The sequence below is a fragment of the Rahnella variigena genome (genome assembly GCF_003610915.1).
In the GTDB taxonomy this organism is placed as follows: Bacteria; Pseudomonadota; Gammaproteobacteria; order Enterobacterales; family Enterobacteriaceae; genus Rahnella; species Rahnella variigena.
The window spans coordinates 4607574-4722916 of sequence record NZ_NSDJ01000001.1 but is presented as its reverse complement, the minus strand read 5'-3'; the positions used below and the strand labels follow the sequence as shown (position 1 = coordinate 4722916).

Genomic DNA, 115343 nt, shown 5'->3' with positions numbered 1-115343 from the left:
TGGTGCCGGTGATCAATGAAGACGCCATAGCCGCTTTTCGTATGCTCAGGGCGAAAAAGGTCGACATCGTGGTGGTTTCACTGGCGGAGTCGGTGTTCATGATTGATAACTTCTACAAAAACCGGTTCAAAATCGACTCCGTGTTTACCAATCAGTCACTGCGTCTGAGCATTGCCATGGCTGATAACAGGCCAGAATTGCTGGCAATTATCACTAAGGCACTGTCCTCTATCCCGCCGGCAAGAATGAGCGAACTGGGCAATCACTGGCGCGGTCAGACGGTCATCGAGCGAAACTTCTGGAATAAAGAACGCCAGCAACTTCTGTACGGACTCCTGTTGCTGGTTGTTTTCCTCATCATCCTGCTGGGTTGGGTTTACTGGCTGCGTAACCTGATAAAGCAGCGGGATAAGGCCGAATCAAAGCTTAACGATCAGCTGACTTTCATGCGGGACCTGATTGATGGAACGCCGCTGCCTATCTATGTGCGTGACTGCAACGGTAAATTGCTCTTGTGCAATACCAGCTACTATCAGCAACTGAATATTCCAGAGAATACCGTGCTGGGTAAAACGGTCTTTGATATGCAGAATGTGCAGGATATGAACGGAGGATGGGCCGAGGAACTCGAAGAAACCTATCTGCAGGTGATCGAAACGGGAGAAAGCATTATCAGTGACCGGATCCTGCGGCTCGCCCAAAATGATTACCGCATTATTCACCACTGGATCATGCCTTACCGGACCGGAAAGGGTGAGATTATCGGCGTCATCGGCGGCTGGTATGACATCAGCGAACGTCACAAAAGTATGGAGCGTTTGCAGACCGATAAAGATCAGGCCGTGCAGGCCAGCGAAGCAAAATCAACCTTCCTGACCACCATGAGCCACGAAATCCGCACGCCGATGAACGTCATTATCGGGATGCTGGAACTGGCGGTGAAAAAAGCCGATGCAGGCATTGTTGATAAATACTCCCTGAATATTGCGTCGGGTGAAGCCCAGGGTTTACTGGCGCTGATTGGGGATATTCTCGATATTGAACGTGCTGAAAGCGGCTACCTTTCGCTGAACCTGCAACCGGAAAATATCGGTCAGCTCATCTCCTCCCTGTGCCGGTTATTCGAAGCGCTGGCCAGACGTAAGGGTCTGGAATTCAGTTTAGACATCGCCGGAACGCTGGATTATGGCGTACTGATAGATCCTCTGAGATTTAAACAGATCATCTCCAACCTGCTCAGCAATGCGCTGAAATTCACCGAACAGGGCAAAATCACTGTCAGTGCGGCTGCCCATGTGGAAAGCGCAGAGCGCCTGCGACTGACAATAACGATTACCGATACCGGTATCGGAATTTCAAACGAAGACTGTCAGAAACTTTTCTCCCGCTTCTCACGTGCGTCCAATAATAAACTGTCCTCTCAGCAAAGCTCGGGGCTGGGTCTGCTCATCTGCAAAACGTTAAGCGAAATGATGGGCGGGACGCTGACGCTTAAAAGCCAGCCAGGACAGGGCACTTCGGCGGTCGTGATATTGCCATTGCAGCGCAGTGCGCTGCCACAATCAGAAAGCCTGCCAGCGACGGTCACAGACATTCAGGCATCGCGGCGGGTGCTGATTGTCGATGATTACGCGGCCAACCGGGAAGTGCTGACGTTCCAGCTGAACTCACTGGGTCATCATGTGACGGCAGCCGCTGACGGCAGCGAAGGGCTGGCGGCGTGGCGGCGTGGAGATGTCGACTTCGTGATCACTGACTGCAGTATGCCGGTGATGGATGGCTATGAACTGACCCGCCGGATACGTCAGGAAGAAAGCACACAGAATAGATTGCCGGTAAAAATAATCGGCTTAACGGCAAACGCCGTCAATGAAGAACGGCAGAAATGCCTCGATGCCGGTATGGATAAGTGTCTGTTTAAACCCGTGACACTGGCGATGCTGGCCGCGCTTTTTGAGACTCAAATTGAACCCGAAGACGTACCGTCTGATGATGAAAATGAGGTGGATTTAAGCGGGCTGGTCGCGCTGACCAATAACGATCCCGGTAAACTTCATCCTCTTTTACAGACGTTTATTTCCGGTATTCAGCAGGACACACAACAACTTCAGGGCGCGTCGGCCTCCGGCGATAGTCAGACGCTGGCGGCCATTGCTCACCGCATCCGCGGTGGCGCTGAGATGATCAACGCGCAGGCCGTCATTGATGCCTGCGATACGTTGGAAATTGTGAGCGAGAACGAGGAAAACTGCGACGATGCCGTCAGTGAGTTGCTCGCCGCCCTTGAAACCTTGTCTGCCAGACTGAAAAGGCACATGAGTTAAAACGGCGGCTGCGGATTTATGCCGTCAGCAACCGGCGCAGTGAACTTCTGTGTTTTTCATCCAGCCCGTCAGCCATTTCCCACTGCGTGTTTTCTGCTGCGCGGGTCAGCAGGGCGACCAGCCAGTCGAAAATGTATCGGGCATTACCCTGTATCACGTCATCGCCGAGGCTATCCGGACGCATTCCGGCACTGGCCTGCGCAGCAGGCGCAAAAATCGGTGCGCCCTTATTAATGCGGCTCTGCGGGCGCTGCCCGGCATCCGCCAGGTCGTAACCCAGCCAGCTGACAAAATCATTGACGACATTCCCCGCCTGAGTGACAGCCAGTGCGGCATCGCCATGTTGCTGTGCAAGCGTCGTTTCCAGCGTATCAGCCAGTCCGAGGCGATAAGCCGTGGTGATCAGCGTGTCGCACAGCGTCTGAAGCTGAGTGGCGTCCAGCCCGGCGGCACCGGCAGTGGCCTGATTATGGCCAAGCTGAGTCACATGATTCACCCACAGGGCGAAAACGTCTGCCGCAAAGCTGTCCTGCTGATGTGCTGTATCGGGAGCGGTGTCAGCGTCGTCAAACAAATCGACACTCATCATCAGCGCTGCAGGCTGCCCGGTATTTTTCTGCTGCTGTTGCTGCCAGCACTGATAAAGCGCGTCGCGTGGCAACATCAGCCGGTCAATCAGGTCACCTTGTTTTGCCGCCTGAGATTGCAGGGCGCGGATCATCATTTCAGTACGCTGGCCCGGTTGTTCATTTTCCGGCGAGATAAAGCGGCGGAACTGCGCGGCAATCCGCTGATGCAGACTCTCCTGCAAGGCGCGAAGCCGGTCCTCTCTCGATACGCCGTTGACTGCCGCCGACAGCCATTCGATCAGACATGCGATATCGCGCTGATCGAGGGCCTGTAATGTACCCCAGCGTTTTCCCGATTGCGTGATGTAACGCTGCACGGCGGCGTCGGTGTGATTGCCACGGGTAAAGCGCAGGTCGAAAGGCGTGATCGCCCAGACCAGACGCGGAAGCGCGCTCTGTGTCTGAGGCTGAGTTTCCTCCACCCAACTTTCCAGCATACGTGCCACCGGGCTCAGACTCTGGCTTTCGGCGACGGCGTTGCAGATAAGCACCGTATCGGGTTGCAGGCATTCCTGATAGCGGGGGAGCTGCCCGGCGGGGATGTCCAGAATATCGACGCCGGTCAGTGAAGAAGGCTGGCTCAGTGTGAAAGTGATTTCGGCACACAGGCTGACCAGATCCTGTTGCGGGAGGCTCATACGTGTCAGCGTATTTCCATCACGCAGCGGACAGACAATCACGTCGTTATTCAGCTCTGCGGTATTTTCCGCTGCGGGAACCAGGAAACCGGGGTTTGGCAGCAGCATATTGTCGACGACCAGACTGAGCGGGGCCAGAACCTGAGTCACTCCGCCTAAATTCTGCAACCTGCGTGCCTGCTGCTGCCACTGCGAACTCAGTGCCGGGTGTTCTCCCCACAGGGTGGAAAGCAATATTGCCCGGTCGGCCAGATCCAGCCAGGGAACCAGTTCAGCCATCTGCCAGACCAGCGCATCATCCAGATGATACGTGCTTCGAACCGACTGATGATAACAGCGGACGACCGATGAAAATTGTCCGCAGGTCATGCCCGGAATTTCACGCGGCTGGCGGCGCAGTTTCAGTTCAGCCAGTCTGGCAGTGATGGCGCTGCGGGACAGAATGCGCGGCTGGCGGGAAGCCTGATACTGGCGAATCAGCCGCTGTGCCAGTTCACTTTCACAAAACAGCGTCAGCAGCAGCGGAAAGTTTTCCACTCCGGGTGTCACGACCTCGGTGAAACGAACCGCCATCGAAGGCGGGAGATTATCGGGATTAATATGGCGCAGATAATCGAGCGTGTTTTCACCCAGCTGCACATAAACCTCGTCACTCCCTCCGGCGGCAATCATTTTTAGCATGTGGTGTTTACCGGCAACGGAGCTGCCGTAAAACCCCAGCGTCAGCGGTGCATCGTTCAGAGAAACGATCTGTTGCTGGCGCTGCTGCAATTGCATTAACCGCGCCAGCAGGCCGTCCGCTTCCCGATCCAGACGCGGGGAATGCGCACGGGCATCGTTTACCCATTCAGTGAGTTGATTAAGCATGGCGTCTGACTGGCTCATTTTAGGTATACGTTCCCGCTGTCGATCCAATAGTGATTTTCGCCGTTATAACTGCTGGCGAGCGTGTTCAGTTTCAGGCTTACCGCCCCTTCCGGCAGCGGACTGCCGTCCTGCATTGTGGCGTGCGCCAGAGAGAAGCCGCCGTTTTGCTGATCATATTGCAGCCGCACCTGCAAAATGCCGTCTCCCGCAATACGTTTTGCCAGTGCCGGCGTGTTGATTTTCAGCTGATACAGCGGTGTCGCCGGCCAGCGTGTATCAGCCAGCTGGCGGAACCCCAGACAAATATCGCCACGCACCGGGAAACTCAGGTTTTCATCCAGCCGCGCGGTCGGGCAGTCAAGATCCACCTGCGCATACCAGACGTTTTCTGCATTCAGGGTCTGATTACCCTCTAACACGCCCAGATAGCGGATGGTGGAATAAGCCTGTATATCGGCGGTTTTAAAGTTGAAACCCGGCAGGCGTAAATCCATCGCCAGACTGCAAAGCATCGCACCCAGCGCCGCGGTGGATTTTGGATTCACCACCCGACCCTGCTGACCGAAAGGGAAGCGTTCGTGGATCTGATAACTGTCCAGCCAGACAATACGGTTAACCGGCACCGGCTGCTGATAACGCAGTAACGCCTGAACACCCGGAAAACAGGAAGGGCGACCGGTAACCAGCAGGACATCACAGCAGTAATGGTTGATCACTTCGCACAACGCCTGAAGCGGCGCCGTCAGGCTGAAGCGCCCGGTGAGCAGGGCTTCTTTGAGCGATGCCAGTTCCACCAGCAGCGGGACGTCCAGCACATCGAAAGGCTGCGCATCTGCGGGCAGCAGCGGCTGGATGGTCTGATGGATATAATTGATCACATTCTGCGTCGGCTGGCGGGGGATCAGCTCACCGAACCGGCCTTCAAACAGCGCGCTGTTATCATGCGGATCGCTGTTTTCCCAGCTGGCGAGAATGGCGTGACCGAGAGGAATAAACAGCTGCAATGTGACCTGCTGGCGCAGCGTGGCGCGACTTCCGTCGAGGGCGGCATCGCCGAACAGCTTATTCATGACGCGCGCGGCATCAGTCACTCCGGCTTTTTGCAGGGTATTTTCCAGTGCCGGAAGAATGCAGTGGCGGATCACGTCCAGCAGAATGTCGTCCCCGGCAATTTTGAACCCTTCACGGAACAGCAGATTTGGCGTGATTTTGACATTGCTTCCCGCGCCGTCGTCGAGCTGATACTGGGTGATCGCCATATCCGTGGTGCCGCCGCCGATATCCACAGACGCCACACGCAGGGTGCGTCCCTGCGGTTCATCACTGGCAAGCTGCCGGTCAGGGCGCGCAAGGCTTTGGAAAAACACCTCCGCATGACCGGCATAATTATTGATGACTTCGTTATACAACCAGACCAGCTGGCCACAGGTGGCTTCGTCCCATTCCATTTGTACTTTTGGTAAAGGAACCACGGTGGCGCGGCTGCCGGAACCGGGCAGCATATCGTCATCTTTGGGCTGCCAGCCGAGGGATTTCCAGACCAGTTTTACCGCTTCCTGCACCCGCTGGCGGAAAATCTCCCGCTCCTGTTTGGGCATGGCAGAAGGCAGCGTCAGGACGATATCGCGCAGCTGGCGCGGTGCGTGAGTCAGCCCCATGCTCTGACGGTGGCCGACGCTGTTGATTTGCGCCAGTGCCTGAGCCAGCAGCTCACACAGCATGATCGTCATCAGCGAACTGCGGCTGTAGTTGGGCGAAAACACCGGCAGACGTTCATCCGGTGGCAGGCTGTACAAGGGCTGCCCGTCATCATTCATCAGATTCATCAGCGGTAACGCGATGGCACGAGGCTCACGCGGCGTTTTACCCGTCAGCTGACTGAAGCGCCACGCCTGATCCGAGGGGGCATCATCCCACAGATAACGGCGCGGGCTGGAAATCCCGCTGGCACCTTCGGTTCCCAGACGGCGCGTTGCCAGCAGGCGCGCTTCATCGCCCACGCGGGCAAAAGACGGCCAGACGAACGCCTCATCGCGGCCACTTTCCATTGAAAAATGGTGTTTGCCAAATTTGGCTTCGTTGAATTCCAGACGGCTGGTAAACAGCGGTTCGCTGATGAGTTGCGGCTCCGTCAGTGAGCGGATTTGCAGCTCGGCGCTTTGCTGTAATCCGGCATTTTTCGGACCATGATCTTCAAGGATCACGCCGCAGGTATGCGTGTTGCCCACATCAAGGATCAAGTCCACCGGAACCGGCGCATTGCTCAGGGTTTCCGTGACGATCTGAACTTCCGGGATCTCAAGCTGGGTACCAAGCATTTCGAGAATATTGAGGAAGTGTGCCTGATACTCGAAGGCTTTCATGGCGTTACTGATATCACCCGCGCTGCGCTTTTCCTGATTGGTGGCATAGTGAACAAACACTTCACGCAACCAGCCATCGACCCAGGTTTCATCCAGAAACTCACTGATTTCATGATTGTGCCACGCCAGTGCAAAGCGGCTGCCGTCGCGTACATCACGGGTGGTGAGAGCCAGCTGTGCGGTGGCGCTGTCATCGGCATGAACTTTGGTGTCGAAAGCAATACACAAACGCAGGGTGTTACCGGCTTCATCCGGCGCAGGCAGGCGTTTAATCTGCACGCGCGCCCAGTTCGCAGGGCTGTTGGTGAATACGCGCGGCGGACTAAAACGCATAAAAGGCAGCGGCAGCCAGACGTTGTCCATCACCTGCAAAGAATGTTCCAGAGAAACCGTCATCTCCGGGCGGACAAGTTCCGGCTCGCCGCCGTTTTCAGCGGGCAGGGTGAAGCGCTCAGACAACGTATCGTAGCTGAGACGCAGCAGCGGGCCATTGACGCTGTGACGCACAAAGCGACCCGCGTGCGGGCTTGCGCCCACCGGATTCAGGCCGAAATCCAGAAACTGCACGCTGCTGTTCTGGATGAGGGTAACGGCCGGTTTGAAGTCGATAAGAGTTGCCAGCATGAATTATTTACCCACTCTCAAAAGCGTCATCGGAACGACGGTGTTGTCTTCATAACGGCCGGTACATTGGGCCGCGCCACTGAGCGGTTGTCTGCAGGTGATTTCCGGCACCTGATAACGGGTGTCATCGCTGCATTTCGCTTTGGTGCGGCTCTTAATCAGCAAATTGCCTGACTGCATCAGTCCGAGATAAACGTCGGCTTTACAGACAATATTGTTGTTGCGGGTAATGCTGATGGTGCCTTCACTATTTTTGATCTGATAACGCAGACCCGGCGGGGTGCTGGTCAGCGGATTATTGACGTTGATGCTCGCCTTCCAGCGACCATTCATAAAGGCTGTGGATCCCGCTTTAACCTCATCAGCGGGCAGCACCAGTGCATTTTTATCAATGACCGGTTCCTCTACTTTTTCCACAACAGGCTCTTTCACTGACTCTTCTTTCACCGCTGGCGCAGGCGGCGCAACCACGACGGCAGGCTGAACCGGAAGGTGAGCAGACAGCGGGATTTTTGGCGTTTCGGCCACCGGTTCTGACGCCGTTTCGGCGATAGTTGCAGGCACGTTGTTTTCCGTGGATCCGGCGCGGTAAGGCGTCACCACCAGCGACGGCATCATGGCGGCGATGTACGGCCAGGCGACTGGCAGGCCGATAAACAGGATGCCCACAAAGGCAATCTTCAGCATCAGTCTGCGCCACAGCGGTCTGGTTTTTTGGGGCAGTGCGGCGGGCTCAGCCTGCACGGTGGCAGCAGGTTCTGACGGCGGTGCAGAAGGCGATGAGAGCGTAACGACGACTGGCTGCGGATCAGCAAATTTTTCTTCTTCAGGCTCAGGCGCGGGCAGCGGATCGGAAGCCTCAATAACCAGCGGCTTATTGATTACAGGCGTACTGATTTCAGGCTTTTCAGCGTCCTGTTTTTCAGCCACCTGCGCAATAACCGGTTCGTGTTCCGTGGCGATTTCTGCCACCACAGGTGGCGCGATCTCGCGCAGGCACTCGAGGGGATCATCCTGTTGCGGGTGGTTGAGGCGGGTAAATCCCCAGAATGTGATCACCGGTCTATCGTCGACCAGATAGACATGCTGACTGGCGGGAAACTGCACCACCCTGGCCAGCAGTGAGCCAAATAACCGGACGGCGGTTTTTTCAGCCAGCAGGCAGCTTTTACTCAGCGCACTGGCGCTGGTCAGGCAATTTTCCAGATACCGCAGGGCCTGTTCGCGTTGCTTATCGCTGGCGTAAGCCCACTGAGTGACGGTGCCTTCATACGGCGCGTACCAGTCCACTTTATCTTCGGCTTCATTGTGCTGGGGGATCGCCAGGCAATCGAGGAGGATCTGTTGTTTACGCAGACGTAATGTTTCGCGAATTTGTATCGCGCTTTCAAATATTGTCTGGCCGTTTTCACCGAGCGCATTGTAATCGTCCAGATATCCACTGCGCAGTATTAGATTTGCCACTTCACACCCTGTTTAAAATTCCGCATATTTTTACGCTGGCTATTTTAACGGCTTTCGGGATGAAATAATGATAAACAGATTGGCCGAAGAACGAACAGAAGTGACGCTTATTAAGGAGATGGAAAATACAAAAAAAAGCTTCCCGCGACAGGAAGCTAAAATAGACAACAGAGTGGTTTTTTAGATTTTTTATTTAGGGGACATAAGTTGTTAGTTTGTTAATGCTATTAATAATCCCGTTACACGCTGATATTATAAACCTTTCCTGATACAGGCGTCGCAGACTGACCTTCCTGACCATAAAGTGAGGTGGGTGTGCCAGCATCATTTACCAGTTTTTTAATGCTTTCAGTTTTCTGAATATGCATTTCAAGCAAGTCATAAATCTTTTTATTGAGCTCGTTAGAGGTAGTGACTTTCCTGGTGATATTTTTCCACAGCAATGCAAATCTTGCGTTCTGATGATAAGGCGCAGAAAGATGTAACGGCTTTTCAATTTGCTTACGCAGGTCATCATAATGACTGATCGTCGCCAGCAACTGACTTTTGCTGTCAGATACAATTTGCAGGGAAACAGGATTAATCTGCGTCCGCCTTAATTGGTTTGCTTCTTCGACAAGAATAGCCTCCAGTTCACCCAGAGAATCTTGAATTTTTAGCAGAACCGAACGTAAGTTTTCCATTTTCATTAATGTCTTATCAGAACTTATGAGAGTTGAAAGATGTCTTCGACCAGCGCATTGGCAATCTGGTCAGTATCAAGTTGTAATTCACCGGCATCCATGGCTGCGCGAATTTTTGCAAGACGGTCGTAGTCAACATCCTGTGAGCTGTCTGTCTGAATGGCCTGAGTCACTTTACTCAGCTTAATTTGCGTACCTGAGGTTTCGCTGGCTGCAACCGGTGCCGCGCTGATATCCGCGGCTTTCGGACGCATTTTTAAATCCTGCTGTTGCACATTCACAGCGGGTACTGAAAGAGGTTGAATTGTCCGGTCGATGCTCATGGTGTTCCTCTACATTCGTTGTTCTGGTGACCTCACGGTATATCTAAAATATCGGTGGCTGCCAAAATAACTAAAGCTATTCTTTTAAATTAATATGCACTTTTCCGTCCGGGGTCACCGTACCGGTCACAATTTGCCCTGAACGTGTGCTCAGTCTCACCGGCTGGCCTGCTGCGGCGCTGTCCAGCGCCTTGGCTTTTATGCGGATCTGAAACCCTTCACCGGTGGCTAACACGTCCACTTCCTGGCCGGAAACCACAGACCAGCCTTTGCGGAGCTGATTTTCCACCACCGGCTGGCCTTTATTGATAGTGCGCGTGGCGGTCTGGCCGACAATGCTCTCCCGGTCGAAAATCAGCCCAGCGGGGAGTCTGTCCAGCGATCCGCTGCGCGGCTCAATATCATTCGCATCAATCACGCTGCCGGGTTTAATCCCGTGACGAGCCGTCCACCAGGTTCCCTGCGCCTGCACTGAAATCTGAATAAATTTACGTTTGTTTCCGCACTGCGCAATGATGCTTTTATTCCCGGTCAGACGCCGGTTGTTGCCTGCTACGGATAATTCCGGCGTAGCGCAAAGGGATGACAGTTGTTCAGCGGGCGTCAGAATCTTTATGGTGCGGGTAATGGCGCTGTCCGACGGTCTTTCATTATGGCTATTCACCAGCGCAGTAATGTGTGTTTTAAGCGTCTCAACAGACGGCGTAGCGGCAATGGCATCAAAAGCGGATAAATAAAATATAAGGCTTAATAATGAAATTGCCGCAGTATAAAGAGGGCGGGGGAAAAACATGATGTGTACTGACCTTATATTATATAACGCAGGGCGGATCCCTTTTCCAACAACTTTTGACGGCTCAAAGTATAAGCCAGAAATTGCGTTTATTAACGTGTTAAATGCGCGAATTTGTGATGCCAATTTAATGGATTGCTTTGTGAAAATAAGCACGAAAAATCCATCCCGCTAAATGCGCTTATTTTTGTCATATCATCACAGTATAAAATTGAATCATTCGCCAATAGAATGTATGAGTTAATTTTCATAAGGCAGAGGGTTGTTTCTTCATGCTTGATAAACTCGATAATGCGCTACGTTTCCAGCAGGAAGCGCTGGGCTTACTGACTCAACGTCAGAATATATTGGCTTCTAACATTGCTAATGCCGATACGCCGGGATATTTAGCCCGGGATATTGATTTCTCTGAACAGTTAAAAAGTGCGGTGGAAAGAAATACGCCGGCACAGGGTCCTCTGACCTTGTCATTAACGTCAGGATCGCATATTCCCGCTGTGGCACCAGCAATAGATAACGGACAGCTGCTTTATCGTATTCCCGATCAGCCAAGTGCTGATGGAAATACTGTTGATATGGATCGTGAGCGTATCAGTTTTGCTGATAACAACATGAAATATCAGACCAGCCTGACCGTTTTGGGTGGGCAAATTAAAGGCATGATGAGTGTCATTGGCCAGGGTTAATTATTGTCATGTCTACGATGAGTATTTTTGATATTTCAGGTTCCGCTATGGCGGCCCAGTCTAAACGTCTGAACGTCAGCGCCAGCAATATGGCCAACGCCGACAGCGTCGTCGGGCCGGATGGTCAGCCTTACCGCGCCCGTCAGGTGGTATTTCAGGTGAACAGTGCGCCGGGTCAGGAAATTGGCGGCGTTCGCGTCAGCGATGTGGTGGAAAGTAATGAGCCGGATCGTCTGGTGTATGAGCCGTCAAATCCGCTGGCGGATGCTAAGGGTTATGTCCGCATGCCCAATGTGAATGTGGTTAATGAAATGGTGAACACGATTTCTGCCTCCCGCAGTTATCAGGCCAACGTTGAAGTGATGAACACGGCCAAATCGATGATGTTGAAAACATTAACGCTGGGCCAATAAGGGACAACGCCATGGCTGTTTCACCGGTAATGAATAATGGTTCATCTTCCCCGACGTCGACAGGCACGGGCAGCAGCGCGGCTGACCTGTCGCAGAGTTTCATGGAACTTCTGGTTGCGCAGATGCAGAACCAGGATCCCACTAATCCGATGGATAACAACCAGCTGACCTCTCAGCTGGCGCAATTTAACACCGCCGCGGGCGTCGAGAAGCTTAACAGCACCCTGGGTGACGTGGGTCTGATCGTCAACAGCATGCAACAGATGAACGCCGCGCAATGGGTCGGACGCACCGTGTATATCGAAGGCGATTCGACCGTTTCCAACAAAGAAGGCGGGAATAAAGATTTCGGCTTCAGCCTCGATTCGGATGCCGACAAGGTGACCGTCACCCTGACGGATGAGCAGGGCAACGCCTATACCGCGGATGTGAAAGGGGCAAAAGCCGGTCCCAATAAGTATTCACTGGACGATCTGGATAACTTTAAGCCCTCCGATCCGACCGTTGATGAGACCAGCATCTTTAAGGTGACTTTCACCGCCTCCAACGAAAACGGCAGTGTGCCAAAAGTCACGTCACTGAAAAAAGGCACCGTTGAAAGTGTGTCCTTCACCAATGGCGGCGCTCAGCTCCAGCTGGGGCTGGACGGAACCGCGCCGATTGGCAAAGTGTATTTGATTGAGTGATCAGGTCTTCATATTTCATTTATTAGTGTTCAGGAAGAATAACAATGAGTTTTTCACAAGGTCTCAGCGGATTAACCGCAGCTTCTCAGGCCCTCGATGTGGTCGGTAATAACATTGCGAACTCCCAGACAGTGGGCTTCAAATCCGGCTCCATTGCGTTTGCTGATGTCTTTGCCGGTTCTCAAATCGGTATGGGTGTACAGGTTTCCTCAGTAAACCAGAACTTCAGCGATGGCGTACTCGGGATGGGCAACAGTGATCTGGATATGGGTATCCAGGGCAACGGTTTCTTCCGTCTGGCCAGTGAATCCGGCAGCATTTTCTACAGCCGTAACGGACAGTTCAAACAGGACGAAAACGGTTATATCGTCAACAACCAGGGCATGTTCCTGACCGGTTATCAGGCCACCGGAAACCCGCCAGCCATTCAGCCGGGTGCGGCTGTCGGCCCGATTCAGATCCCAAATGGTCAGATGCCCGCGCGCGCTTCTGACGCCGGTACCCTGAAAGGCAACCTGGATTCGGGCAGCAAGGTCATCGATCAGACCGCTAACCCGTTCGACCCTGCGGATAATAAAAGCTACAACTCCGTCACTCAGCTGGATGCCTACGACAGCCTCGGTAACAAGCACACCATTAACGTGTATTACGTCAAAACCGGTGACAACGAATGGAAAGCCTATTCCAGTGATACCACCTCGCCAAATCTGAATGATCAGGGTGAGCCGGTCTATCAGGAACTCGGTTTATCTTTCGATACCGCAGGTCAGCTGACCACCAACCCGGCGAAATTAAGCATTCAGGGTGCCGGTTATAACGGCGGCGCACCGCTGAATTTCGATCTGGATATGGACGGAATGACCCAGCAGGCGTCGGATACGGACATGGGCAGCCCGACCACCACCGGTTACGCGCCGGGTATGATGAACGGCTATATGGTCGGTGATAACGGTCAGGTGATTGCAAGCTACAGCAACGGTCAGTCACAGCTGATCGGTCAGGTGGTGCTGTCAAACTTCACCAACCCGGGCGGTCTGACGTCCAAAGGTGACAACACCTGGGCAGAAACGCCGGAATCCGGTCAGCCTTCTACCGGCGTGGCCGGTACCGGGAATCTGGGTAACCTGCTGGGTAACCGCCTTGAGTCTTCCAACGTGGATCTGAGCAAAGAGATGGTCAACATGATCGTCTATCAGCGCAACTATCAGTCCAACTCGCAGACCATCAAAACCCAGTCTGAACTCCTTCAGATCCTGGCTAATCTGGGCTAAAGGCTGCTGCTATGGATCGCGCAATATATACCGCCATGGGCGCGGCAAATGCCGCCCTCAACCGTCAGGCCGTCACGTCAAATAACCTGGCGAATGCCACCACGACCGGATTTCGGGCACAGCTCGCGGCTTTCCGCGCCGTGCCGGTAAATGGTCCGTCCGTCGCCACCCGTACGCTGGTGACGGAATCCACGCCTTACCACGACGATTCGATGGGCGCCATCAACCAGACCGGACGCAATCTCGACGTTGCCCTGCCACAAAATGGCTGGCTGGCGGTCGCCTTGCCGGACGGCACTGAGGCTTACACCCGCGCGGGCAATATTGCCGTCGACAGCGAAGGTCTGCTGAGCATCAGAGGAATGCCGGTTCTCGGCGACGGTGGCCAGATTAACGTGCCACCGCAGTCTGAGCTGACCATTGCGCCGGACGGGACGATCACCGCACTCGGTGCCGGTGATGAACCGACCGCGCTGGCGCAGGTGGGCAGGCTGAAGATGGTGAATTCACCCCTTCAGGATCTGACGCACGGCGATGACGGGTTGTTCCATATCTCTCCACAATCGCCAAACGCCGGGCTGGCTCAGCTCCCTGCGGATCCTGATTTACAGCTGATCCCGGGCGCGCTGGAAAGCAGCAACGTCAATCCCGCCAAATCGATGGTGGACATGATTGCGACCGCGCGCGGCTTTGATATGAACATGAAAGTCATCAGTGCAGTGGATGACAATGAAAAGAAAGCTAACCAGCTACTGAGCATGGGCTAAGAGGAAATTCAGCATGATCCGTTCTTTATGGATTGCCAAAACAGGTCTTGAAGCACAACAGACCAACATGGATGTCATCTCCAATAACCTGGCAAACGTGAGCACCAACGGTTTCAAACGCCAGCGTGCGGTGTTTGAAGATTTGCTTTATCAGACCCTGCGCCAGCCCGGTGCTCAGTCTTCCGAGCAGACCACCATTCCTTCCGGTTTGCAGTTAGGTACCGGTGTTCGTCCCGTGGCGACCGAGCGTATTCACAGCCAGGGTAGCCTGACGCAAACCAATAACAGTAAGGATGTGGCGATCGAAGGTCACGGGTTCTTCCAGGTGCTGTTGCCCGATGGCACCACCGGTTACAGCCGCGACGGGTCATTCCAGTTTGATCAGAACGGTCAGCTGGTCACCGCCAGCGGGTATCAGGTTCAGCCTGCGATCACCATTCCGCAAGATGCTGACACCCTGACCGTCGGCAAGGACGGCATCGTGAGCGTCACCGTACCGGGACAGACTGCGCCGCAACAGGTCGGGCAGCTGACGTTAAGCACGTTCATCAATGATTCCGGTCTGGAAAGTATCGGTGAAAACCTTTACCGCGAAACCCAGGCTTCCGGCGCGCCGAATGAAACAACGCCCGGTCTGAACGGGGGCGGCACCCTGAAACAGGGCTATGTCGAAACCTCAAACGTTAACGTGGCGGAAGAGCTGGTCAACATGATCCAGACTCAGCGAGCCTACGAAATTAACAGTAAAGCCGTTTCAACGTCCGACCAGATGTTGCAACGCCTCACACAACTTTAAATCTGTTTAAACCTGAATCCTGTTTAAACCTGACTCCTGTTTAAGCCTGAATCGTTTTTAAACCTTAATCGTATTTAGAAGCCTCAAAGCACCCATACGCCCGGCCTCTGTCCTGCAGACGGGGGCCGCTTTATGGCTGCTTAAGCCTGTAGTGGATGAAATGAAAAACCAGCTTTCTTCTCTGTATCCCGTCCTGTTGCCGAACCGCACACGTGCCGCCAGCCAGCTGATCGTGGCCGGTGCGCTGACGTTGCTTCTGACGGGATGCGCTTATCTTCCTCACAAACCTTTAGTCGATGGCGTCACGACCGCCAGTCCGGCGGCGGCAGCCACCACTACCGCTAACGGGTCTGTATTTCAAACCGGGCAGGCGATGAGCTACGGCTATCAGCCGATGTTTGAAGACCGCAGACCCCGCAACGTGGGCGACACGCTGACCATTGTGCTGCAGGAAAATGTCAGCGCCAGCAAAAGTTCTTCGGCCAATGCCAACCGTGGCGGATCCACCGACCTTTCTGTTGATGCTGTGCCCAGTATGCTGGCCGGTTTACTGGGCGGTGACCGCGCAGCGACCTCGATCAGTGGCAAAAATGATTTCTCCGGCAAAGGCGGCGCTGCGGCGAAAAACACCTTCAGCGGCACGATCACCGTCACCGTTCAGCAACTGCTGGAAAACGGCAACCTGAAAGTCGTGGGCGAGAAGCAAATCGCCATCAATCAGGGAACGGAGTTCATCCGTTTCTCCGGTGTGGTTAACCCGCGAACCATCAGCAGCAGTAACACGGTTATCTCCACTCAGGTGGCGGACGCCCGCATCGAATATGTCGGTAACGGCTACATCAACGAAGCGCAACAGATGGGCTGGTTGCAGCGTCTGTTCCTGAATTTATCCCCTTATTAATGGTTAACAGACGACAGTTATGAAAACTTCATTTCTCTCGCTGTGCCTGACACTGTTCTGTGGCCTGATTTTCATCATGCCGCAGAATGTACAGGCAGAGCGTATTCGCGATTTAACGTCGATTCAGGGTATTCGCAGCAATTCCCTGATGGGTTACGGGCTGGTGGTCGGCCTTGACGGCACCGGCGACCAGACCATGCAAACGCCTTTCACCACCCAAAGCCTGAGCAATATGTTGTCCCAGCTGGGGATCACCGTGCCCGCAGGTACCAACATGCAGCTGAAAAATGTGGCGGCTGTGATGGTGACCACTGATTTGCCTCCTTTCGCACGTCCGGGCGAGAAAATCGATGTGGTGGTGTCTTCGCTGGGTAACGCGAAAAGCCTGCGTGGCGGCACATTATTAATGACGCCACTCAAGGGTGTAGATAACCAAATTTATGCGCTGGCGCAGGGGAATTTACTGGTCTCCGGTGCGGGGGCGCAAAGCGGGGGCAGCCGTGTGCAGACCAATCAGCTTAACGGCGCGCGCATCAGCGGCGGCGCCACGGTAGAACGTGAAGTGCCGGCCAGTTTTGCTCAGGAAAATACGCTGCGCCTGCAACTTAATGATGATGATTTCACCGTCGCCCAGCAGATCAGTGATGAGATTAACCGCCGTTTCGGGGGTTCAACCGCCGTCGCGGAAGACTCGCGCACCGTGAAGTTGTTTGCCCCGTCCGGCAGTGCCGCCAAAGTGCGCTTCCTGGCCGATGTGCAGAACATCCCGATCCGTATCGGCATTATGGATGCCAAAGTGATCGTCAACTCCCGCACCGGTTCGGTGGTGATGAACCGCCATGTGACGCTGGACGCTTGTGCGGTGGCGCAGGGTGATCTGACTGTCGAAGTCTCGCGCACCAATCAGGTCAGTCAGCCGGATACACCTTTCGGCGGCGGTCAGACGGTGGTGACACCGAATACGCAGATCTCCGTACGTGAGCAAAATGGTTCGCTGCAACGGGTGAACACCAGTGCTGATCTCAATAACGTGGTCCGTGCGCTGAACAGCCTGGGCGCGACGCCTAACGATCTGATGTCGATTTTGCAGTCGATGAAAAGTGCCGGTTGTCTGCGTGCCAAACTGGAGACCAACTGATGAGCAGCTCACCGCTGACTTCCGGGGCGGCGTTTGATGTCCGCGGCCTTGATGCCCTGAAGCGCGAAGTTAAAAGTAATTCGCAAGAAGGGATCAAAGCGGCGGCTAAGCAGATGGAAGGCATGTTTATCCAGATGATGCTTAAAAGTATGCGCGACGCCTCTTTTAAGGATGGCCTGCTGAACAGCCAGCAGTCGGACATGTTCACCTCCATGTATGACCAGCAGATCTCTCAGGACATTGCCTCGCAAAGCAAAATGGGGTTTGCCGACCTGATGGTCAGACAAATGGGGGGAGAAGTGACGCCGGTGACGAATACACCCGGTGTTGCTCCGGCACCTTATGTGCTCAACGGCGGCGGGTATGCGTCCCGCGTCCCGCTGAGCCGGTCTGAGCAGATGACATCTGAAAGCCTGAGCGCGGCGCAATATTCCCGGGGAACAGAGAAAAACAGCCACTTTATTTCCCGGATGCTTGAACCCGCAATAGCGGCGGCAAAGAAAAGTGGTATTCCGCATCAGCTGATTATTGCCCAGGCGGCGCTGGAGTCAGGCTGGGGAAATAAAGAAATTACCACAACAAATGGTAAACCAAGTCATAACTTATTCGGAATAAAAGCCACGCCGGACTGGAAAGGTGAATCGACAGAAATAACCACCACCGAGTTTGTCAACGGCACGGCGCAAAAGGTCAAAGCCGCATTTCGCGTATATCCGTCTTATTCTGAAGCGCTGGCCGATTACACGTCTCTTCTGACGAATAATCCACGTTATCAAAATGTTGCGCGTTCCGGCTCACCGGAAAGGGCGGCGCACGCCCTGCAGTCAGGCGGATATGCCACCGATCCGGCGTATGCGAAAAAATTGATCAACATCATTAATCAGGTGAAAGGAAATATCAGTCAGGGCGTGAATGCCTATAAAACCGATCTTTCTTCAATTTTTTAGCTTTCGGCGTTTTAGTTTATTTTCGAAGTACCGATAGATTAAACAGGTGCGAATTTTCCTAGAGAATAATTCTGGACAAAGGCGCTAACAACTTTAGCCAAGAACACAATGTTGGTGATTTATGAATCTTTTTAATCTGGCTCAGAGCGGGCTCAGCTCAGCACAGGCAGCGATGAATGTCGTGGGCAACAATATGAACAATGCCTTAACGCCAGGCTACAGCCGACAGAGTATTATTCTGGGCGAAGCGGGCGGCAGAACCACCGGTTCCGGCTACTTCGGTTACGGGGTTCAGGTGAATGGCGTTCAGCGCGCTTATAACGGATTTGTGAATAACCAGCTGCGCGGCGCGTACACAGAATCATCAAGCCAGGTCGGGCGTTATCAGCAGCTGACCCAGATTGATAATATGCTGGGTGATGACACCAGCAACATCTCCACATCGCTGAACAGCATCTTTAAATCGCTTGAGGAAATGAGCGCCGATCCGGTCAGTCAGGCTGCGCGTCAGGGAGCTTTATCCCAGTTCAAGGCGATTTCTTACCAGTTCAATACCAAGAGCAATACCCTCAACGGGCTGGAAAAAAGCACCAACACCCAAATTTCTCAGAGTGTTTCTGACATCAACGCCGATGCCAAACAGCTCGCAAAACTCAATGACGAAATCGCCAAGATCCACGGACGCACCGGCGATCTTCCGGCTGATCTGCTCGATCAGCGCGATGCATTGTTAGAACGCCTGAGCACGCAGGTGGGCATCAAGGTCAACGAAAACACCACCACGGGTCGTGTGGACGTGACGCTGTCCAACGGTATGCCGCTGGTGAACGGCAACCGCTCTTACGCGCTTGAAGCGTCGGTTTCCGCTGAAGATCCTTCCAAAACGGTTGTGGCTTACGTCGATGCTTCAGGCAACAAAATGCTGCTTGATGAAGACAAAATGAGCGGCGGCAAGCTGGGCGGATTATTTAAATTCCGCAATGAAGATCTGGTCGAAGCCCGTAACCAGCTGAACCAGCTGGCTTTGCAAATGGCTAACCGCTTCAACGAGGTCAATGCCGCAGGGTTCGATCTCGACGGCAATCCGGGCGGTAACATCTTCAATATTGCTGACCCGACCGCACTGGCAAACCGTGGAAATACCGGCGACAGCTCGCTGGACGTGTCCTTCTCCGATATCAGCAAAGTGAAGTCAGAGGATTACACCTTAACCTTCAAAGGCCCGAACGATACCGACTGGGAAGTGACCACGGCAGATGGCAGAACCATCAACCCGACTGTCGGCACTAACGGCGAACTGGAGTTTGAAGGGGTGTCCATCAAACCGCAGGGAACGCCTCAGCCGGGTGACAGTTTCGTGATGAACCCGACAGCGGGCGCGGCCGGAAAGCTCAGCGTGGCTATTACCAAAGGCGACCAGATCGCAGCATCGAGTAAAAGCGGCGAAGAGAGCAATAACGAAAACATCAAGGATATGCTGGCGATCAAGACCGAAACGCTGATTGGCAACGGCACGCTCACCGAAGCCTATTCCAGTCTGGTCAGCTCCGTCGGTTCTTCCATGACCGCGCTTAAGGCAGATAACGAAACAACGTCCAAAGCCACCGCCGCTATCGAATTCGAAAAGCAGTCGGTTTCCGGCGTGGATCTGATGGAAGAGTCGGTCAAGATCCAGATGTACACCCAGTATTATCAGGCCAATGCACAAGTGTTGCAGGCCGCGAACACACTTTTTGACACTCTGTTGAGTCTCCGCTAACCCGTGAATGTGTCACGGGCAGCGTGGCACGCTATTAAGGATGATTGTGATGCGCCTTAGCACTCAGTATATGTTTCAAAACAATATCAACAGCCTCTCCAGTTCGATGAATACCGCTAACGGTATCAGTATGCGTTTATCCGCAGGTCAGCGGTTGCTGAACCCTTCTGATGACCCGTCAGGTGCGGCGCAGGCCATCATGTACCAGAACTCTCTGGCGAATATGAAGCAGTTTGATTCGGCCCGTGGTTTTGCGAAAGACGCTCTGAACTTTGAAGATAATACCCTCAACTCGCTGGGTAATATTCTGACCAAGAACCTGAGTGAAAAAATCGTAGCGGCAGGCAAAGGTACGATGTCTGATGCTGACCGTCAGGCGGTGGCGACGGAACTGCAGGGGATCCGCGACAACATGCTGGATCTGGGCAATGCCAAAAACAGCAATGGCCGCTACGTTTTCGCCGGTTATAACACCGGAACCGCGCCGTTCGAAAAAGACGGCACCTACATTGGCGGCAATACGGCCATGACGCAGATTGTGGCTGACAGCACGGAAATGCAGGTCGGACACACCGGCAGTGACGTGTTTATGAGCGGAACGCCGGACGACCTGCTTGCCCAGCTCGACAGCGCCATTGCTGCACTCAATACCCCGATTACCGATGACGCGGGACGCGAAGCCCTGCAAAAGACGCTGGATGGCGTGAACGTGTCCATCAAAAAAGGCATCGATAATTTAGGGCGGATTCAGGCAGAAGTCGGGACCAATCTTCAGCAAATTGACGCCCTGAACGCCACGTCAATGGTTCAGCAAATCAACGTGGAAAGCAGCCTGCAAGAGACTGTCGGGTCTGATTATTCCACGTTTATCACGCTGGTGAGTCAGTCAAAAATGGCCGAATTTAGCCTGAATGCCTCAATGATGGTTTTCCAGACCATGCAGAAGATGAATATTTTTAACATGTAAATCCGTGCATGACTGAGAACGGCAGCATCCGCGCGATCACTGCGTTATTACGATGTCGTATGAGGGGCAGTATGTTTAAAGGATTAAAGATCTCGACAGGCATTACCGGCATTATCGCGACGCTGGCGTTGTTTATCGTGGTGATTGCCGGACTGAGTCTGATGAATGCGATGTCAGCGAAAAGCAACTTCGCCCGCATGGCCACCTCTGTGGACAACACCACTGAGATGCAACATGCCGTCTTTAATCTCAACGGCGGCCTGGCGCATGTGAACGCCCTGATGCTGGAAACCAGTCTGCATCGTCAGGTAAATCCTGAGGCAGTCACGACCGTTCAGGGGATTTTCGCGCAGGCGGAAACCAATATTAAAGCTTTTATGGCGACGCCGTTTAATTCGGAAGAGGAAAAACAGGCTGCCGGTGATCTGAGCAAACAATTTGAAAAAGTGCTCAGCCTGTCGCGGGACAAACTCCGTTACATCGCTGACCCGGCTCAGCTACCTGACGCGCTGGATCAGGAATGGAATGAGCGCATGTCGCTGCGGGATAAAATCGACACCTATGCCGCGATTTCAGCCCGGCAGAACCAGGGATACATCGATCAGGCGGATCGCGATTATCACAACATGATCATTATGGCTGTCATTGTCCTGCTGATATCGGTTGCCGTGACGGTGACCAACCGTATCTGGGTGCGCCACGCGCTGGTGCTGCGGATGGAACAAACTTCCCGTTCGATCAGGATGATTGCCAGCGGTGATCTGCGTCAGAAAATTGAAACCGGTAATCCGAATGAACTGGGGCTGATGCTGGCAGAACTGGAAAGTATGCGTCTTTCCCTGACGGAAACCGTGTCCGGCGTGCAGCAGGGCGTTAAACAGATTTACCTGAATGCTCAGGAAATTGCGCAGGGTAATAACAATCTCTCTGCCCGCACTGAGGAACAGGCGTCGGCGTTGCAGGAAACGGCGGCCAGCATGGAAGAGCTGAAAACCACCGTGCGTCATAATGCCGACAATGCACATACCGCGCGTCAGCTGGCCGAAGGTGCGAGCAGTAACGCGCACAAAGGTGGCAATGTGGTGTCTGACCTTGATGGGATCATGCAGGAGATCACCAAAAGCTCCCGGCAGATTGCTGACATCAACCATGTCATCGACAGCATTGCCAGCCAGACCAATATACTGGCGCTGAATGCCGCGGTTGAGGCGGCCAGAGCCGGAGAGCAGGGGCGTGGTTTTGCCGTTGTGGCCAGTGAAGTGCGCAATCTGGCAAAACGCAGTGCGGATGCGGCAAAAGAGATCAGCCAGCTGATCACCACCTGTGTCAATAATATGAGCACCGGTTCTCAGCAGGTGGAACAGGCCGGAAGGGTAATGAAGGAGATTGTTAATTCCGTCACCCAGGTCACCGATATTATGGGTGAAATAGCGTCAGCCTCTGATGAGCAAAGTGCCGGGATTAATCAGATTGCCCAGGCCGTCAATGAAATGGATCATGTCACGCAGCAGAACGCGTCGATGGTAGAAGAAGCCGCGCTGGCATCCAGTAATCTGGAAGCACAAACGGAATCTCTGGAAAAAATCGTCGGGAAATTTTCTCTCAATGAGAAGGACGTTACCGCTGACGGAGAACAAAAAATAAAGACAGCCTCTTATACGGCCAGTACCACCGGTAACAAAGTGACACCCAAAATTATCCCGGCGTTACAGGAAGAAGAATGGGAGACGTTTTAAATCAATCTCAGCGATTATAATTTTAATTAATTTACAAATATCGGTAGTGATAATTCAGAGCGTGATGATTTCGGGCGGATGATCGAAATTTAACAGCCGGATTGCGCAATATAATTCGGTCTTATCAGGCTATATGATTTCAGATTATTCCTTAATAATTGTTATCCCTTTTATACGCCGGATATCGTAATTGTGAATGGTATTTACACCCATGATGGAGTGGTGCAAAAGGACGAGTTGTGGTTGAAATACCGTTATTTAGTTCGTCACGAAGCACTACGGTTACAGGCCAGATTACCCGCATGCGTAGAGCTGGATGACCTCATTCAGGCTGGTGCAATTGGGATGCTGACGGCCATTGACCAGTTCGACCCCAAGAAAGGGATCGGCATGAGTACCTATGTCACTCAACGTGTGCGCTGGGCGATGATAGATGAATTACGCGATCGCGACTGGGTTCCCCGGCGGGTCCGCACCAATGCCAGAGAAATTTCTGCCGCCATTCGGGAGATTGAGCAGCAGACCGGCGGTGTCGCTTCAGAGGCGGAAGTGGCTGCCTTTATGGGGATTTCGCTGGAAGAATACCAGCAGATGTTAGTGGATACTAACAGCAGCCAGTTCTATTCCCTGGAAGAGTTACAGGAAGAATCCGTCAGTGATGTTGAGCAGCCTGGGACACAGCATGAGATGCTCAATCCATTACATGAATTAATGAAAGGCAAGCTGGCGAAACAAGTGAGCCAGCTGATTAAAGAACTTCCGGAACGTGAGCAGGTGTTGTTGAATTTGTATTATCAGCAGGAACTCAATATGAAGGAAGTGGGCATTATCTTGGGTATCACGGAAACAAGGGTTAGCCAGTTACACAGCCAGGCGATCAAACGAATTCGCGCCAGAATGGATGCGCTTAAATAAAACGTGTAGGAATTTTCCTACCCGATTTAAATATTATGTAGGACGTTTGTAAATTTTTATAGTATAGCGATTAAATAGGGGTTTATATCAAGGATAAAGTAATTCTTAGTGAGGTTTTCGCTCTGAAGCGTTGAGCTTTTAGGTCATTACCGTTATTATTCAAATAATGATTTCCAGCGCCATTTTTACTTTGAAATATGAGGTAAGATGGGGAGTCCCTATTTGTCAGCGACAACTCTTATGTTGCCGGTTGAATGCGGAGTCTGACCGGGGAAATGTCATTATTTGTCATCATGACAAAGCCGTCGTAATGACAAAAATAATCAATAGTTTACTACTTCTTGTGTGGTAGTTATTGCTGAACCTATAGCTTCAATTATTTATTTTCAACGAATTAATTAACGTCCTTTCACCGACAATCCGTAAAGGATCGAGTAACGAAAAAATGAATATAGACAACGTTGACGAACAGCTTCAAAGAATTCATGACATTAACCTTTCTTACCTGCTGCTGGCTCAGCAATTGATCAGAGAAGATAAGTTTGCTGCAGGATTTCGCCTCGGGCTGACTGAAGCAACGATAGATGCACTGAAAGAACTTTCTCTGCCGCAACTGATAAAACTGGCCTCTACCAACCAGTTAATTTGTCGCCTGCGCGTAGATAACGAAATTGTGATCGATAACCTGACGAAAGATTCACGTATCGAAGCCTTACAGCAAATTCATACAGGGATCATTTTATCCACCAATCTGCTTAACTCACTCTCGGAGAACAGCCCTACACCAGGTTAACGGATTAATGGATTAATGGAGAATGTGGTTATGAGCGAAAAAAGTATTTTACAAGAAATCAAAGAAGTCCAGATTGCCATGCAGCTGATTTCCTTTGGTGCCCGTATGCAGATGCTGGAGAGTGAAACCAGTTTAAGTCGCAGAAGATTATTACGTCTTTACAAAGAGTTAAGAGGATGTCCGCCCCCGAAAGGAATGTTACCGTTTTCCGAAGACTGGTTTATGGCGTGGGAGCAAAATATTCATTCATCTATGTTCTATAACATCCATCTTTATATACAGAAAACCGAACCTTGTCGCCCGATTGAAGCCACGGTGAAAGCCTATCGCTTATATCTGGAACAATGTCCGACGCCTCCGGGTGAAAAACCTGTACTGGGTTTAACACGCGCATGGACGTTATTACGGTTTATCGATTGTGGAATTATAGAGCATACAGAATGTTGTATTTGCGGTGGCGGTTTCGTTGTCACGAGTGAACACTCGAAGAATCCTTTTACCTGTAGCTTATGCAGTCCGCCTTCGCGCGCCATTAAAAAGTGCAAAGTGGCCGATTCCTCAACGGATCACGCGGCCAGTTCTGCGGCAAATTAAAATAAGCCGTTAAAAATGTTGTTGAAACCTGGTGTCGCCACGATGTGATACGGCCTCCCCGTATGTCAATTTTATGGCTACTGAACACATGGGTAAGATCTGGATATTGAATTATTTAAGGAGCACATGTGCTAGTCATTATTGGATACGTGGTTGTTATTCTCACTGTTTTTGGCGGGTTCGTGATAACCGGCGGACAGCTCGGTGCACTCTATCAGCCGGCTGAACTGTTAATTATCGGGGGGGCAGGTGTGGGGGCATTTATTGTCGGGAATAACGGCAAATCCATTAAAGCCACGTTGAAAGCCTTTCCTCATTTATTACAAAGTTCACGTTATACCAAAGCGCTTTATATGGATCTGATGGCCATGATGTTTCTGCTGCTGACCAAAGCCAGACAGAACGGCATGATGAACCTGGAAAGCGATATTGAAGATCCGCAGAACAGTCCCATATTTTCCGCTTATCCCCGTTTGCTGGCTGATGCCTCACTGATGAACTTCGTTGTCGATTATCTGCGCCTGATGATAAGCGGCAGCATGAATTCGTATGAAATCGAAGCGCTGATGGATGAGGAAATCGAAACCTGTGAACACGAACATGAAGTCCCGGCTAACAGCCTGAACGTGATTGGTGACGCCTTCCCGGCTTTTGGGATCGTTGCCGCGGTGATGGGCGTGGTGAATGCGCTGGCGGCCGCTGACCGTCCGGCGGCCGAGCTGGGTGAGCTTATCGCTCACGCCATGGTGGGAACGTTCCTCGGTATTTTACTGGCGTATGGATTTGTCTTGCCGCTGGCCTCTGTGCTGCGTCAAAAGAGCGCCGAGCAAATCAAAATGCTGCAATGCATCAAGGTGACATTACTCTCCAGCATGAATGGCTATGCGCCGCAGATTGCGGTGGAATTTGGGCGTAAAACGCTGTTCTCCAGTGAGCGTCCAACCTTTATTGAGCTTGAAGAACATGTGCGCGAAGCGAAGTCCTCGGCCAGCTCGGAAAGCACGCCATCATGAACAAAAGTCCCGGTCCGGTAATCATTGTCCGTAAGCGCAAAAAGCATAAACATGGCCATCATGGTGGCTCGTGGAAAATTGCGTACGCAGACTTTATGACGGCCATGATGGCCTTCTTTTTGGTCATGTGGCTGCTCTCATCCTCAACCCCTTTGCAACGTGAACAAATCGCGGATTACTTCAAGATGCCGCTGAAAATGGCGATGGGCAAAGGGGATAAAGCCAGCCTGAGCAGCAGCGTGATACCCGGCGGCGGGGATGATTTCATGAAGCAGGACGGCGAGGTATTCAAACAAACGCTCACCAGGCTCGACAGGCAAAAGAATGCGCAAAATTTACGACGCGCCCATGAAAAACTGGAAAGCCTGATCCACAACGATCCTCGTCTGAGCGATTTCCAGTCTAACCTGCGGCTCTCCCTGACCGATGACGGATTGCTTATCCAGATCATCGATACGCAGGAACGGCCGATGTTCAAAGTCGGCAGTAAAACGCCGGAGCCTTATATGCGCGGCATTCTTCAGGCGCTGGTGCCGGTGCTCAATGAACTGCCCAACCGTATCAGCCTGACCGGGCATACAGATTCTCTGCCTTATGCCAACGGCGAAGCCGGTTATGGCAACTGGGAGCTTTCCTCGGATCGTGCCAATGCCTCGCGTCGTGCCTTAGTCTCCGGTGGCCTGGCCGATAATAAATTCCTGCGCGTCATTGGTACTGCTGACAGGATGAGCCTGGAAAATCTGCGTCCCGATGACCCGGTAAACCGCCGTATCAGTATTCTGGTTCTCAGCATGAATAAAGAAAAATCGATTCTGGAAGAGGATACGGTTTTGCAGCAGGTCACCGACAACCAGGGCAGTGAGAAAATTAAAGCTGAACTGAAAAAAATGTCAGGCGGCGTTGAGACTGAGCCTGCCGGTTCGGTTGTCGTCAATCCTTTACAGCAATCTTCTCAGGGACAAGGTCATTAAAAATGGATATCAGCGATTTTTACCAAACCTTCTTTGATGAGGCAGATGAGCTCCTGGCCGATATGGAAAGGCACCTTCTGGAGCTGGATTTCATGTCGCCCGACAAGGAAATGCTGAATGCCATCTTTCGTGCCGCTCACTCGATTAAAGGAGGAGCAGGAACCTTTGGATTTACGGTTCTGCAGGAAACGACGCACATCATGGAAAACTTACTGGATGACGCCAGACGGGGAGAGCTGACGCTCACTGACGCCATCATAAATCTGTTTCTGGAGAGCAAAGATATTATGCAAGATCAGCTTGATGCGTATAAATCCTCGCAAGAGCCTGACCAGGAAAGTTTCCGCTATATCTGTGAAGCGCTCCGCCAAATTGCACTGGAAGATAAACAGTCCGCCACGTCAGCAGCGTCTGCCGCAGAAGCACCTGCTGAACAAACAGCTGAACAACCGGTAGCCGAGCCGGTTCCGGTCAGTACTGAAACCTGCGGTGAGATGCTGAACGTCAGACTGAGCGGGATTTCAGCGTCAGATAAAACCGTGCTTCTGGAAGAACTGGCTAATCTGGGCGACGTACTGAGTCATCAGCAGGGTGAAGATTCGCTCGAGGTTGCGTTGCAGACCGGCGTCTGTGCCGACGATATTCTCGCGGTACTCTGTTTTGTGCTGGAACCCGGACAAATTACGATTACCGCAGGCAACGCAAAACCGGCAACCTCCGTGGCGCCTGTGCAAGATGTTCCCGCGCAGGAAATGCCTCAGAAAGACACGCAGCCGGAAGAAAAACCGCTGGCAGAAAAAGCCGTCGCCGCGCCGCCTGCTCCCGCCACAAAGCCTAAAGCCACACCACGCGCACAACCTGCCGAGTCCAACAGTCTGCGTGTGGCGGTAGAAAAGGTAGATCAAATCATTAATCAGGTCGGCGAGCTGATCATCACGCAGGCCATGTTATCGCAGCTTTCCGGCGTACTGGATCCGACCCTTCACGACACCCTCATCAGCAGCATCGGGCAAATGGAACGCAATGCGCGTGATTTGCAGGAATCGGTGATGTCGATCCGCATGATGCCGATGGAATATGTGTTCAGCCGCTTCCCGCGTCTGGTTCATGATCTGGGCAGCAAACTGAATAAAGACATCGAACTGACGCTGCGCGGCGGATCGGCAGAGCTGGATAAAAGCCTGATCGAACGCATTATTGATCCGCTGACGCATCTGGTGCGTAACAGTCTGGATCACGGCATTGAACCTGCGCAGGTGCGACTGGAGAAAGGCAAACCGGCAAAAGGTAATCTGATCCTGTCCGCTGAACACCACGGCGGCAGCATTGTGATTGAAGTCATTGATGATGGCGCCGGACTTAACCGCGAGAAGATCCTCGCACGCGCGCACTCGCAGGGGCTGGCGGTCAGTGAAAACTGGAGCGACAAAGAAATCTGGATGCTTATCTTTGCGGCCGGGTTCTCTACCGCAGAAAAAGTCACCGATGTTTCAGGTCGTGGCGTCGGGATGGACGTGGTGCGCCGGAATATTCTGGCAATGGGCGGTCATGTCGAAATCCATTCTGAGCAGGATAAAGGCACCACTATCCGCATCATTCTGCCGCTGACGCTGGCGATCCTCGACGGGATGTCTGTCCGGGTGGGCGAGGAAATCTATGTCCTGCCGCTCGGCACGGTGATGGAATCCCTGAAACCGTCGGAAAGCGCGCTTTACAATATGGCCGGTGATGAACAGATGCTGTTAGTGCGCGGCGAATATCTGCCGCTGATTGAGCTGCATCAGATCTTTAATATTGAAAGTGAAATCCGCCAGGCCAGTGACGGTATTGCGGTCATTCTGGAAAGTGCGGGTTGCCGCTATGCCTTGCTGGTTGATCAGCTTATTGGTCAGCATCAGGTAGTGGTGAAAAACCTTGAGCTTAATTACCGTAAAGTGCCGGGTATTTCCGCCGCCACTATATTAGGCGATGGCAGCGTCGCATTGATCCTCGACGTGGTTGCTCTTTTAACGCTGAGCAAAAATAAAAAGATCGCCGCCAAAAAAAATCAACTTGTCCCTACTGCGTAAGGTAATTTCATGCATTTTTCCGGAACAGAAAAACAATTTAGCGAAAAGAATGTAGATCAGGAATACCTGGTTTTCACATTAGGTAATGAAGAATACGGGATCGAGATCCTCAAAGTTCAGGAGATCCGCGGTTGCGATCGTGCGACGCGCATTGCCAACTCACCTGATTTTATTGTCGGGATCACTAATCTTCGCGGCGTTATTGTGCCCATTATAGATCTGCGGGTGAAATTCCAGCTTGAGTCTGCGGAAATTAATGATAATACCGTCACGATTGTGTTGAATCTGTGTAACCGCGTGGTGGGTATTGTCGTTGATGGCGTGTCTGACGTGCTTTCCCTGAAAGCGGATCAGATCAAACCCGCACCGGACTTCACCGTCACGCTGTCCACAGAATACCTGCTGGGCCTCGGGTCGCTCGATGACCGTATGCTGATCCTGGTCGATATCGAAAAACTGCTGAACAGTGACGAAATGGAAATTGTCGAAAAAATGGCGGACGCCACCTACGAATAATGCCGGTTGTGAATGACAGGTTCTTAATCACAAACTAATAACCGTCTGCCAGTAGCTGCTGCAAACCCAAAAATCATTATTTATATCAAGAGAGCCTTTCTTAAAAAGTCAGGCTTTCTGTGTTTATTATGCCAGCAAGCATAACCGCTTATTACATTCATGTTATGAAACTTAACAGGAAACTTTATTTTGTTATCATTAATCAGTATTAGAAAAATGGTCCAGGGCCATCTTTATGTTATTGCCTTTTCATTTATCCTTCTTGCGGGATTAAGTTTAAAAATATCGGATATCTCTCGCAGTAATTTTCAGGATATTACCAACTTAAACAGCCGGGTGAAATTATTAGATCAGGCCATGTATAAGTTAATGCTGATGCGCGGTAATGTTCTTTTTCTTAAGGCCGCGTCTTTATCGAATGAACAGGTATCAGATGAGTGGGCTACCGCCATTAATGCCCATAACAGTAATATCCGTCGCAGCATTGATCAGTGGGTAAAAGAGAAAAAGGCTGACGCCTACACGCAGGAGTTATCAGACAAGGCTGGTGCGCTGTTTATGCAGATCACCGATACCTACATGACGTTCTTCAAAGATATTCATGGCAGTGCCGCGGTGATTGATAAGACCGATGATTTGATCACCGAGCTTGAAACCGTCACCGGCAGTTATTACACCGTAGCCGATAAGCTCACTACTCAGTACAAAGAGAGAGCCGATTTTTTACATGACCTGTTATGGATAACAATCGCCATTGTCGTGGTGTTGTTTGTGATTTTGTATGTCTCACTTTCGCGCTATATCACCCGCATGGTGATCAGCCGTTTGTCCGAAGCTTCCGCGATCTTCTCGGCAATCAGTCAGGGAGAGCTGGCGAGTCAGGTGCCAGATTATGGCCGTAATGAAATGGGTAAACTGTTCAGCAGTATTGAAGAAATGCGCGCTTCGCTGGTGAATATCATTTCCGGCGTGAAGGGGGTGGCGGTCAACCTGCGCCATAATGCCGTTGAAATTGCCCATGGTAACCAGGATTTGTCTTCGCGAACTGAAGAACAGGCCAGCGCCCTGCAACAGACTGCGGCCAGTATGGAAGAGATCAAAACCACGGTCGAAAACAATACGGCACATGCCCGTGAGGCCAATCATCTTGCTAACGAAGCAAAACAGATGGCCGACAGCGGTTCACAAATCATGGTCGATGTGGTCCGCTCAATGGGCACGATTGCCAGCCATGCCACGCAGATTTCCAACATTATTAAAGTGATCGACGGCATTGCCAGCCAGACCAACATTCTTGCCCTGAACGCCGCGGTGGAAGCCGCACGTGCCGGTGAGCAGGGGCGTGGATTTGCCGTCGTGGCGACCGAAGTGCGTAATCTGGCGCAACGCAGCGCCGATGCCGCCAAAGAAATCCGCGGGCTGATTGAACATTCGGTACAGGATACCGAAGCGGGCAGTAAACGCGTCGATACGGCCAAAGAGACGATTGGCGATATTGTTGAAATTGTCAGTAAAGTCAGCAACATCATGCAGGATATCACTCAGGCTTCTGAAGAACAGAACATGGGGATTCAGCAGGTGGCAGTGGCGATTAACCAGATGGATGTGGTGACCCAGCAAAATGCGGCGTTAGTTGAAGAATCAGCGGCGATAACGGTGATGATGGATGAACGCACCGGTGAGCTGGAAAGTATGGTGTCGGTTTTCCATACTGAAACAGAACGCCAGGAAGCCTGAACCCGGAACGTTAATTAAAGAACCTCCGTAAACAGTGAGAAATATGATTAAAGGGCGGCAGAGTATTCTGTCGCCCTTTTTTATTGCTGATGTTTTTTATTAAGCTTATTTACTGTTGTGATCATACCGGCAATAAAAAATCCCCCCGGTCCGTGAAGACCGGGGAGATTTGATACTGACTACACTATGACTGACTAACGTATTACAAACTGACTTAGCGCAGCAGAGACAGTACGTTCTGCGGAACCTGGTTAGCCTGTGCCAGTACGGTCACGCCTGCGGACTGCAGGATGTTCGCACGGCTCATGTTAGACACTTCAGACGCGAAGTCAGCATCGAGGATACGTGAACGGGATTCAGACAGGTTGTTCACGGTGCTGTTCAGGTTGCTGATAACAGAATCGAAACGGTTCTGTACCGCGCCCAGACCGGAGCGCAGTTCGTCAACCTGTGCCAGTGCATCGTCAATCGCTTTCAGCTGACCAACGCCTGCCATTTGATCGGCAGTCGCATCAGTACCTTTCGCGAAGGTCACGGTATCAGCCGCACCGCCGGACCCTGCGCTGAAGGTTGGAGTCATGGTAACCGCCACATCCGCGCCAGACGCGTCTTTACCTACTGCGATGTAAACAGTGTTGCCGCTGCCGTCTTTGGTGGAGTAGATATCGCCGGAGCCGCCTGCACTGAATGCTGCATCTTTCATTGCATCCAGCTGAGTCTGATCCAGAACCACATTGGCTGCAGTACCGGAAGCATCACCGCTGAGTTTAGAACCGACACTCAGTTTGGTGGCGACTTTAGTAGCATCGAAACCGTCCATGCCTAAGGTGGTGGAGTTCATTTTGCTCAGGTTGATTTCGATGGTCTGACCGTCGTTAGAACCGACCTGAATGTTCAGGGTCTGGTCTGAGCTCAGGACTTTCACGCCGTTGAACTCAGTCTGTTCAGAGATACGGTTGATTTCAGCCAGACGCGCGTTGATTTCGTCCTGGATGGACTTGCGGTCAGATTCTGAGTTGGTGCCGTTCTGAGACTGCACAGCCAGACGACGAATGTTTTGCAGGTTGTCGTTGACTTCGTTCAGTGCGCCTTCGGTGGTCTGCGCAATGGAGATACCGTCGTTGGCGTTACGGGAAGCCTGCGTCAGACCGTTGATGTTAGAAGTGAAACGGTTGCTGATCGCCTGACCTGCGGCATCGTCTTTCGCGCTGTTAATACGCACGCCGGAAGATAAACGCTGGATAGCGGTACCCAGTGAAGACTGAGATTTATTCAGGTTGTTCTGTGCTACCAGGCTCAGGGAGTTGGTATTAATAACTTGTGCCATTGAGATTTCCTCGGGTATTTATAATGTAACACTGCAACTGTATTTAAATTGAGTGATGCGTCATTCCGTTCGCATATAATAAATATCGGTGGAAGGAAAAATGACTAAACAGGTTTTTGCGTTATTTTTATTTCGGTGGCTTATTTGATGAAATACGTGCAATTGTGGCGTTAGTTCAGCGGATGGCGTGAGTCTTTCTTATTACAGAAAACACCCTTATTACAGAAAGCTCTCTTATTACAAAAGCTCTTTATTACAAAATTTCTTTTATTAAAAAAATACCCCCGCCGGTGAGGGCAGGGGTATTAAGGATCACGTCTTGTAGCGTATTACAAGCTCACTTAGCGCAGCAGAGACAGAACGTTCTGCGGAACCTGGTTAGCCTGTGCCAGTACGGTCACGCCTGCGGACTGCAGGATGTTCGCACGGCTCATGTTAGACACTTCAGACGCGAAGTCAGCATCGAGAATACGTGAACGGGATTCAGACAGGTTGTTCACGGTGCTGTTCAGGTTGCTGATAACAGAATCGAAACGGTTCTGTACCGCACCCAGACCGGAGCGCAGTTCGTCAACCTGTGCCAGTGCATCGTCAATCGCTTTCAGCTGGCCGACGCCTGCCATTTGATCGGCAGTCGCAGCAGCACCTTTAGAGAAGGACACGGTATCAGCCGCGCCGCCGGACCCTGCGCTGAAGGTTGCGTCCATGGTGACAGCCACATCCGCGCCGGTAGAGTCTTTACCCACAGCGACGTAAACAGTGTTGCCGCTGCCGTCTTTGGTGGAGTAGATTTCGCCGGTGCCGCCTGAGCCAAAGGCTTCAGTTTTCATGTTATCCATATCAGTCTGGCTCAGAACCGCATTGGCTGCAGTACCGGAAGCATCACCGCTGACTTTAGAACCGACGCTCAGTTTGGTGGCGACTTTAGTGGCGTCGAAACCATCCATGCCTAAGGTGGTGGAGTTCATTTTGCTCAGGTTGATTTCGATGGTCTGACCGTCGTTAGAACCGACCTGAATGTTCAGGGTCTGGTCTGAGCTCAGGACTTTCACGCCGTTGAACTCAGTCTGTTCAGAGATACGGTTGATTTCAGCCAGACGCGCGTCGATTTCGTCCTGGATGGACTTGCGGTCAGATTCTGAGTTGGTGCCGTTCTGAGACTGCACAGCCAGACGACGGATGTTCTGCAGGTTGTCGTTGACTTCGTTCAGTGCGCCTTCAGTGGTCTGCGCAATGGAGATACCGTCGTTGGCGTTACGGGAAGCCTGCGTCAGACCGTTGATGTTAGAAGTGAAACGGTTGCTGATCGCCTGACCCGCAGCATCGTCTTTCGCGCTGTTAATACGCACGCCGGAAGATAAACGCTGAATAGCGGTACCCAGTGAAGACTGAGATTTATTCAGGTTGTTCTGTGCTACCAGGCTCAGGGAGTTGGTATTAATAACTTGTGCCATTGAGATTTCCTCGAGTATTTATAATGTAACACTGCAACTGTATTTAAATTGAGTGATGCGTTATTTCGTTCGCATGCTTAAATCATCGGAGTGCCGGAAAATCTCTAAAGTCTTTTTTTAAATTAATTTGCTGGGTGGTCAGAAATTATACTTTTGTTAAAATTGAAGGTGAGAATGTTAATAACGTTTTCAGCAGAGGGATTTTTTTATTTACATCATAATCACGATAAAAGAACGCACTTATGTCGCTAATTGTGAAGTTTGCGGATCGGAATAAGTGAAATAACCCCTGATTTCTGAAATCTATTGGGTGAAAAGAAGCAGGGAATGTTTTTATCGGGCGTTATGGTTGATGGGTAAATGACAAAGAATTAAACTTTATATTGTCTGAACCGATATCTAATAGTGAAGTTACTTTGAAATAAAATACATTCTATACAGGAGAATATAATGGCTTCCTTCTCATCATTGGGTATCGGATCCGGTCTTGACACAGCAACCATGCTTGAGCAGATCAAGGCAGGGGAACAGACGCGTCTGAAGCCTTATACCTTGCTGCAAACGAGCTATAAATCGAAGATTTCCGCATGGGGTCAGATTTCCAGTTCAATGTCAGCGCTGCAAACCAGCGTAAAAAGTCTGTCTAACGATGCCTTTAACACCTTAACGGTCAGCTCTAATAAAGCGTTTAGCGCGACAGCCACTACCGGCGCCAATGCCGACAGCCATGAAGTCACGGTTGAACAGCTGGCGATGGCGCACAAAATCAAAACCGAAGGTGTGGACAGTGCCGACGATGCGCAAGGCGAGGCGAATAACGGTATCCGCACGGTCACCATTACGACCGGCTCCGGTGATTCAGCGAAAACCACCACGGTTGAGCTGAAGGATGATGAAACCTCACTGAACCAGATTGCCAAGGCCATCAATAAACAAGACGGTGGTGTCAGCGCCAGCGTGCAGCGCACCAACGACGGTTATCAGCTGGTACTGAGTTCAAAAAGCACCGGCAGCGACGGTAAAATCAGCGTTAAGGTCGAGGGCGATGACAAACTCGGCGATATGCTGAATACCTCGGCCGGCGGCCGGCCAGTTAATGGCCCCGATAACGGCGACGGCATGTATTTAGTGACCGAAGCGCAAGATGCAAAGCTCAAAGTTGATGGCAGCTCATATACCCGTTCTTCCAACAACATCAGCGATATTATCAGCGGCGTCACCCTGCAGCTCAAAGCAGTGTCGGAAGATAATAAATCAGAACAGCTGACGATGACCCGTGATACCGGGGCCATCAAAACCAGCGTGAAAGACTTCGTTGAGAAGTACAACGCGTTGCTGAAAATGACCACCGCAGCCAGCAAATATGTCCAGAATGATACGTCAGGTCTGAAAGACGATCAGGTCGCCACGCAAAATGGTGAAAGCGGCGCACTGATGGGGGATTCCACCCTTCGCGGCATGGTCAGTGAGCTGCGTACTGCGGTGAACGGCACCTACGGTTCTTCGGATGCCGACATCACCTCACTGGCGGATATCGGTATCAAAATTGATGCGACCACCGGCCAGATGACGCTGGATGAAAGCAAAATTGATGCCGCCATTGCTGATAATCCAGACGGTATTGCCGATATGTTCATGGGACGCGGCACTAACGAAGGGATGGCCGTCAAACTCGGCACCATCATCACCAAATATGTGGGTGATCCGGACACCAAAACTGACGGTTTGATTAAAACGTCCACTGACAGCCTGGATGAACAGGTCAAAATCATGCAGACCCAGCTGGATAAAACCCAGAAACTGATCGACGCACAGGTCGAACGTTACCGGGTTCAGTTCTCGGCGCTGGACAGCACCATGTCACAGCTGAACAGCCTGCAAAATCAGATGAACGGCCTTTTATCGTCACTCTGATGGTTTAATTTTAACGAATAATGACCTTGCAGGAGGCTTGCCCTCCTGCCGGGAGAAAGCGGAACCACCATGTATTCAAAATCGGGAAGTAAGGCTTACGCGCAGGTTGATCTGGAAAGTCAGCTGGCTGGCGCATCGCCACATGAGCTGATTACCATGTTGTATGAAGGCGCGAATAACGCCGTACTGCGCGCCAAAATCTATTTTGAGATGGGAAATATTGCCAAGCGGGGAGAAATGATCTCCCGGGCTATCAATATTATTGATAACGGATTGCGAACGTCTCTGGATCATGAAAAGGGACAACACATCGCGGAAGATTTGGAGAGGTTATATGACTATATGTCACGAACCTTGCTGGATGCTAACCGGCAAAACTCTCCGGACGGACTCACGAGTGTGAGTGAAATACTGACAAACCTTGCCACGACATGGAAGGAAATTGAACCTAAAAAAAGGCTGGAAAATTATGGGTAACACGGTATGCGAAGAGTATGAAGAGATTTATCAGTTGAACTTACATCTGCTGGAAATGGTAAAGCAGGGCAAGTGGGAAGAGTTTATCCAGCTTGCCGAAGTGTATATTACTAAACTGAATGATGTGATCAGTAATCAGCCGGAAGATATATTGCCAGATGAGAAGACGTCACTTAGCTTTATTCTGAAAAGCCTGATCGAAAGTGAAGACGAAATTGAAAAAACGCTGAAAAGCAGACTGGATATACTAAAAAAGGAGATGTCATCTTTACATCGCGGGAAGAAGTACAGCGAGGCGTATTCATCTCAATTTACCTCCGCGTTCCATTAATCCCCGGAGAGGCTATTTTGGTTAACCAAATATAGCCTTAGCATAGCATTGAGCACCCCTCTCACCTTGCTTGCTACTCTTCGGCAAAATTGAATACTGATTATTCTTAACAGGTAATTCAATTAGCCACAGTGACTTGTTAATAATAATTAATCGTAAGCTGATTCTTCACCACATTCAGGGGCGGCAATAGCTGTCCCTGACTTTCCACCGTATAGACAAAATAAAAGGGTCCGCGCGCCGTCAGCGATGAACCCACACTTTTCTGCCCCGATAATGAATCCAGCCTGATGCACTTTTCCTGACTGCATAATTTAATCTGCAAACCCGGAGGCGGCGCAGAGAGCAGGCTGATACGCCACGAAATCCGGCTAAGGGTCGCCGCTGGCGGGAGGGTCGTGTTTAGCGGGCGACTGGTTAACGTCTGATTGCCCACGCTGACTTTCCCGCCGGCAGAATCTCCGCTCCATGAACCGCTGGCAGCCGCAGCCGCCAGCGGGAATAACAGCGTAAGCCCGGTGGTCAGGGCACGAATTTTCATTCTTTGCCCCCGATGATGTAAGACATTCTGACGTTACGGTTATTGCTGATTTCCTGATTCGACAACACGGTCAGCTGCGGATAGACGCGGCGCAGGAAGCGGGACAACATGAAGCGAAGAGGCTGATTCACCAGCAATACCAGCGGCGCTCCGCTGGCTTCCTGCTGGGCAATGGCTTTTTCCGTCTGCAGCATAATATTTTCTGCAATGCCCGGTTCGATGGCGCTGCCACTTTGTGTCGCCTGGGTCAGCAACCGTTCGAGATTCAGATCCAGTCCGATCACCTGCATTTCGCCATTGCCGGGGAACCATTTCTGAGTAATGGCGCGACCTAACCTGATGCGAACGTGCGCCGTCAGATCGTCAGGATCGGCAATCGTGCCAGCGAATTCCGCCAGCGTATCAATAATCGTCCGCACGTCGCGAATGGAGATCCGCTCCGACAGCAGATTTTGCAGCACTTTGTGGAACGTGGTCAGCGAAATCACGCCGGGGATCAGATCCTCAACCAGTTTCGGCATGTCTTTCGTCAGGCGATCCAGCAGTTGCTGCGTTTCCTGGCGGCCAAACAGCTCATCCGTGTGCAGGGAAATCAGGTGATTAAGGTGTGTGGCGATCACCGAACTCGGATCAACCACGGTGTAACCCAGCGCCTGAGCCCGTTCGCGCATGACTTCGTCGATCCACACCGCAGGTAAACCAAAGGCCGGATCCTGACAAGGTACACCCGGCAATTCACCTTCAGCACAACCCGGATCGATCGCCATCCAGCGTTCAGGCTGAGTTTCCCCGCGTCCAATTTCAACGCCTTTCAGCAGGATCCGGTAATCCGTCGGGGCCAGATCTAAGTTGTCGCGGATGTGAACCGGCGGTGGCAGGAATCCCATTTCCTGAGCAAATTTCTTACGGATCCCGCGAATACGGGTCAGCAGCTGACCTTTCTGTTCACTGTCTACCATTGGGATCAGGCGATATCCGACCTCCAGCCCCAGAACATCTTCATGCTGCACGTCTGCCCAGGAGGCTTCGGTGACCTGCGCCGCGTCAGCTTCGGCTTTCGCCGCCGCCTGAGCGTCTTTGCTCATCGGGCGTTTGCGGGCTGACGGATTATCGGTCTGACGTCCGCGCATCCACCAGGCCAGGGCCAGTAAGCCGCCGGTAAACAGCAGGAAGACAAAGTTAGGCATCCCCGGCACCAGCCCCAGCAAGCCGATCACACCGGCGGCCAGCACCATGACGCGTGGATTATTAAACAGCTGACCCACCATCTGCTCGCCGACGTCCTGATCGGTCGCCACGCGGGTCACGATCACACCGGCGGCGGTCGAAATCACCAGTCCGGGGATCTGCGCCACCAGACCATCACCGATGGTCAGCAGGGTGTAAGTTGCACCGGCTTCGGCGAAAGACATATCGTGCTGCATCGTACCGATCATCAGTCCGCCGATTACGTTAATGGCCATGATCAGCAACCCTGCGATGGCATCGCCGCGCACGAATTTACTGGCACCGTCCATGGAACCGTAGAAGTCGGCTTCCTGCGTCACATCGCTGCGGCGCTTTTTGGCTTCTTCCTCGCCGATGATCCCGGCATTCAGATCCGCATCGATCGCCATCTGTTTGCCCGGCATCCCGTCGAGGACAAAACGTGCGCCAACTTCGGCGATACGCCCGGCACCTTTGGTGATAACCATGAAGTTGATGATCACCAGAATGACGAACACGATGATACCGATGGCAAAATTACCGCCCACCAGAAAGTGTCCGAATGCGTCGATCACCTGACCGGCCGCCCCTTCACCGGTATGCCCATACATCAGGATGATACGGGTCGACGCAATGTTCAGCGCCAGCCGCAACAGCGTGGAAAACAGCAGCACCGTCGGAAACGCGGAGAATTCCAGGGTGTTCTGCGTAAACATCGCCACCAGCAAAATCATCAGCGACAGCACGATATTGAAGGTAAACAGCAAATCCAGAATGAAAGCCGGCAGTGGCAAAATCATCATGGCCAGAATGGTCATGATCAATACCGGACCTGCCAGTATTTGCCATTGCGTCTGTTTAAAATCCGGTAAACGTAATTTGGTGGCTAAATTGGCCATCACTCATGACTCTCTTGTGCAAAATCCAGTGCAGCAGGCACCGGAAGGTTCTCAGGTTTTTTAGGAAGCGCGCCGGTGCCTTTTTTCCAGCGTCTCAGGCCGTATACCCAGGCCAGAACCTCTGCGACGGCACCGTATAATTCGGTCGGGATTTGTTCGCCAATTTCGCAATGCCGGTAAAGCGCACGCGCCAGCGGCGGGGCTTCCAGCATCGGAATATTGTGCTTAGCCGCTTCTTCACGGATGCGTAATGCAATATCGCCCGCGCCCTTGGCGAGCATCATTGGCGCGCCTGTTCCGTCCTCTTTGTAGCTGAGGGCAATAGAATAGTGGGTCGGGTTATTCACAATCACGTCAGCCTGAGGGATGTCTTCCATCATTCGCTGACGGGCAGCGGCGCGTTGCAGCTGTTTTATACGTCCTTTAACGTGCGGATCGCCTTCCTGCTGTTTAAATTCATCACGTATTTCCTGACGGCTCATGCGTAACTTTTTCAGGTTACTCATGATCTGATGGAATACGTCGTAACCCACCAGCGGGATCAGGGCCAGGATCACCACCAGCAGACAGCCGGACACCAGCGATCGCATATCCTTCAGTCCGATCACGACCGGTTCATAAATCAGCTGGATCATGTGGGATTTTGCGCTCATCAGGTAAACCCCGGCTGCACATCCCACCAGGGTGACTTTCAGAAGGCTTTTCAGTAATTCCGACACCACCTGTGTGGAAAACATGCGTTTGAGTCCTGATAAAGGATTCAAACGCTTGAGATCCATTTTTAATGATTTCCCGCTGATATTCAGACCACCCAGTAACAGCGGCGAGGCCAGCCCGGTGAAAAACAGCCCGACTAAAATGGGCAGCACGGAAAATACCGCCATGCTGAATAACTCACCGGCGCGCAGAAGCATCAGTCTGGAATCGAGCATCACCAGACGGTCAAAGGTCAGCCCGTTGTGCAACAGCAAGCTGAGCTTTCCGGCCAGATGCGAGCCACCGAGCATGATCAGCATCCAGCCCACCAGCAGCATCAGTAAAGATGTCAGCTCTTTCGACCGCGGAACCTGCCCCTCTTCGCGGGCTTTCGATATTTTGGTGGGGGTGGGTTCCTCTGTTTTTTCTACATCACTTTCTTCAGACATAAGAGCAGCCCGTGAAGTGACCGCGCAGGGCGGAATGCAGAGAATAAGAGAGGAGGAAACAGAACCGCATGATGTTTAGAATCCCAGCGAATCGAGCAGGTCATCGACCTGATCTTGCGAGGCGACAATGCCTGCCACGGACTGGTTGATCTGCGGCCCGTTTTTCAGGCTGTCTTCCGGCTCGCTGGTGGACGCTGGCATCATGCCCGGCATGTTTTCTACCAGAACCTGAATCAGCTCCTGCTCCACGTTTTCGATAAGCTTCATCATGTTCTGGATGACCTGACCGGTCAGATCCTGAAAGTCCTGAGCCATCATGATTTGCATGAGCTGTTCATTGGTCTGGCGGGCAATCACCGGCGTTTCATCAAGAAAGGTGCGTGTGTCTGCGACCAGTTCCCGCGCCATTGACAGCTCAACCGGATTTTCAAACCAGGTATCCCAGCGTTCTTTCAGGCCGGAAGATTGTTCGCTCAGGGAATCCTGAAGCGGGCGCGCAATTTCCACGCAGGTTAATGCGCGGTCGGCTGCCTGCGAGGTTTTCCCCACGACATAATTCAGACGTTCCCGGGTATCGGGGATCGCTTCCGCCACATCCATAATGGCGCGATCCAGACCCAGATTAGCCACACTGTCGCGCAGGAGACGGGTGAGCTGACCAATGCGGGAAAAAATGTCTTTGAAGTTTTTTGCTGACGCCTGGTTTGTTGTTGTATTCATCCTCTGATTACCATCCCAGTTTTTCGAAGATTTTATTGAGTTTCTCTTCCAGCGTTGCCGCGGTGAAAGGCTTCACCACATATCCGTTTGCGCCAGCCTGTGCCGCCGCAATGATGTTTTCCTTTTTCGCTTCGGCGGTCACCATCAGCACCGGAATCGCTTTCAGTGCATCGTCTTTACGCATTTCCGAAAGCAGTTGCAGGCCATCCAGGTTTGGCATATTCCAGTCACTGATGACGAAGTCGAAGGTCGACGCGCGCAGTTTAGTCAGCGCATCCTGACCGTCTTCGGCCTCTTCAACATTCTTAAATCCCAAATCCTGAAGCAGGTTGCGGACAATGCGGCGCATGGTGGCGAAATCATCGATAACCAAAAAGCGCAAATTTTTATCTGCCATTTACTCGTCCTTAAAGGGTGAAAATTGTGAAAATACAAAACGGTAGAAAAACAAAAGACACCCGATAGCAGGTGCCATAACAGGTGTTAAATTCGCCGGGCCTGACCCACCACCCCGTTGAGGATGTGCTGCGTCATGTCATGTAAATCAGTCACCTCGCACGCCGCGCCCAGCCCGATTGCCTCGCGCGGCATACCAAAGACCACGCAGGTTTTCTCGCTTTGTGCCAGGGTATGCGCGCCGGAGTTGCGCATCTCCAGTAATCCGTGGGCACCGTCACTGCCCATGCCGGTCAGGATTGCGCCCACTGCATTTTTGCCGGCAGATTTGGCGACTGACCGGAAAAGCACATCGACGGAAGGGCGGTGGCGGTTAACCGCCGGAGCCTGATTCAGTCTGATGTGGTAATTCGCGCCGCTGCGGATCAGTTCCATGTGCCGGTCGCCGGGCGCAATGTAGGCATGACCCGGCAGAACGCGGTCGCCGTCCTCACCTTCTTTCACCGAAATCTGGCACAAGTTGTCGAGGCGTTCTGCAAAAGAACGCGTGAAGCCGGGCGGCATATGCTGAGCAATCACGATGCCCGGACTGGTCATCGGCATCGGAAGTAGCACCTGACGCAAGGCTTCGGTACCGCCGGTGGAGGAACCAATCGCAATGATTTTTTCACTGCCGACCAGCGGGCTGGAAATCACCGCAGTGACGTTGGGATGACGGTCCCGGCGGCAGACCAGCACCCGGGAAGCCATGCGGATTTTTTCTGCAATAATTTCCGCATATTGCATCATGCCGTCTTTCAGCCCCATTTCAGGCTTGGTGACAAAATCCAGAGCCCCCAGTTCCAGAGCACTCAGTGTTATTTCCGATCCCCGGCTGGTCAGCGAGGACACCATGATCACCGGCATAGGGCGCAGACGCATCAGGCGTTCCAGAAAGTCCAGACCGTCCATCCGTGGCATTTCCACGTCCAGCGTCAGAACGTCCGGATTAAATCGCTTGATCAAATCCCGGGCAATGATGGGATCCGGTGCTGTGGCCACCATTTCCATATCAGACTGATGATTCACAATGTCACTCATAATGGTGCGAATGAGTGCCGAATCATCAACACAAAGTACTCGTATCTTTTTCATTATTTCTCCCGTGCCAGGGAATACACTGACTGACCACGCAGGCGGAAAGGACCATTCTTACTGTTAAAATGTTCAGAATGGCCGGCGAACAAAATGCCTCCCGGTTTGAGCATGGTGGCGAAGCGTTTCATCAGCTGCTCCTGCGTTTTCTGATCAAAATAGATCATCACGTTACGGCAGAAGATGGCGTCAAACGGTGCCGGAACATCCCAGTTCGGGCTCAGCAAATTAAGGTGCTGGTAGCGGATACTGGCCAGTAATTCTTTTCTGACTTTCACCAGATTTTCCTGATCGCCGGTGCCGCGCAGGAAATAATTTCGCTTCTGTTCAGCGGTTAAACTGTCGAGATCGGACAGGCGATACACCGCATTCGTGGCTTTCTGTAATACTTCTGTGTCGATATCCGTTGCCCAGACTCGCGGTCCTGCCACAGGACGCCCCAAAGTTTCATCCAGCGTCATGGCGATGGAACAAGGCTCTTCACCGGTCGATGCTGCGGTACACCACACGGTGTAATTTGGCCGGTTGCGCGCATGTTCTGCCAGAATAGGGAAGTGATAAGACTCCCTGAAAAATGACGTCAGGTTGGTGGTCAGCGCATTAATAAATAGCTGCCATTCCGGGCTGTTCTGATTGGATTCCAGGCGACTCACATAATCAGCAAAACGGGTTAATTTCAGTTCACGTAGCCTGCGGGACAAACGGTTATAGACCATGTCACGCTTCTGGCTATTTAATACAATCCCTGCGCGTTGATAGATAAGCTCTGCAATCTTTTGCAAATCTTTATCGGAGAGTTCTTCCTGAAGTCGCATATTTCAATTGTTCAACTGTTACTGATGGAATTTAATTCCCAAAGGGATAATAACTGACATATCTGCCTGCATATTCCCCAATTGATAAGGAAGGTGATGATCTCCTGTAGGTTGGTACGGCAGATATTGACAGCGAAGAAATAAAAAATGACCAGCCGGCCATATTGAACATATTTCTTAAAAGAGGTTTTTTTCCGATACTGTTATGTCATCAGATAACACGTCTTTTAAACAGACATACTCATGACTTCCTGATAAGCACTGACCATTTTATTTCGCACCTGGATACCCAGATTAAGTGCCACAGACGATTTCTGCATGGATATCATGACATCGTTCAGCCCGATGTCGGTCGCACCGGTCATGTAGTCCTGCGCCTGTGTCTTGGCGGTGTTCTGCACCTGGCTGATATTGTTAATACTGTCGAATAAAATGTCTGAAAATTGTAATTTTTTCTCAACATTTTTATTATCAGAAATGAACGGTGTTTTTTGTGTGGCCGACGTTTGCTGTGCCTGGAAGCTAATTTGATCCAGAACGCCTTTCATCGATTGAATAGACATCAGAAATTCCTTTATATCGGCTTAATAAGCTCGCCGTTATTCTCTCTGTGGGTTTTTAATAACTGCAGCGTAACATAAGGTCATGTAAATAAAATAATGCGAATAGCTGACAGAAGTTTCAGCTTATTGATGTTTAAAAAAAACGCAATTAGAAGATAATACGCGACTGGAAATCTGTCTGTGTATTTACTGCTTCGCTTTCTCTTATCCGTATCCGGAGTGCTGATTCGCAACAATACGCCTGCATTGCGTCATTTATTTTTTTACAGGACTACGGCATGAATGCCACAACAAACGGTATTAAAAACAAAAGTACAGCTAATCTGATGGCAGCATTAGAACGTTTACGTTCGAGTCCTAAAATTATATTGCTCATCAGCGCGTCTGCGGCAATTTCAATCATTATTGCCCTGATCTTCTGGGCGAAATCGCCAGATTATCGCGTCCTGTACAGCAATATCAGCGATCAGGATGGCGGCGCTATCGTGGCGCAATTAACGCAAATGAATGTGCCTTACCGCTTTCAGGAACGCGGCGGGGCGATCATGGTACCTGAGGATAAAGTTCACGAAGCACGGCTGACCCTCGCCCAGCTCGGTTTGCCGAAGGGCGGCGCCGTGGGTTTCGAATTGCTCGATCAGGAAAAATTTGGCATCAGCCAGTTCAGTGAGCAGGTTAACTACCAGCGCGCGCTGGAGGGCGAACTTGCCCGGACCATTGAAACGCTCGGCACGGTACAGAATGCCCGCGTGCATCTGGCTATGCCAAAACCTTCTATGTTTGTCCGCGAACAGAAGCCACCTTCTGCGGCGGTCACCGTGACGCTGAACAACGGACGCACGCTGGATTCCGGGCAGGTGAATGCGATCACGTATCTGATTTCCAGCGCAGTGCCGGGGCTGAATGCCGATAACGTTACCATCGTCGATCAGAGCGGACGCTTGCTGACCCAAAGTGGCGGTCAGGCGATGCAGACGACGCAGCTCAAATACACCAGCGAAGTCGAAGCGGATTACCAGCAGCGTATCCAGACGATCCTCGCCACGATTGTCGGGCGCAATAACGTTAAGGCGCAGGTGACTGCACAGATTGATTTCACTCAGCACGAACAAACCGCCGAGCAATACCAGCCCAATTCATCGCCGGACAAAATGGCGATCCGCAGCCGCCAGACCAGTGATGCCGAACAGGGCAGCAAAAATGGCGTCGGTGGTGTGCCGGGGGCGCTGAGCAATCAGCCACCTGTGCCGGCGACCGCGCCCATTACCCAGCCGCCGGTAGCGAATCAACCTGCGCAGGGGGCCAATGCGGCAAACAACAACGCCACTCAGGCGGCAGGCACGGCTGAAACGACAGTGGCTACGCCGATGCCGTTTAACAACCGCAAAGACAACACCACTAACTATGAGCTCGACCGCACGCTGACGCACATCAAGCGCAGTACCGGCAGCATCGAACGGCTTTCTGTTGCCGTGGTCGTCAACTATCTGCCGGGTAAAGACGGCACGCCGGTGGCGTTAACGCCGGAGCAACTGGAGCAGGTGAATGCGCTGGTGAAAGAGACGATGGGGTATTCCGCCGCCCGTGGCGACACCATCAACATTGTGAACTCGCCCTTTACCCCGGTGGAAGAAGAACCAGCACCGCCGTTCTGGAAACAGGAAGGCTTCATCAACCTGCTGATGTCTGCCGCCCGTTATCTGCTGATTGCCCTCGTGGCCTGGTTCCTGTGGCGTAAAGCCGTGCAGCCTGCCTGGCTGCGCAATCAGGAACTGGTGTTGCAACGGCTGGAACTTGAGAAACAGGCACGTCAGGAAGAACTGGATGCCAGCGCACGCCGTGCAGAAAGCGGCGCGAGAGCCAAGGCCGAGCAGCGCGTTGAAACGGAACTTAATACCCAGAGCCTGCGCGAACTGGCACAGCAGGAGCCACGGGTTATTGCACTGGTCATTCGCCAGTGGATGAATAAGGAGATGAAGTCCTGATGAATGCCTCAGATAAAAGTGCGATCGTCATGCTGACGCTCGGTGACGGGCTGGCGGCCGAGGTGTTCAAGCACCTCAACACCCATGAAGTCAAACTGATCAGTAGTTCAATGGTCAATATGGGCGGCTTCACTCACGAGCAACTGGCCGAAGTTCTGAAGGAATTCCAGCGGGATTCCAGTGAATACGCGGCACTGAGCGTGAATACCAATGAGTATCTGCGCAGTGTGCTGGTGAAGGCGCTGGGCGAAGAGCGTGCCTCAAGCCTGCTCGAGGACTTGCTGGATAGCCAGCAGGGCACCAACGGTATCGAGACGCTCAACTTTATGGAGCCGCAGACCGTCTTCGACCTGATCCGCGACGAACACCCGCAGATTATTGCCACCATTCTGGTTCACCTCAAACGCGGTCAGGCTGCGGATGTGCTGAGTAAATTCGATGACCGCGAACGTAACGACATTATGTTGCGTATCGCTACCTTCGGCGGCGTTCAGCCTGCTGCCTTGCAGGAACTGACCGAAGTGCTCAACGGTCTGCTGCACGGTCAGAATCTCAAGCGCAGCAAAATGGGCGGTGTACGTCCTGCGGCGGAAATTCTCAACCTGATGAAATCTCAGCAGGAAGAGGCGGCTATCGAAGCCGTTCGCGAGTTCGATCAGGAACTGGCGCAGAAGATTATCGACGAGATGTTCCTGTTCGAAAATCTTGTGGAAATCGAAGACCGCAGCATTCAGCGCATCCTGCAGGAAATCGAAAACGAATCACTTATCGTTGCCCTCAAAGGTGCCGAAGGGCCGCTGCGTGAGAAGTTCTTCCGCAATATGTCCCGTCGCCAGGCTGACATCATGAAAGAGGATCTGGGTTCACGCGGTCCGATCCGTATGTCTCAGGTGGAAGCCGAGCAGAAGAGCATTTTGCTGATTGTCCGCCGTCTGGCAGAAACCGGCGAAGTGGTGATTGGAGGAAGCGAAGATGCCTACGTCTGATCGCGAAACGCAGCCTGACTGGCAGGTCTGGAAGCCGCAGAACCTGCTGGACGATTTCAGCCAGCCTGAACATGACATTATTGATACGCCGGGAACCTATCAGTCTGATGAATTATTGCAGGCCGAGTTATCCCGCATCCGCCAGCAGGCCGAACAAAAAGGCTTTGCGCAAGGGCAGGCACGCGGTGTGGAAGAAGGAAAAAAACAGGGGCACGAGGCGGGATTTGCTCAGGGTCACAAAGAAGGTTTTGAACAGGGTCTGGCTGAGGCAGGCGCGCAGCAGCGTGAAACCGGCGAGCATTTTGCCCGGCTGCTGGAGGAGTTCAAAATTGCCCTCAGCAACCTCGACAGCGTGATCCCGTCGCGTCTGGTGCAGTTGTCGCTGACGGCGGCACGCTCCATTCTGGGCAAAAATATCACCTGCGATAATGACGTCTTGCTGGAGAAAATTCAGCAGCTGTTACAGCAGGAAACGCTGTTCAAGGGCACCGCGATTCTGTGGGTCAATCCTGATGATCTGGCGCTGGTTCAGGATAACGTCGGTAAATCACTGGCGTCGATGGGCTGGGATATCCGTGGCGACGCGCAGATCTTGCCGGGCGGATGCCGGATCACGTCGGAAGAAGGCGAGTTCGATGCGACCATGAATACCCGCTGGCAGGAACTGTGCGAGCTGAGTCGTGAGGATTATCTGGCATGACGATGCGTCTCGCAAAATGGCTGGAGGCTATCGACAGAAAAGAGAAGCTGATGACCTCGCTGCCGCCTTTTCGCCAGTACGGCAAATTAACCCGCGCCACCGGACTGGTGATGGAAGCCGTCGGGCTGAAACTGCCCATTGGCACATTGTGCATCGTGGAACGTCATTCCCGCGAAGGCGTGGATAAAGTCGAAAGCGAAGTGGTCGGCTTTAACGGCCAGATTTTGTATCTGATGCCGCTGGAAAATGTCGATGGCATTTTACCGGGCGCACGGGTTTATGCGCTTGAAAGCGGGGAAGGAGCCAGCAAAGGCAAGCAATTGCCGCTGGGCAGAGAACTGCTGGGACGCGTGCTGGATGCCAGCGCCCGTCCGCTCGATGGCCTGCCGCCGCCCGTCACGGCACAACACGGCCCGCTGTTTACGCCGCCAGTGAATCCGCTGTTACGTGACCCGATTAAAAATGTGCTGGACGTCGGCGTCCGTGCGATTAACGGCCTGCTGACCGTCGGTCGTGGTCAGCGTATGGGGCTGTTTGCCGGTTCCGGCGTCGGGAAAAGTGTGCTGCTGGGCATGATGGCCCGTTATACCAAAGCCGATGTGATTGTCGTCGGCCTGATTGGTGAACGTGGCCGCGAAGTGAAAGACTTCATCGAAAATATTCTCGGCGAAGAAGGTCGCAAGCGTTCTGTGGTGATTGCCGCCCCGGCGGACGTTTCACCGATCCTGCGTATGCAGGGCGCGGTGTATGCCACGCGTATCGCCGAAGATTTTCGCGACAACGGGCTGGATGTCCTGCTGATCATGGATTCCCTGACCCGCTATGCGATGGCGCAGCGTGAGATCGCGCTGGCCATCGGTGAACCTCCGGCGACCAAAGGGTATCCGCCTTCTGTGTTTGCGAAATTACCGGCACTGGTTGAACGTGCGGGGAATGGCGTGAAAGAAGGGGGGTCGATCACCGCGTTTTACACCGTTCTGACGGAAGGCGACGATCAGCAGGATCCGATCGCCGACTCCGCCCGTGCGATCCTCGACGGACACATTGTGCTGTCGCGTCGTCTGGCTGAATCCGGCCATTATCCGGCCATTGATATTGAAGCCTCCATCAGCCGTGCGATGACCGAGCTTATCGAGCCGGTGCATTACAAAAAAGTCCAAAACTTCAAGCAGTTGCTTTCCTCGTATCAGCGTAACCGTGACCTGGTCAGCGTCGGGGCTTACGCGGCGGGCAGCGATCCGCTGCTGGATAAAGCCATTCGCCTGTACCCGCAGATGGAAGCCTATTTACAGCAGGCGATCTACGAGAGCAGCGGTTATCAGGAAGCGGGCGACAAGCTTGATGCCATTTTTTCAGACCAACCCAAAGCCTGAGGTGACTAATTAATTATGGCTATCACCAATCCGATGGATTTTCTGCGTGAACTTGCAGAGCAAACACTGACAGATACCACCGCTGAGCTGGGCAAAGTTCAGCAGGCTTATACGCTGGCGGCGACACAACTCGGTCAGCTGGAAAGTTTCGAACTGGAATATCAGCAACAGCTTCGGGCGACGGTGTCCGGTAAAGGGATCCCGGTGGCTGATTTGCTCAACCGCCAGTCTTTCATTGATTCGCTGGGAAATGTCGTTAAGCAGCAGGCGAATCAGGTGCAGAAATGCCAGAACACGGTCAATGAAACACTGCTGACCTGGCGCCACGATAAGCAGCGTCTCAATGCGTTTGAAACCCTTAAAAGCCGGGCAGACGACGTACGGATGCTGAAAGAAAACCGACAGGAGCAAAAGCTCATGGATGAATTTGCGCAGCGTGCCTGCATGGGAAGAGAACTTTTATGATTGTCCAGGCCAGCTCTGTCGTCAGCGGTGTAACCCCAACTAAAATGCCGGAAAAAGGCACCACGCCTGAAACCGGTGAGGCGAATTTCGCGACCTCTCTCGAAAAAGCCTATCCGACCAAACCGGCCTTGCCCGCGAAGGATACGAAGACGACGCAACCTGATACGCCACAGCCCGATAATACCCGTGCAGAAGCTGAACCGCTGCCGGTGCCTGTTCCCGTACCCGTACTGCCCGCTGAGTTACCACCGGTGGATCTGATCACGGATATGCCGCAACCGGCACCCGAAGTGCAGACGCCTGAGACGCCTTTTGTTGATCCGCAACTTTTGGCTTTGCAGCAAATCGTTACGCAGAATGCTGCCGTGCCTGTGCAACCGGCACCCACGACTGACGCTCCGGTGATGCCAGCTCAGGCGGATCCGGTAGCTGAAGTCCAGGCTGCACTTAGCCAGGAACGTCCGGGCAGTGCGTTTATGATGCCGGAAAGCATGAAGCCGAAAGCCGTCTCACAGGCTGCACTGGCCGCACAGGCTTCGCTGGAAGGCAAGCAGGGAACCGATAAGACCAGCGCCGATCAGCATAAGGATTTTCTGTCTGTGATGACGAAAACCGACGCCGCGCCAAAAGAGCCAGCCTCCGCACCGGCCAGATTTGAACTGAATCCGGCACTGCCGGTGAGACAGGAAAGCTCCGCATTGCCGACACCGGAAACCGGCCTGCGACCGCATGTTACGCCAGTCAGCGAGCTGACGGTTGCTCCGGCAACAGGCGTCACGACGTCTCCGGCGGTGATTAATCAGGCGCTGGGCACCCCGGCGTGGCAACAGGCCGTAGGGCAGCAGCTGGCTTATTTTTCACGTAACGGCATTCACAATGCGGAGTTACGCCTTCATCCCGAAGAGTTAGGCGCGCTGCAAATCAGCCTGCGGTTGAATAACGATCAGGCGCAGCTGCATTTTGTCACCGAGAACCATCAGGTGCGTGCTGCACTGGAAGCGGCGATGCCGCATTTGCGTACATCACTGGCGGAGTCGGGGATCAATCTGGGACAAAGCAGTGTCGGCGCTGACTCTTCTTCTTCGTCGTGGAGTGCTTCCGCGCAGTCCGACGGATCATCCGGCCGGGGAACCACAGAAGATGACGGACAGGAGAATGCGCATCTGGCCGATGACAAGCCGGAAATAAGTAACAAAACTCTCCATTATTCCAACGGTATTAATACATTTGTTTGACATAAAAATTTATAGAGCGAATTGGCAACACTAATTTCATTTCTTTCGTGAATTGTTCTGGTGTCCGACTGTAATAGAATGCACGGCTTATCAGAGCATCTATTACGGCCTGTTCGCCGGCTTATTTTTACAACAGGGTTTTCCAGATAATGTCCAAGAAGAACCAGAAGGCCAGCGGGGGTGGGAAAAAAAGTTCCCTGGCTATGTTATTAATGATGCTTATTGCTGTGGGAGCATGTGCTTTTGCGGGCTATACATTTTACGAAATGAAGAATATGAAAGCCGGAGCAAAGGGTGATGCTCCGGCGAAGGTAAAAAATGCGGCGCCAGCGGTGCCGGTATATGTGCAGATGGACACCTTCACCGTCAGTCTGAAACCGGAAGCGAATGATTCAGACCGCGTGCTGTATATTGGTCTCACGCTGAGGGTAAAAGACGCGGAATCGAAGTCCTTGCTGGAAGAATATATGCCGGAAGTCCGGAGTCGTTTATTAATTCTTTTAGCACATCAGACGGCAACAGATATCTCTTCTGATGAAGGTAAGACCGGATTAACAGAGAAAATAAAAGAGACCGTCAGCAAACCTCTCGCACCGAATCACAGTGCGGTAGTGACTGATGTATTATTTAACGCATTCATCTTACGGTAATTTCTATGTCTGACAGTATATTATCTCAGGCTGAAATTGACCGCCTTTTAAATGGCGGCAGCAACGCAGAAAGCGAGACCACTGCTAACAATGCAGTGCAGGATGACGGGATCAAACCCTATGATCCGAATACTCAGCGTCGCGTCGTTCGTGAACGGTTGCATTCACTTGAGATCATTAACGAACGTTTTGCACGACAGTTTCGTATGGGACTGTTTAATCTTCTGCGTCGAAGCCCGGATATCACTGCCGGAAGCATTAAAATTCAACCGTATCATGAGTTTGCCCGTAATCTTCCGGTGCCGACCAACCTTAATCTGGTGCATATGAATCCGTTGCGCGGGACGGCGTTATTTGTCTTCTCGCCCAATCTGGTGTTCATGGCGGTGGATAATTTATTTGGCGGAGACGGACGTTTTCCTACCAAAGCGGACGGCCGTGAATTCACACCGACCGAACAGCGCGTGATAAACCGGATGCTGACGATGGCGCTGGAGGCGTACGATTTTGCCTGGAGTTCCATCTTTAAACTGAAAACGGAATATGTCCGCGCAGAAATACAGGTGAAATTCACCAATATTACGTCGTCACCTAACGATATTGTGGTGACCACGCCTTTTTATGTCGAAATTGGCCCGCACCGGGGCGAATTTGATATTTGTATTCCGTTTAGCATTATCGAGCCTTTGCGCGAATTACTGACGAATCCGCCAATGGAAAATTCCAAACAGGAAGACCGGCAATGGCGGAGTACGCTTGCTTCTCAGGTCAGAGACACTGAACTTGAGCTGGTGGCGAATTTCTCCGACATTTCCACCCGCCTTTCGCAAGTTATGAATATGCAGAAAGGGGATATTATTCCCATTGATAAAAAAGAGAGCATTGAAGCTCGTGTTGATGGCGTTCCTGTATTCTCGGGAAAATATGGTTGTGTCAATAACCAATATGCTCTGAAAGTAGAGCAAATGATGAATCCCGCTTTATTATCTTTAAAAAAGGAGTAATTCCCCAATGACTGACACTACAACTTCGGGCGGTTCTGACAAAGAATCCATCGATGATCTTTGGGGTGATGCGATGAGTGAACAACAAGCCGCGGATAACTCCTCCACAAAAGAGGCACAGGTGACAAATTTTTCAGAGGATCTCAATCTGATCCTCGATATTCCGGTCAAAATGACGGTGGAATTAGGCCGGACAAAAATGACGATCAAGGAATTATTACGTCTGAGCCAGGGATCGGTTGTTTCTCTGGAAGGTCTGGCGGGTGAACCCCTGGATATTCTGATTAATGGTTATCTGATTGCTCAGGGTGAAGTAGTGGTGGTTTCCGATAAATTCGGCGTACGCATTACCGATATTATTACGCCTTCAGAGCGGATGTATCGCCTGAGCAGGTAATGATGATGCAGACTACCCCGCAGCCCCACACTCAGACCCTTCCTTCGACTGTCGATACGGCCATGCCCGGTTCAATCCTGGTGAACGTCGGCGGTGCGCTGGTGCTGATACTGATGATCATTGCCGTATTCGCCTGGCTTGCACGTCGCACAGGGTTTGCCCGCAATCACCCTAAAAGCAACCAGATACTTTCTGTGGTGGCCAGTCATTCTCTGGGGCAGCGCGAGCGTGTAGTCGTCATTGATATGAATGATAAAAGAGTCTTGCTTGGCGTCACGCCGGGCCAGATCAGTTGTCTCGCCACGTTTGATAAGACACCGGATGAAGGTGCAACACAGGTTGTATCAGCGTCTGTCGATTTCCAGTCCACGCTGATGAATCTGCTGAAAAAACGTAAAACGGAGCCGGCGGAATGAGTTTATTTTCACGTCACAATTCCCGCCGGTGGCTGCCTTCGGGACTGTTTCTTTTAATGATTGTCGGGCTGATGTTACCTGCCCGTGATGTTTTTGCTGCCAACGGCGATGTGATGCTGACCCGTTCAGCCGATGGGGAAAGCTGGTCACTGCCGGTGCAGACACTGGTTCTGCTGACCTCACTCACTTTCCTGCCCGCAATCCTGCTGATGATGACCGGTTTTACCCGGGTGATCATCGTGTTAGGGCTATTGCGCAATGCACTCGGTACGCCCTCTACGCCGCCCAATCAGGTCTTGCTGGGGCTGGCGCTGTTCCTGACGTTTTATGTGATGTCTCCGGTCTTTAATCAGATCTACAAAGACGCCTGGCAGCCTTTATCGGAAGATAAAATCAGCATGGAAACCGCGCTGGAACGAGGCGTTCAGCCACTGCGCAGATTTATGCTGGAACAAACCCGCGAAACCGATCTGGCGCTGTATACGCGCATGGCTAAAGAAGAAAACTTCCAAAGTAAGGAAGAAGTGCCTCTGCGCATTTTACTGCCCGCCTTCGTGACCAGTGAATTGAAAACCGGTTTCCAGATTGGCTTCACCGTTTTCATACCTTTCCTGATTATCGATCTGGTGGTCGCCAGCGTACTGATGGCGCTGGGCATGATGATGGTTCCCCCTGCGACCATTTCGCTGCCTTTCAAACTGATGCTGTTTGTTCTGGTGGATGGCTGGCAATTACTGATGGGCTCACTGGCACAAAGTTTCTTTAGTTAAGCCGTGAAAAGTTAAAAAGTTAACCGTTAAACAGGACGAAAAATGACACCGGAAAGTGTAATGGCGATGGGGTTTCAGGCCATGAAAGTCGGGTTAATGATTGCGGCACCTTTGTTATTTGCCGCATTGTTCACCGGATTGCTGGTCAGCATATTTCAGGCATCCACGCAAATTAATGAAATGACATTATCATTTATTCCAAAAATACTGATGATCGTGACTGTCGGTATTCTGATGGGGCCGTGGATGCTAAATCTGTTTCTGGATTATATGCGCACGCTCTTTACTAATTTGCCGTACGTCATCGGATAGTTATGCTTACGTTGTCCGTTGCCAGCTTATATGCCGTCATGAACCAGTATTTCTGGCCAATGCTGCGGGTGCTGGCTTTATTCACGACCGCGCCAATTTTTAATGAGCAGGGCATCGGGAAGAAAGCCAAGATAGGGTTGGCGATCGTGATTTCATTACTGATAGGACAACATCAGCCCAACACGCACATTGAAATTTTTTCTTTCGCCGGATTATGGGTAGGCGCGCAACAGTTCATTATCGGTGCAGCCATCGGGCTGACGGTGCAGTTTATTTTCGTGGCCGTGCGTAATGCCGGGGAGATTATCGGTCTGCAAATGGGATTATCCTTTGCCACATTTTTTGACCCGGCAGCGGGGGGAAATATGCCGGTGATTTCCCGCATCCTGAATTTGCTCGTGACGTTGCTGTTTCTGACTTTTAATGGTCATTTATGGATGCTTAATACCCTGGCGGACAGTTTTATATTACTGCCAGTCAGTGCAACGCCGATCAACGCAGATGGTTTGTTAGCGATTACTTACACCGCCGGAATGGTCTTTAAATGCGGGCTGATGCTGGGGCTACCCATTATCACTCTGCTTCTGACACTGAATTTGACGCTGGGACTGCTTAACCGCCTGACGCCTCAGCTTTCCATCTTTGTCGTCGGTTTTCCGCTGACGCTGAGTATTGGCATGATAGCGATGTCGATGATCATGTACACCCTTGCGCCGTTTTTTGAAAATATGATGGAAGATATTTTTGAGCAACTGACAAAAATAATCCTTCTGTTGACCTGAATTTTTTATATAGTAGATTATTGCAGAGGCTTTAATGGCATCCTTCAAAATATCGACCCTGATCAAGACTATTTTATTCCTGCTTTGCTTTATCCTGGTGATCACCTCGGTTTTTTCATTTAAATCCATGTCACAAGCCAGTGATTCTTTCAATGAAATGAAAACGCTGTCTCAAAATCTTAGAGAGTTACGCCGCATGAGTGCATTTCTTGGCTCTGTTCGCGGGGATATTAACTATGTGTACAATGACCCGACGGCTTCTCATGAGGTACTGGCAGAAAAAGCAGCAGTAATTTCTGAAGGAATTAAAAATGCACAGCGTCATGCCAGTAATTTTCAGCGCGCTGCTGAAAACAGTGAAGAGGGCAAAGTTTTTTCGAACAATGTTTATAATAAATTTAACGCATTAATTGAAAACTACACCAATAATATGCGTTCTCTCGAAGCTTACAACAATACCGGCTTCGATAACGGCAAGCTGGAAAATGCGCTGGATGACGCAGTACAGGAATACGCAGATTATAGCGTGAAGGTTGAGAGCAATATTACTGACAAGTTTTCTGCAGACCGTCTTGCATTCCTGATCACCTCAGGAATTCTTCTGGCATTGACTGTCTGTATCTCATGTCTGTCATTTATTCTTATCAAACGATTTGTGTTCAATCGTCTGCAAACAGCGTCATCCATGCTGGATAAAATCAGCTCCGGCGAGTTGTTCCATGAGTTTGAAACAGGGGCTCGCAACGAAATTGGTGTGATGCTGGAATCGCTGCAGAACATGAAAGGATCACTGAGCGGGATTATTACTTCCGTCCGTCTTACATCGGGTAACATCAGAACCGATGCTTCGGAAATCGATACCGGTAACCACGATCTGGCTTCCCGAACTGAAGAACAAGCCAGCGCACTGCAACAGACCGCCGCGAGCATGGAAGAAATTAAAACCACCGTGTCTAACAATGCTGAAAATGCACGTCAGGCAAACCTGCTGTCTCAGCAGGCACGTACCACTGCGGATAACGGATCTTCGGTGATGGCCAATGTGGTTTCCACAATGGATAAAATTTCCAAAAGTGCCCGCAAAATTTCTGAAATCAATGGCGTGATTGATGGCATTGCCAATCAGACGAATATTCTGGCACTGAATGCCGCGGTTGAAGCTGCGCGTGCCGGTGAGCAGGGCCGCGGTTTCTCCGTTGTCGCCAGTGAAGTTCGCAATCTTGCAGCCCGCAGTGCCGATGCGGCAAAAGAAATTAACCTGCTGATCAATGAGTCTGTTAAAAACGTCGATGACGGTGCGCGCCTGATAGAAGATGCAGGTAAAACGATGCATGAGATTGTCACGTCCGTCACCCACGTCAGCAATATCATGCAGGAAATAACCCAGGCTTCTGAAGAACAAAGTACAGGTGTTTCCCAGATAGCGATGGCAGTGAATGAAATGGATTTAGCCACTCAGCAGAATGCGGCAATGGTGGAAGAATCATCCGTAATCACTCAAAACCTAAATAATAATGCCCGGCACCTGTTTGATATCGTCTCCTTCTTCCGTGTGGAAAAAGCCGATAATGCAACACAGCCAGTGATGGAGGAGTCTGCCCACGGAGAACCTGTCCGTAAGACGGGCCGGATTAAGAAAAACACTCAGGTGAAAGAACCTGTATTTAAAAAAGACGTCAGCACAACGGAAGGTGCCTGGACCGAATTTTAATTAATTTGATGACTCACGTTATTACCGGAAGAGGCAGATATGTCTCTTCCGTTTTTTTTACCTGATAACTCTATTTGGTCGTTAAGTTGTCATCTTTTCAAACAATGGACTCTTGGGTTCTGATGATAAAATACCCCCATATTATTACTGTGTAAAAAATAAGGCTGCATTGCGCGAGTCGTGCGGTAGCTTTGCTTACAGATAACTAAAACAAATTTGAGATAACAGGATTTATATTTTGAAAGATTTGTATTCATCTCATCACTTTTCTCCTGCCGGTATTTATACCTCAGCGGCAATGTATGGCGTAAAAGGCGCTGATCCGAAAACGGCGAACGTTCTCGAGATCGGTTGTGGCGAGGGCGAGGATCTCATTCGCTTTGCCGTTGCGAATCCTTTAAGTTCGTCAGCAGGAATAGATGTTGACCCTGATTCTGTCAGAGAAGGACAACAGAAGGTTTCCGCCTTTGGAATTGAAAATACCCATTTATATTGCCTGGGTTTACAGGATTTGTTTTCCATTGATCCGGGTAAGTTCGATTACATTATTATTCAGCAACTCTTCAGCCTGCTGGATGAGGATACCCGTTATTCATTGCTGAGTTTCTGTGAGCAACATTTAACAGAACAGGGAATTATCGCAGTTAAGTGGAATACGTTACCGGGCGCACAGGTCACTGATACATTGCGTGAGGCCATTGCACTGCACACCCAAAATTCAGTCAGCGATGAAGAGAAAATCTCCTCAGCAAGAGCGATGCTGGGATTTATGAATATTGCGCATTCAGACGGTGCCCTGAAAGAGCGTATCACTGAAGCATTATCATTGCCGGATGCAGAGCTGGCTGTACGTTATATTTACAGTAAAAACGATGCACGCTATCTGATTAATTTTAATAACGACATTATAAAATCAAATATTGCTTACGTCGGAGATATCACGCCTCAGTATGAAATAGCGCAGCACTACGGGAAAGAAGTCGCCACTGTACACACAACGGCCACAGAACGACTCGATAAAATCACCGCGCAGCAATATCTGGACTTTGCCGTCGACCGGCAGGTTCGCTTTAGTCTATTGATTTCAAGAAATAATCAATCAGTGATTCATGAACAGATGCAATTCAGCGAAATTGAAAATTTACACTGGGCGGGAAATTATCAAAGACAAGCGGATGCAATAACTTTCTATAATCGCCAGGGAGAATCCCTGACTTCAGATAATGATTTGCTGGGGCGGATACTTGATGTAATGGGAAACAGCTGGCCGCTGAGTGTCAGTACGCAGCAGATTATAAAGAATACGTATTTGCCAGAAGAACCTGAACAGCATGCCGGCAATGTGATTAAAACACTGCAGGCATTATATATTGAAAACGTTTCAGGTATTTATGCGTCTTTAACGCCTTCACCTTATAACCTCTCACGCTTTGGCAATCTGAAGCTGATTTATCCGACTGACAACATTATCTGGCCCGAGTGCGGATACATCGAATCAGAGAATCTGTGGGGGGAGAAGGCTGTTCTGAAGAAAAGTGAAGCCGGGTTTGTTCAGTCTGGTTTACGTCTTTCAGATGAGGAAAGTTATATGCTGGCGATGGATCTGGTGAGCAAAGGGTTGCTAACCGGTTCAGACATTGCCTGGTTGCGCTTATATCAGCAGGTCATGGCATTGCAAGATGTGGATATCGCCCGACGTCGGATTTCAAGCTTAATGCTGTTTTCCGCAAGCACAAAGGAAGGGGGATTCCGTCAGGAACATGCCGGTCATAAAAGCCTCAGTAAAAAAACAGAAAATGATGTAGACCAGAAAGCACTGAGTAAAGTGAAAGGCTTGTATTTATCCGGGCATGTTCAGGAATCTTTTGAAATCATGGAAGAACTGAGAGCCAGATACCCGGACAGTGTTACGTTGTTAAGCGATATATCCTCTATTTATCATCAGGCCAATAATGTCGATGAGGCATTAAGATGCCTTACCAAAGGGTTGTCGATCAATTCGGGGGTGTTTGAATTTTACAGCGGTATTGTATTGTGTCTCTCAAAACTCAATGATCGTCATTATCCTAAAAAGGTTGCACAGCATTTGCTGAGAAATTACCCGAAAAATGCTGAAGCGTGGGATTTACTGGGTAAAGTTTATAACGATCTGCGTAACAGCCTGAAATATGAATACTGCGCACGTAAAGCCGCAGACATGAACAGTAATAACGCAACATACCTGCTCAAATTAGGCAATGTGCTGAGCGAACGTAATCAGATGCGTGAAGCCAGAGAATATCTGGAAAAAGGTGTGAGATTGTCTGAGTCTTCACTCGGATATTTTGCCAATTACAGCAACATGCTTTTTGTCATTCTTCACGATCATCAATGTTCGCCAGAAGAAATCCTTGCCGAGCATCAGAAGTACGGTCAAAAGCTGAGCGCGTGGGCGAAAAATAAGACGGTTGAACGCCCGGTTTTAGTGAATGACAATCCCCGCCTGCGGGTTGGTTTTGTATCGGGTGACTTCAGGGACCATCCGGTGAGTAACTTCATCTATCCTGTGCTCAGTTCAATCGATAAAACCCGCTTTGACGTCATTGGCTACAATGTTTCTCCGTCTAATGACCGCCATACACAGCTTTATGCGGCATTATCTTCAGAATGGAATGACGTTAAAAGTCTGAGTCATATTGAGCTGGCAGAGAAAATTGCAGCGGATGGGATTGATATCCTGATCGACTTATCGGGCCATACGGCATTCAACCGCTTACCTGTTTTTGGTCTGAAACCGGCGCCGGTTCAGATGTCGTGGATAGGATATCCGGGGACTACCGGCGTAAAAGAGATGGATTACTATCTTATTGACAGCAATTTTGCCGGGCCGGGGGTATTAGACAGTCACTTTACCGAGAAACTGGCTTATTTACCTGCGGCTAAGCAATTCGAACCTGCTGATTACAATATAGATGTTAATGCTCTTCCTGCGCTCAAAAATGGGTATATCACGTTTGCCACGTTTAACCGTCCGCAAAAAATTACCGCCGCTGTGCTCGATACATGGGCAGAAATATTAACTCAGCTTCCTGATGCCAGATTACTTTTCGCGTCAATGAGCGATGAGGAAATGATTGAAAAATACATGCTGGAGTTTGAAAGCCGTGGAGTCCGCAGGGAGCAAATTATTGCCCGTCTGAAGTGCGGATTTGGGCCTTATCTGCAAATGCATAATGACGTGGATATTATCCTCGATACCTTCCCATATACCGGCGGTACAACCACCAACCATGCCAGCTGGATGGGCGTCCCGTCGCTGACACTGGCAGGCGACAGTGTCGTGTCACGTCAGGCCGGCGCAGCAATGAAATTCCTGGGGCTTGATGAGTTTGTCGCGAGTTCAACCGATGAGTACGTGGCGAAAGCTGTCGCGTTCAATGAACAGTTTGAGCATCTGAACAGTGTGCGCTTGTCTCTTCGTGACCGTATTTTGGAAAGAGAAAAAAGAGTCAGCCATCGCGCATTCTATTTTGAAAAAGTCCTCGAACAGGCCTGGAGCTTGCACCAGCAAGGGTTGCCCGCACAAGCCATAGTCCTTGCCGATGACTAAATTCTCAGATGCTATCGGGGGATATTTCCCCCTTGAGCTTCCCCGCTTGCAGGCGCATTTTTATCCGAATTTAGCGTTATTTTCGTCTGCCCGTGGTGCTTTTTACGCATTGCTGGTGTCAGGCAAACCCGATGCAGTGTGGGTGCCGCGCTATATCTGTGATGCGATGCTTTCACCCCTGGAAACATTGCAGATCCCGGTGAAATATTATTCGCTGGATAGCCAGTTGATGCCGGACTCAGAGGTGGTGCCAGCGGAGAATGAATGGGTATTGTGGGTCAACTATTTCGGGTTATGTGATGTTCAGGAGCAAAAAATGCTCGCCCGGTTTAATCCCCGTCATCTCATCCTTGATCATTCCCAGGCCTTTTATTCCCCGCCCGGCGATTGTCTGGCAACGCTGTATTCACCGAGAAAATTCTTCGGTGTTCCTGACGGTGGCCTGCTGGCAACGTCATTACCTGTGGATGTGCCGCAAACTGACCCGCTGGTTTCCCTGAACCGCTCGGCGCATTTGTTGCGGCGACTGGCAGAGAACGCGGAGTCTGGTTTTGCGGCCTATCAGCAGGCAGAAGAGACGTTTACACAGGCGCCGTCTGCCATGTCTCAGCTGACGGAAACACTGTTAAAAACGATTGATTATCAGCAATGCCGAAAGGCGAGGAACGAAAATTTTCAGTTCCTGCATCAGCACCTCGGACGCTTTAACGAGGCTGCCTTTGATAAAGCTGCTGCCAACGGGGCTCTTTGTTATCCCTTTTTGAACAGAACATCCGGCCTGCGTCAGTTCTTAACTAATGAACGTATTTACACGCCTTCGTACTGGCATGATGCAGCCCGCAGAGTGATGCCATCAGGCATTGAGAGCGACTTTATTCATCATCTGATCCCTTTACCTGTCGATCAAAGATATGGCATTGCGGAAATGGAATTCATTGTTGAGAAAGTCGCTGATTTTCTTAACCCGTCTGCGGGTGTTTAAATTAAAAAAATTAAATGAAAAAATTAAACGTTTTAGTATTCCCCTGCGGCTCGGAGAATGCGGGTGAAATATATCAGGCACTCCGGTATTCCGTGCATGTTAATCAGTTAGTGGGGGCGTCAGGCGTCAGCGATCATGGTGAATTCAGGTTCGAAAATTACCGGGGCGATTTGCCGCTGATTGATGACGAAAGTTTTGACGATGCTTTTCTGGCCCTGTTAGAAGAGTGCCAGACGGATATTGTTTTTGCTACCCATGACAGTGTGGCCGTAAAACTTGCGCTACTGGCGCAGCGGCAGGGTTTTTATCTGGTGAATGGCAATGCCACCACTGCACAAATTACCCGCTATAAAAGTGAAACCTATGCGCTTTTCCAGGATTGTCGCTGGGTGCCCGCCTGTTATCACCCGGAATATCCCGTTGCAGAATGGCCGGTGCTGATTAAACCGGATTGCGGGCAGGGGGGAAAGGATGTTCAGAGGGTAGACGATGCTGCTCAGTTACTTCAGGCCATTAAAAACGTTCCTCAGCCACTGGTGGTGGAGTTTCTGCCCGGTGAAGAAATCACGGTCGATTGTTTCACTGATCGAAAAAGGCAACTCATCTGGGCAGGGCCGCGCAGCCGGGAACGTGTACGTGCCGGTATCAGTATGCGTTCGCAAAAACAGAACCCGGATGATGAAATCATGGACATCATTACCACGATAAATTCCCGCCTGGTGTTCCGTGGTCCATGGTTTGTTCAGTTAAAAAAAGATAAATATGGCAAATGGAAGTTGCTGGAAATATCTTGCCGTATTGCAGGCACAATGGTTTTCCAGCGCGCGCGTGGAATTAATTTACCTCTGATGACGCTGCATGATTTTCTTGAGCGCAGTATAACGCCGCTCGCCAGTGAACATATCACTCTGGTTGACAGATCCGTTAAAACCGTCAGCCGTATCGATATTCCTGTTGAACATGTTTTTATTGATCTCGACGATACGCTAATCATTAACGGTCATGCGGTTCCGGCTGTGATGGCATTACTTTATCAATGCAAAGCACAGGGAAAATCACTTCACCTGATTACCCGGCATATCAGCGATCCTGTTGATACCCTGCGTCAGTCTGTCATTGCTGAGTCTTTATTCGATCAGGTTATTCATTTAACGGAAAGTACAGATAAGAAGTCATTTTATATTCCTGAGAAGAGTCTTTTTATCGATAACTATTTTATTGAACGTCAGGATGTCGCGAAGCTGAAAAATGTCGCAGTGATGGATGTGGATGCTGTTGAGTTTTTGCTACGTTAACCGGATACGGAAATTATTATGATTTATAAAGATGCTGTTATATTTTGCGAGGAGTTTGCGAAAACCACCCGTCCACGGTTTGTTTTTGGGGTGACGACTCATTCAAAAGATATCGCCAAAAAATTTGCGGTAACCGGATTTATCGATGAGTTTACTGATGCCACGTCGGTTGACGGTCTGCCTGTCGTTTCATGGTCAGAAGTGCCGGCGGATGCCATGGTGGTGTCCGGTATTGCAGATGGTCGTCCCCTGACTGCCCAGAAGATAATGGAACATAAACATTGTGACTGTTTAGATTTCTTTTCCTTCTATCGGTATTTCACGACTTTTTTAAACCCTGTCGCTTTTTACCATGGTCAGGCTTTTGTCGATGATTACCACCAGAATAAAAGCCGCTATGAAAACGTACGTCATCAGCTGGCGGATGCCCTCTCAGCAGAAACGTTCGACAAAATTATTAATTTCAGGCTGACAAACCGCTTAGCGGCACTTGAAGGTTTTACCTGCCGGACGAATGAGCAGTATTTTGATCTGCCGTTTGTCAAAGATTATGCCCGTCACTTCGTCGATTGTGGCGGTTTTGATGGCGCAACCAGCCTGGAATTTGCGAGACGGTTTCCGGATTATAAAAGTATTCAGGTTTTTGAACCCGACATCAGCCAGTGCCAGCGGGTCGCGCAAACGCTGAGTTCTCTCCCCGGTGTCAGGGTCTATCCTTTTGGTGTTTCGGACCAGTCAGAAACACTGCGGTTTTCACGATCCGGCAGTGCATCGAAGATTTGTGATTCAGGCGACGTCACCATTGAGGTTGTTACGCTGGATGGATTGCTTAAAGGAGATGTCAGCTGCTTAAAAATGGATATTGAGGGCTACGAATTGCCTGCATTAGCCGGTGCGCAGAATATTATTAAAACTCAAAAGCCCCTGCTGGCTATTTGTTGTTACCATAAGCCTGATGATCTGTGGACAATTCCTCAGCGGGTTCTCAGCTACAATCCGGACTATAAAATTTATTTACGCCATTATTCCGAGGGGCTTTTAGAGACCGTATTTTATTTTGTTCCTGAAAGTCTTACTGATGAGTGAATTAAAACGCGTTGCTATCATGCAGCCTTACATTTTTCCTTATTTAGGCTATTTCCAGCTGGCTGCTTCAGGCGATATTTTTGTGCTGTATGACAATGTTAACTATATCAGGCAGGGGTATATAAACAGGAATTGTATTCTCAGTGCCGGTCAGATTCAGCGTTTTGTTATTCCTGTCCCCGGAGCGTCCTCATTCAAACCTATAAAGGAACTTGAGTTCAGTCAGGACGTGGGGAAAGTCATCAAACAAATACGGCAGGCCTATCAGAACAGGCCTTTTTTTGGCGCCGTTTTTCCCCTTATTGAGCAGGTGTTGCAGTCTGAACAGCGAAGTATTGCCCTGATGTGCCAGAAAATGATGCGCTGTATCTTTGATTATCTGGGTATGGAAAAGGCCGTCACTCTTTCCAGCCAGATTAATTATGCTCAGACGGGCAGTGCCAGCGTGAAAGTTATCGCCATATGCCATGCGCTTGGCGCAGAAATTTATATTAACAGTGCAGGTGGTGTTGATTTATATGACCGCGGGCAGTTTTTAAAATCAAAGCTGGATTTGAAGTTTATAAAAATGAATGACATCCGCTATCCGCAAGGTTGTGAGGAGTTTCATCCTAATCTTTCTATTATTGATGTGCTGATGAACTGCTCTGTAGAAACGGTTCGGGACTTATTATCAGAATATCGCTTGTTCTAACCTTTTCAGGATCATAGCCGTCATGGAAAAAAACATATTTGTTACTCGTCCTTTATTACCTCCGCTTGAGGAGTTCATTCCTTATCTGGAAAATATCTGGGAAAGTCAGCACCTGACAAACGCTGGCCCGTATCATCAACAGCTGGAAAAAGAACTGGCTGAGTATCTGGGTGTGGAACATTTGTGTTTGTTTTCAAATGGTACGCTGGCCTTACTGACCGCTTTTCAGGTGCTGGGGATCACCGGTGAGGTGATCACGACGCCTTATTCTTTTGTCGCTACGGCACATTCTCTGCTCTGGAATGGCCTTACACCGGTCTTTGTCGATACCGATCCTGAGACGTTCAACCTTGATGCAGACAAGCTTGAGCAGGCGATTACTCCGGCTACAACGGCAATCTTGCCCGTCCATTGTTATGGTATCCCCTGTAACACCCGCAAAATCGAAGAGCTGGCGGATGCGTACGGGCTGAAGGTCATCTACGATGCAGCCCACGCTTTTGGTGTTAAACAAAATGGCGTCAGCGTCCTGCGTCAGGGCGACCTGTCTATTTTGAGTTTTCACGCCACCAAAGTGTTCAATACGATTGAGGGCGGTGCCATTATCTGTCACGACGCCAAAATGAAGCAGCGCATCGATTATCTGAAAAATTTTGGTTTCGTTAATGAGACTACCGTTGTCGCGGCGGGTATCAACGGCAAGATGAATGAATTACAAGCCGCGTACGGGCTCCTTCAGTTGCAACATATTGATAAAGCTCTTGATGATCGTGGCAGACTCTATCGCCATTACAATATGCTGCTTGCGGATATTCCGGGGATTTCACTGATGTCGATCCCTGAGGATGTGACCTGGAATTATGCGTACTACCCGATCATGGTTAATGAAGATTTTGCTCTCACGCGTGACGAGCTGTACGAATTGCTGAAAGACAATCACATCATGGCGCGACGCTATTTTTATCCTTTAATCAGCAGTTTCTTTATGTACAAATTTGCTGAAAGTGCCAGCAAGGAAAATCTGCCTGTTGCGCACCAGCTCGCGGAAAAAGTCATCTGTTTGCCGCTTTACCCTGGTCTGGAAGAAAGCATACAGAATAAAATTGCCGGACTGATTAAAAATGCCGCCGCCACATCACCTCACTCCTCTCCATTAATCATGGCGCAGTAATCTGGTTAACAAGCTTGTAAAGACGGTGATTTTCAGTTTTTTCGGCTCTGATAATGCTCTACCATATCTGTACCTCTTTTATTGCATGGTTACGGATATCCGATGCGCCACCTGGCAATCATTCTTCCCCTGGTTCTTACACTTTCTGCCTGTAGCAGTAATAAACCCGCGCCTCAGCCCGAAGGGCCGCGTAATCCTTTCTCCGATGGAAGAAATGCCAGCGCCAGTACGGTGCCCGACGGCGGTTTTCTGCTCCAGCCTGAGCATACCGGCGCGGTGCAGACCGGCGATTTTGCCTATGATCCGGCCATGAATCAGTTTGTTGACAAAATGGTGCGTGAGCACGGTTTTGACCGTCAGCAGCTGCATGATGTGTTGTCGCAAACCAAACGTCTGGGATTTGTATTACGACTGATGGATCAGCAGGCACCTTCCGGTCCGCCATCGACCGTGCCAAACGGCGCGTGGAACCGTTATCGCAGCAAATTCATCACGCCGGATAACGTGCAAAATGGTGTGGTGTTCTGGAATCAATATCAGGATGCGTTGCAGCGTGCGGAGCAGGTCTATGGCGTGCCGCCGGAAATCATTGTCGGCATTATCGGCGTGGAAACCCGCTGGGGACGCGTAATGGGTAAAACCCGCATTATCGATGCGCTGGCGACCTTATCCTTTGCCTATCCGCGCCGTGCAGCGTATTTCTCCGGTGAACTGGAAACGTTCCTGCTGATGTCCCGTCGGGAAGGGGATGATCCGCTGAGTCTGCGCGGTTCCTTCGCCGGTGCAATGGGCTATGGCCAGTTTATGCCGTCATCTTATAAAGACTACGCCGTCGACTTTAACGGCGACGGTCATGCCAACCTGTGGGATCCAATTGATGCCATCGGCAGTGTCGCCAATTACTTCAAAGCCCACGGCTGGACTAAAGGCGCGCCAATTGCGGTGCCGGCAGCCGGTCAGGCACCTCTGCTGGAGAACGGCTTTAAAACCAAATATCCGCTGTATACATTGAAAGCCGCCGGACTGAGCCCGTTAGGATCGCTTGGCAACTATCAGGAAGCGAGTCTGCTGCGCCTTGATATGGGCACCAATTACCAGTACTGGTACGGGCTGCCGAACTTCTACACCATCACCCGTTACAACCACAGCGTGCATTATGCGATGGCGGTATGGCAACTGGGTGAGGCGGTGAAAGCCGCGCGCTGACGCCGGATCGTTCAACTCTCATGAGGGCCGCAGATCGTGGCCCTTCTTTTTTTGTTTTCACTCCTGTTCTGAATACATCGCGCAAATTGCTTCAACGGGACTCGCAGACCGGAAGAGAAATGCTAACATCGGGGTAGTTTCAGATGTCCCGCCGGGAGGGGATATGGACGAAAAACGTTTACATGAACTGAGTGTGGAAATCGGGGCGGCGCTGAAAGCCAGGGGATGGTGGATTACCTGTGCGGAATCCTGCACCGGCGGCCTGATTTCCAAGGCGATTACTGACATCGCCGGAAGCTCCGCCTGGTTTGATCGCGGATTTGTCACTTACAGTAATGCGGCCAAACATGAATTGCTGGGCGTGTCTGAAAGCACGCTGGAGCAATATGGCGCGGTGAGTGAGCAGGTGGTGCATGAAATGGCGCAGGGCGTATTGCACGCCGCGGGCGCAGATGTGGCCGTTTCGGTCAGCGGTATTGCCGGACCTGATGGCGGTTCTGCAGAAAAACCTGTCGGCACGGTCTGGTTCGGATTTGCCGGAAAAGACGGGCGCGTTCTGACGGCTAAACAGCAGTTTTCCGGCGATCGCGAAGCGGTGCGTTTGCAAGCTGCTGTTTTTTCGCTACAAACTGCATTGCGTGAGTTTATTAAAAATTAGGCTTGATACTGTATGAGCATACAGTATAATTACTGCCAATTACCTGTACATAAATTATATTCAGTGATGCAGGCGGGATGTTCCCCTGCATCAGACGAGGAGTAAAAATGGCTATTGATGAGAACAAGCAAAAAGCGTTAGCTGCAGCACTGGGCCAGATTGAAAAGCAATTCGGTAAAGGCTCCATCATGCGTCTGGGTGAAGATCGCTCCATGGACGTAGAAACGATCTCTACCGGCTCTTTGTCTCTGGATATCGCGTTAGGTGCCGGCGGCTTGCCAATGGGCCGTATCGTTGAAATTTACGGACCAGAATCTTCCGGTAAAACCACGCTGACTTTGCAAGTTATCGCAGCAGCACAGCGCGAAGGCAAAACCTGTGCGTTCATCGATGCAGAGCACGCACTGGACCCGATTTACGCTAAAAAACTGGGCGTAGATATCGATAACCTGCTGTGTTCTCAGCCAGATACTGGCGAACAGGCTCTGGAAATCTGTGACGCGCTGACCCGTTCAGGCGCTGTTGACGTGATCATCGTCGACTCCGTGGCTGCACTGACACCGAAAGCAGAAATCGAAGGCGAAATTGGTGACTCTCACATGGGCCTTGCGGCACGTATGATGAGCCAGGCGATGCGTAAGCTGGCCGGTAACCTGAAAAACGCCAACACACTGCTTATCTTCATCAACCAGATCCGTATGAAAATTGGTGTGATGTTCGGTAACCCGGAAACCACTACCGGCGGTAACGCGCTGAAATTCTACGCCTCTGTGCGTCTGGATATCCGTCGTATCGGCGCGATCAAAGAAGGTGATGTGGTTGTCGGTAGCGAAACGCGTGTGAAAGTGGTGAAGAACAAAATCGCTGCGCCATTTAAACAAGCCGAATTCCAGATCATGTATGGCGAAGGTATCAACATCAACGGCGAACTGATCGACCTGGGCGTTAAGCACAAACTGATCGAGAAAGCCGGTGCATGGTACAGCTACAACGGCGAGAAGATTGGTCAGGGTAAAGCGAACTCCTGCAACTACCTGAAAGAAAATCCGAAAGTGGCTGCTGAGCTGGATAAAAAACTGCGTGACATGCTGCTGAGCGGCACGGGTGAACTGAGCGCAGCAACCACGGCGGAAGTCGCTGACGACAACATGGAAACCAGCGAAGAGTTTTAATTTCGCGGTTGTCTGACAAAGACATTTGAAGGGCAGGGGACTTTGTCCGTAACTTTCAAACGTCGCTAAAATGCCAGTCTGGTTTCCAGACTGGCATTTTGCATATAAGGGGAAAACCTTATGTCCGATGAAAACATACCTGATAAAAAAATCGTGAATGAGAACGTCATCGACCTGAAAAAGCTGCTGGAAGAGGTGGCACAAAATAGCGAGTCAACACTGTTTGAACCGCCCAAAAAAGATGGCGATGCAGCGAAAATCAATACACTGATAAACCGCGCAATGCGTCTGCTTGCTCAGCGCGACCATGGCGAAACAGAATTACGCCGCAAGTTACTCATTCCTCCGATGCCTTTTGTTAAGCCTCAAAATAAGAAAAGCAGCTGGGCTTCGCGTAAAAAGCCAGCGCAAAATGAGTTCGCCGAAGAAGAGGCGGTGAGAGCCAAACCAGAGCCGCGGCCGGTGCCGGAAGAGATTCCGGAAGAACATGTACAGGCGGTGATCGACTACTGTTATCAACATCAGTGGCTTGATGATGCCAAATTTGCCAGCCGCTATATTTCGGGTCGCAGTCATAAAGGTTACGGTGCGCAGCGCATCCGTTCGGAATTACTGCAAAAAGGTGTCGATAAAGAAATCATCACAGTCGCACTGGAAAACACAGACGTCGACTGGTGCGCGCTGGCACGAGATTTGGCGGTCAGAAAGTTTGGCGAAAATTTACCGACTGACTGGAAAGAAAAATCAAAAGTTCTGCGTTATTTGCTCTATCGGGGCTTCTTTCAGGAAGAAATACAGTCTATTTATCGCGATTTTGACGATTGACCGCATACGGTATTTTACTTCCCCGCGCAGAAATTTTATCTTATCCGCACTTTTTCGTTCGTGAGCTGTACAGATTGCTGCCATATGCAGCGTTATCCGGCTCAAGAGCCGTTCTTCCAGCATGATTCCGGGATATTTATGAGCAAGAGCACCGCTGAGATCCGTCAAGCGTTTCTCGATTTCTTCCATAGTAAGGGACACAACATTGTTTCAAGCAGTTCGCTTGTCCCGACAAACGATCCGACACTGTTGTTTACCAATGCCGGGATGAACCAATTTAAAGACGTTTTCCTCGGTCTGGATAAGCGCGATTACAACCGCGCCACCACGTCCCAGCGTTGTGTCCGCGCAGGCGGTAAACACAATGACCTCGAAAACGTCGGTTACACCGCACGCCATCACACTTTCTTCGAAATGCTGGGCAACTTCAGCTTCGGTGATTACTTCAAGCATGAAGCCATCAGCTACGCCTGGGAATTACTGACCGGCGAAAACTGGTTCAATCTGCCGAAAGAGAAGCTGTGGGTCACTGTCTATGAGACGGATGACGAAGCGTTTGAGATCTGGGAAAAAGAAGTCGGCGTTCCGAAAGAACGTATTATCCGCATTGGCGATAATAAAGGCGGTGCATTCGCTTCTGACAACTTCTGGCAGATGGGCGATACCGGTCCTTGCGGCCCTTGTACTGAGATTTTCTACGATCATGGCGATCACATCTGGGGCGGCCCTCCGGGTTCTGCTGAAGAAGATGGCGACCGTTACATCGAAATCTGGAACCTGGTGTTCATGCAGTTCAACCGTCAGGCTGACGGTACCATGCTGCCATTGCCAAAACCGTCCGTAGATACCGGGATGGGACTGGAGCGTATCACTGCGGTGATGCAGCATGTGAACTCCAACTACGACATCGACCTGTTCCAGAAACTGATCGCTGCGGTGGCTGAAGTCACGGGTGCGACCGATCTGACCAACAAATCCCTGCGTGTTATCGCCGACCACATCCGTTCCTGCGCATTCCTGATTGCAGACGGCGTGATCCCATCGAATGAAAACCGTGGCTATGTGCTGCGCCGCATCATTCGTCGCGCGATCCGCCACGGCAACATGCTGGGCGCGAAAGACACCTTCTTCTACAAACTGGTTGCTCCGCTGATTGAAGTGATGGGCCCGGCTGCAACAGAACTGAAAGAACAGCAGGCGATGGTTGAGCAACTGCTGAAAACCGAAGAAGAGCAGTTTGCCCGAACTCTGGAACGCGGTCTGGCGTTGCTGGACGAAGAATTGTCCGCTCTGAAAGGCGACACTCTGGATGGCGAAATTGCTTTCCGTCTGTATGACACCTTTGGTTTCCCGCTGGATCTGACCGCTGACGTTTGCCGTGAACGCAATCTGAAAGTGGACGAAGCTGGTTTTGAGAAAGCAATGGAAGTTCAGCGTCGTCGTGCGCGTGAGTCCAGCGGTTTCAGCGCTGACTACAACAGCATGGTTCGTGTTGATGGCGTGACGCAGTTCTCCGGCTACGAACATCTGCAACGCCATTCAAAAGTGGTGGCGCTGTTTGTTGAAGGTCAGCCAGTGAATGAGATCCAGGCGGGCGTTAATGCAATTGTCGTTCTGGATGACACACCGTTCTACGGTGAATCCGGTGGTCAGGTTGGCGATAAAGGCATCCTGAAAACGGCAGCAGGCGTGTTCTCTGTGTCTGATACCCAGAAATACGGCAAAGCGATTGGTCATCAGGGTTCCCTGAATAGCGGTAAGCTGAGCGTTGGCGACAGCGTTGAAGCTGAAGTTGATATTGCACGCCGCGACCGTATCCGTCTGAACCACTCGGCAACGCACTTGCTGCATGCTGCGCTGCGTCAGGTGCTGGGCAAGCACGTTGCTCAGAAAGGTTCTCTGGTTAACGATAACTATCTGCGTTTTGACTTCTCGCATTTTGAAGCGATGAAACCAGAAGAGATCCGTCAGGTCGAAGATCTGGTGAATGCTCAGATCCGTCGTAACCTGCCAATCCAGACCACCATCATGGATCTGGAAGAGGCGAAAGAAAAAGGTGCAATGGCGCTGTTTGGTGAGAAATACGAAGACAGCGTTCGTGTTCTGACCATGGGCGATTTCTCCACCGAACTGTGTGGTGGTACTCACGCCAGCCGTACCGGCGATATCGGTCTGTTCCGCATTCAGAGTGAATCGGGCACAGCGGCAGGTATCCGTCGTATCGAAGGGATCACCGGCGAAAACGCGATTACTGCCCTGCATCAGCAAAGCGATTTGCTGCAGGATGTCGCGCATCTGGTAAAAGGTGATGTGAACAGCATTACCGATAAAATCCGTACCCTGATTGAGCGTTCACGTGTGCTGGAAAAAGAGCTTCAGCAGGTGAAAGGTCAGCAAGCTGCGCAGGAAAGTGCTTCACTTTCCAGCCAGACCAAAGAAGTGAAAGGCGTTAAGCTGCTGGTTCGTCAGCTGGATAACGTAGAGCCTAAAATTCTGCGTACGATGGTTGATGACCTGAAAAATCAGCTGGATTCTGTGATTATTGTTCTGGCAACCATCGCTGACGATAAAGTCAGTCTGATTGCCGGTGTCACGAAAGATCTGACTGATCGTGTTAAAGCCGGTGAGCTGATTGCTTCTGTAGCACAGCAGGTCGGTGGTAAGGGCGGTGGTCGTCCTGATATGGCGCAGGCAGGTGGCAGCGACGTGCAGGCACTGCCTGCTGCTCTGGCGACTGTTGAAGCCTGGGTTGAAGCTAAGCTGTAAGAAGAAATAAATAGCTAACCCTGAAAACGCCATAATCTATTGTGCTGTATGGCGTTTTCAGTCTTAATGGCGGTGTGAGCTTCGCGATTAAAGTCGCGACAATGACGATATCGGCTAAACTTAAAGTACTCATGGCTGAAGTTGCAGGCTGCTTACATTTAATGTAGGGGTCATGGCTTACGTTTTACCCGCTTATGATCGATAATGGCCGGGAAACTGAGAGACCCGACTCTTTTAATTATTCAAGGAGCAAAGAATGCTTATTCTAACTCGCCGAGTTGGTGAAACCCTCATGATTGGCGATGAGGTTACTGTTACCGTTTTAGGTGTTAAAGGTAATCAGGTGCGCATTGGTGTGAATGCGCCAAAAGAGGTCTCTGTTCACCGTGAAGAGATTTATCAGCGCATTCAGGCTGAAAAGTCGCAGCAGACGAGTTACTGATTTACGAGGCGTCTCGCTAATGGCGAGGCGCTGAACCTCTTTTGTCCGCTTTTTCGATTTTCTTTCCCTTAATTTCCTGCTTTTTTCGTTTTTTCATTTCTCTCCGTGATGTATCCAAGAACGACTATTCCCGAAAATGAAGACGTTTTTTCTGCGTTTATACCCTGTTTTTGTCTTCAAACTGCGCAGGTTGCGCGTGAAATGTCCAAACGGGTGATTGTTATCAAAAAAGGGTTTGACTTATAAGGGCCAGAAAGTAATATGTGCGCCACGCAGTGCCGATGAGCTTAAACAAAGTTAGTCAGCACACTCGCAAGAGGCGTATGGTGAGGTGGCCGAGAGGCTGAAGGCGCTCCCCTGCTAAGGGAGTATGCGGTCAAAAGCTGCATCCGGGGTTCGAATCCCCGCCTCACCGCCATTTAAAATGCACCCATAGCTCAGCTGGATAGAGTACTCGGCTACGAACCGAGCGGTCGGAAGTTCGAATCTTCCTGGGTGCACCATACTTTCCTGAACGTATGTTGATTTGCAATCAAATGAGCGTGACGGGCAAAGGCGAAAGCCGATGTAGTACGGAAAAATGGTCAGGTAAATCTGCAGTAAGAATCAAAATGCACCCATAGCTCAGCTGGATAGAGTACTCGGCTACGAACCGAGCGGTCGGAAGTTCGAATCTTCCTGGGTGCACCATTCTTTCTCTTAGTATTTTCCGAAAAAACTCAGCACGCCCCCCAATGCACCCATAGCTCAGCTGGATAGAGTACTCGGCTACGAACCGAGCGGTCGGAAGTTCGAATCTTCCTGGGTGCACCATATTCCAGACATGTTGCAGCGATGGCTTTCATATAGAGTCCTCCGGCATGTTAGAGAAACCCGCTTCGGCGGGTTTTTTGCTTTCCGGTTTTCACCTCTGTTTTCATCTCTTCCTTTTCATTTCCCTGACCTTTCCTACGTGTTCGGATGTGCTGTAGGTGTGCACAAAATGCGACTTTCGAAAGACTTTGCGATAAAGTAGTTTTCCTGTTTTTTCGTGCTCATGGAGCTTTCGATGTACGATCGATACGAAGGGCTAATATTTGATATGGATGGCACCATATTGGATACCGAACCGACGCACCGTAAGGCATGGCATCAGGTATTGACCAAATACAGCATGCAGTATGATGTCGAATCCATGGTTGCTCTGAATGGTTCTCCGACCTGGCGCATCGCGAAGTTTGTGATCGACAGTAATCACGTTGAGATGGATCCCCATCTTCTGGCGGCTGAGAAAACGGCAGCGGTTCAGGAAATGTTGCTGGATACCGTCCGTCCTTTGCCACTGATTGATGTCGTGAAGGCCTATCATGGTCGCCGGCCAATGGCGGTAGGGACGGGCAGTGAGCACTGGATGGCGGATGCTCTGTTGCGACATTTAGGCCTGCGTGATTGCTTCGATGCGATAGTGGGCGCCAATGACGTGCAGAACCACAAACCTGCGCCTGACACTTTTTTGCGTTGCGCTGAGTTAATCGGCGTACCTCCCGAAAAATGCGTTGTGTTTGAAGATGCAGATTTCGGTATTGAGGCGGCGAAACGCGCCAATATGGCTTTTGTGGACGTGCGCACGCTGTGAGCAGCGCCGTGGCGCTGGCTTCCTTATTCGGCAGCAGCTTTTTAAGTGCCACACTTTTGCCTGGAAATTCAGAAGTTTTATTAGTGGCTTTATTGTCAGCTGGCAGCGCAATGCCAGCGGCACTGGTTTTGTCTGCAACTGTTGGCAATACCTTAGGTGGCATAACCAACGTCATCATCGGACGCTTTCTGCCACAGCTTAAACCTCAGCGTGGGCTCCACGTTGCACAGGGTTGGTTAAAGCGCTTTGGACCGGCAGCTTTATTGCTGAGCTGGTTACCGGTGATAGGTGATGTGTTATGCGTGTTAGCAGGTTGGCTGCGAATGCCGTGGGGGTCTGTGGTTTTTTTCATGCTTATTGGAAAAGCGGTGCGTTACATCCTTTTGACGGTTGTGACGCTGCAGGGGCTCTCATGGTTCGGTTAGATTGGCATCAGCTATCAATTATGGTCACATCTATGCAGACTCAGTATGCTTGCAAATTAATGGTTTCACCGAGCGGGAGGTCAATTTGATCCCGGATGTATCTCAGGCGCTTTCCTGGCTGGAAGCCCACCCTCAGGCATTAAAAGGTATTCGTCGCGGTATTGAGCGTGAAACGTTGCGGGTCAATCCCGATGGTTCATTAGCGACAACCGGCCACCCGGAATCTTTAGGTGCGGCACTGACGCATCGCTGGATAACCACCGACTTTGCTGAAGCCTTATTAGAATTTATTACGCCCGTCGATGACAACATCGAACATCTGATGGCGTTCCTGCGTGACATTCATCGTCACGTAGCCCGTGAGCTCGGTGACGAGCGCATGTGGCCATTCAGCATGCCGTGCTTTATCGAGTCCGGACAGGATATCGAGCTGGCGCAGTACGGTTCATCTAACGCCGGGCGCTTTAAAACGCTTTATCGTGAAGGCCTGAAAAACCGTTATGGCGCGCTGATGCAGGTAATTTCCGGCATCCATTACAACTTCTCGCTGCCGCTGAGTTTCTGGCAGGAAAAGCTGGGCGTGACAGATGCTGAAAGCGGTAAAGAAGCAATTTCTGCGGGTTATTTCAAACTCATCCGCAATTATTATCGCTTTGGCTGGGTGATCCCTTATCTGTTCGGTGCGTCGCCTGCGATCTGTTCTTCATTCCTGAAAGGGCGTGAAACAGATTTGCCGTTTGAATATACCGAATCGGGATTGTGCTATCTGCCGTATGCGACATCGTTGCGTCTGAGTGATTTGGGTTACACCAATAAATCACAAAGCAATCTGGGCATTACCTTCAATGACCTGACCACCTACGTTCAGGGTGTGAAGAAAGCGATTCGTACCCCGTCTGCTGAATATGCGGAAATGGGTGTGCAGAAGGACGGGAAATATCTGCAACTGAACACCAATGTGTTACAGATTGAGAACGAACTTTATGCGCCAATTCGTCCTAAGCGTGTCACCAAATCCGGTGAAACACCTTCTGATGCCCTGATGCGCAGCGGGATCGAATACATTGAGGTCCGTTCGCTGGATGTCAATCCGTTCTCTCCGGTGGGTATTGATGCCACTCAGGCGCGTTTCCTGGATCTGTTTTTGGTATGGTGTGCGTTAGCCGATGCCCCGGAAATGAACAGCGATGAGCTGCTCTGTACGCGTAAGAACTGGAACCGGGTGATCCTGGAAGGGCGCAAACCGGGTCAGACGATCGGTATGGGGTGTCACGATGAACGCCAGCCGTTAGCTAAAGTGGGTAATGAGTTATTTGCTGATTTGAATCGTGTGGCTCAGGTCATGGATAACCAGAACGGCGATACCCTTTATCAGGACGTCTGCAAAGAGCTGGTTGCTGCGTTTGATGATCCTGAGCTGACTTACTCGGCACGTATCCTGAAAGAGCTGAAAAAGCAGGGCGTCGGTAATCTCGGGCTGGAACTGGCGGAGAAGTATCGTCAGATGCTGGTCAGTGAGCCGCTGGAAGTATTAGATGCCAGCGCATTAATGGCTGAGCAGGACGGTTCATGGCAGCGTCAGCGCGCACTGGAAGCGGCGGATAAGCTAAGCTTTGAAGAATACCTGGCTGCGAATGCAGGCAGTAGCGTTGAGTAGAAAGTAGCGTTGAGTAGAAAAGAAAAAGGCCACAATCAATGTGGCCAAATAAACATCTCTGTTTACAGGGATGATGATAACAAATGCGCGTCTTTCACTAATTAAGACCCGCATGCTGGGAAAAGGTTTCCTGAGTTCGTAAAAAAAATTAATTTATTTAGGAGAGGTGACGATATGCCACTGTTGGATAGCTTTACCGTAGACCATACCCGTATGGCAGCACCTGCTGTTCGCGTCGCAAAAACCATGCATACCCCGCACGGCGATACCATTACTGTGTTCGATCTGCGCTTCTGCCGCCCGAACCTTGAAGTGATGCCAGAGCGTGGTATTCATACTCTTGAGCACCTGTTTGCAGGGTTCATGCGTAACCACCTGAACGGTAGCGGTGTTGAGATCATCGATATTTCTCCGATGGGTTGCCGCACAGGTTTCTACATGAGCCTGATCGGTGTGCCAGAAGAGCAACGCGTGGCGGATGCCTGGAAAGCGGCGATGGCGGATGTTCTGAAGGTAAAAGAACAGCGTCAGATCCCTGAGCTGAATGAATATCAGTGCGGTACTTTCGAGATGCATTCCCTGAAAGAAGCACAGGAAATCGCGCAGCACATTCTCGACCATGACGTTGTGGTAAACCATAACGACGAACTGGCTCTGCCGAAAGAAAAACTGTCCGAGCTGCACATCTAGTTTTGATGTGTTCCAAAGACAAAAAAGACGCGATGTTCGCGTCTTTTTTTATGCCTGAACTTCAGAAGGTTAGTGCTGGTTTACAGTGTTTTTCAGCGGCTGTAACGGACGAACCTGCACCTGTTTGATCATATTGTCCTGCACATCAAGAACCTCAACCTCATAGTCTTCAATGCGCAAACTGGTACCGATGTTAGGAATTTCTTCCAGTACTTCCAGCAGCATGCCGTTGATGGTGCGGGGGCCGTCTTCCGGGAGATGCCAGTTAAAGGCTTTGTTCAGCTCACGGACGTTCGCACTGCCTTCAATCAACACAGAACCGTCGCTTTGCGGCGTGACTTCTTCGGCAAGCGTGGGTGACATAGACGTGGTGAAGTCACCGACGATCTCTTCGAGGATATCTTCGACGGTAACCAGCCCCTGAATATCACCGTATTCATCCACCACGATGCCCACTTTCTTTTTGTTGCGCTGGAATTTCACTAACTGAATGTTCAGCGGCGTGCCTTCCGGGATGTAATAAATTTCGTCGGCGGCACGCAGCAGGTTTTCTTTGGTGAACTCTTTTTTCTCGGTCATCAGACGATAGGCTTCACGCAGGCGCAGCATACCAATCGCATCGTCGAGTGAATCACGATAAAGCACGATGCGGCCATGCGGCGAGTGCGTCAGCTGGCGGATGATCGACTTCCAGTCATCGTTGATATCAATACCGACGATTTCATTGCGCGGCACCATGATGTCGTCCACTGTCACTTTTTCCAGATCCAGCACGGAAAGCAGCATGTCCTGATTGCGACGGGAGATGTTCGAGCGTGATTCGTTAACGATGGTTCGCAGCTCTTCTTTACTCACCGCATCGCTGAGGCTGGTGGTGGTTTTGATGCCGCACATTCTCATCAGCAAACGCGAGAGGCTGTTGAGGATCCACACCAGTGGCATCATGATTTTTTGCAGCGGACGCAACAAAATGCTGCTCGGGAACGCGATGCGTTCAGGATTTAGCGCGGCAAATGTTTTTGGCAACACTTCAGCAAACAGCAGGACGACAAACGTCAGCACACCGGTGGCAATCGCCACACCGGCATCACCGTAAAGACGAATGCCCACAATTGTTGCCAGAGCGGAAGCAAGGATGTTGACCAGGTTGTTGCCGATGAGCACGAGGCTTATCAGCTGGTCCGGGCGTTTTAACAGCTTTTCGACGCGGCGTGCCCCGCGGTTACCCTGTTTGGCCAGGTGACGTAACCGGTAACGGTTGAGTGTCATCATACCGGTTTCGGAGGCTGAAAAATAAGCCGAAACCACCACCATGATGATCAATGTGATGATCAGGGTTGTTGTCGAGACGTGCTCCAACGGGTATTCCTTTTAATTAATGAACCATGATTTGCTGGATCAGGCGGCTGCCGAAATAGGCAAGAGTAAGCAGGATGGCGCCTGCCATGCTGAACCATACCACGCGGCGGCCACGCCAGCCTTCGTGATAATGGCCCCATAACAGGACGATATAAACGAACCATGCCAGTATCGATAAGACGGCCTTGTCGATATTTTCCGGGCTGAACAGGTTGTTCAGGTACAGCAATCCGGTGCACAGCGTCAGCGTCAGTAAGATCACGCCAATCTGGGTGATGTGAAACAGCTTACGCTCGATGCTCATCAGCGGCGGCATGTCGGCTGTAAACGTCAGGCGTTTATTCTTCAGCTGGTAATCCAGCCACGCCAGTTGCAACGCGTAAAGTGCGGCGATCATCAACGTAGCATAAGAGAACAGCGCCAGACCGATGTGCACCAGTAAGCCTTTGCTTTCTTCCAGATGCGTGATGAATTCGCCCGGAAGAAAGGTGACGAATGCCAGATTGATCAGCGAGAAGCTGTAAACAATCGGTAACACAAACCAGCCGCGGTTGCGTGATGCCACGATGGTCATCACCGTGCCGATGATTAAGCTGACCACAGAGCCGATGTTCACCAGGCTGAGATTCTGGCCGGTGCTGACATCGAAAATACGCTGCTGCAATGCCACCGCGTGGCAGACAAGCGCTACCACAACAGAAATCAGTGCTAAACGCCGGTATGCGCTGTTCTTCCGGATGATGCTCGGAATGATCAGTGCAAGGCTGAGCAGATAGGCCAACATGGCGACGAGAGCAAAAACTGACATAGCGTTTCAGTAGCATCGAAAAGTGAATGAGAACCGCAGTATAACGTTACCGGCGTCACGCTCCAACCTATCTGAGATGCCAAAGCAGAGATCGTCCGCGCTTCGTGTTATAATCCCGCAATTACGTCGCAAAAGCGGCCTGTCATAACGTTGAGCAAGAGACGATGTTTGAGAATTTAAGCGATCGATTGTCGCGCACACTGCGCAATATCAGCGGCCGCGGGCGGCTGACCGAAGAAAATATTAAAGAAACATTACGTGAAGTGCGTATGGCATTACTGGAAGCGGACGTTGCGCTGCCGGTGGTTCGCGACTTCATCAACCGGGTTAAAGAGAGCGCCGTTGGCGTTGAGGTCAATAAGAGCCTCACACCGGGTCAGGAATTCGTCAAAATTGTCCAGAAAGAGCTGGAAACCGCGATGGGCGAGGCGAACACCGAGCTTAACTTAGCGGCGCAGCCGCCGGCTGTGGTTCTGATGGCGGGTTTACAAGGCGCCGGTAAAACCACCAGCGTCGGTAAACTGGCGAAATTCCTGAAAGAGAAGAAAAAGAAAAAAGTACTGGTGGTGTCTGCCGACGTTTATCGCCCTGCGGCGATCAAACAGCTGGAAACCCTGGCACAACAAGTTGAAGTGGATTTCTTTGCGTCTGATGCGCAGGAAAAGCCGGTTGATATCGTCACCCGCGCCCTGCAGCAGGCCAAACTGAAATTCTACGACGTTCTGATTGTCGATACCGCCGGCCGTTTACACGTCGACGAAGCGATGATGGACGAAATCAAACAGGTTCACGCCGCGATTAATCCGGTTGAAACGCTGTTTGTTGTCGATGCCATGACCGGTCAGGATGCCGCGAATACCGCGAAAGCGTTTAATGAAGCGCTGCCGCTCACCGGTGTTATCCTGACCAAAATCGACGGTGATGCGCGTGGCGGTGCTGCACTGTCGATTCGTCACATCACCGGCAAACCGATCAAATTCCTGGGTATGGGTGAAAAAACCGATGCTCTGGAGCCGTTCCATCCGGATCGTATCGCTTCGCGTATTTTGGGTATGGGCGACGTTCTCTCTCTTATCGAAGACATTGAGAGCAAAGTTGACCGTGCGCAGGCTGAAAAGCTGGCCAGCAAACTCAAGAAAGGCGACGGCTTTGACCTGACCGATTTCCTCGAGCAGCTCAAGCAAATGCGTAATATGGGCGGCATGGCGAGTATGATGAGCAAACTGCCGGGTGTCGGTCAGTTGCCGGATAACGTCAAATCCCAGATGGATGACAAAGTGCTGGTGCGCATGGAAGCGATCATCAACTCGATGACGCACAAAGAGCGCGCCAAGCCAGAAATTATTAAAGGTTCCCGTAAACGCCGCATCGCGGTGGGTTCCGGCATGCAGGTGCAGGACGTCAACCGCTTACTGAAGCAGTTCGACGATATGCAGCGCATGATGAAGAAAATGAAGAATGGCGGCATGGCGAAAATGATGCGTGGCATGAAGGGTATGATGCCACCAGGTTTCCCGGGCCGTTAATCGACATCACTGTCTATATATCAGCCACATAGGCGGCTCATGCAAATTGCGGGCTAGGCTATCTACGCTTTAGATTGCTTTTTGCGCCAAAATGAGTAAAATTTTCGGGCTTTTTATATTGCAACCAGACCCCGTTCCCCGATGGGGTCTGGTTGTTTTATTAACTAAAGAGGATGTTATGGTAACAATTCGTTTAGCACGTGGCGGCGCAAAAAAGCGTCCGTTTTATCAAGTAGTAGTGACCGACAGCCGCAACGCTCGTGACGGTCGTTTCATCGAACGCGTAGGTTTCTTCAACCCATTGGCTTCTGGCCAGGCTGAAGCTCTGCGTCTGGACCTGGATCGTGTTGCCCATTGGGTAGATCTGGGTGCAACCGTTTCTGATCGCGTTTCTGCGCTGATCAAAGACGCTAAGAAAGCAGCTTAATCTGTCGCGGTGGTGGCAATGAGCAAGCAATCCAATCCAGTGGTACCCGCTGAGCCGTTAGTACTCGGCAAAATGGGTTCAACATACGGCATTCGTGGTTGGCTCAGAGTGTTTTCATCCACCGAAGACGCTGAAAGCATCTTCGATTACCAGCCGTGGTTTATCCAGCGTGCCGGTAAGTGGCAAGTTGTCGAGCTGGAAGGCTGGAAACGCCACACTCAGGACCTGATCATCAAAGTCAAAGGCGTTGATGACCGGGATGCAGCGAATCTTCTGACCAATTGCGAAATTGTCGTCGATTCAAAGCAACTGCCTCCACTGGAAGACGGTGACTACTACTGGAAAGACCTTTTTGGTTGCCAGGTAGTGACAACTTCCGGTTACGAACTGGGCAAAATCATCGATATGATGGAAACCGGTTCTAACGATGTGATGGTAGTTAAAGCCAACCTGAAAGATGCCTTCGGACTCAAGGAGCGGTTGATTCCGTTCCTCGATGGGCAGGTTATCAAGAAAGTCGATCTCGCTACTCGCACTGTTGAAGTAGATTGGGATCCTGGTTTTTGACCTCCGTAGTGTTTATACACGTAAACAAGGTCTGGTTGAGCGGTCAAACATTTGGAAGGGGTAGGCTATGTGGATCGGTATAATTAGCCTGTTTCCTGAAATGTTCCGCGCAATTACGGATTACGGGGTAACTGGCCGGGCAGTTAAGAATGGCCTGTTGAGCGTAAATTGCTGGAGTCCTCGTGACTTCGCATACGATCGACATCGTACCGTGGATGAGCGCCCTTACGGCGGTGGTCCCGGAATGCTGATGATGGTGCAACCCTTACGGGAAGCGATTCATGCAGCAAAAGCAGCGGCAGGCGAAGGTGTGAAAGTGATTTATCTTTCACCTCAGGGTCGCAAACTGGATCAAACCGGTGTTTGCGAACTGGCGGCTCATCAGAAAATCATTCTGGTTTGTGGCCGTTATGAAGGGATTGATGAGCGCATAATCAAAACCGAAATTGATGAAGAATGGTCAATTGGCGATTATGTTCTCAGCGGTGGAGAGTTACCCGCAATGACTCTGATTGATTCAGTATCCCGCTTTATACCGGGCGTTCTGGGTCGTCAGGCTTCAGCAGAAGAAGATTCTTTCGCTGACGGATTGTTGGATTGCCCCCACTATACCCGCCCTGAAGTGCTGGAAGGCATGGAGGTACCGCCGGTTTTACTGTCGGGAAACCACGCTGATATACGTCGCTGGCGCCTGAAACAGTCGCTGGGTCGAACCTGGCTTAGAAGACCTGAACTTCTGGAAAACCTAGCTCTGACTGACGAGCAAGAGGTGTTGCTGAGAGAGTTCCAAAAGGAACATCGGCTCAGTCAACAAAACTATGAAGGGAACGCCAAAGCGTAACGCGAGGCCGTCCCGATATATCAGTTTACCTAGGGTAAGAGACATATTATGAGCAATATCATTAAGCAAATCGAACAAGAGCAGATGAAGCAAGACGTACCTGCTTTCCGTCCAGGTGATTCCCTGGAAATTAAGGTATGGGTCGTTGAAGGTTCTAAAAAGCGTCTGCAGGCATTCGAGGGCGTGGTTATCGCTATTCGTAACCGCGGTCTGCACTCTGCATTCACTGTTCGCAAAATTTCTAACGGCGAAGGTGTTGAGCGTGTATTCCAGACTCACTCCCCAGTAATCGACAGCATTACTGTTAAACGTCGTGGTGCCGTTCGTAAAGCTAAACTGTACTACCTGCGTGAGCGTACTGGTAAGTCTGCACGTATCAAAGAACGTCTGGGCTAAGGTATCGCTAACGCGACATCTACTAGTTAATATAGAACAAGGGGTTAGCCATCGGCTAACCCCTTTTTTTTGCATCCGTGCCTGCAAAATAACTATGCAGCGGATGGCTGGGTACCGGGTTTTGAGATAACCCGGGCGACCGATTCGTGCGTGGCAAAGGTGCAGCTGCATTCGATATTCTGACACTGATGATAGCGTTCTTTCGTTGATTCACTCAGATAACGGCTTGAACGTGTATGGGCTACTTTTCCACAAAGCGGGCAATGCATCATAAAAACCTCCGGCATGACAGGTAAGCAATGGAGTCATTATGAAACCTGAACCTTGCAAAAGCAAGTTGTGATTATGATATTGAAGATAGGTAAGTGATATCTGCAACATACGGTTTCAGGTTTAATGTGGTCGTGAACCCTTTCTCATTCATCTCGTGTACAGCAGAATCAATCACCCAGTTCTGGCTGTCGATCACGTCTTTAAATCCCTGCACATTCACCGGCGTTTGTGCGCTGAGATCGGCGCGTCCCAATGCCAGCCGGATGCTGAAAGACGCAGAATCATTCTGAATCTGATAAAACACGGCATCTGCTGCGCGCCTTGCGGTCTCTTCATCAGGAAAGATTTTAGACAGTTGCAGAATATTATCGCCTGAGCCTGCGGTATAACTCTTTTCTCCTGAGTTTTTCAACGCCACATTGCTGGTGGTCGCCTTTTGGAGATCGTGCCACTGTGCCTTCACGCCTGTGTAAGCCTTCTTGTCCATCATCTGATAGTTGTGATTATCGCCATCACTGCGGACAATTGTTTTCCAGGGAATAGTCTGCCCGGAAGCAGTCCTGCCGGTGCCAGCTTTAAAAAACAAGATTGCGCCGTTTTTGACAGTCACCTGCGCACCATAGCTTTGTGCCAGACGGGTGATGAAGTAGCTGTCAGTCTCAGCTGTCTGGTCGATATGTGGGATCTTAATGCTATCGAGTTCCTGAGGGATAACCGGCAGATCCAATTTATTTCGGCTCGATATGATGCGCACAATGGCGCCCAGCGTGTAATCGTCATAAGACTGGCTGAGTTTGGTGGTAAACGAACCGCGGAAATCTGCGCTGCGGGCAGTGACTACGATTCTGTCTGGTGAACCTGAATAAACCACGGTATCTACCGTGAAATAGCCGCAGTCATAAAGCGCCTGTTTCGACCATCCCAGATGCAGATGCAAAACGGCACCGCGAACAGGCATCTGTAATTGTCCGTCGCTGTCGTCGAAGGTTAAATTCAAGGTGTCCGCGGTAAAACCGCTGTTATCCGTGACGGATAGACTGATGATCCGATCCGAGATGTTTTCTTCCAGCACCTTATTTTTTATCACCAGGGTGAACACTGGCGCGATGCGCGCCCCCACGGGTAACTGAAGATCAGTAAGCATGTTCAGACTCCGCTTGCGAAATTGCTGATGGTTGAGCTGGCTTTGTTATACAAACCTTCGGCCTGAGTCAGCAAATCACCGAACATGGCGGCCTGCGACTCATCGACGCGGGTCAGGTTGAGCGTAAAATTAATACTTCGCGCCTGGCCGCTGGAATTAAACTCAGCATTGTCATTGGCAATATTTTTGATGACATACATGCCATAAATCGTGCCGCTGCCTTCAATCAACGGCCATGCACGGCCGGAGTCGGCCATGCTCTGTAGTACCTGTAAATAGCGCATACCGCCGGTCATTTCAGGCAATAATTGCCCGGTAATTTTTACCGTTTCCTCACCCAATCCGAGAAATTGCGAAACGGGACGCTGTCCGAAACGCGCGTTCGTGCCCCAGCCATAATTCACCTGACGGGATGTATTCTGATAAGGCAGCGTGCTCAATTTAAATACAAATAAACCCAGCGACATCATCATGAGTAAATCCCTCCGTTGTTGTACTGGCTGAGAAGATTGTTGGTATCGTTCCATTTCTGCTGGTTTATTGAATCTTCAATCCAGGTTCTGATCTGGTTATGATCTGTCTCCGGTGTGGCCGTGAAGCTTAAGTTCACGGTCGTCGCCCGGTTATCCGTCAGGGTATTCGCTACGGAAGTTTTAGCGGGCTGATACAGGCTCAGCGTGCCGCCCGTCGGAGAAATGCTCTCCACCGGCGCTGCCGGAATACCCTGACTTTCGGCATCGTCATTGCCAAAAATCGCATCCCAACCTTTTTTCGCCCAGCTGAAGACTTCACCTATTTGAGAAACCGCTTTATTAAGCGTGACGAAAATCTCTGCAATTGCTTCCCCGACCACTTTGCCAATATTGGTGAAGCCGCTCAGGGTATCCTGACTGAATTTTATCGGTTCAAACAAATCGGTAACCCATCCCAGCGCGGTTCTGAAAGGTGTAAACGCAGCAGTTATTGGTCCCATTACCGAGCTAAATCCTTCAATCACTCCGCCAACAAACGCACTGATCGGCTCCCAAAGTTTCACTACGGCGATACCGATACCGGCGATCAACGCGATCACGGGCAGCAGCGGAAGTCCGATGGCGGCAAAGGCGGTGGCAATAACGCCGCCGGTGCCGGTAAAAATGGTTCCAAGCAGTCCGGCGCCTGCCATCAGCATATTGATACCGCTCAGTACCGGCGCGATAGTCATGCCGAGCGCACCCATTCCGCCGACAATGCCCGTGATGCCTAATGCCAGACCGAGCAGGGAATTCACCAGCACCGGATTATCAGTGATCCAGGTATTGATCGTGCCCAGCCAGCTGGTGGCCGTTTGCGTCAGTTCTCGCAGGGCGGCAGTTTGCCCGTCGAAAAGGTTGATACGGATAGTGTCCCAGGTGGCAAAAAGCTTAGTGATATCACCGTCAAGGTTGTCGCCTTTCACAATCACCGCCATCTGTGCCGCAGGCGTTGTGCCATTCAGTGCTGCCGGTGTTTGTTCCAGAACCTGATCGGCATTCATTCCGTTTTTAGCGAGTGTCTGCTGTTTAGCGACCACTTCCGCCGGTGAATGACCGGCTGCCGCCATCGACAGACTTTGCTGCCGTAAAGCGGCAACATGCGGATCGCCATTTTTCAGACCGAGAACCGACTGCACTTCTGCCAGTCCGGCTTCCAGAGCTGCACCTGGTTTAAGAAAGTTTTGTGCCAGCGCCAGTTTCGGTTGTGCAAAGGAAAAGGCAGACGAGCTAATATTTTTTAACTGGTCAATTTTCAGTTCACGATTTTTATATTGCTGCCCGATTTCCAGCCCTCGTTGTTCCATTTGCATCGGGCGTTGCTGGCGCAGCTTTTCTGCCGACTGGCTGGCCACCGCTTTTTTCAGACCGGAAAATGCCTGCGTTTCGTTTTCGCTGTCCGCGGCGAAAAGCGACTTTTCAAACTGGAGGGAAGCGTCAGTGATATCTTCTGAGAAGACGCTGAATAACGTCTTCCCGGGCAGTGTCAGCAGGTTGTTTCTGACCTTGTCAGTTTCGGCCCTGAAGGCGGCCAGATCCTGATTTATTTTTTCCAGCGTATGAGGTAACTGTTCGAGATTACTCATCTGTTTTTACTCCGCTGCGTTGCAGTGCCTTATGTCGCCAGTTCAGCAGATCGGTGAGTGACATGCCGTCCATCTCAGACGGCGGCCAGTGAAATATCACCGCGATATCTGCCATCAGGTCATCCACGGTGAGGCGGGGCGCAATACTTACACCACCGGTTTCGGCGATAAAAAACCAATCACCTTGCCTGCGAGCGCAATCAGATCCGGCAGCTCCAGGCGCGAGCACTCTTCTTTGGTCAGGTTCGGAGAGGTGATGCGCGGTAAAATGGTGATCAGCGCGTCCACATCCGCGTTCGCCAGTGCCGCAAGACCGATACCGCGTAAGCTGCCCGCAGTGGGTCTGGTGACCTGAACTTCGGTGATTTCCATTTCGCCGCGTTTGAGCGGAACATCGAGGATCACGGTATTGTCATTAATGTCAGTCGGGTTCATGTGTTTTCCTGCTTGAGTGGGAAATGAAGCCGGCAATGACTGCCGGCTTTGGGAGGGAATTACAGGCCGAGTGCGGTACGGTGTTCCGCCAGACGGTCAACGCCGTTGACGACTTCGACCATATTGACGGTGTCGATCTCAATCAGCTCTTTGCCGTCGATGGTCAGTTTGAAATATGTACACTGGGTGGTGACTTTGGTTTCAGTGTCTTCACCCTGTTTGTACTCACCGAAATCAAACTCTTTGTGACGGCCGCGCATCATCACTTCGACCGCGGAAACATCACCGGTATCGTCACGCTGCAGCGAACCGGCAAAACGCAGTGGAATATCAGATGTGCTGCCCCATTGCTGCAGAACCAGCTCATCCAGACCGCCGATGGACCATTCCAGCGTCAGCGCATCGTCGTCCAGACCGAAGTCCACCGCGACCGAACCGCTCATGCCGCCGCCACGATAGTTTTGCAGTTTGCGGGTGAGTTTCGGCAGCGTCAGCGAAGAGACCAGACCGAGGTAGCTGTTCCCGTCATTAAACAGGTTCAGGTATTTCAATTTCTTAGGAAGTGCCATGAGTCATTGTCTCCTTAGCTGTTAATGGACGCGGCAAAGTTCACCAGGTAAGAGTCGGTGATACGCTGGCGCAGGGTCAGATCTTCCAGTGGAGGAACCGGGGTGTAGTCGTAATCGATATACAGTTTGCCGGCTTTCAGGGTTTCCGCTGTGTTTGCGGTTTCGTCGTACCAGCAGTCACCGTCAATGATGTAACCCGCTGATTTCATTTCGCGCATTTTGGCTTTGATGCCGTCGATCATGTCGCGAACCAGTGAGGGCGTCATTGGTTTATCGACCGCCCACATATGCGCTTCTGCCATGGTATCGGCCAGCACTTGCGCGGTACGGGTGTAGTTTTCAAACAGGAACAACGTGTCATCGCTGCAGGTACGGTTGCCCCAGAAACGGAAGCCGTCTTTGCGAACCAGCGTGGTGACACAGGCTTCGTTCAGCAGATCGGCGTCGGTGCCGGTCGCCTGCAAATCCCAGAAGACGCTGGCTGAAAGGCCGGTCACACCGTTCACGCCGACGTTTGACAGGGTTTTATGCCAGCCGGTTTCCTGGTCGATTTTGGCGCGTAAGCCCAGAGCACGAGCAGTGGCATAAGCGATATCCGACTGGCTGGTGGTGGTATTCCAGTTAATAAAGTCCGGCCAGATCAGCATCAGTTCGCGCTGACTGAAGTTCTCGCGGTATTTAATCGCATCGGAAATGGTTTTTGCGCCATAGACGCCGACATAACCAAAGGCACGCAGCTGCTGGCAAACTCCTGCCAGCGCGGTTGCGACTGCCTGATTATCCAGACCAGGAACGCCGAGAATGCGTGGTTTAACGCCAAGCTCAGCCTGAGCAGAAAGCAGCGCTTTCATGCCGGTATAACGGCCATTGGCATCAGAACCGCCGATGATATTACTGGTGGTCTCAGCCTCATCTTCGCCCGTGGCAACACGCACCACGACTGTAACCGGTTTACACTGGTCAGCAATCGCCAGAAGCGCTGCGCGCAACGTGCCGCTGGTGCCTGCTTTACCGCTGGCGGCCAGAACATCAGTGATCAGGACCGGAGTATTCAAAGGAAAAACGGTCGCATCCGCATCTTCTGCGGTACAAACCATGCCTATAATTGCTGTGGAAACGGTAGAAATAACGCGGGTGCCGTCGTTGATTTCAACAACACGTACGCCGTGATGATAATCAGCCATCAGGTTGACTCTCTCTGTTGTGGGTGGTGAAGCAAGGATGCCGGTTCGCAACAGAAAGCGCATTTCATCAGGGGCGTGGGGGCGGTGGCACAACAGCGGGGGGAATCAGATAATAAAAAAGCCCCCGAAGGGGCTGGAGTCAGGCCGGAATTTCAGGCCAGGTGATGTCTGGGGCGATTGAAAGATCCAGCCGGTTAAGTGCAACGCGATAGGTTTTCCAGGCTTTGAGCAAGGTAATTTCTTCATCGCTGGCATCATCAATATCAACGGCATCCTGCAATGGCGTTATAATTTCGTTAGCTGCGGTCATCAATAAATTACGTTTGATTACCGCATGCTCAATGAGCTCTTCGCTTGTAAAAATACGTTCGGTAATTTTCTCTCCATCAAAGATCCATTTCCCACTATTGCTACGACTTTCAAACTTTTCCGGGACCACATTAACTTCCGCCAGGAAAAAAGATTGAGGCCACAGGGTGCTTGCATCGTAACTTGCTGAGTTTATTAATCCCATTTGATCGAAAGTGATCTTTAAAGTTTCCGAAGCTAGTTGTTTCTGCAGTTCGTACCAGTCGTTTCCCTTTGGGTCTTCAAGGAACATGATGCTGTGCGAATCAGCGAGCAATTTTTCAGCTTCATTGATATTTTCTTTTAATTCAAATGGGCCATAAATTTTATTTTTCATGCGTAACCTACTGTATACCAGTTACCGTTAACGGCTTTTTGTAATGGTCGCAGACGAATCCAATAGTTTGAACTCCCTGCATCTTTGAAAGATGTCATGACCCCGCCAGCCATACGTTCATTGTTACCACGCTCCTGAAATTCCGTGGATGTCCCCAGTCTGATGTCACTGACATAATTGTTTGCAACCCAACTATAGGTTGCCAGTTGTACAACTTCAGAGGTGGTCGAGTGCCGCATATAAGGGGCTTGTACATTGCCAACAATAAAACCTGCAACACTGCAAGTATCTTGCGCAATTGCATTAATGGCAGCCGGGGTCGGCGGATTATTTGAGCTATAAACCCGAACACCGCCGTTGGATTCATAGAGCGCCCCTACAGCAACAATATTTCCATTAGCGTGAATTTCCCCCGGGCTACTGAAACCACCGTTGTTAGAATCGAAAAACCATGCTGTAGATCCCCCGTTATCACCAACAACATGTATTACAGCACTGGGAAAATGAGCATCACCAGCGGTGTATGCACCAAAACTGACGGATGCCGCGTAGCCGTATGTTTGGGTTTGGACGATCCCTTTAAGAAAAGGAGAATAATTACTTACACCAGCGGGGACTGCGTATCCGTAAGGGATCAGGAACGGTGCAAAAGGTTGCGAATATTGGGTTGCAAAGCCACCGACTCCCTCCCATGTTCCTGGTTTAATCTTGTAACGGGATGCATTTTCCAGATATCCCACATTGCCGCCTGTTGCAGGCACTGCACCCACATTACCAGCTGACAAGTTAATATCCGCCGTACCATCAAATGCTACACCGGCTATTTTCCTTGCCGTCGCCAGCTTAGTCGCGGCAACAGCTGTTCCGCCGGAGGGTAAGCGCCCGTTTGCATTATCATTCGCAGCTTTCACCGCTTTTGGCGTTGCCGCCAGAACTTCGCTTGTGCTGTCCACCGCGCTGCTCAGCTGCACAAAACCTTTTGCGGTCAGCGTACCGTCGGGGTGACGCCGTGAGGCTTCATGTTCTGCCAGCAGATTATTGACGTATTCTTCGGTCGCAATAATCAGGGTGTCGTCAATGGTCAGGCTGACCGCATCGGTATCTGTGACGGTTAATACCATGCGCAGGGTTTGTGTCCGGCCGGAACCCTCCTCCAGCGTGGGTTTATAGCTGTCGGCCATATTACTGACGGCAATGAGTTCTCCTTCTGCAGAAAACAGTCCCATCTCACGCATCCAGAAACCGCCGACTTCTGCCGGGATAATGGCTTCGGCAATAATCCAGTTGGCATTTTTGTTGTCGATTTTGATGGAGTTCAGTTTCAGACGGTAGGTTTCATGAACCAGTGCCGTCTGCCCCACAGCGGGCTCAGTTGCGTTGCCATTACCATCACCGACTGCCAGATGGGTAATATTGACGTCTTTTCCGCTTTCGATGGCTGACGCAATGCGCGCCTGCCCGAGAGTGGTGACGACGGATTTAAATTTGCTCATAAGATTCCTTATCAGTCCGGATAAACAGTGAGTATTTCTGCGTCATACATTGCCGCGGCGAGATAGACGGTGCCGGGAATATCCTGAGTAATCGTCAGTCCGATCAGATGACGGCTGGCGGGTTTCGCATCATCAATTAGTCGCTCCATTTCTTCGTACATGGCTTCGTCAATCCCGGAATCGAGAACACCGATGTCGAGTTTGAACGTGCCAGGCGGGTCATTGGTTTCCCACCATTCGGTGACGTTAATGACATAACCGAGAGGCTCGACCACGCGTTTGATGGCGCTGATGGTGCCTTTATGCTGATGAATGAACCAGGCAGACTGAATCACGCTGCGTTTTGTCGCCGTTGGCCATTCGCTGTCCCAGCGGTCGACAGAAAGTGCCCATGCCAGATAAGGTAAAAATTTGGCGGGGCAGGTCTGCGGATTCCATAATGTTTTTAGCGGGACATTCACACGAGCCAGTTCAGCGCAGGCTTCTGCGGCTGCCAGTTCCAGCGCGGAAGAACCACTGGGCAGCAACCTGTTACTCATCGGAGCCTCCGACGGTAATCACGTAATTTGTGCAGTAAGAGGCTTGCGTGCTGTCGAGCACAATGTCAGCGGCCGGTTTAGCAAGCTCCACACGCTGGACACCTTCGACATGCAGCGCCGCATAGATGGCCGAAAGCCGGATATCGCGTCCCAGACGATGCTGATCGCTGATATAAGATTTCAACTTTTCTTCGGCTGCTAGGGTGATAGGTTCAGACTCAGGCCCCGGAAACAGGTAGAGCGTGGCATCAATCTCATAGGGGACGACGCTGGCAGACTGAACCAGAACACGGTCGGCAACAGGCCGGACATTTTCGTCGTTCAGCGCGATACGAACTTTCGTTAACAGGTCTTCCGGAGCGATACCATCGGCTTCACGCGACAGTACAGAAATGGTGACATTCGCTGGAGACGGGCTGATAACCGAGATGTCCGCCACCCGGCCATCGGCAGACAAACCGTGGAACTCGTATGACCCGGACGGACCGGCAACGCTCATTCCTTCAAAGGCCTGCGGAATTCGGGTGCGGAAATCTGCATCACTTTCCATGACAGCTGCGACTGGCGGAACTTTGGTGTTATCAGCAGGCGTCAGCACCAGTCGTTGTACGCCATTGTTCGCCGCCAGCTGATCCAGATCGCTACCCGTCGCATACGCCACCATTACCGCGCGGGCGGATTCATTGACGCGCTGGCGCAGGATCAGTTCGCGGTAAGCGTTCTCCTGCAACAGCTTGACCAGCGGTTCGGATTCCAGCGTCAGTGTCCGGCTGATGGCTTCCTGCTGGTCGGCGGGATAGAGTGAAATCAGCGTCGTTTTACGTTCTTCAAGCAGGGTTTCATAATCCAGTTGTTCGACCACATCGGGGGCCGGTAACTGGCTCAAATCGATCGTTGCCATAAGTGTCAGCTCACAGGAATATTCAGGGAAAAATCCGTCGCCGTATCGTTACGGCTTCCGGTCAGTTCAATCACCATCTTGCCGTCGTAGCCGGTGTCAAAAGTGATAGCAGTCAGTGAAACGCGGGGTTCCCACTGCAACAGGGCGGTGTAACACACGGCCATCATCTGTAGCCGCAGGGCGCCGTTTTGCGGCTGGTCAATCAGCTCCGAAAGCAGCGAGCCGTAATTACGGCGCATCACTCTTGAGCCCACCGGCGTATTCAAAATATCGCTGACGGACTGGCGAATATGGTCGAGATCTTCGATAGCCAGACCGCTATTTCTGTCCATCCCCAGGTATTTCGGATTGCTCATTGCGGGCCTCCTGTCTGACCGCCACCGGTCTGAACACCGCTGTGGCGATGGGTATGCACAACGATGCCGTTGGATGTCAGGCTGCCGCCGCTATGGATTAAGTTGCCGGTCAGCGTGCCACCTTGTTTCACTTCAAGGGATCCGGTGGTCAGCTTGCTTGTGCAAACTACTTCCGGCGTGTCCAGCGTGATGCGGGTGCTGGCGGTGCAGCGGATTTCGGGCGCTGTTACCTCAACTTTCTGCGATGCGTTGATGACTGCGGTTTTAATTCCCGTCACTTTCAAAGTGCTTTGTGCCGGTTCATATTCAAAAACGGCGCCGTCCGGGAAGGCCAGATGAAGGGCATCTGGCGAAACCGATGGCGCGGGTGAGGCATCGGAGAAAACGGCGGGTAAGACGAACGCCGTATTCAGTTCGCCGCCCATCGAGAGCAGCAAAACCTGCTCGCCGACGGAAGGCGCCCACCAGCTGCGCGTGCGGCCAGCGCGGTGCGTCATCCACGGCAGCCACGCCGTTACGTTGCTGCCCGTCGCGACGCGGCAACGTGCGTTGGCCAAATCCAGTTCAGAGACGTTGCCGATGCGCACCAGATTGCCAATCAGCCGCATTATGTCGTTGAGTTGAAGAGTCGTATTCATGGGATAAAGGATGCCGTTTCAGAGGGTTGAGCGACAACCGGTGACCGTTCGCCAGCGGCTGACACAACAAGGTTTACCGGGTCACACCGTCCAGCTGCTGATCAGTTCTCCGTTGAGATAAACCTCACGCGGCAGCGTCACGTTTTCCGGCAATGGGGGTTCAGGCAGATGCGTGATGGTGCGGACATCTTCTGAATCTGAAACCTGCACGCGCTCAGTCAGTTGCAGCGTCAGGACCAGGCTGTTCGCCTTCTGAGTGAAAGTGAAATCACTCAGCCGGTGCGCCGCGTTGCCGAGGATCTCAGGCTGATTAACCTGCAGCCAGTCGAGGACGGTGACCACGCTCAGATCGACCAGCGTTTCGCTGATCGCTTCATCCGTAATCGTCACTGTCAGCGGATAGCGATATTCAAAAGACAGCGAAGGTGCCGACGTGGCCACCACGTTGCCGGCGCCGGTAGTCAGGGCCAGTTTTTCCGGTGCGGCAGTAAGCTGAGGGATTTGTTCAGTCAGCCGTTGTTGCAACTGAATCGGTTTTTGCATGTTGTGCCTCCTGACACTTTTTGATGGCTTCGATTTGTAAGCTGCAATCCATCAGCGCAGATTCCAGCTGGAGAATGTCGGCGCTCAGATCTTCATTGGTGACCGGTTTGCTGGCCGGGATCGGGCATGAGCTGACCGCCGGACAGCCAACGTAAATAATCGATGGCGGAGCTGAAGGCGGGACGCTGGTGCAGCCGGCTAACATCAGCAGGCAGCCCGGTATCAGCCCACTGACGGGTTTGCAGATTTTCATGAAGGCTCCTCTGCCTTTGTTTTTCGCGGCTTTGCATCATTTGCCGGGCCGTGCTCAGGTCTTCGCGTAACGCCAGTTCAGCCTGCTCGCGCTGGCGCATTTGCTGGTTCAGGACGGTGATTAGCTGCTCCCGTTGCTTCACCTGAGCCGCCAGGGCATCGCGTTGCAGACCAGCGTTGTTGAGGTCGTGCTGTAATGAACGGTTGGAAAGCAGCAGGATGGCGATCAGCAAAACCATCCCGGCCAGAAGTGCCGGTAACAGGCGCATTCAGACCCCTTTCAGGCAGACGGCACGCTCGGCATTTCGCCTGCGTTCCAGCCCGCGATTACGTTCACCATTAACGAAAACCCAGCGCGGGAGCTGATCACAAGCTTTCTGCCACTGCTGCTGGTTGATGAAAAATGCCAGCGTGGATTGACAGGCTGCTCCGGTGCCGACGTTAAAACCGAAGGACACGACGGCATCAAAAACCGGCTGTGGCATGGTCACCGGCATACATTTTTTAATGGCGCGCTCGGTCTGCTGAATATCTGCCAGCAGGTTTTCAGCGGCCTGATGTTCGGTAATGGTTTGTGCCGGTTTAACCCCTGCCGTGTGGCCGATGCCGCTGGTCCATACACCGGCACTGCACTGGTAGGGCTGCAGCTGACAGCCTTCAAAATCGGTGATAAGCCGCAATCCTTCTGCCGACACCTGCAGTGACAGATAGCCCGGCAATACCGCCATCAGCCCTAACACGACGGCAGCACTGCAGCGTTTAAGAGTTGAGGTTTTCATAGGTGTCTTTGCGCAGGCCGCTGCGTGCCAGCAACTGATAGCTTTTGCGCCGGTAATACCAGTTGATCAGAAACGTACCGACCCCGACACCAGAGCCGACCAGAAAGGCGAAGTCCTGCGATGTCAGGCTGGCGAGCCAGGTCAGTGAGGTGGCAATAAAATAGGCGCAGCCTGAACTGATGCGCTCAGTACTCAGTCCCATAATTTGATCGCCTCCTGAACCGGTTGTTCTGCAATGTCCGGTAAATCAACGGCCGTACCGTGAGGCAATAACGGGCCTAAATCGGCGATGCCTTTATTGGCGGCAAAGACTTTTTCGACGACCGCAGCGGTACGGTTGTAATAACGCCAGCATAGGGAATCGAGGGTGTCGCCCTGTTGTGCATAGACTTTCATGGGTTTTCTCCGCGAGTGAGTAGGATCGTCATTTGATGAGATCAGTCTGCGGAATAGGGCGTGGAGCGGCAATCTGGAAGGGATGTGAAACGACTGGCACAACAGAGAAGCAGATAAATAACACAGGGAGAGGGCGGGGCGCTTAGTCCGGAGGGAAACCGGTCGGGCAAGCGCCAACAATGTTGACAACTACCGCCGCAGGGTCTGGCAATCAGTGAGGGTCGTCAGTACTCCCGTTGTAGCAGACTGCGTTCTGGTTCTCGTCAGTCAGCGCCTGACCTGCCAGTTCTGAAATCAGCGACATCATGACCAGAAATTCTTTTGGATTGCATTGGGCTGTCTGCGATATGTCTGCGATCAGTTGTATCCTGGACAACGTTAGCTGTTGTTTAGTCAGGTTTTCCATTTTCTCCCCTCGCCAGATACTGTGTTTATATACAGTATTCTTTAATTGATCTAATACGTCAACACTTAGGGCATTTTAAAAATTATAATTCATTGAATTTATGCATTAATTTTTATTGATCCGATTTTTGTATGAATTGATGGCTTTGTGCGAAAGCTGGCGATCCACAGTTATTGACAGAACTCCAAGGTAAGCGAATCTCCGGCATTTCCACAGAACAAGGCCGGTGACGGACAATCCGCCATTGTTCGGTATGTGTCAGGTAAATAAGCGAAGTACCAAGATGCGGCGCGTAAATGCCGATGACTTTATGACGGGGCTCGCCCCAGGCATTGGTTTCCCCGCTGAGCTGGCGCGCAACGCGAACCGTTTGCTCTTTTCGCGGAATATGTATGCCGCCCTGTGCCTGGATATAACCGGCAAAATCCCCCTGGTCGGCGGCGCTGCGGACGTCCTCTACGCGTTTATCAAAGCGGCTGTTCAGACTCTGATGTCTGATCCGCCGACATTCACGCCACGCGCCGACGGCAGGAATGCCAATGGCGTGAAATTGCGGGATCCGCCACGTCGATGCCCATGAGGTGACCGCGGTCGCGACATCAGTAAGCAGGCGTCCGGAGTCAAAATCCTTTTCGCCATCAAGCGCATAACCATCAATATTCTTGGAGACGTATTTCGCAATGTAACCCGCCGCACCGCCGCGGTTCAGCGGCTTACAATTAAAACGTGACTCCGCAGCGCCTGGCTCATCCGGATCTTCTTCCAGTGCGTAACGGCGCATTACTTCAGTCACCTTTTGCTGCTGATCCGCTGGTGTGAACAGCATCATGTGCCAGTGCGGGGTGCCGTCGTGATGCGGTTCGACGACGCGCACACCGTACACTTTCAGGTTCCGGTCTTTAAACGTGGTGCGGATTTTTGCCCAGACCGCGACCAGATAACGTTGTGCATCTTTGGGTGTAAACGCGTGCTGATCCCATTTCTGGTTAAAAATGGGTGATGATCCGGCGCCAGTCGTTTTCAGCGGATGGTATTTTGAAGGTGTGGTCAGCGTGATAAACAGGCCGCAGTCCCGCTGCTGGTCAGCAACATCTTCGATACCGGCGATCAGGGTCATCAGTTCCATACGGCGAAGTTTAGGGTTGGAAATGCTGGCTAATACGGTCTCCAGCAGGCTCAGTGTTTCCCCTGATTCGACATTTTCGAGCTGGCATTGTTTCAGGTAATTAATGGCGGATAAGCGGCGTGACACCACATCACGGATGGCATTTTTACTGGCATATGGCGATGTTGCGCGGCTCACATAACCACAGGCAATCATCAGGGCTTCGCGCCACAAACGCTGTTTTGAACGCAGCTGTTTTTCCCACCATTCACCGCTGACCAGCCTGGAAATACTGGCGACGGCTGAATGTGCGGTCATACGGCCTTTTTGCCATCTCTGCCAGTAAAGAGGCTGTACGCGACAAGAGCGGGCCATCGCCGCGATATGCCCGTAAATCTCGTGCTGCGTGCTGTCTTGCAATAACACGTCAGGTTGATCGGGTCGATTTTGCAGCCAGCGTTCACAGTGATATTCGTACGCATCTTGCATATGCACTGCCAGCTTGCTGGCCAGCCTTCTCAGGCTGTCATCATTAAGATCAGGCAGGCGGTTAAACATTTCTTCTTCCATGAGGAGCTTTTGCGAGATCTGACGGTTCAGGGTGTTGCGCACATTCACCTGCTGAATCCGCGGCCACAAACGCTGCGTAAACACTGTCATCAGAAAATGGACCGCCGCGCGGACTCCCTTTGTTTTCAGCAAAAACGTATACCGCTGATGTAAAGGCGTACGCAGACAGCGAGGCAATGCTGCCATCCGGGAAAGGGCTGTTTGCTGGCGGAGGAAGAAATCACGGTTAAGAGGTTTTTCCAGCGGACTGCTGAGCGCCGGTCGCGGGGCATTCCACCCCCATTTCCCTGCGAACAATTGCCCGGCTGCCCGGTTAAAAGCCGGCGGCGGGGAAGGCATTACCCTGCCTCTGTTATCTGACATGTTTATTTCCGAAAATTAGAATGCAAAAAACCTTCTGGAAATAAGTTTATTTCCAGCGCAGACGCGAACTTTAATAGTATTAATTTGAAGGTTTATATGGGGCGATAATTCTTTCTTTTAATTTCCTCAATTTCCTGGCACTCAATACATCGCTGTACACCGGGAATGATTTTCCTGCGTGGCTCCGCAATGGGAGTGTCACAATCCACGCAGAAGAAGGCAGACGGCGAAGGCTGCGTGCGGGTAGCCTGCGTAATCTGTGCTTGAAGGATTTTTAACTGATACTCCTGCGATTCATCTATCCAGTCTGCCATCAGTAAAGTTCTCCTTTAAATATCGCCGTGAAATGGCGTAGTGATAATAAGGCCTGTGTTATTTTCATTTGTTCCTCATCATTTAATTGTGAATATGTCAGTAAGGTATGATGACGCTTAAGGCCGGCATGAAAACATAAGGTAAGTTTCCATTTTTCACTGGCCTGATCATAAATAACCTCAACCCGATCCTTACTCTGAGCGAAATAAATTTCTTTCAGATGAGCGATATGGCGCAGTCCGGTCTGGCGCTGCTGCTCTGTTCCTAAAAACATCGCGTCTCCTTATTTCTCCACGACGCCGTAAATTTGGTATCATGGTCGTCAGTCGGTACATTACATAATCAATCTAAGCTTGCATTTGCGAGTTGTCAAGATGATATTTACAGATTCAGGGGTTTTCGCCAGATGCAATTAGATGAACTTGAAGGTGGAAAAGCTGTTCTGACGCGTATGCTTCAGGCTTACGGCTTCAGCATGCAGAAGGAGCTGGGAGATCTGTACGGTTTGTCATCTGGAACAATAAGTACCTGGGTAAGAAGAGATTATTTCCCCGGTGATGTGGTCGTGGCCTGTGCGCTGGACACCGGCGTGTCATTACGCTGGCTGGCGACAGGCAAAGGAAACATGCAGGATTCAGCGCTTTCAGGCGCAGCAGCGTCCGGTGACATCCGTCAACTTAAAAAATTGAGATTGCGTGGCGGAGCGCTGGAAGAAGAGGGCGTCTGGTCTGTTGATCCTTCGCTGCTGGATGATTCGCTGACTCAACCGGCTTATGTTGTGAAAGGCCATCACTCGTGGATTATTGATCTGGGCAGCACCCATCCGGGCAATGGCCGCTGGTTGCTGGATATCGATGGTGATCTGGATGTTTACGATGTGGCCCGTATTCCCGGTAACCGACTTAGCGTGACCCGTCAGGAAAGCCACTTCGAGTGTGGCGTGGATGAAGTGACTGCCTTGGGGCAGGTCTTTATTACTCTGGATCGTAACCTTTAAATTCTGTTTCCTCAGCAGCATCCCCGCTGCTGAGGGCATTCCCTGCCTCATCCTCTCTATATCTTGTCCTGAAATCCCATGACTTTCCTTTTAACCCGTATGTAACAATTACGGTACACCACTTTGAGCTAAGATTCTCTTTATGTAAATATAACTTTCCATTACATGCTTGGATACGTTGTATTGGTAATGTTATGTTTACAAGTAAGGCTTGATAAGTTTACGTGCTGTGTTAATGTTGTCCGCAGATGCCTCTGTGGCAGCCCATTTTCCTTATAGCGGAACACGATCATGCAAAAAGACGCCCTGAATAATGTTCACATCACTGCTGAACAAATCCTTATCACTCCTGAAGAGTTGAAAAACCGTTTTCCTTTAAGCGTCAGCGACGAAAACAGTATTTCCGAAGCACGTAAAACCATCGCCGATATTGTGCATGGTCGTGATCCTCGTCTTCTGGTGGTGTGTGGCCCTTGTTCAATTCATGACGTTGATGCAGCGCTCGATTACGCACGTCACCTGAAAACGCTGGCGGCTGAGCTGAGCGACCGTTTGTACATCGTGATGCGCGTTTACTTTGAAAAACCACGTACCACTGTCGGCTGGAAAGGGTTGATTAACGATCCGCACATGGACGGTACGTTTGATGTGGAAGCAGGGCTGCATATTGCCCGTGATTTGCTGCTGCAACTGGTCGGCATGGGTTTACCGCTGGCGACAGAAGCGCTGGATCCAAACAGCCCGCAATACTTAGGCGATCTGTTCAGCTGGTCAGCAATCGGTGCGCGTACCACTGAATCTCAGACACACCGTGAGATGGCGTCTGGTCTGTCAATGCCGGTTGGCTTCAAGAACGGCACCGATGGCAGCCTGGGCACGGCGATCAACGCCATGCGTGCAGCTGAAATGGCGCACCGTTTTGTAGGCATTAATCAGGCCGGGCAGGTTTGCCTGTTGCAGACTCAGGGCAACCCGGACGGGCATGTGATTTTACGCGGCGGTAAGACACCAAATTACAGCGAGCAGGACGTTCAGGCTTGTGAAAAACAGATGACCGACGCGGGACTCCGTCCTTCCTTGATGATAGATTGCAGTCACGGTAACTCAAACAAAGACTATCGTCGCCAGCCTGTTGTGGCTCAGTCCGTCATCGACCAGATTAAAGCCGGTAACCGCTCTATCACGGGGCTGATGCTGGAAAGTCATCTGAACGAAGGCAGCCAGTCTTCTGAACAACCGCGTTCAGCCATGAAATACGGTGTGTCTGTGACGGATGCCTGTATCAACTGGGAAACGACTGAAGACCTGCTGCGTACCATGCATCAGGAACTGGGCGATGCGCTGGCGGCACGAATCGCAGGAGAGTAAGTTTTTATGGTGGCAGAACTTAACGCGTTGCGCGATCAGATCGACGACGTTGATAAAGCGTTATTAGATCTCTTATCACGGCGTCTTGCGCTGGTGGCCGAAGTCGGGGAAGTCAAAAGCCGTTATGGTTTGCCGATTTATGTGCCTGAACGTGAAGCAGCGATGCTGGCTTCACGTCGTCAGGAAGCGCAAAACCTCGGTGTTCCGCCGGATCTGATTGAAGATGTATTGCGCCGCGTGATGCGTGAGTCCTACTCAAGCGAAAACGATAAAGGCTTCAAGACGCTGCATCCGGCACTGCGTCCGGTGGTGATTATCGGCGGGAACGGGCAGATGGGACGTTTGTTCACCCGTTTGCTGGAGCTTTCCGGTTATCAGGTGAAAGTGCTGGAGCAGGAAGACTGGCCGCAGGCAGAAACATTACTGGCGGATGCCGGAATGGTCATCGTCAGTGTACCGATCCATCTGACCGAAGAAGTGATCGCACGTCTGCCGAAACTCCCTGATGACTGTATTCTGGTGGATCTGGCGTCGGTAAAAAACCGTCCGCTGCAGGCGATGCTGGCAGTGCATGAAGGCCCGGTACTTGGTCTGCATCCGATGTTCGGTCCGGATGTCAGCAGCCTGGCTAAACAGGTGGTGGTGTATTGCGATGGCCGCGAACCTCAGGCATATCAGTGGCTGCTTGAGCAGTTGCAGGTCTGGGGCGCACGGTTGCATAAAATCAGCGCCGTCGAACATGATCAGAATATGGCGTTTATTCAGGCATTGCGCCACTTCGCGACCTTTGCGTATGGGCTGCATTTGTCAGAAGAGAATGTGCAGATCGAGCAATTGCTGGCACTGTCTTCACCGATTTACCGCCTCGAACTGGCGATGGTCGGACGATTGTTTGCGCAGGATCCGCAGCTTTATGCTGACATTATTATGTCGTCAGAAAGCAATCTGGCGCTGATTAAACGTTACTATCAGCGTTTTGGTGATGCGCTTGCTCTGCTTGAAAGCGGCGATAAACAGGCGTTTATCGACAAATTCAGAAAGGTTGAGCACTGGTTTGGCGATTATGCGCCACGCTTCCTGAAAGAAAGTGGTGCGCTGCTGAGACAGGCTAACGACAACCGTAAGTAAGTTGTCCTGAAATGAAAAAAGGGCGCTGCCATTGTGTGCAGCGCCCTTTTTGTTTGCGAGAAATTACAGGTTGTTTGTGAAATTACAAATCAACAGAGACGACGTTCTCGCTTGGATAACAGCCGAGCACTTTCAGCGAACGGGTGATCGGAGCCAGATCCTTCAGCGCCTTTTTCATTTCTTCAGAACGCAGGTTGGCCTGCACATCGATATAAAACATCTCTTCCCATGGATTGCCGTTAATCGGGCGAGATTCCAGTTTGGTCATGATGATGCCCTGATCGCGCAGCACCAGCAGCGCATTTACCAGCGCACCTGCCTGCTGGCCGGTCGCCATAATCAGCGTAGTTTTGGCCGGAACCTGATCTGTGACCTCAATCGCTTTGCGCGCCAGAACAATGAAGCGGGTAATGTTTTCCTGCTGGTTCGCCAGATTATGTTCAAGCACCTGCAGTTTATACAGCGCGCCACCGGCTTCGCTGCCGAGCGCCGCTACGTGTGGAGAATTGGCCGCGGCCACTTTTTCCATCGCCGCCGCAGTGCTTTCGCAGTATTCAATTTTCCAGTGAGGGAAGCGGTTGATGAACTGACTGCATTGCTGGAAAGGCTGAGGATGGCTGTAAACCGTCTGGATCTGCGACAAATCAGTATCGGTCGCAACCAGTACGCAATGATTGATAGGATTGGTCAGCTCACCCACAATCGACAGGCTGGTGTGTTGCAGCAGATCATAAACGTCATTGATTGAACCAGAACTGGTATTTTCAATGGGCAATACGGCGTAATCGGCCTGACCGGTTTCTACCTGAGAGAAGATATCCTGGAATTTCTGGCAGCCACATTCGATGAACTGGTCGAAATGGCGGGCGGCAAACTGGCGTGCGGCAAGATGTGAATAAGAACCTTTCGGACCGAGGAAAGCGATACGGGCGGAATCAGAAGGGGTTTTATTCAGATGTTGCTGGAGCAGAGCCTGCTGGGTCAGAACGGAATCTTCAATGATCAGCTGATACACGCGGGTGATGTAATGACCGTCGAGCCCCTGTTTTTTCCCTTCCTGAATCAGTGCGTTAATCAGTTCAATTTCACGTTCTTTGTCGCGGATCGGGCGGTGAGAGTGCATTTTGGATTGCGCGACTTCTATCGCCATCGTGCGTCGTTCTGCCAGCAGAGCCAGCAGTTTCAGGTCTAATGCGCTGATGCGTTCGCGCAGAGCCAGTAATGAGTTCTCGGTCATGTTGTTACCCTTTTTGATGTTCTTTCTTTCAGCAAAATGTGTAAAACGCAGGCATAAAAAAAGCCCCCTTTTCAGGAGGCTTTGTTGTTCGTCTTCGCATTCATTCTTTCGCGACGAAACGCCTCCCAATCAGGGGAAGGTAAAAAAGAATGCGAAGAAAAACAGACGGGTATTCATGTGAGCGTTGTTTCCATAAGTTTGAGGAGAGTCTTAAAGTAACCGCTGGCTTTTCCCTGTGTCAATAAGATTTCCTCAGGACACAAAAAACGCGCTCCTGAGAGCGCGTTGTGAACTGCCTTTCCGATAAGCCGGTTATACCTCTTCTTCCTGCACCGGTTCCAGATTGAGTTCTTTGACGCCGGATTCTGCACGGCGGGCTTCACCCTTGTGCTGCGCTTTGTTGAGCTGACGCTCAAGCTTGGCGGTCATGTCGTTAATCGCAGCGTACATATCATCGTGTGTAGCACTGGCAACCAGTTTCCCGTTTGGTGTACTGATGGTCGCATCGGCGACAAATCCCTGAGGTTCTTTCGACAGGATTATGTGCGGGTTAATGAGCTGAGTTTGCCATTTATCCAGTTTTTTCAGACGGCCTTCGATGTGTTCACGAATCGCGGCGGTGATGTCCATTTGTTTACTGGTAATGTTGACTGTCATATGACTTACCTCTCTTATTTCCGTCTCCGATGAATCCAACATACCAGCCTTTTTTATGAAATGCCTGCCCAAAACCACGGTTTTTTGTCACTTTTTGTCAACTTTGGCGTTTATGTGACCCAGGGTAATTAATGGCGGGAAAGGCCTTGAGACTTCGATAAGGAGCAGGCATGATTGATGGGATCAGTGCATTATCTTCTGCGTTTTTTAACCTGTTTTTTCGTTCATCACGTTCACTCTTCTCTGACTTTTCCCGAATCAAAGCCAAAAAAAACGGCAGCCTGAGCTACCGTTTGTGTGTACGGACATTTTAAAATTATGCTGCGTTATTGGCCGCAATAATTTTCGCAACTTTATCAGCCTGGTTGTTCAGCTGCAGTTCACGATAGGCACTTTCCATCAACGGCAGCGCGTCATGCGTCGCTTTCGTATCCGGGTAATCTTTCAGCATTTGCTCAACACGGTTAACAACAGCGACGTACGCACCGCGTTTAGTGTAGTATTGCACCACTGACAGCTCGTATTTCGCCAAACGATCTTTCAGGAATACCAAACGTTTAGTCGCATCAGTGGCGTACTGGCTGTTTGGATACGTGTGGATCAACTGGCTGAAATCGCGGAATGCTGCACGCGCATGCTGCGGATCACGGTCTGAACGATCAACACCGAAGAATCCTTGCAGCGCACTGTCATCCAACGCCATATCCGTTAAACCACGCATATACATGACGTAGTCGATGTTTGGATGGGTTGGGTTCAGACGCATAAAGCGATCAATAGAAGCCTGAGCCATTGGCAAGTCAGCAGACTTGTAATAGGCATAAATCAGATCTAACTGAACTTGCTGCGAGTAAGGCCCAAACGGATAGCGGTTATCCAGCGCTTCTAATTGCGCAATCGCGCCTTTAAAGTTACCGTCCTGCAGCTTTTGCTGGGCAGTGGCATAAAGGACGTTAGGCGGGTTATCGGGAACCGTTTCTTTGGAACTGGAGCAACCGACCAGCGCCAGGCTCAACGTGGCTGCTGCCACCAGATATTTCACACGCGTCATGACGTTTTGATTATCCTCAGGTGTTATTCTGGGAGACTGTCCGTTAAGCTCCCGACAAAGACCAGCTACAATAGCACATTATTTTAAACGGCATCGCCGTGAAAACCCAACGTTAACCAAGAAGCTGCATATGGCACAACAAGTACAACTCACCGCAACGGTGGCCGAATCTCAACTCGGTCAACGGTTAGATCAGGCTTTGGCCGAATTGTTCCCTGATTATTCAAGATCTCGCATAAAAGATTGGATCCTTGAAGACAGGGTCACGGTCAATGGCAAAAAAGTGACCAAACCAAAAGAAAAAGTGTTGGGTGGCGAGGCTATCGCAATCGATGCGCAAATTGAAGAAGAAGCGCGTTGGCTGCCACAAGATATCGCTTTAGATATCGTGTATGAAGATAACGATATTTTAGTCATCAATAAACCCCGCGATCTGGTTGTTCATCCGGGCGCAGGGAATCCTGATGGCACGGTACTGAATGCTTTGCTGCATTATTACCCGGCAATCATTGATGTTCCTCGCTGCGGCATTGTTCACCGTCTCGATAAAGACACCACGGGTCTGATGGTCGTCGCGAAGTCAGTTCCTGCGCAAACGCATCTGGTCACTGCACTTCAGGCGCGCGAAATCACCCGCGAATATGAAGCAGTCGCTATTGGTACAATGACGGCAGGCGGCACAGTGAATGAGCCGATTGCGCGCCATTCCACCAAGCGTACGCACATGGCGGTTCATCCGACCGGCAAACCGGCGACCACACACTATCGCATTATGGAGCATTTCCGTGCTCATACGCGTCTGCGTCTGCGTCTGGAATCCGGCCGTACGCATCAGATCCGCGTACATATGGCACATATTAACCATCCTCTGTTGGGTGATCAGCTTTATGGTGGCCGTCCGCGTCTGCCAAAAGGCGCTTCCGAAGCATTTATCAATATGCTGCGTAGCTTTGATCGTCAGGCTCTTCATGCGACCATGCTGCGTCTTTATCATCCGGTAACCGGTATTCAGATGGAATGGCATGCGCCACTTCCGCAGGATATGGTTGACCTGATCAATGCGCTTAAAGCGGATACCGAAGAGTTCAAGGACCAGATGAACTGGTAATGAGCCTGCTTATCCAGCCTCAGTGGCCGCAACCGGCATCGGTGCGGTCATGTGCGACAACCCGCAAAGGAGGCGTCAGTCTGCCACCTTACGGTTCGCTTAACCTCGGCAGTCATGTCGGGGATTCTCCTGAGCATGTTGCGCTGAACCGCCAGCGGTTGATTGAACTTGGCGGTCTGCCTGCTTCGCCACACTGGCTGGAGCAGGTTCATGGCACCGACGTGGTTCGTTTATCATCGCAAACTCCTCTTATTCCGACACAGATTGCCGATGCGGCCTATACCCGCGAGCCAGGCGTTGTCTGTGCAGCAATGACAGCCGACTGTTTACCGGTTCTGTTTTGCAGTAAAAACGGCGATGAAGTGGCTGCAGCGCATGCGGGCTGGCGTGGTTTGTGTGCAGGCGTGTTGGAAAATACGGTTGCCTGCTTTGAGGCTGCTCCCGCAGAAATCATGGCGTGGATGGGACCGGCAATTGGTCCTGCGCATTTTGAAGTCGGCGGTGAAGTGCGTGACGCCTTTTTGGCGGAGAACAGTAATGCATCCGTTGCTTTTACGCCTGTGGGTGTCAAATTTATGGCCGACATCTACCAGTTAGCCAGATTACGTTTACAGGCCGCCGGTCTCACCGCTATTTATGGCGGCGAGTATTGCACTGTGACTGACAGCACCACATTTTACTCTTACCGGCGCGACGGAATTACCGGACGGCTGGCAAGTTTAATTTGGCTGATATAACCTATCGAATCAAGACGATCCATCGCGCATAGCAGCAGTCCTCCTAATATACTGCCAAGATAACCTTGAAAACGTGAGGGTTGACCTCATCTAATCTCCAGTAGCAATTTTGTTCAGTATTGGAGGTGTTATGCGTCTGGATCGTCTTACCAGCAAATTCCAGCTTGCCCTCGCGGATGCTCAGTCACTCGCGCTCGGGCGCGACAATCAATTTATCGAACCTGTTCACCTGATGAGCGCTTTGCTTACTCAGGAAGGCGGGACCGTTCGTCCTTTATTAACTGCGGCTGGGGTAGATACCCAGAAACTGCGCACGGACGTTGATCAGGCTTTGGGGCGTTTGCCGCAAGTTGAAGGTACCGGTGGGGATGTTCAACCATCCAATGAACTGGTACGTGTTTTAAATCTTTGTGACAAATTGGCACAGCAGCGTGCTGATACCTTTATTTCTTCAGAACTGTTTGTTCTGGCTGTGATGAAAGACCGCGGCTCTTTAACGGATGTGTTAAAAGCCTGCGGCGCAACGGCCGAGAAAATTACTGCGGCTATCGATCAAATGCGTGGAGGTGAGAAAGTGGATGATCAGAATGCCGAAGACCAACGTCAGGCATTGAAAAAATTCACTATCGATCTGACCGAACGTGCCGAGCAGGGCAAACTGGATCCGGTCATCGGTCGTGATGAAGAAATTCGCCGAACCATTCAGGTTCTGCAACGTCGTACCAAAAATAACCCGGTTCTTATTGGTGAGCCTGGTGTCGGTAAAACCGCGATTGCGGAGGGACTGGCACAACGCATCATTAATGGTGAAGTGCCGGAAGGCCTGAAAAATAAACGAGTGCTTTCATTAGATATGGGCGCACTGGTGGCTGGCGCGAAATATCGCGGTGAATTTGAAGAACGTCTGAAAGGCGTGCTGAGTGATCTGGCTAAACAGGAAGGCAACGTCATTCTGTTTATCGACGAATTGCATACCATGGTTGGCGCGGGTAAAGCCGATGGCGCGATGGATGCCGGCAATATGCTGAAACCGGCTCTGGCGCGTGGTGAACTTCACTGCGTAGGTGCGACGACATTAAATGAATATCGTCAGTTTATAGAGAAGGATGCGGCGTTAGAGCGTCGTTTCCAGAAAGTGTTTGTTGCCGAGCCTTCTGTTGAAGACACCATCGCTATCTTGCGTGGTCTGAAAGAACGCTACGAGCTGCATCACCATGTCCAGATTACTGACCCGGCTATCGTTGCGGCGGCGACGTTGTCCCACCGTTACATCTCGGATCGTCAGTTACCGGATAAAGCGATCGACCTTATAGATGAAGCGGCATCCAGCATTCGTATGCAGATGGACTCTAAACCGGAGTCTCTGGACCGTCTCGATCGCCGTATTATCCAGCTGAAACTGGAACAGCAGGCGTTGAAGAAAGAGTCTGATGACGCCAGTGTGAAACGTCTGGAGATGCTGGAAACCGAACTGAACCAGAAAGAGCGCGAATATTCTGAGCTGGAAGAAGAGTGGAAAGCCGAAAAAGCTTCCCTGACTGGCACGCAGAATATTAAAGCGGAACTGGAGCAGGCGAAGATTACGCTTGAACAGGCTCGCCGTGTGGGTGACCTGGGACGTATGTCAGAATTGCAGTACGGGAAAATCCCTGAACTGGAAAAACAGCTGGCAGCAGCCACTCAGGCGGAAGGTAAAACCATGAAGCTGTTACGCAACCGCGTGACAGATGTGGAAATTGCCGACGTGCTGGCGCGCTGGACTGGTATTCCGGTGGCACGCATGCTGGAAAGCGAACGTGAAAAACTGCTGCGTATGGAAGAAGAGTTGCACAATCGTGTGATTGGTCAGAACGAAGCGGTTGAAGCGGTATCGAATGCGATTCGTCGTAGTCGTGCAGGGTTGTCGGATCCAAACCGCCCGATCGGGTCATTCCTGTTCCTCGGTCCGACCGGTGTGGGTAAAACAGAGCTGTGTAAAGCGCTGGCGACATTCCTGTTTAACAGCGATGACGCGATGGTTCGCATCGATATGTCAGAGTTTATGGAAAAACACTCTGTTTCGCGTCTGGTCGGTGCGCCTCCGGGTTATGTCGGTTATGAGGAAGGGGGTTACCTGACCGAAGCGGTTCGTCGCCGTCCTTACTCTGTCATCTTATTAGATGAAGTAGAGAAGGCGCACCCTGATGTCTTCAACATCTTATTACAGGTGCTGGATGACGGTCGCTTAACGGACGGGCAGGGCAGAACGGTCGACTTCCGTAATACGGTGGTCATCATGACCTCTAACCTGGGCTCAGACATTATTCAGCAGCACTTTGGCGAGGCCAGCTATGCGCAGATGAAAGAATCGGTCATGGAAGTGGTCACACACAGCTTCCGTCCGGAATTCATCAACCGTATAGATGAAGTTGTCGTGTTCCATCCGCTGGGGCATGCGCATATTAAAAACATCGCTAAGATTCAGCTGGAACGTTTGTATAAACGTTTAGAAGAACACGGCTATACGGCAACGCTCACCGATGCGGCGCTCGAGTTGCTGGGCAATACTGGATTTGACCCGGTTTATGGCGCGCGTCCGTTGAAACGTGCCATCCAGCAGGAGATTGAAAACCCGCTGGCTCAGCAAATTTTGTCTGGCAAGCTGATACCAGGCAAGCCAATTACTGTCGATGTAGAAAATGATCACATCATCGCAAGACAGTAATTAGGTAATAAGGAAGCTAAAACGGGCTCCGGAGCAATCCGGAGCCCGTTTTTTATGCATCTTTTGTTCATTATTAATTCATTTGATGAATTTATGGGCGGTTGATGAGAAAAGTGAAATTAGCCCTTGCGACCTGCTGAGAACTCCCTATAATGCCGCTCCATCGACAGGGAGCAACGTGAACAACATCACGAAGTAACCGGGTCGGAAAGATTAAAAACAGCGGCAACCGGATGAAATAAACGGTTGACACTGAATGAGGAAAGCGTAATATACGCCACCTCGAGTTAGCAAGCGAAAGCGCGTAACTCACTGCTCTTTAACAATTTATCAGACAATCTGTGTGGGCACTCACAAGACGATATCAGCCACTTCGGTGGCAAAATATTTATTGACAGTAATGTCAAGTCTTAGAGTGACCAAGCAGTAATTCATTTAGTTGAATTATTACGAAGTAATCTCTGAGCACCGCTTAACTTGTTTAAGCAAATCGAACTTTTAATTGAAGAGTTTGATCATGGCTCAGATTGAACGCTGGCGGCAGGCCTAACACATGCAAGTCGAGCGGCAGCGGGAAGTAGCTTGCTACTTTGCCGGCGAGCGGCGGACGGGTGAGTAATGTCTGGGAAACTGCCTGGTGGAGGGGGATAACTACTGGAAACGGTAGCTAATACCGCATGACCTCGTAAGAGCAAAGTGGGGGACCTTCGGGCCTCACGCCATCGGATGTGCCCAGATGGGATTAGCTAGTAGGTGAGGTAATGGCTCACCTAGGCGACGATCCCTAGCTGGTCTGAGAGGATGACCAGCCACACTGGAACTGAGACACGGTCCAGACTCCTACGGGAGGCAGCAGTGGGGAATATTGCACAATGGGCGCAAGCCTGATGCAGCCATGCCGCGTGTGTGAAGAAGGCCTTAGGGTTGTAAAGCACTTTCAGCGAGGAGGAAGGGTTCAGTGTTAATAGCACTGTACATTGACGTTACTCGCAGAAGAAGCACCGGCTAACTCCGTGCCAGCAGCCGCGGTAATACGGAGGGTGCAAGCGTTAATCGGAATTACTGGGCGTAAAGCGCACGCAGGCGGTTTGTTAAGTCAGATGTGAAATCCCCGAGCTTAACTTGGGAACTGCATTTGAAACTGGCAAGCTAGAGTCTTGTAGAGGGGGGTAGAATTCCAGGTGTAGCGGTGAAATGCGTAGAGATCTGGAGGAATACCGGTGGCGAAGGCGGCCCCCTGGACAAAGACTGACGCTCAGGTGCGAAAGCGTGGGGAGCAAACAGGATTAGATACCCTGGTAGTCCACGCTGTAAACGATGTCGACTTGGAGGTTGTGCCCTTGAGGCGTGGCTTCCGGAGCTAACGCGTTAAGTCGACCGCCTGGGGAGTACGGCCGCAAGGTTAAAACTCAAATGAATTGACGGGGGCCCGCACAAGCGGTGGAGCATGTGGTTTAATTCGATGCAACGCGAAGAACCTTACCTACTCTTGACATCCAGAGAATTCGCTAGAGATAGCTTAGTGCCTTCGGGAACTCTGAGACAGGTGCTGCATGGCTGTCGTCAGCTCGTGTTGTGAAATGTTGGGTTAAGTCCCGCAACGAGCGCAACCCTTATCCTTTGTTGCCAGCACGTAATGGTGGGAACTCAAAGGAGACTGCCGGTGATAAACCGGAGGAAGGTGGGGATGACGTCAAGTCATCATGGCCCTTACGAGTAGGGCTACACACGTGCTACAATGGCATATACAAAGAGAAGCGAACTCGCGAGAGCAAGCGGACCTCATAAAGTATGTCGTAGTCCGGATTGGAGTCTGCAACTCGACTCCATGAAGTCGGAATCGCTAGTAATCGTAGATCAGAATGCTACGGTGAATACGTTCCCGGGCCTTGTACACACCGCCCGTCACACCATGGGAGTGGGTTGCAAAAGAAGTAGGTAGCTTAACCTTCGGGAGGGCGCTTACCACTTTGTGATTCATGACTGGGGTGAAGTCGTAACAAGGTAACCGTAGGGGAACCTGCGGTTGGATCACCTCCTTACCTCAAGATACGCATTGTGCAGTGTCCACACAGATTGTCTGATGAAATTAATGAGCAAGAGCACCTGTTGATGCAGTAAGGGTAACCTTACGCTGATGCGAAAAGTGCCAAACCACTGTGTGGTCTGGTACGGAATTTTCGTGTCCCCATCGTCTAGAGGCCTAGGACACTGCCCTTTCACGGCTGTAACAGGGGTTCGAATCCCCTTGGGGACGCCACTCCGATAATGTGTGAAAGACATTATCAAATGAATATCTTAAAGATGACTTTAACAAGTCGTGTTTAAGATATTGCTCTTTAACAATCTGGAACAAGCTGAAAATTGAAAGTTTACAGCTGAACATCACTCTCCGTAGAAGTACTGAGTGGTGGATTAGTCTGTAACAGAGTCTCTCAAATAATCGCAGCGCGACGGTGGAAACACCTTCGGGTTGTGAGGTTAAGCGACTAAGCGTACACGGTGGATGCCTAGGCAGTCAGAGGCGATGAAGGGCGTGCTAATCTGCGAAAAGCGTCGGTAAGGTGATATGAACCGTTACAACCGACGATACCCGAATGGGGAAACCCAGTGTGTTTCGACACATTATCATTACATGAATACATAGTGTAATGAGGCGAACCGGGGGAACTGAAACATCTAAGTACCCCGAGGAAAAGAAATCAACCGAGATTCCCCCAGTAGCGGCGAGCGAACGGGGAAGAGCCCAGAACCAGAATCAGCGTATGTGTTAGTGGAAGCGTCTGGAAAGTCGCACAGTATAGGGTGATAGTCCCGTACACAAAAATGCATATGTTGTGAGTTCGATGAGTAGGGCGGGACACGTGACATCCTGTCTGAATATGGGGGGACCATCCTCCAAGGCTAAATACTCCTGACTGACCGATAGTGAACCAGTACCGTGAGGGAAAGGCGAAAAGAACCCCGGCGAGGGGAGTGAAATAGAACCTGAAACCGTGTACGTACAAGCAGTGGGAGCCTACTTTGTTGGGTGACTGCGTACCTTTTGTATAATGGGTCAGCGACTTATATTTTGTAGCAAGGTTAACCGAATAGGGGAGCCGTAGGGAAACCGAGTCTTAACTGGGCGTCAAGTTGCAAGGTATAGACCCGAAACCCGGTGATCTAGCCATGGGCAGGTTGAAGGTTGGGTAACACTAACTGGAGGACCGAACCGACTAATGTTGAAAAATTAGCGGATGACTTGTGGCTGGGGGTGAAAGGCCAATCAAACCGGGAGATAGCTGGTTCTCCCCGAAAGCTATTTAGGTAGCGCCTCGTGAACTCATCTTCGGGGGTAGAGCACTGTTTCGACTAGGGGGCCATCCCGGCTTACCAACTCGATGCAAACTACGAATACCGAAGAATGTTATCACGGGAGACACACGGCGGGTGCTAACGTCCGTCGTGAAGAGGGAAACAACCCAGACCGCCAGCTAAGGTCCCAAAGTCATGGTTAAGTGGGAAACGATGTGGGAAGGCATAGACAGCCAGGATGTTGGCTTAGAAGCAGCCATCATTTAAAGAAAGCGTAATAGCTCACTGGTCGAGTCGGCCTGCGCGGAAGATGTAACGGGGCTAAACCATGCACCGAAGCTGCGGCAGCGACGCTTATGCGTTGTTGGGTAGGGGAGCGTTCTGTAAGCCGTCGAAGGTGAACTGTGAGGTTTGCTGGAGGTATCAGAAGTGCGAATGCTGACATAAGTAACGATAATGCGGGTGAAAAACCCGCACGCCGGAAGACCAAGGGTTCCTGTCCAACGTTAATCGGGGCAGGGTGAGTCGACCCCTAAGGCGAGGCTGAAAAGCGTAGTCGATGGGAAGCTGGTTAATATTCCAGCACTTGGTGTTACTGCGAAGGGGGGACGGAGAAGGCTAGGCTAGCCGGGCGACGGTTGTCCCGGTTCAAGCGTGTAGGGGGTGTGATTTGGTAAATCCGGTCGCATATCAACCCTGAGGCGTGATAACGAGCCACTACGGTGGTGAAGTAGTTGATGCCAAGCTTCCAGGAAAAGCCTCTAAGCTCCAGGTAACACGAAATCGTACCCCAAACCGACACAGGTGGTCAGGTAGAGAATACTCAGGCGCTTGAGAGAACTCGGGTGAAGGAACTAGGCAAAATGGTGCCGTAACTTCGGGAGAAGGCACGCTGGCGCGTAGGTGAAGGGACTTGCTCCCGGAGCTGAAGCCAGTCGAAGATACCAGCTGGCTGCAACTGTTTAATAAAAACACAGCACTGTGCAAACACGAAAGTGGACGTATACGGTGTGACGCCTGCCCGGTGCCGGAAGGTTAATTGATGGGGTTATCCGCAAGGAGAAGCTCTTGATCGAAGCCCCGGTAAACGGCGGCCGTAACTATAACGGTCCTAAGGTAGCGAAATTCCTTGTCGGGTAAGTTCCGACCTGCACGAATGGCGTAATGATGGCCAGGCTGTCTCCACCCGAGACTCAGTGAAATTGAACTCGCTGTGAAGATGCAGTGTACCCGCGGCAAGACGGAAAGACCCCGTGAACCTTTACTATAGCTTGACACTGAACATTGAGCCTTGATGTGTAGGATAGGTGGGAGGCTTTGAAGCGTGGACGCCAGTCTGCGTGGAGCCAACCTTGAAATACCACCCTTTAATGTTTGATGTTCTAACTCGGCCCCGTGATCCGGGGTGAGGACAGTGTCTGGTGGGTAGTTTGACTGGGGCGGTCTCCTCCTAAAGAGTAACGGAGGAGCACGAAGGTTAGCTAATCACGGTCGGACATCGTGAGGTTAGTGCAATGGCATAAGCTAGCTTGACTGCGAGAGTGACGGCTCGAGCAGGTACGAAAGTAGGTCATAGTGATCCGGTGGTTCTGAATGGAAGGGCCATCGCTCAACGGATAAAAGGTACTCCGGGGATAACAGGCTGATACCGCCCAAGAGTTCATATCGACGGCGGTGTTTGGCACCTCGATGTCGGCTCATCACATCCTGGGGCTGAAGTAGGTCCCAAGGGTATGGCTGTTCGCCATTTAAAGTGGTACGCGAGCTGGGTTTAGAACGTCGTGAGACAGTTCGGTCCCTATCTGCCGTGGGCGTTGGAAGATTGAGAGGGGCTGCTCCTAGTACGAGAGGACCGGAGTGGACGCATCACTGGTGTTCGGGTTGTCATGCCAATGGCATTGCCCGGTAGCTAAATGCGGAAAAGATAAGCGCTGAAAGCATCTAAGCGCGAAACTTGCCTCGAGATGAGTCTTCCCTGTGGCTTTAAGCCACCTGAAGGGACGTTTAAGACTAAGACGTTGATAGGCTGGGTGTGTAAGTGCAGCGATGCATTGAGCTAACCAGTACTAATGACCCGAGAGGCTTAACCTTACAACACCAAAGGTGTTTTTAGAGACTTGAAGTAGATTTTCAGCTGAATGTTCCGAGATTGGTTCGTATGGCGGAGTGTGTGAGAAATCATGACATGATGCGGTATGGATGAAACAGAATTTGCCTGGCGGCAGTAGCGCGGTGGTCCCACCTGACCCCATGCCGAACTCAGAAGTGAAACGCCGTAGCGCCGATGGTAGTGTGGGGTCTCCCCATGCGAGAGTAGGGAACTGCCAGGCATCAAATAAGTGGAAAGCCCTGTACTGACGTACAGGGCTTTTTGCTATGGGGAATCTGCTGATGTTTGGACATTACTTGCCCTGATTTTGGCATTTATTACTCTGCTTGAGCTCTGCCAGAACCCCTGTCAGTAATGAGTCAGATGATAAGCGCTGTATCCGACAGCTGCGCCTGCGATATCCCAGCTAAAATCTTTCCAGCTCCATCCGCTTCCGCCTTCCCGGCTGTCATAAAGCTCTTTCGCCGCACCCAGTCCGACAGAAAACATCAGTCCGAATGAGCGGCTGCGTGCTTCATTCCATCCCTGACGATCACCATAGGCAGTTCCAGCTGCTGCTAATACTGCTGATCCCACAAAGTGCTCGGCTTTATCTTTGCCTGTCCATGCGTCATTCG

General features: G+C 51.2%; 111 protein-coding genes, 5 tRNA genes, 3 rRNA genes, 1 pseudogene and 1 other annotated feature (2 of these 121 cut by a window edge). Of the genes and pseudogenes, 73 read left to right on the top strand and 47 right to left on the bottom strand.

Annotated features, from left to right (window positions below):
• Positions 1 to 2324 carry the 3' portion of an ATP-binding protein gene (locus tag CKQ54_RS21825; protein ID WP_167459657.1) on the top strand. It extends 1228 nt beyond the left edge of the window, so 2324 of the gene's 3552 nt are visible here — the last part of the coding sequence; its start codon lies beyond the left edge, outside the window; it ends in the stop codon at positions 2322 to 2324.
• Positions 2325 to 2340: 16 nt separating this feature from the next.
• Here the strand turns inward: CKQ54_RS21825 and CKQ54_RS21820 are convergent, their stop codons facing one another.
• From CKQ54_RS21820 to flgA, 6 genes are all read right to left on the bottom strand, one after another.
• Positions 2341 to 4476, bottom strand: a complete 2136-nt coding sequence (locus tag CKQ54_RS21820) for a virulence factor SrfC family protein (protein ID WP_120163761.1) — start codon at positions 4474 to 4476, stop codon at positions 2341 to 2343.
• Entirely contained in the window at positions 4473 to 7445 is a 2973-nt protein-coding gene (locus CKQ54_RS21815) for a virulence factor SrfB (protein ID WP_120163762.1), read from the bottom strand. The genes CKQ54_RS21820 and CKQ54_RS21815 overlap by 4 nt, the downstream gene beginning before the upstream one ends.
• A gap of 3 nt (positions 7446 to 7448) precedes the next feature.
• The gene (locus CKQ54_RS21810; protein ID WP_120163763.1) at positions 7449 to 8909 is read right to left on the bottom strand and encodes an SrfA family protein; all 1461 of its coding nucleotides are present in this window, start codon (positions 8907 to 8909) and stop codon (positions 7449 to 7451) included.
• A 239-nt stretch (positions 8910 to 9148) separates the two neighbouring features.
• Positions 9149 to 9592, bottom strand: a complete 444-nt coding sequence (locus CKQ54_RS21805) for a flagella synthesis protein FlgN (protein WP_232829829.1) — start codon at positions 9590 to 9592, stop codon at positions 9149 to 9151.
• A 23-nt stretch (positions 9593 to 9615) separates the two neighbouring features.
• The gene (gene flgM / locus CKQ54_RS21800; RefSeq protein WP_113877427.1) at positions 9616 to 9915 is read right to left on the bottom strand and encodes a flagellar biosynthesis anti-sigma factor FlgM; all 300 of its coding nucleotides are present in this window, start codon (positions 9913 to 9915) and stop codon (positions 9616 to 9618) included.
• Between the two features lie 76 nt (positions 9916 to 9991).
• Entirely contained in the window at positions 9992 to 10708 is a 717-nt protein-coding gene (gene flgA, locus CKQ54_RS21795; RefSeq protein ID WP_120163764.1) for a flagellar basal body P-ring formation chaperone FlgA, read from the bottom strand.
• A gap of 272 nt (positions 10709 to 10980) precedes the next feature.
• On the opposite strand from flgA, the gene flgB reads away from it, so the two are divergent.
• The 20 genes from flgB to CKQ54_RS21695 all read left to right on the top strand — a co-directional run bounded on the left by flgB (position 10981) and on the right by CKQ54_RS21695 (position 31383).
• Positions 10981 to 11394 carry a flagellar basal body rod protein FlgB gene (gene flgB, locus CKQ54_RS21790; protein ID WP_112287701.1) on the top strand — a complete coding sequence of 138 codons (414 nt, stop codon included), beginning with the start codon at positions 10981 to 10983 and terminating at the stop codon, positions 11392 to 11394.
• 8 nt (positions 11395 to 11402) lie between these two features.
• The gene (gene flgC, locus CKQ54_RS21785) at positions 11403 to 11807 is read left to right on the top strand and encodes a flagellar basal body rod protein FlgC (RefSeq protein ID WP_112287700.1); all 405 of its coding nucleotides are present in this window, start codon (positions 11403 to 11405) and stop codon (positions 11805 to 11807) included.
• 11 nt (positions 11808 to 11818) lie between these two features.
• The gene (locus CKQ54_RS21780) at positions 11819 to 12493 is read left to right on the top strand and encodes a flagellar hook assembly protein FlgD (protein ID WP_120163765.1); all 675 of its coding nucleotides are present in this window, start codon (positions 11819 to 11821) and stop codon (positions 12491 to 12493) included.
• Between the two features lie 44 nt (positions 12494 to 12537).
• Positions 12538 to 13764, top strand: coding sequence for a flagellar hook protein FlgE (flgE, locus tag CKQ54_RS21775; RefSeq protein WP_113877431.1), 1227 nt, complete (start codon positions 12538 to 12540; stop codon positions 13762 to 13764).
• A gap of 11 nt (positions 13765 to 13775) precedes the next feature.
• The gene (locus CKQ54_RS21770) at positions 13776 to 14531 is read left to right on the top strand and encodes a flagellar basal body rod protein FlgF (protein WP_120163766.1); all 756 of its coding nucleotides are present in this window, start codon (positions 13776 to 13778) and stop codon (positions 14529 to 14531) included.
• Between the two features lie 13 nt (positions 14532 to 14544).
• The gene (flgG, locus tag CKQ54_RS21765) at positions 14545 to 15327 is read left to right on the top strand and encodes a flagellar basal-body rod protein FlgG (RefSeq protein WP_120163767.1); all 783 of its coding nucleotides are present in this window, start codon (positions 14545 to 14547) and stop codon (positions 15325 to 15327) included.
• A gap of 160 nt (positions 15328 to 15487) precedes the next feature.
• A complete protein-coding gene (locus CKQ54_RS21760; RefSeq protein ID WP_120163777.1) occupies positions 15488 to 16228 on the top strand; it encodes a flagellar basal body L-ring protein FlgH in 741 nt (246 codons plus the stop codon).
• Positions 16229 to 16304: 76 nt separating this feature from the next.
• A complete protein-coding gene (locus CKQ54_RS21755) occupies positions 16305 to 17366 on the top strand; it encodes a flagellar basal body P-ring protein FlgI (protein WP_244220277.1) in 1062 nt (353 codons plus the stop codon).
• Positions 17366 to 18313 (top strand): flagellar assembly peptidoglycan hydrolase FlgJ, encoded by a 948-nt coding sequence (gene flgJ / locus CKQ54_RS21750; RefSeq protein ID WP_113877434.1) that lies wholly within the window; start codon positions 17366 to 17368, stop codon positions 18311 to 18313. Before CKQ54_RS21755 ends, flgJ begins: the two co-directional genes overlap by 1 nt.
• Before the next feature lie 121 nt (positions 18314 to 18434).
• Complete coding sequence (flgK, locus tag CKQ54_RS21745; RefSeq protein ID WP_120163769.1) at positions 18435 to 20072, top strand: flagellar hook-associated protein FlgK; 1638 nt, start codon at positions 18435 to 18437, stop codon at positions 20070 to 20072.
• A 49-nt stretch (positions 20073 to 20121) separates the two neighbouring features.
• A complete protein-coding gene (flgL, locus tag CKQ54_RS21740) occupies positions 20122 to 21039 on the top strand; it encodes a flagellar hook-associated protein FlgL (RefSeq protein WP_120163770.1) in 918 nt (305 codons plus the stop codon).
• Between the two features lie 71 nt (positions 21040 to 21110).
• Positions 21111 to 22775, top strand: a complete 1665-nt coding sequence (locus CKQ54_RS21735; protein ID WP_120163771.1) for a methyl-accepting chemotaxis protein — start codon at positions 21111 to 21113, stop codon at positions 22773 to 22775.
• A 192-nt stretch (positions 22776 to 22967) separates the two neighbouring features.
• Positions 22968 to 23690 carry an RNA polymerase sigma factor FliA gene (locus CKQ54_RS21730; RefSeq protein WP_120163772.1) on the top strand — a complete coding sequence of 241 codons (723 nt, stop codon included), beginning with the start codon at positions 22968 to 22970 and terminating at the stop codon, positions 23688 to 23690.
• 445 nt (positions 23691 to 24135) lie between these two features.
• Positions 24136 to 24483, top strand: coding sequence for a flagellar transcriptional regulator FlhD (flhD, locus tag CKQ54_RS21725; RefSeq protein ID WP_369920668.1), 348 nt, complete (start codon positions 24136 to 24138; stop codon positions 24481 to 24483).
• A 30-nt stretch (positions 24484 to 24513) separates the two neighbouring features.
• Positions 24514 to 25077, top strand: coding sequence for a flagellar transcriptional regulator FlhC (gene flhC, locus CKQ54_RS21720; RefSeq protein ID WP_112287689.1), 564 nt, complete (start codon positions 24514 to 24516; stop codon positions 25075 to 25077).
• A gap of 128 nt (positions 25078 to 25205) precedes the next feature.
• Entirely contained in the window at positions 25206 to 26090 is an 885-nt protein-coding gene (motA, locus tag CKQ54_RS21715; protein ID WP_112287688.1) for a flagellar motor stator protein MotA, read from the top strand.
• Complete coding sequence (motB, locus tag CKQ54_RS21710) at positions 26087 to 27061, top strand: flagellar motor protein MotB (protein ID WP_113877441.1); 975 nt, start codon at positions 26087 to 26089, stop codon at positions 27059 to 27061. Before motA ends, motB begins: the two co-directional genes overlap by 4 nt.
• Before the next feature lie 2 nt (positions 27062 to 27063).
• Entirely contained in the window at positions 27064 to 29130 is a 2067-nt protein-coding gene (gene cheA / locus CKQ54_RS21705) for a chemotaxis protein CheA (RefSeq protein ID WP_120163773.1), read from the top strand.
• A 9-nt stretch (positions 29131 to 29139) separates the two neighbouring features.
• A complete protein-coding gene (cheW, locus tag CKQ54_RS21700) occupies positions 29140 to 29646 on the top strand; it encodes a chemotaxis protein CheW (RefSeq protein WP_112287685.1) in 507 nt (168 codons plus the stop codon).
• A gap of 357 nt (positions 29647 to 30003) precedes the next feature.
• Positions 30004 to 31383 carry a methyl-accepting chemotaxis protein gene (locus CKQ54_RS21695; RefSeq protein ID WP_244220244.1) on the top strand — a complete coding sequence of 460 codons (1380 nt, stop codon included), beginning with the start codon at positions 30004 to 30006 and terminating at the stop codon, positions 31381 to 31383.
• A gap of 214 nt (positions 31384 to 31597) precedes the next feature.
• On the opposite strand, the gene CKQ54_RS21690 is transcribed toward CKQ54_RS21695, so the two are convergent.
• Both CKQ54_RS21690 and CKQ54_RS21685 read right to left on the bottom strand, forming a co-directional pair.
• A complete protein-coding gene (locus tag CKQ54_RS21690) occupies positions 31598 to 32710 on the bottom strand; it encodes a FliC/FljB family flagellin (protein WP_120349697.1) in 1113 nt (370 codons plus the stop codon).
• Between the two features lie 341 nt (positions 32711 to 33051).
• On the bottom strand, positions 33052 to 34164 hold the full coding sequence (locus tag CKQ54_RS21685; RefSeq protein WP_120349696.1) for a FliC/FljB family flagellin: 1113 nt from the start codon (positions 34162 to 34164) through the stop codon (positions 33052 to 33054).
• Positions 34165 to 34614: 450 nt separating this feature from the next.
• Between CKQ54_RS21685 and fliD the strand changes: the two genes are divergently transcribed.
• The 3 genes from fliD (at position 34615) to CKQ54_RS21670 (ending at position 36886) form a co-directional block, all read left to right on the top strand.
• Positions 34615 to 36078 (top strand): flagellar filament capping protein FliD, encoded by a 1464-nt coding sequence (fliD, locus tag CKQ54_RS21680; RefSeq protein ID WP_120163524.1) that lies wholly within the window; start codon positions 34615 to 34617, stop codon positions 36076 to 36078.
• 69 nt (positions 36079 to 36147) lie between these two features.
• A complete protein-coding gene (fliS, locus tag CKQ54_RS21675; protein ID WP_120163525.1) occupies positions 36148 to 36555 on the top strand; it encodes a flagellar export chaperone FliS in 408 nt (135 codons plus the stop codon).
• The gene (locus tag CKQ54_RS21670; protein ID WP_244220243.1) at positions 36548 to 36886 is read left to right on the top strand and encodes a flagellar protein FliT; all 339 of its coding nucleotides are present in this window, start codon (positions 36548 to 36550) and stop codon (positions 36884 to 36886) included. The genes fliS and CKQ54_RS21670 overlap by 8 nt, the downstream gene beginning before the upstream one ends.
• 139 nt (positions 36887 to 37025) lie before the next feature.
• Here the strand turns inward: CKQ54_RS21670 and CKQ54_RS21665 are convergent, their stop codons facing one another.
• The 8 genes from CKQ54_RS21665 to fliE all read right to left on the bottom strand — a co-directional run bounded on the left by CKQ54_RS21665 (position 37026) and on the right by fliE (position 44305).
• A complete protein-coding gene (locus CKQ54_RS21665) occupies positions 37026 to 37427 on the bottom strand; it encodes a flagellar protein FlhE (RefSeq protein WP_113878040.1) in 402 nt (133 codons plus the stop codon).
• Entirely contained in the window at positions 37424 to 39532 is a 2109-nt protein-coding gene (flhA, locus tag CKQ54_RS21660; RefSeq protein WP_113878041.1) for a flagellar biosynthesis protein FlhA, read from the bottom strand. The genes CKQ54_RS21665 and flhA overlap by 4 nt, the downstream gene beginning before the upstream one ends.
• Complete coding sequence (gene flhB, locus CKQ54_RS21655; protein WP_120163526.1) at positions 39532 to 40677, bottom strand: flagellar biosynthesis protein FlhB; 1146 nt, start codon at positions 40675 to 40677, stop codon at positions 39532 to 39534. The genes flhA and flhB overlap by 1 nt, the downstream gene beginning before the upstream one ends.
• 75 nt (positions 40678 to 40752) lie before the next feature.
• Complete coding sequence (cheZ, locus tag CKQ54_RS21650) at positions 40753 to 41397, bottom strand: protein phosphatase CheZ (protein ID WP_120163527.1); 645 nt, start codon at positions 41395 to 41397, stop codon at positions 40753 to 40755.
• A 7-nt stretch (positions 41398 to 41404) separates the two neighbouring features.
• Positions 41405 to 41794, bottom strand: coding sequence for a chemotaxis response regulator CheY (gene cheY, locus CKQ54_RS21645; protein ID WP_112287676.1), 390 nt, complete (start codon positions 41792 to 41794; stop codon positions 41405 to 41407).
• 86 nt (positions 41795 to 41880) lie between these two features.
• Positions 41881 to 42927: a protein-glutamate methylesterase/protein-glutamine glutaminase gene (locus CKQ54_RS21640; RefSeq protein WP_120163528.1), complete on the bottom strand. Its 1047-nt coding sequence runs from the start codon at positions 42925 to 42927 to the stop codon at positions 41881 to 41883.
• The gene (locus tag CKQ54_RS21635) at positions 42927 to 43742 is read right to left on the bottom strand and encodes a CheR family methyltransferase (protein WP_120163529.1); all 816 of its coding nucleotides are present in this window, start codon (positions 43740 to 43742) and stop codon (positions 42927 to 42929) included. The genes CKQ54_RS21640 and CKQ54_RS21635 overlap by 1 nt, the downstream gene beginning before the upstream one ends.
• A gap of 227 nt (positions 43743 to 43969) precedes the next feature.
• Positions 43970 to 44305, bottom strand: coding sequence for a flagellar hook-basal body complex protein FliE (gene fliE / locus CKQ54_RS21630; RefSeq protein ID WP_112287673.1), 336 nt, complete (start codon positions 44303 to 44305; stop codon positions 43970 to 43972).
• Between the two features lie 278 nt (positions 44306 to 44583).
• On the opposite strand from fliE, the gene fliF reads away from it, so the two are divergent.
• The 34 genes from fliF to luxS all read left to right on the top strand — a co-directional run bounded on the left by fliF (position 44584) and on the right by luxS (position 77364).
• The gene (fliF, locus tag CKQ54_RS21625) at positions 44584 to 46290 is read left to right on the top strand and encodes a flagellar basal-body MS-ring/collar protein FliF (RefSeq protein WP_120163530.1); all 1707 of its coding nucleotides are present in this window, start codon (positions 44584 to 44586) and stop codon (positions 46288 to 46290) included.
• Positions 46290 to 47276 (top strand): flagellar motor switch protein FliG, encoded by a 987-nt coding sequence (gene fliG, locus CKQ54_RS21620; protein ID WP_112287671.1) that lies wholly within the window; start codon positions 46290 to 46292, stop codon positions 47274 to 47276. The genes fliF and fliG overlap by 1 nt, the downstream gene beginning before the upstream one ends.
• The gene (locus tag CKQ54_RS21615) at positions 47263 to 47976 is read left to right on the top strand and encodes a flagellar assembly protein FliH (RefSeq protein WP_113878045.1); all 714 of its coding nucleotides are present in this window, start codon (positions 47263 to 47265) and stop codon (positions 47974 to 47976) included. The genes fliG and CKQ54_RS21615 overlap by 14 nt, the downstream gene beginning before the upstream one ends.
• Positions 47973 to 49349: a flagellar protein export ATPase FliI gene (fliI, locus tag CKQ54_RS21610; protein ID WP_113878046.1), complete on the top strand. Its 1377-nt coding sequence runs from the start codon at positions 47973 to 47975 to the stop codon at positions 49347 to 49349. Before CKQ54_RS21615 ends, fliI begins: the two co-directional genes overlap by 4 nt.
• Before the next feature lie 15 nt (positions 49350 to 49364).
• Positions 49365 to 49814 carry a flagellar export protein FliJ gene (gene fliJ, locus CKQ54_RS21605; protein WP_112291430.1) on the top strand — a complete coding sequence of 150 codons (450 nt, stop codon included), beginning with the start codon at positions 49365 to 49367 and terminating at the stop codon, positions 49812 to 49814.
• On the top strand, positions 49811 to 51049 hold the full coding sequence (locus CKQ54_RS21600) for a flagellar hook-length control protein FliK (RefSeq protein ID WP_244220242.1): 1239 nt from the start codon (positions 49811 to 49813) through the stop codon (positions 51047 to 51049). Before fliJ ends, CKQ54_RS21600 begins: the two co-directional genes overlap by 4 nt.
• 149 nt (positions 51050 to 51198) lie before the next feature.
• A complete protein-coding gene (fliL, locus tag CKQ54_RS21595; protein ID WP_120163531.1) occupies positions 51199 to 51699 on the top strand; it encodes a flagellar basal body-associated protein FliL in 501 nt (166 codons plus the stop codon).
• Positions 51700 to 51704: 5 nt separating this feature from the next.
• Positions 51705 to 52703, top strand: a complete 999-nt coding sequence (gene fliM, locus CKQ54_RS21590) for a flagellar motor switch protein FliM (protein ID WP_112291433.1) — start codon at positions 51705 to 51707, stop codon at positions 52701 to 52703.
• A 7-nt stretch (positions 52704 to 52710) separates the two neighbouring features.
• Entirely contained in the window at positions 52711 to 53100 is a 390-nt protein-coding gene (fliN, locus tag CKQ54_RS21585; protein WP_112291435.1) for a flagellar motor switch protein FliN, read from the top strand.
• A 5-nt stretch (positions 53101 to 53105) separates the two neighbouring features.
• Entirely contained in the window at positions 53106 to 53516 is a 411-nt protein-coding gene (gene fliO / locus CKQ54_RS21580) for a flagellar biosynthetic protein FliO (RefSeq protein ID WP_167459656.1), read from the top strand.
• A 113-nt stretch (positions 53517 to 53629) separates the two neighbouring features.
• Complete coding sequence (gene fliP / locus CKQ54_RS21575; RefSeq protein WP_232829978.1) at positions 53630 to 54286, top strand: flagellar type III secretion system pore protein FliP; 657 nt, start codon at positions 53630 to 53632, stop codon at positions 54284 to 54286.
• A gap of 42 nt (positions 54287 to 54328) precedes the next feature.
• Entirely contained in the window at positions 54329 to 54598 is a 270-nt protein-coding gene (gene fliQ / locus CKQ54_RS21570; RefSeq protein WP_112291438.1) for a flagellar biosynthesis protein FliQ, read from the top strand.
• Positions 54599 to 54600: 2 nt separating this feature from the next.
• Entirely contained in the window at positions 54601 to 55380 is a 780-nt protein-coding gene (gene fliR / locus CKQ54_RS21565; protein WP_120163533.1) for a flagellar biosynthetic protein FliR, read from the top strand.
• Between the two features lie 34 nt (positions 55381 to 55414).
• Positions 55415 to 57091: a methyl-accepting chemotaxis protein gene (locus tag CKQ54_RS21560; RefSeq protein ID WP_120163534.1), complete on the top strand. Its 1677-nt coding sequence runs from the start codon at positions 55415 to 55417 to the stop codon at positions 57089 to 57091.
• A gap of 238 nt (positions 57092 to 57329) precedes the next feature.
• A complete protein-coding gene (locus CKQ54_RS21555; RefSeq protein ID WP_120163535.1) occupies positions 57330 to 60680 on the top strand; it encodes an O-linked N-acetylglucosamine transferase family protein in 3351 nt (1116 codons plus the stop codon).
• Complete coding sequence (locus CKQ54_RS21550) at positions 60673 to 61662, top strand: hypothetical protein (RefSeq protein ID WP_120163536.1); 990 nt, start codon at positions 60673 to 60675, stop codon at positions 61660 to 61662. Before CKQ54_RS21555 ends, CKQ54_RS21550 begins: the two co-directional genes overlap by 8 nt.
• 14 nt (positions 61663 to 61676) lie before the next feature.
• Positions 61677 to 62957 carry an ATP-grasp domain-containing protein gene (locus tag CKQ54_RS21545; RefSeq protein WP_120163537.1) on the top strand — a complete coding sequence of 427 codons (1281 nt, stop codon included), beginning with the start codon at positions 61677 to 61679 and terminating at the stop codon, positions 62955 to 62957.
• Positions 62958 to 62975: 18 nt separating this feature from the next.
• Positions 62976 to 64043, top strand: coding sequence for an FkbM family methyltransferase (locus CKQ54_RS21540; RefSeq protein ID WP_120163538.1), 1068 nt, complete (start codon positions 62976 to 62978; stop codon positions 64041 to 64043).
• Positions 64036 to 64737 (top strand): WbqC family protein, encoded by a 702-nt coding sequence (locus CKQ54_RS21535; protein WP_208644596.1) that lies wholly within the window; start codon positions 64036 to 64038, stop codon positions 64735 to 64737. Before CKQ54_RS21540 ends, CKQ54_RS21535 begins: the two co-directional genes overlap by 8 nt.
• Before the next feature lie 22 nt (positions 64738 to 64759).
• Positions 64760 to 65908 carry a DegT/DnrJ/EryC1/StrS family aminotransferase gene (locus tag CKQ54_RS21530; protein ID WP_120163539.1) on the top strand — a complete coding sequence of 383 codons (1149 nt, stop codon included), beginning with the start codon at positions 64760 to 64762 and terminating at the stop codon, positions 65906 to 65908.
• A gap of 102 nt (positions 65909 to 66010) precedes the next feature.
• A complete protein-coding gene (gene mltB / locus CKQ54_RS21525) occupies positions 66011 to 67114 on the top strand; it encodes a lytic murein transglycosylase B (protein ID WP_112291454.1) in 1104 nt (367 codons plus the stop codon).
• Positions 67115 to 67277: 163 nt separating this feature from the next.
• A complete protein-coding gene (gene pncC, locus CKQ54_RS21520; RefSeq protein ID WP_120163540.1) occupies positions 67278 to 67772 on the top strand; it encodes a nicotinamide-nucleotide amidase in 495 nt (164 codons plus the stop codon).
• Positions 67773 to 67879: 107 nt separating this feature from the next.
• Positions 67880 to 68944, top strand: coding sequence for a recombinase RecA (gene recA / locus CKQ54_RS21515; RefSeq protein ID WP_112291457.1), 1065 nt, complete (start codon positions 67880 to 67882; stop codon positions 68942 to 68944).
• A 258-nt stretch (positions 68945 to 69202) separates the two neighbouring features.
• On the top strand, positions 69203 to 69769 hold the full coding sequence (gene recX / locus CKQ54_RS21510) for a recombination regulator RecX (RefSeq protein ID WP_208644641.1): 567 nt from the start codon (positions 69203 to 69205) through the stop codon (positions 69767 to 69769).
• A 138-nt stretch (positions 69770 to 69907) separates the two neighbouring features.
• On the top strand, positions 69908 to 72535 hold the full coding sequence (gene alaS, locus CKQ54_RS21505; RefSeq protein WP_120163541.1) for an alanine--tRNA ligase: 2628 nt from the start codon (positions 69908 to 69910) through the stop codon (positions 72533 to 72535).
• A gap of 256 nt (positions 72536 to 72791) precedes the next feature.
• Positions 72792 to 72977 (top strand): carbon storage regulator CsrA, encoded by a 186-nt coding sequence (gene csrA / locus CKQ54_RS21500; RefSeq protein WP_013574027.1) that lies wholly within the window; start codon positions 72792 to 72794, stop codon positions 72975 to 72977.
• Between the two features lie 325 nt (positions 72978 to 73302).
• Positions 73303 to 73395 (top strand) — tRNA-Ser (locus CKQ54_RS21495).
• An 8-nt stretch (positions 73396 to 73403) separates the two neighbouring features.
• Positions 73404 to 73480: transfer RNA gene (locus CKQ54_RS21490), tRNA-Arg, on the top strand.
• A 110-nt stretch (positions 73481 to 73590) separates the two neighbouring features.
• A tRNA-Arg gene (locus CKQ54_RS21485) sits at positions 73591 to 73667 on the top strand.
• A 46-nt stretch (positions 73668 to 73713) separates the two neighbouring features.
• A tRNA-Arg gene (locus tag CKQ54_RS21480) sits at positions 73714 to 73790 on the top strand.
• A gap of 235 nt (positions 73791 to 74025) precedes the next feature.
• A complete protein-coding gene (yqaB, locus tag CKQ54_RS21475; protein ID WP_120163542.1) occupies positions 74026 to 74592 on the top strand; it encodes a fructose-1-phosphate/6-phosphogluconate phosphatase in 567 nt (188 codons plus the stop codon).
• Positions 74589 to 75017 carry a YqaA family protein gene (locus CKQ54_RS21470; protein ID WP_112286852.1) on the top strand — a complete coding sequence of 143 codons (429 nt, stop codon included), beginning with the start codon at positions 74589 to 74591 and terminating at the stop codon, positions 75015 to 75017. Before yqaB ends, CKQ54_RS21470 begins: the two co-directional genes overlap by 4 nt.
• Positions 75018 to 75102: 85 nt before the next feature.
• Positions 75103 to 76674 (top strand): glutamate--cysteine ligase, encoded by a 1572-nt coding sequence (gshA, locus tag CKQ54_RS21465; RefSeq protein ID WP_120163568.1) that lies wholly within the window; start codon positions 75103 to 75105, stop codon positions 76672 to 76674.
• A gap of 174 nt (positions 76675 to 76848) precedes the next feature.
• A complete protein-coding gene (gene luxS / locus CKQ54_RS21460; RefSeq protein WP_112286851.1) occupies positions 76849 to 77364 on the top strand; it encodes an S-ribosylhomocysteine lyase in 516 nt (171 codons plus the stop codon).
• A gap of 69 nt (positions 77365 to 77433) precedes the next feature.
• On the opposite strand, the gene CKQ54_RS21455 is transcribed toward luxS, so the two are convergent.
• On the bottom strand, positions 77434 to 78723 hold the full coding sequence (locus tag CKQ54_RS21455) for an HlyC/CorC family transporter (RefSeq protein ID WP_120163543.1): 1290 nt from the start codon (positions 78721 to 78723) through the stop codon (positions 77434 to 77436).
• A 16-nt stretch (positions 78724 to 78739) separates the two neighbouring features.
• Positions 78740 to 79531 (bottom strand): cytochrome C assembly family protein, encoded by a 792-nt coding sequence (locus CKQ54_RS21450; protein WP_013574033.1) that lies wholly within the window; start codon positions 79529 to 79531, stop codon positions 78740 to 78742.
• A gap of 164 nt (positions 79532 to 79695) precedes the next feature.
• On the opposite strand from CKQ54_RS21450, the gene ffh reads away from it, so the two are divergent.
• The 5 genes from ffh (at position 79696) to rplS (ending at position 83288) form a co-directional block, all read left to right on the top strand.
• On the top strand, positions 79696 to 81057 hold the full coding sequence (gene ffh / locus CKQ54_RS21445) for a signal recognition particle protein (RefSeq protein ID WP_120163544.1): 1362 nt from the start codon (positions 79696 to 79698) through the stop codon (positions 81055 to 81057).
• 178 nt (positions 81058 to 81235) lie between these two features.
• Positions 81236 to 81484, top strand: coding sequence for a 30S ribosomal protein S16 (rpsP, locus tag CKQ54_RS21440; protein WP_056772785.1), 249 nt, complete (start codon positions 81236 to 81238; stop codon positions 81482 to 81484).
• An 18-nt stretch (positions 81485 to 81502) separates the two neighbouring features.
• A complete protein-coding gene (rimM, locus tag CKQ54_RS21435; protein ID WP_013574036.1) occupies positions 81503 to 82051 on the top strand; it encodes a ribosome maturation factor RimM in 549 nt (182 codons plus the stop codon).
• Between the two features lie 67 nt (positions 82052 to 82118).
• Entirely contained in the window at positions 82119 to 82892 is a 774-nt protein-coding gene (gene trmD / locus CKQ54_RS21430) for a tRNA (guanosine(37)-N1)-methyltransferase TrmD (protein ID WP_013574037.1), read from the top strand.
• Between the two features lie 48 nt (positions 82893 to 82940).
• Complete coding sequence (rplS, locus tag CKQ54_RS21425) at positions 82941 to 83288, top strand: 50S ribosomal protein L19 (protein ID WP_095923499.1); 348 nt, start codon at positions 82941 to 82943, stop codon at positions 83286 to 83288.
• A gap of 92 nt (positions 83289 to 83380) precedes the next feature.
• Here rplS and CKQ54_RS21420 read toward each other — a convergent pair whose 3' ends face one another.
• The 24 genes and pseudogenes from CKQ54_RS21420 to CKQ54_RS21310 all read right to left on the bottom strand — a co-directional run bounded on the left by CKQ54_RS21420 (position 83381) and on the right by CKQ54_RS21310 (position 98606).
• Positions 83381 to 83560, bottom strand: a complete 180-nt coding sequence (locus tag CKQ54_RS21420) for an ogr/Delta-like zinc finger family protein (protein WP_120163545.1) — start codon at positions 83558 to 83560, stop codon at positions 83381 to 83383.
• A 71-nt stretch (positions 83561 to 83631) separates the two neighbouring features.
• Positions 83632 to 84705 carry a contractile injection system protein, VgrG/Pvc8 family gene (locus CKQ54_RS21415; protein WP_120163546.1) on the bottom strand — a complete coding sequence of 358 codons (1074 nt, stop codon included), beginning with the start codon at positions 84703 to 84705 and terminating at the stop codon, positions 83632 to 83634.
• Positions 84706 to 84707: 2 nt separating this feature from the next.
• Positions 84708 to 85178: a phage tail protein gene (locus CKQ54_RS21410; RefSeq protein WP_120163547.1), complete on the bottom strand. Its 471-nt coding sequence runs from the start codon at positions 85176 to 85178 to the stop codon at positions 84708 to 84710.
• A complete protein-coding gene (locus tag CKQ54_RS21405) occupies positions 85175 to 86803 on the bottom strand; it encodes a phage tail tape measure protein (RefSeq protein WP_120163548.1) in 1629 nt (542 codons plus the stop codon). The genes CKQ54_RS21410 and CKQ54_RS21405 overlap by 4 nt, the downstream gene beginning before the upstream one ends.
• Positions 86796 to 86930 (bottom strand): GpE family phage tail protein, encoded by a 135-nt coding sequence (locus CKQ54_RS21400; protein ID WP_013574043.1) that lies wholly within the window; start codon positions 86928 to 86930, stop codon positions 86796 to 86798. The genes CKQ54_RS21405 and CKQ54_RS21400 overlap by 8 nt, the downstream gene beginning before the upstream one ends.
• 20 nt (positions 86931 to 86950) lie before the next feature.
• Entirely contained in the window at positions 86951 to 87238 is a 288-nt protein-coding gene (locus tag CKQ54_RS21395) for a phage tail assembly protein (protein WP_120163549.1), read from the bottom strand.
• Between the two features lie 59 nt (positions 87239 to 87297).
• Positions 87298 to 87807 (bottom strand): phage major tail tube protein, encoded by a 510-nt coding sequence (locus CKQ54_RS21390; protein WP_013574045.1) that lies wholly within the window; start codon positions 87805 to 87807, stop codon positions 87298 to 87300.
• A 14-nt stretch (positions 87808 to 87821) separates the two neighbouring features.
• Entirely contained in the window at positions 87822 to 88991 is a 1170-nt protein-coding gene (locus CKQ54_RS21385; protein WP_120163550.1) for a phage tail sheath protein, read from the bottom strand.
• A gap of 139 nt (positions 88992 to 89130) precedes the next feature.
• Positions 89131 to 89676, bottom strand: coding sequence for a tail fiber assembly protein (locus CKQ54_RS21380; RefSeq protein ID WP_120163551.1), 546 nt, complete (start codon positions 89674 to 89676; stop codon positions 89131 to 89133).
• An 875-nt stretch (positions 89677 to 90551) separates the two neighbouring features.
• Positions 90552 to 91169 (bottom strand): annotated as a pseudogene (locus CKQ54_RS25860) (phage tail protein); the annotation flags it as partial.
• 11 nt (positions 91170 to 91180) lie between these two features.
• Positions 91181 to 91708, bottom strand: coding sequence for a phage tail protein I (locus CKQ54_RS21370; protein WP_120163553.1), 528 nt, complete (start codon positions 91706 to 91708; stop codon positions 91181 to 91183).
• The gene (locus CKQ54_RS21365; RefSeq protein ID WP_120163554.1) at positions 91701 to 92609 is read right to left on the bottom strand and encodes a baseplate assembly protein; all 909 of its coding nucleotides are present in this window, start codon (positions 92607 to 92609) and stop codon (positions 91701 to 91703) included. Before CKQ54_RS21365 ends, CKQ54_RS21370 begins: the two co-directional genes overlap by 8 nt.
• 5 nt (positions 92610 to 92614) lie before the next feature.
• Positions 92615 to 92965, bottom strand: a complete 351-nt coding sequence (locus tag CKQ54_RS21360; protein WP_112290622.1) for a GPW/gp25 family protein — start codon at positions 92963 to 92965, stop codon at positions 92615 to 92617.
• Positions 92962 to 93603, bottom strand: coding sequence for a phage baseplate assembly protein V (locus CKQ54_RS21355; protein WP_120163555.1), 642 nt, complete (start codon positions 93601 to 93603; stop codon positions 92962 to 92964). The genes CKQ54_RS21360 and CKQ54_RS21355 overlap by 4 nt, the downstream gene beginning before the upstream one ends.
• A gap of 81 nt (positions 93604 to 93684) precedes the next feature.
• Entirely contained in the window at positions 93685 to 94146 is a 462-nt protein-coding gene (locus CKQ54_RS21350) for a phage tail protein (RefSeq protein WP_120163556.1), read from the bottom strand.
• On the bottom strand, positions 94109 to 94351 hold the full coding sequence (gene lysC, locus CKQ54_RS25855) for an Rz1-like lysis system protein LysC (protein WP_244220241.1): 243 nt from the start codon (positions 94349 to 94351) through the stop codon (positions 94109 to 94111). Before lysC ends, CKQ54_RS21350 begins: the two co-directional genes overlap by 38 nt.
• Complete coding sequence (gene lysB / locus CKQ54_RS21345) at positions 94239 to 94667, bottom strand: Rz-like lysis system protein LysB (protein ID WP_120163557.1); 429 nt, start codon at positions 94665 to 94667, stop codon at positions 94239 to 94241. The genes lysC and lysB overlap by 113 nt, the downstream gene beginning before the upstream one ends.
• The gene (locus CKQ54_RS21340) at positions 94668 to 95177 is read right to left on the bottom strand and encodes a lysozyme (RefSeq protein WP_112290615.1); all 510 of its coding nucleotides are present in this window, start codon (positions 95175 to 95177) and stop codon (positions 94668 to 94670) included.
• Positions 95158 to 95379, bottom strand: a complete 222-nt coding sequence (locus tag CKQ54_RS21335; RefSeq protein ID WP_112290614.1) for an HP1 family phage holin — start codon at positions 95377 to 95379, stop codon at positions 95158 to 95160. Before CKQ54_RS21335 ends, CKQ54_RS21340 begins: the two co-directional genes overlap by 20 nt.
• On the bottom strand, positions 95370 to 95573 hold the full coding sequence (locus CKQ54_RS21330; protein WP_112290612.1) for a tail protein X: 204 nt from the start codon (positions 95571 to 95573) through the stop codon (positions 95370 to 95372). Before CKQ54_RS21330 ends, CKQ54_RS21335 begins: the two co-directional genes overlap by 10 nt.
• A gap of 211 nt (positions 95574 to 95784) precedes the next feature.
• Positions 95785 to 95979 (bottom strand): hypothetical protein, encoded by a 195-nt coding sequence (locus CKQ54_RS21325; protein WP_112290611.1) that lies wholly within the window; start codon positions 95977 to 95979, stop codon positions 95785 to 95787.
• A gap of 112 nt (positions 95980 to 96091) precedes the next feature.
• Positions 96092 to 98017: a replication endonuclease gene (locus tag CKQ54_RS21320; RefSeq protein WP_120163558.1), complete on the bottom strand. Its 1926-nt coding sequence runs from the start codon at positions 98015 to 98017 to the stop codon at positions 96092 to 96094.
• Between the two features lie 92 nt (positions 98018 to 98109).
• Positions 98110 to 98331, bottom strand: coding sequence for a TraR/DksA C4-type zinc finger protein (locus tag CKQ54_RS21315; protein ID WP_120163559.1), 222 nt, complete (start codon positions 98329 to 98331; stop codon positions 98110 to 98112).
• On the bottom strand, positions 98331 to 98606 hold the full coding sequence (locus tag CKQ54_RS21310) for a DUF5347 family protein (RefSeq protein WP_112290606.1): 276 nt from the start codon (positions 98604 to 98606) through the stop codon (positions 98331 to 98333). Before CKQ54_RS21310 ends, CKQ54_RS21315 begins: the two co-directional genes overlap by 1 nt.
• 132 nt (positions 98607 to 98738) lie before the next feature.
• Here CKQ54_RS21310 and CKQ54_RS21305 point away from each other — a divergent pair, with 132 nt between their 5' ends.
• The 3 genes from CKQ54_RS21305 (at position 98739) to tyrA (ending at position 101825) form a co-directional block, all read left to right on the top strand.
• Complete coding sequence (locus tag CKQ54_RS21305) at positions 98739 to 99329, top strand: phage repressor protein CI (protein WP_112290605.1); 591 nt, start codon at positions 98739 to 98741, stop codon at positions 99327 to 99329.
• Positions 99330 to 99620: 291 nt separating this feature from the next.
• Positions 99621 to 100697: a 3-deoxy-7-phosphoheptulonate synthase gene (locus CKQ54_RS21300; RefSeq protein ID WP_120163560.1), complete on the top strand. Its 1077-nt coding sequence runs from the start codon at positions 99621 to 99623 to the stop codon at positions 100695 to 100697.
• Positions 100698 to 100703: 6 nt separating this feature from the next.
• On the top strand, positions 100704 to 101825 hold the full coding sequence (tyrA, locus tag CKQ54_RS21295; protein ID WP_112290601.1) for a bifunctional chorismate mutase/prephenate dehydrogenase: 1122 nt from the start codon (positions 100704 to 100706) through the stop codon (positions 101823 to 101825).
• An 82-nt stretch (positions 101826 to 101907) separates the two neighbouring features.
• Here tyrA and pheA read toward each other — a convergent pair whose 3' ends face one another.
• The 4 genes from pheA to bamD all read right to left on the bottom strand — a co-directional run bounded on the left by pheA (position 101908) and on the right by bamD (position 104770).
• Positions 101908 to 103062 (bottom strand): bifunctional chorismate mutase/prephenate dehydratase, encoded by a 1155-nt coding sequence (gene pheA / locus CKQ54_RS21290; RefSeq protein WP_120163561.1) that lies wholly within the window; start codon positions 103060 to 103062, stop codon positions 101908 to 101910.
• A 53-nt stretch (positions 103063 to 103115) separates the two neighbouring features.
• Positions 103116 to 103240, bottom strand: a sequence feature (Phe leader region).
• A complete protein-coding gene (locus tag CKQ54_RS26115) occupies positions 103192 to 103239 on the bottom strand; it encodes a hypothetical protein (RefSeq protein ID WP_369794779.1) in 48 nt (15 codons plus the stop codon). Its footprint overlaps the feature before it by 48 nt.
• Positions 103241 to 103374: 134 nt before the next feature.
• A complete protein-coding gene (gene raiA, locus CKQ54_RS21285) occupies positions 103375 to 103719 on the bottom strand; it encodes a ribosome-associated translation inhibitor RaiA (protein ID WP_120163562.1) in 345 nt (114 codons plus the stop codon).
• Between the two features lie 316 nt (positions 103720 to 104035).
• Positions 104036 to 104770: an outer membrane protein assembly factor BamD gene (gene bamD, locus CKQ54_RS21280; RefSeq protein WP_112290596.1), complete on the bottom strand. Its 735-nt coding sequence runs from the start codon at positions 104768 to 104770 to the stop codon at positions 104036 to 104038.
• Between the two features lie 130 nt (positions 104771 to 104900).
• Between bamD and rluD the strand changes: the two genes are divergently transcribed.
• The 7 genes from rluD to rrf all read left to right on the top strand — a co-directional run bounded on the left by rluD (position 104901) and on the right by rrf (position 114946).
• A complete protein-coding gene (rluD, locus tag CKQ54_RS21270; protein ID WP_112290595.1) occupies positions 104901 to 105878 on the top strand; it encodes a 23S rRNA pseudouridine(1911/1915/1917) synthase RluD in 978 nt (325 codons plus the stop codon).
• Positions 105878 to 106615, top strand: coding sequence for a purine nucleoside phosphorylase YfiH (yfiH, locus tag CKQ54_RS21265; protein ID WP_120163563.1), 738 nt, complete (start codon positions 105878 to 105880; stop codon positions 106613 to 106615). Before rluD ends, yfiH begins: the two co-directional genes overlap by 1 nt.
• Positions 106616 to 106745: 130 nt before the next feature.
• Positions 106746 to 109319 (top strand): ATP-dependent chaperone ClpB, encoded by a 2574-nt coding sequence (clpB, locus tag CKQ54_RS21260; RefSeq protein WP_113878078.1) that lies wholly within the window; start codon positions 106746 to 106748, stop codon positions 109317 to 109319.
• Between the two features lie 499 nt (positions 109320 to 109818).
• A 16S ribosomal RNA gene (locus CKQ54_RS21255) occupies positions 109819 to 111361 on the top strand.
• Positions 111362 to 111503: 142 nt separating this feature from the next.
• A tRNA-Glu gene (locus CKQ54_RS21250) sits at positions 111504 to 111579 on the top strand.
• Positions 111580 to 111798: 219 nt separating this feature from the next.
• A 23S ribosomal RNA gene (locus CKQ54_RS21245) occupies positions 111799 to 114707 on the top strand.
• 123 nt (positions 114708 to 114830) lie between these two features.
• A 5S ribosomal RNA gene (rrf, locus tag CKQ54_RS21240) occupies positions 114831 to 114946 on the top strand.
• The 16S, 23S and 5S rRNA genes sit together here with 1 tRNA gene alongside, the layout of an rRNA operon.
• Before the next feature lie 128 nt (positions 114947 to 115074).
• Here the strand turns inward: rrf and CKQ54_RS21235 are convergent.
• Positions 115075 to 115343: the 3' portion of a YfiM family lipoprotein gene (locus CKQ54_RS21235; RefSeq protein WP_113877599.1), read on the bottom strand. The gene runs 76 nt beyond the window's last position; 269 of the gene's 345 nt are visible here — the last part of the coding sequence; the start codon falls outside the window, past its right edge — the gene reads right to left on this strand; its stop codon occupies positions 115075 to 115077.

Excerpts from the sequence above, each read along its gene's own strand:
- CKQ54_RS21820 (WP_120163761.1), bottom strand. The coding sequence starts at position 4,476 with ATGAGCCAGTCAGACGCCATGCTTAATCAACTCACTGAATGGGTAAAC.
- CKQ54_RS21815 (WP_120163762.1), bottom strand. The coding sequence starts at position 7,445 with ATGCTGGCAACTCTTATCGACTTCAAACCGGCCGTTACCCTCATCCAG.
- CKQ54_RS21805 (WP_232829829.1), bottom strand. The coding sequence starts at position 9,592 with ATGGAAAACTTACGTTCGGTTCTGCTAAAAATTCAAGATTCTCTGGGT.
- flgM (WP_113877427.1), bottom strand. The coding sequence starts at position 9,915 with ATGAGCATCGACCGGACAATTCAACCTCTTTCAGTACCCGCTGTGAAT.
- flgA (WP_120163764.1), bottom strand. The coding sequence starts at position 10,708 with ATGTTTTTCCCCCGCCCTCTTTATACTGCGGCAATTTCATTATTAAGC.
- flgB (WP_112287701.1), top strand. The coding sequence starts at position 10,981 with ATGCTTGATAAACTCGATAATGCGCTACGTTTCCAGCAGGAAGCGCTG.
- flgC (WP_112287700.1), top strand. The coding sequence starts at position 11,403 with ATGTCTACGATGAGTATTTTTGATATTTCAGGTTCCGCTATGGCGGCC.
- CKQ54_RS21780 (WP_120163765.1), top strand. The coding sequence starts at position 11,819 with ATGGCTGTTTCACCGGTAATGAATAATGGTTCATCTTCCCCGACGTCG.
- flgE (WP_113877431.1), top strand. The coding sequence starts at position 12,538 with ATGAGTTTTTCACAAGGTCTCAGCGGATTAACCGCAGCTTCTCAGGCC.
- CKQ54_RS21770 (WP_120163766.1), top strand. The coding sequence starts at position 13,776 with ATGGATCGCGCAATATATACCGCCATGGGCGCGGCAAATGCCGCCCTC.
- flgG (WP_120163767.1), top strand. The coding sequence starts at position 14,545 with ATGATCCGTTCTTTATGGATTGCCAAAACAGGTCTTGAAGCACAACAG.
- CKQ54_RS21760 (WP_120163777.1), top strand. The coding sequence starts at position 15,488 with ATGAAAAACCAGCTTTCTTCTCTGTATCCCGTCCTGTTGCCGAACCGC.
- CKQ54_RS21755 (WP_244220277.1), top strand. The coding sequence starts at position 16,305 with ATGCCGCAGAATGTACAGGCAGAGCGTATTCGCGATTTAACGTCGATT.
- flgJ (WP_113877434.1), top strand. The coding sequence starts at position 17,366 with ATGAGCAGCTCACCGCTGACTTCCGGGGCGGCGTTTGATGTCCGCGGC.
- flgK (WP_120163769.1), top strand. The coding sequence starts at position 18,435 with ATGAATCTTTTTAATCTGGCTCAGAGCGGGCTCAGCTCAGCACAGGCA.
- flgL (WP_120163770.1), top strand. The coding sequence starts at position 20,122 with ATGCGCCTTAGCACTCAGTATATGTTTCAAAACAATATCAACAGCCTC.
- CKQ54_RS21735 (WP_120163771.1), top strand. The coding sequence starts at position 21,111 with ATGTTTAAAGGATTAAAGATCTCGACAGGCATTACCGGCATTATCGCG.
- flhD (WP_369920668.1), top strand. The coding sequence starts at position 24,136 with ATGAATATAGACAACGTTGACGAACAGCTTCAAAGAATTCATGACATT.
- flhC (WP_112287689.1), top strand. The coding sequence starts at position 24,514 with ATGAGCGAAAAAAGTATTTTACAAGAAATCAAAGAAGTCCAGATTGCC.
- motB (WP_113877441.1), top strand. The coding sequence starts at position 26,087 with ATGAACAAAAGTCCCGGTCCGGTAATCATTGTCCGTAAGCGCAAAAAG.
- cheA (WP_120163773.1), top strand. The coding sequence starts at position 27,064 with ATGGATATCAGCGATTTTTACCAAACCTTCTTTGATGAGGCAGATGAG.
- cheW (WP_112287685.1), top strand. The coding sequence starts at position 29,140 with ATGCATTTTTCCGGAACAGAAAAACAATTTAGCGAAAAGAATGTAGAT.
- CKQ54_RS21695 (WP_244220244.1), top strand. The coding sequence starts at position 30,004 with ATGTATAAGTTAATGCTGATGCGCGGTAATGTTCTTTTTCTTAAGGCC.
- CKQ54_RS21690 (WP_120349697.1), bottom strand. The coding sequence starts at position 32,710 with ATGGCACAAGTTATTAATACCAACTCCCTGAGCCTGGTAGCACAGAAC.
- CKQ54_RS21685 (WP_120349696.1), bottom strand. The coding sequence starts at position 34,164 with ATGGCACAAGTTATTAATACCAACTCCCTGAGCCTGGTAGCACAGAAC.
- fliD (WP_120163524.1), top strand. The coding sequence starts at position 34,615 with ATGGCTTCCTTCTCATCATTGGGTATCGGATCCGGTCTTGACACAGCA.
- fliS (WP_120163525.1), top strand. The coding sequence starts at position 36,148 with ATGTATTCAAAATCGGGAAGTAAGGCTTACGCGCAGGTTGATCTGGAA.
- CKQ54_RS21670 (WP_244220243.1), top strand. The coding sequence starts at position 36,548 with ATGGGTAACACGGTATGCGAAGAGTATGAAGAGATTTATCAGTTGAAC.
- CKQ54_RS21665 (WP_113878040.1), bottom strand. The coding sequence starts at position 37,427 with ATGAAAATTCGTGCCCTGACCACCGGGCTTACGCTGTTATTCCCGCTG.
- flhA (WP_113878041.1), bottom strand. The coding sequence starts at position 39,532 with ATGGCCAATTTAGCCACCAAATTACGTTTACCGGATTTTAAACAGACG.
- flhB (WP_120163526.1), bottom strand. The coding sequence starts at position 40,677 with ATGTCTGAAGAAAGTGATGTAGAAAAAACAGAGGAACCCACCCCCACC.
- cheZ (WP_120163527.1), bottom strand. The coding sequence starts at position 41,397 with ATGAATACAACAACAAACCAGGCGTCAGCAAAAAACTTCAAAGACATT.
- cheY (WP_112287676.1), bottom strand. The coding sequence starts at position 41,794 with ATGGCAGATAAAAATTTGCGCTTTTTGGTTATCGATGATTTCGCCACC.
- CKQ54_RS21640 (WP_120163528.1), bottom strand. The coding sequence starts at position 42,927 with ATGAAAAAGATACGAGTACTTTGTGTTGATGATTCGGCACTCATTCGC.
- CKQ54_RS21635 (WP_120163529.1), bottom strand. The coding sequence starts at position 43,742 with ATGCGACTTCAGGAAGAACTCTCCGATAAAGATTTGCAAAAGATTGCA.
- fliE (WP_112287673.1), bottom strand. The coding sequence starts at position 44,305 with ATGTCTATTCAATCGATGAAAGGCGTTCTGGATCAAATTAGCTTCCAG.
- fliF (WP_120163530.1), top strand. The coding sequence starts at position 44,584 with ATGAATGCCACAACAAACGGTATTAAAAACAAAAGTACAGCTAATCTG.
- fliG (WP_112287671.1), top strand. The coding sequence starts at position 46,290 with ATGAATGCCTCAGATAAAAGTGCGATCGTCATGCTGACGCTCGGTGAC.
- CKQ54_RS21615 (WP_113878045.1), top strand. The coding sequence starts at position 47,263 with ATGCCTACGTCTGATCGCGAAACGCAGCCTGACTGGCAGGTCTGGAAG.
- fliI (WP_113878046.1), top strand. The coding sequence starts at position 47,973 with ATGACGATGCGTCTCGCAAAATGGCTGGAGGCTATCGACAGAAAAGAG.
- fliJ (WP_112291430.1), top strand. The coding sequence starts at position 49,365 with ATGGCTATCACCAATCCGATGGATTTTCTGCGTGAACTTGCAGAGCAA.
- CKQ54_RS21600 (WP_244220242.1), top strand. The coding sequence starts at position 49,811 with ATGATTGTCCAGGCCAGCTCTGTCGTCAGCGGTGTAACCCCAACTAAA.
- fliL (WP_120163531.1), top strand. The coding sequence starts at position 51,199 with ATGTCCAAGAAGAACCAGAAGGCCAGCGGGGGTGGGAAAAAAAGTTCC.
- fliM (WP_112291433.1), top strand. The coding sequence starts at position 51,705 with ATGTCTGACAGTATATTATCTCAGGCTGAAATTGACCGCCTTTTAAAT.
- fliN (WP_112291435.1), top strand. The coding sequence starts at position 52,711 with ATGACTGACACTACAACTTCGGGCGGTTCTGACAAAGAATCCATCGAT.
- fliO (WP_167459656.1), top strand. The coding sequence starts at position 53,106 with ATGCAGACTACCCCGCAGCCCCACACTCAGACCCTTCCTTCGACTGTC.
- fliP (WP_232829978.1), top strand. The coding sequence starts at position 53,630 with ATGCTGACCCGTTCAGCCGATGGGGAAAGCTGGTCACTGCCGGTGCAG.
- fliQ (WP_112291438.1), top strand. The coding sequence starts at position 54,329 with ATGACACCGGAAAGTGTAATGGCGATGGGGTTTCAGGCCATGAAAGTC.
- fliR (WP_120163533.1), top strand. The coding sequence starts at position 54,601 with ATGCTTACGTTGTCCGTTGCCAGCTTATATGCCGTCATGAACCAGTAT.
- CKQ54_RS21560 (WP_120163534.1), top strand. The coding sequence starts at position 55,415 with ATGGCATCCTTCAAAATATCGACCCTGATCAAGACTATTTTATTCCTG.
- CKQ54_RS21550 (WP_120163536.1), top strand. The coding sequence starts at position 60,673 with ATGACTAAATTCTCAGATGCTATCGGGGGATATTTCCCCCTTGAGCTT.
- CKQ54_RS21545 (WP_120163537.1), top strand. The coding sequence starts at position 61,677 with ATGAAAAAATTAAACGTTTTAGTATTCCCCTGCGGCTCGGAGAATGCG.
- CKQ54_RS21540 (WP_120163538.1), top strand. The coding sequence starts at position 62,976 with ATGATTTATAAAGATGCTGTTATATTTTGCGAGGAGTTTGCGAAAACC.
- CKQ54_RS21535 (WP_208644596.1), top strand. The coding sequence starts at position 64,036 with ATGAGTGAATTAAAACGCGTTGCTATCATGCAGCCTTACATTTTTCCT.
- CKQ54_RS21530 (WP_120163539.1), top strand. The coding sequence starts at position 64,760 with ATGGAAAAAAACATATTTGTTACTCGTCCTTTATTACCTCCGCTTGAG.
- mltB (WP_112291454.1), top strand. The coding sequence starts at position 66,011 with ATGCGCCACCTGGCAATCATTCTTCCCCTGGTTCTTACACTTTCTGCC.
- pncC (WP_120163540.1), top strand. The coding sequence starts at position 67,278 with ATGGACGAAAAACGTTTACATGAACTGAGTGTGGAAATCGGGGCGGCG.
- recA (WP_112291457.1), top strand. The coding sequence starts at position 67,880 with ATGGCTATTGATGAGAACAAGCAAAAAGCGTTAGCTGCAGCACTGGGC.
- alaS (WP_120163541.1), top strand. The coding sequence starts at position 69,908 with ATGAGCAAGAGCACCGCTGAGATCCGTCAAGCGTTTCTCGATTTCTTC.
- csrA (WP_013574027.1), top strand. The coding sequence starts at position 72,792 with ATGCTTATTCTAACTCGCCGAGTTGGTGAAACCCTCATGATTGGCGAT.
- yqaB (WP_120163542.1), top strand. The coding sequence starts at position 74,026 with ATGTACGATCGATACGAAGGGCTAATATTTGATATGGATGGCACCATA.
- luxS (WP_112286851.1), top strand. The coding sequence starts at position 76,849 with ATGCCACTGTTGGATAGCTTTACCGTAGACCATACCCGTATGGCAGCA.
- CKQ54_RS21450 (WP_013574033.1), bottom strand. The coding sequence starts at position 79,531 with ATGTCAGTTTTTGCTCTCGTCGCCATGTTGGCCTATCTGCTCAGCCTT.
- ffh (WP_120163544.1), top strand. The coding sequence starts at position 79,696 with ATGTTTGAGAATTTAAGCGATCGATTGTCGCGCACACTGCGCAATATC.
- rpsP (WP_056772785.1), top strand. The coding sequence starts at position 81,236 with ATGGTAACAATTCGTTTAGCACGTGGCGGCGCAAAAAAGCGTCCGTTT.
- rimM (WP_013574036.1), top strand. The coding sequence starts at position 81,503 with ATGAGCAAGCAATCCAATCCAGTGGTACCCGCTGAGCCGTTAGTACTC.
- trmD (WP_013574037.1), top strand. The coding sequence starts at position 82,119 with ATGTGGATCGGTATAATTAGCCTGTTTCCTGAAATGTTCCGCGCAATT.
- rplS (WP_095923499.1), top strand. The coding sequence starts at position 82,941 with ATGAGCAATATCATTAAGCAAATCGAACAAGAGCAGATGAAGCAAGAC.
- CKQ54_RS21420 (WP_120163545.1), bottom strand. The coding sequence starts at position 83,560 with ATGATGCATTGCCCGCTTTGTGGAAAAGTAGCCCATACACGTTCAAGC.
- CKQ54_RS21415 (WP_120163546.1), bottom strand. The coding sequence starts at position 84,705 with ATGCTTACTGATCTTCAGTTACCCGTGGGGGCGCGCATCGCGCCAGTG.
- CKQ54_RS21410 (WP_120163547.1), bottom strand. The coding sequence starts at position 85,178 with ATGATGATGTCGCTGGGTTTATTTGTATTTAAATTGAGCACGCTGCCT.
- CKQ54_RS21405 (WP_120163548.1), bottom strand. The coding sequence starts at position 86,803 with ATGAGTAATCTCGAACAGTTACCTCATACGCTGGAAAAAATAAATCAG.
- CKQ54_RS21395 (WP_120163549.1), bottom strand. The coding sequence starts at position 87,238 with ATGAACCCGACTGACATTAATGACAATACCGTGATCCTCGATGTTCCG.
- CKQ54_RS21390 (WP_013574045.1), bottom strand. The coding sequence starts at position 87,807 with ATGGCACTTCCTAAGAAATTGAAATACCTGAACCTGTTTAATGACGGG.
- CKQ54_RS21385 (WP_120163550.1), bottom strand. The coding sequence starts at position 88,991 with ATGGCTGATTATCATCACGGCGTACGTGTTGTTGAAATCAACGACGGC.
- CKQ54_RS21380 (WP_120163551.1), bottom strand. The coding sequence starts at position 89,676 with ATGAAAAATAAAATTTATGGCCCATTTGAATTAAAAGAAAATATCAAT.
- CKQ54_RS21370 (WP_120163553.1), bottom strand. The coding sequence starts at position 91,708 with ATGAGTAACAGGTTGCTGCCCAGTGGTTCTTCCGCGCTGGAACTGGCA.
- CKQ54_RS21365 (WP_120163554.1), bottom strand. The coding sequence starts at position 92,609 with ATGGCAACGATCGATTTGAGCCAGTTACCGGCCCCCGATGTGGTCGAA.
- CKQ54_RS21360 (WP_112290622.1), bottom strand. The coding sequence starts at position 92,965 with ATGAGCAATCCGAAATACCTGGGGATGGACAGAAATAGCGGTCTGGCT.
- CKQ54_RS21355 (WP_120163555.1), bottom strand. The coding sequence starts at position 93,603 with ATGAATACGACTCTTCAACTCAACGACATAATGCGGCTGATTGGCAAT.
- CKQ54_RS21350 (WP_120163556.1), bottom strand. The coding sequence starts at position 94,146 with ATGCAAAAACCGATTCAGTTGCAACAACGGCTGACTGAACAAATCCCT.
- lysC (WP_244220241.1), bottom strand. The coding sequence starts at position 94,351 with ATGTTAGCCGGCTGCACCAGCGTCCCGCCTTCAGCTCCGCCATCGATT.
- lysB (WP_120163557.1), bottom strand. The coding sequence starts at position 94,667 with ATGCGCCTGTTACCGGCACTTCTGGCCGGGATGGTTTTGCTGATCGCC.
- CKQ54_RS21340 (WP_112290615.1), bottom strand. The coding sequence starts at position 95,177 with ATGAAAACCTCAACTCTTAAACGCTGCAGTGCTGCCGTCGTGTTAGGG.
- CKQ54_RS21335 (WP_112290614.1), bottom strand. The coding sequence starts at position 95,379 with ATGGGACTGAGTACTGAGCGCATCAGTTCAGGCTGCGCCTATTTTATT.
- CKQ54_RS21330 (WP_112290612.1), bottom strand. The coding sequence starts at position 95,573 with ATGAAAGTCTATGCACAACAGGGCGACACCCTCGATTCCCTATGCTGG.
- CKQ54_RS21325 (WP_112290611.1), bottom strand. The coding sequence starts at position 95,979 with ATGGAAAACCTGACTAAACAACAGCTAACGTTGTCCAGGATACAACTG.
- CKQ54_RS21320 (WP_120163558.1), bottom strand. The coding sequence starts at position 98,017 with ATGTCAGATAACAGAGGCAGGGTAATGCCTTCCCCGCCGCCGGCTTTT.
- CKQ54_RS21315 (WP_120163559.1), bottom strand. The coding sequence starts at position 98,331 with ATGGCAGACTGGATAGATGAATCGCAGGAGTATCAGTTAAAAATCCTT.
- CKQ54_RS21310 (WP_112290606.1), bottom strand. The coding sequence starts at position 98,606 with ATGTTTTTAGGAACAGAGCAGCAGCGCCAGACCGGACTGCGCCATATC.
- CKQ54_RS21305 (WP_112290605.1), top strand. The coding sequence starts at position 98,739 with ATGCAATTAGATGAACTTGAAGGTGGAAAAGCTGTTCTGACGCGTATG.
- CKQ54_RS21300 (WP_120163560.1), top strand. The coding sequence starts at position 99,621 with ATGCAAAAAGACGCCCTGAATAATGTTCACATCACTGCTGAACAAATC.
- tyrA (WP_112290601.1), top strand. The coding sequence starts at position 100,704 with ATGGTGGCAGAACTTAACGCGTTGCGCGATCAGATCGACGACGTTGAT.
- pheA (WP_120163561.1), bottom strand. The coding sequence starts at position 103,062 with ATGACCGAGAACTCATTACTGGCTCTGCGCGAACGCATCAGCGCATTA.
- raiA (WP_120163562.1), bottom strand. The coding sequence starts at position 103,719 with ATGACAGTCAACATTACCAGTAAACAAATGGACATCACCGCCGCGATT.
- bamD (WP_112290596.1), bottom strand. The coding sequence starts at position 104,770 with ATGACGCGTGTGAAATATCTGGTGGCAGCAGCCACGTTGAGCCTGGCG.
- rluD (WP_112290595.1), top strand. The coding sequence starts at position 104,901 with ATGGCACAACAAGTACAACTCACCGCAACGGTGGCCGAATCTCAACTC.
- yfiH (WP_120163563.1), top strand. The coding sequence starts at position 105,878 with ATGAGCCTGCTTATCCAGCCTCAGTGGCCGCAACCGGCATCGGTGCGG.
- clpB (WP_113878078.1), top strand. The coding sequence starts at position 106,746 with ATGCGTCTGGATCGTCTTACCAGCAAATTCCAGCTTGCCCTCGCGGAT.